The sequence below is a fragment of the Segatella baroniae B14 genome (genome assembly GCF_022024235.1).
In the GTDB taxonomy this organism is placed as follows: Bacteria; Bacteroidota; Bacteroidia; order Bacteroidales; family Bacteroidaceae; genus Prevotella; species Prevotella bryantii.
Window position 1 is genome coordinate 92,501 of the sequence record NZ_CP091800.1, and the last position, 115,343, is coordinate 207,843.

Consider the following 115,343-nt stretch of genomic DNA (forward strand, 5'->3'; position numbering starts at 1 on the left):
GTTCCGGGTTGGCTGACTGTCCAAGATTTCTGGGCTTGCATCTTCGAGCCCGGCTTCCTTTTTCTCTTATATATTAAACAGGTTCTGTAGTACAAGGAAACTTTGGATGACATCAACCAACCTTTACGTTTGTCATGTCTCTTGACTTTTACTTACTTCTAAATAAGCATCTCTTCCAGAAAGGAGGTGTTCCAGCCGCACCTTCCGGTACGGCTACCTTGTTACGACTTAGCCCCAATTACCAGTTTTGCCCTAGGCCGACCCTTGCGGTCACGGACTTCAGGCACCCCCGGCTTTCATGGCTTGACGGGCGGTGTGTACAAGGCCCGGGAACGTATTCACCGCGCCATGGCTGATGCGCGATTACTAGCGAATCCAGCTTCGTGAGGTCGGGTTGCAGACCTCAGTCCGAACTGGGACCGGCTTTCTTGATTAGAATGACCTTACGGGCATCCGACTTTCTGTACCGGCCATTGTAACACGTGTGTAGCCCCGGACGTAAGGGCCGTGCTGATTTGACGTCATCCCCACCTTCCTCACACCTTACGGTGGCAGTGTCTCCAGAGTGCCCAGCTCTACCTGATGGCAACTGAAGAGAAGGGTTGCGCTCGTTATGGCACTTAAGCCGACACCTCACGGCACGAGCTGACGACAACCATGCAGCACCTTCACAGATGTCCCGAAGGAAGTCTCTATCTCTAGATCCGTCATCTGCAATTCAAGCCCGGGTAAGGTTCCTCGCGTATCATCGAATTAAACCACATGTTCCTCCGCTTGTGCGGGCCCCCGTCAATTCCTTTGAGTTTCACCGTTGCCGGCGTACTCCCCAGGTGGGATGCTTAACGCTTTCGCTTAGCCACTCACCCCGAAGGGCAAACAGCGGGCATCCATCGTTTACCGTGCGGACTACCAGGGTATCTAATCCTGTTCGATACCCGCACTTTCGAGCTTTAGCGTCAGTAACACTACAGCGAGCTGCCTTCGCAATTGGAGTTCTTCGTGATATCTAAGCATTTCACCGCTACACCACGAATTCCGCCCGCTTCCTGTGCACTCAAGTCTGACAGTTCGCGCTGCAGTGCCCAGGTTGAGCCCGGACATTTCACAACACGCTTACCAAACGGCCTGCGCTCCCTTTAAACCCAATAAATCCGGATAACGCCCGGACCTTCCGTATTACCGCGGCTGCTGGCACGGAATTAGCCGGTCCTTATTCGTAGGGTACATGCAAATAACCACACGTGGCTAACTTTATTCCCCTAAAAAAGCAGTTTACAACCCATAGGGCCGTCATCCTGCACGCTACTTGGCTGGTTCAGACTTCCGTCCATTGACCAATATTCCTCACTGCTGCCTCCCGTAGGAGTTTGGACCGTGTCTCAGTTCCAATGTGGGGGACCTTCCTCTCAGAACCCCTACTGATCGTCGGCTAGGTGGGCCGTTACCCCGCCTACTACCTAATCAGACGCATCCCCATCCATAAGCGATAAATCTTTATTCCATCTCAGATGTCTTTAATGGAAACCATAGGGCATTAATCTTACTTTCGCAAGGCTATTCCCTACTTATGGGCAGGTTGGATACGCGATACTCACCCGTGCGCCGGTCGTCATCAAAGAAAGCAAGCTTTCTTCATGTTACCCCTCGACTTGCATGTGTTAAGCCTGTAGCTAGCGTTCATCCTGAGCCAGGATCAAACTCTCCATTGTAAAATATCTTTGAATATCTAATTGAATAGATTATTTGTCTCTGTTTCAAGGACGCTTATCCTTTTATTGAAGTCGGTTTAAAGCCTGGACAAAAACTAAACTTGACGGTTCGTTTTTGTTACCCATTCACACATATCTATAATATGTGAACGCTTCTTGTACTACTTCTCTGTCTATGTAATCTTTTCAAAGAACTCTTTCTTTTAAGCCTCGTAACCAACGTTATTTGGCTGCTTCCGTTTGTTCGAAAGCGAGTGCAAAGGTATACAAAATATCCATAACCTCCAAATGTTTTCAAGAAAAAATTGCAAAAAACTAAGATTTTGCACGTTCTTTGACAACAGAAGCTTGTCCCTGTGGACGTACACATTATAATATATGAAATATGAGAATGAGTTTTAGACTTAAAGAAGGAAGATTAATTATAGGACTCCCCTACTCCCACAAATTATACGAGTATTGGCAATTATGCATGCATTCACTGATTGCTCTGGCCTTACTTCCGTCACCATCGGCAATAACATGACGAGTATTGGCAGACTGTCTTTCTCTGATTGCTATGGCCCTACTTCCGCCACCATCGGCAATAACATGACGAAACTGGTTGACGCAGCTTACTACACTCCCCGACAATTTTTACGGCATCAGCACTACTTTTACCATTGTTAGATACATACCTTTCTACGACATGTACAACAAAAGAACCGATTTGAAATTTACGGACAAGAACCCTCATGAGACTTGCGTATTTGAAATTGCAATGTAAGAATGCCTCAAATACGTGAATTTTGAAGAATTTTTGTATCTATCTGAATATCAATATGTTACACATTTAACATTTCTTCGGTTAAAAAAAAGGGCGCCAAAACCCCAGCTCCTAGGGGTCAAAAGCTTAGGGTTGACGCGATAAGGTCATAGAGTTTAGCGAACAAAGTCTTAGGTTTTGACCCCCAGGACCTGGGGTTTTGGCGGGAGAGAAAATCGAGGGGAAGAAAAAAGTCCAAACAGGCTGACCAAAAGTTGAATATTTTAAGCTAGATGACGATTTTTGAAAACACTGTTTTTTGATAAATTATTTGACAGTCAAATCGATTATAGGCGAAATCTGCAAGATATCTATTTTACATCTTGTATCAAATACTTTTTTACATGTTACATTTTAACATATCTACGAATCATGTTAACCAAAATTAAACATCCATATCAACTATTACAATGAAGATTTTATACTTTTGCCCGAAATTTATGCAAAAATTATCAACTCATGAAAACAAGCAAACCTGTTCATTACTATACGTATAAATCATTGATCTAAAAAATAGAATAAAATAATAAGACCATTTTAACGATGAAAAACCTTATAATATTTGTTTGTTGTATTATTTTGTTTGCTGCATGTAATTTGCACAAAGATAATGAAAACGACTACGACAATGTACCTGCCTTGCCGCTAGAAAAAGGAAAATACCAAATAATAGACCTTGGCAATGCAGAAAAGACTGCCGACTTCTTTTTTGTAAAAAATCATATTAGTAAATAGTCGCATAAATAAATTTAATATCATAAATATCATCAAAATGAAAAACCTGTGTTTTATAACGATCGCTTCTATTATCTGTCTATCATGCTCTAACAAACCTGAAGGATATGTAGATTATAATAAGTTGAATGAGTTAAAAAGGCTTACGTGTAAGGTGGAAAATATAGATTTAAGTAACTCTAAGGTATTGACTGAGCAGGATTTTATGCATAATTACATCACTGAACCTAATTATATCCAACTCGATAATAGCGTCCCTTTAGGACAAATAGAAAAAATCAGAAAATACAAAAATAATTTCTATATTTTATCCAACGATAAAATTTACATTTTTAATGGCAAAGGAAAGTATTTAAAAACAATTGATTACAAAGGACATGGACGTAATGAATATATAGTTCTCAGAGACTTCCAGATCTTGCCAAAAGAGAATATAATTTTAGGTATTGACGATAGAGAAAAGAAAATATTTAAATTTTCTCTTCGCACAGGAAAATGTCTTGGAACTATGGATGAAATTGTTGCAAGTCCATTTGCAAGAAAAATAGGGAAATATTATATCCATTCCTTACTATATGGCAATGATGCGAATCTAGAAGATAGTCATCTTATTGTTGTAACCGATGGGAAGAAAACGATAGCAAAACAATTTTCTATGCCTCCAATAACAGAGAACGCTTTCGTTGAAAATAACTTATACGAACATGGTCATTATGCAACATTCATTCCTTTATATTCAGATACGGTATATTGCATAAATGATAATTTAACATATTATCCGAAATATGTTGTCAAACAAAAAAAGAGTATATGGTCCAAAAAAAATGAAAGTATAAAATATCAGCAAGTTTCCGACATGCTCAAAACACAATCATATACATATTTATCACCAGGAATGTTTATGGAAGCAAAGCATGGGATTATTTTAGGTTTATCCATAGGAAATAATTATGGGCTCTCAAATAAATATTATTTTTATGACAAAATCAAAAAAAATATATACGAACTTGAAACTGGTATGTTCAAGGAAAAAACAGATCGAGTATTCCCTACTTTTTTAAGCTTTACAGCAGATAATTCTTTTTATGGATACTATCAAGACATATCCGTTTATAAGTTTTTATTGGATTCAAATCTACTAAAAAAAGGCAAGTTATATAATATCATCAAGAATTCAAAGAAAGGAGATAATCCTGTTCTAGTTGAATTTAAACTAAAGAATTAGTAGTATAAATACCGATAAACTGATTACTATCAATACTGATGAGTACTCACGCTGTGGTTGCTCACGGTGCTGAAGAGTATGCCAATGGTGACGTGTTCACCAATAGCATTGAGGGCTTTTGGAGTCACTTCAGAAGAATGATTGTGGGCTGTTATCACGATGTGTCTGATAAGCATTTGCAGTCAATACATTGACGAGGCTGTGTATCGTTGGTTCTCTAAGTAATTTTATGCGCATATGTTCATATCTTTCGTATGAGGGGGACACATCACTTGCATCACCGTTTCTGTCAAATTCATTATACTCATCCCATTCTCTCAATACTCTATTCACCGATTCTTTCACGATTCTATGCAAGTCTGATTCTGTTAATCTTATAAGTTTCTTATTCATATTATAATACGTATTAATTCGTTATTTTTCTAATAAATATCACGAAGATTTGTTTTTATCAGTTTTTTTATGTATATTTTACGCAAATAAGGATATTTATTGTAGAATTATAAAGATAGAATCATATGGGTAAGAAAGTACACTTGATTAATAAAGAAGGTAAAACTAAGGTTGTTGAGCATAGTGAATTTATGGATTCTCAACTGCTAACTGAAAATAAGTTTTCTGATTATGAGGTAGACGTTAATTGGTATTTATCAAATGGCTACATGACATTGGAAGACATGAGGAAATCAATAGGAGGTAATGGTAATAGTTAGTGATGATGTTAGAAATGTAGTCAATAGAATATTCCTGATTGGTATTGCATACAAAGGACGTATACCAAATATGTATGGACAAATAATAAGTGCATTTGAAAAATTAGAAAGTTCAGTAGCAAACGGCAATGCCTCATCTGTAAATTCAGCACCATTTGCTTGGAGAAGAGACAAAATGTTGGTTTTAAGAGTTGGCTCGTTAATGTTCTCATATACCAAGACAATTCAACAGAATGGAGAAACACTTGTTATAGTCCATGAGGCAATGGAAAATGGCCGAATAGTCACAGAACAAGAAAAGAAGATAAACACTATCATCAAAGAAACAATAGAGCAATATTTGAAACGGAATTTGATATAATGAAAATGAGCAACCTTGTTAAGCTGCTCATTTTTTTGTGTGTTTTTTGTGCCAACTGCTATATCATTGCCTAAATTTATGTACAAACATGACGTGTAATATCATAATCTTTTCTATCTTTGCATGTAAATTAATCTTAGAAACAGATCAAATAATACATGAAAAAGATTTATTCACTTTTTATCGTGCTATTACTTTCTGGTAATATCTCGGCTATAGAAAGAGAAAAACTGAACTTCAATGGCGGGTGGCTAATGCAGGTGGGTGACTTTCCTGAAGCACAGTCTGTAACTTACAAAGACAAGAACTGGAAAAAAGTAACCTTACCTTACGCTTTCAACCGACAGGAAGCCTTTCGAGTAAGTATCGAAAATCTATCGGATACCATTATCTGGTATCGTAAGCATTTTACGATAAACGAAATTCAAAATCGAAAATATTTCATAGAGTTCGAAGGAGTACGCTTCGCGGCTGATTTTTATCTTAATGGCCATCATATCGGACTATCAGAAAATGGTGTCATGGCGTCAGGATATGATCTCACTCCGTTTATTAAAAAAGGAAAGAATGTTTTAGCCGTTCGTGTCGATAATGACTGGAACTATCACGAGCGCGCTACCAACCAGAGGTACCAATGGAACGATAAAAACTTTAATGCCAACTATGGTGGAATAACCAAGAATGTATGGCTGCATCAAACAGATTTACTCTATCAAACTCTACCTTTATATAGTAATTTGGGTACTACTGGGGTATATGTCTATGGTACCGACTACGACACGGCAGGCAAACAAGTAACGGTACATGCAGAAAGCCAAGTACGAAACGAGGATTCTCAAGCTCGAACCTTTGTCTATGCCTGTAAAGTACTTGATGCGAATGGTAAAGAAGTTGCTCATTTCAAGGGCAAGAAATATACCCTTCAACCCGGAGAGACTACGTCTGTTAATGCAAAGGGAGTACTTCATCATGCGCATTTCTGGTCATGGGGCTATGGCTATCTCTATACCGTAAAAACAATCCTTCAGAATGAAGATGGTAGCCCTATCGATGAAAATATCATTCGCACTGGTTTTCGCAAAACCCAGTTTGGTGAAGGTAAAATCTGGCTTAATGACCGATGCATGATGGTTCATGGGTATGCCCAACGTACAAGCAATGAGTGGCCGGGTGTAGGTATAGACATTCCAGCCTGGTTGAGTGACTATAGCAATCGTCTGATGGTAGAATCAGGCGGAAATGTGGTACGCTGGATGCACGTCACTCCATCGAAGCAAGATGTAGAGAGTTGTGATCGAGTAGGACTCATTCAGGCTATGCCTGCCGGTGATGCAGAGAAAGATGTAACCGGTCGCCGATGGGAACAACGCAAACTCCTGATGCGCGATGCCATTATTTATAATCGCAACAACCCATCCATCCTCTTCTATGAAGGGGGAAACGAAAGTATTTCACGCGAACACATGATAGAATTACGTCAAATTCGTGACACTTATGATCCCAATGGCGGAAGAGCCATCGGTTCTCGAGAAATGCTCGATATAGCCGAAGCCGAATATGGTGGTGAAATGCTATACATCAATAAGAGTGCTACCCACCCGATGTGGAGTATGGAATATCATCGCGATGAGGGACTACGAAAATACTGGGATGACGAGAGTTATCCATACCACAAAGAAGGTGACGGACCGCTCTATCGTGGCAAACCGGCTTTAGAATACAACCATAACATGGATTCACTAGCTGTGTCTATGGTGAAGCGTTGGTATGAATATTTTATCGAGCGACCAGGTACCGGAAAACGTGTCAGCAGCGGTGGTGTCAAGATTATATTCTCCGATACAAACACACATCATCGCGGTGAGGCCAATTATCGCACCAGTGGTGTTACTGATGCGATGCGTATACCCAAAGATTCTTACTTTGCTCATCAGGTGATGTGGAATGGTTGGGTTACCCCAGAGCAAAACGGCACATATATTATCGGTCACTGGAATTATCCTGCCGGTACTGTTAAGACGGAATATGTAGTCAGTACGGGCGATGAAGTAGAACTATTCCTCAATGGCAAATCTCTTGGTCGCGGCAAGCGCTCTGATGAATATCTCTTTACTTTCCAGGGTGTACACTATGAAGCTGGAAAACTTGAGGCTGTATCTTATATCAAAGGCAAGGAAGTAAGTCGATATACATTGGAGACTGCGGGTAAACCAGACCATATCAAACTCACACCTATCCTGAATCCTTTAGGCTTCAAAGCCGACGGAGCTGATGTTGCTCTCGTTGATGTGGAAATCGTTGATGCTCAAGGACACCGTTGCCCTCTCGACAATCGTATGATAACCTTTACGCAAAAGGGCGAAGGGGAATGGATTGGTGGTATCGCCATGTCAAACAACAAGCAAAATACTGTAGACAACTTCATTAACAGTATGACCTTACCCGTAGAATGTGGTATCAATCGTATTATGGTTCGTTCTACAACAAAACCGGGTATCCTTCAGCTTACTGCAAGCGCGGATGGTATGCAGCCAGTATCGCTAAAACTTCAAACGGAATCAATAGACCAGCAGCATTACAATCCTGGACTGACACTGGCCAGCAACCTGAAACGAGGTGAAACGCCTAACACACCATCCTATACCGATATTCGACAGACCGTCGCCATTGTCGGAGTAGAGGCAGGAAGCAATGCTGCTGAAGCTGCGCTAAGTTATGATGACAACGAATTAACAGAATGGAAAAGTGACGGGAAACTAGAAAACGCCTGGATTACCTACCAACTGGAACAACCAACTGCTATCGATGAAATTACCCTCAAATTAACTGGTTGGCGCGACAAATATTATCCATTAGCTATCTATGCTGACGGAAAAGAAATCTGGAGAGGTTGGACCTACCCTACCCTGGGCTATGTGCATATTAATATTGATAAACCTGTATCTGCTAAAGCCATCACGATCAAGATGTTAGGCAATACCAAGACACAGAAGGCAACGGGTGATATGGCAGAGTTAGCAGGCGGCAAAGCTGATACATTCCAGGAGACTCCATCTGCTAAAGGTAAGACAGAACTTCGTATTGTTGACATCGATTTTTTGTACGGTATGGTGGAGAATAGTACAAGGTAAGCATTGGATAAAGACCAACAGAAGTTGCCGAAAACATTTTGGCGACTTTAAAACAATGGTATAGAGCCATCCACTGTCTTAAGCAAATCTTAAGCGATCAGCCACGTGTTCGCTCTTATGGAGCAATGCTTTTGTTCGAGGGTAAAATATATATCATGGCATTTGGTAAGACAAATGATGGAACTTGATGAAACGATTTGTTTCTAAAGGCATTACTATATATAAATATCAATAGCAGGCAACATAATGGAATATATGTTATAAGATCGTCGTTTTATGTAAAAAATGAAAGAAGACTAGAAAATTAAGAAGCCCAGGAGATAAAAAATTTCCTGAGCTTTTTGATATATAATAGAATTGTGTTGGTGTTATTGTCTTCTATTCCTTTAAATGGATTTTAATTCTACTATCGTTTACGATGCAAAGATACAAATAATATTCTTCATCGCAAACGATTAAATATACTTATTAACAGCTATTAATAAATATCGTATACGACCAGAGGCAAATTAACAGTCATTTACATATATTGGTTTTATTCGATTGAAAAAATGATTACTGCTGTCCGCTAAAAAAGGAAATGAAGTAAGATGGGAGTATTTTTATTATAAAAAGATAAGGACTAATAACAAAAAAAATCGAATTCCAAAAGGAATCCGATTACTATATCGTTTAAAAGAATTATCTACGAAAGCTGCACCTTAAGGTGAACAGCATTGTCTTTACTTACCAGCAGCAATCTTGTTATTTACATTTACTGCATTTGCTGCAACTGCTACTACAACTGCTAAAACTACCATTAATGTCATCATAATTATTATCCTTTCTACATCTTTATGAGACCCGTATTAGTCTCGTTATACATTCTTTTATTTCTTTTTACACTGCAAAGATACGCATTGTGCACGAACACACCAAATATTTCTATGTTATTTAGCATATTTTCGTTGTATTCTTGACCTTTATCAATAGCAAAAACAATGCTCCCATTAAGGAGCATTGTTGTAAATGAGGTTAGTCGTAATAATGGTTCAGATGGTGTTTGTGACGAGCATGATGATGCTGATGATGTGCTGCATCACGCTTGATTAGTTCTTGGTCATGCTTGGGATGATAGAGATTCTTCATCTTTTTATATTCACGATATTGACTTCTTGTCAGCACCCTATCCAGTCTTTTATTTCTTTCTTTCCAAGCAATAACGTCACGTTGCTTGTTGTTCACATTACGCATATAATCCAAATTAATGGCAAATACATCCCGGTACTGATCTCGAGAAAGTCTTAATTCTCTTGCCATAGCATTGGTCATGCGTAGTGCTTCGTTTCTTACGTAACTATATGTCATTGCATTGACAGTAGTGGTCAACATGACCATGAAAGCTACTAATAATGTTTTTAATCCTTTCATAATTCTCTATTTTTATTTGTTCTTTCTATCGCAAAGATAGCGAATGCTAAAAAGATGACGAAAGAATAATCTCTATTTCAAATAGGAATTTTCCTATCTAAAATAGGTATATTAGAAAGTTGTTCTGAATAATGATGTCGGGACTAATCGTATTTTAATTTGCCCAAAAGATTCGGCTATTCTTCCTTTTTTTCGTATTTTTGCATAGTATATATAATAGGTATAGGCTTATCAAACAAAAACAGCGCATATATGTAGCCATCGATCTGAAGTCGTACTACAGTTCTGTGGAATGTGTAGCCAGAGGTCTCGATCCTTTGACTACCAATCTTGTTGTAGCAGACGAGAGCAGAACCGAAAAAACCATCTGTTTGGCGGTTTCGCCCATGCTTAAAGCCTGTCATATTGGTGGCAGAGCTCGTCTATTTGAGGTGGTGCAACGCATACGCGAGATAAACCAAGATCGCCTATCACGCATACCCGACCATCGCTTTAAAGGCAAATCTGCTCTTGCACACGAACTTCGTGAACACAAAGACTGGGAAGTAGACTATATCATAGCACCTCCACGAATGGCAGAATATATCCGCATCAGCTCTAAAATATACGGCATCTATCTGAAATACATTGCGGCAGAAGACATTCATGTGTATTCTATCGACGAAGTCTTTATGGATGTTACCGATTATCTGGCTTCGTATAAGAAGTCTGCTCATGAATTGACAATGGATATTATTCATGACATCTTGAATGAAACGGGTATCACGGCGACAGCTGGTATCGGAAGTAATCTCTATCTGGCTAAAGTGGCTATGGATGTTGTAGCCAAACATGTGCCTGCAGACAAGGATGGTGTACGTATCGCAGAACTTGATGAAATGACTTATCGCAAACAACTTTGGGATCATCAGCCACTTACCGATTTCTGGCGAATAGGACATGGTATCGCTGAAAAACTGGAAAATTACGGCATGCATACCATGGGCGATGTGGCCCGGTACTCACTGACCCATGAAGAACAACTTTATCGCCTATTTGGTGTTAATGCAGAACTGATCATTGATCACGCCTGGGGATGGGAGCCTTGTACGATGAAATATATCAAGGCCTATAAACCTCAGGCTAATTCGCTCGGATCAGGACAAGTATTACAGTCTGCATATACTTTTGAAAAGGCACTTGTCGTCATGAAGGAAATGGCTGAAGCCTTATCACTTGATCTTGTAGACAAGCATCTGGTTACCCGTCAAATCGTTATTAATATCGGTTATGACCGGGAATCACTTGATAATCCTGCTATTGCTTCAAAGTATACCGGTGCTGTAGGCTATGATTACTATGGGCGCAAGGTTCCCAAATCGGCTCACAGTACTGCTAACTTAGACCAACTTACTTCTTCTACCCGCCTCATTCGTGATGCTGTAGTAGCCCTTTATTATCGTATCACAGACCCCAAATTGCTCGTGAGACGACTGAATATTACTGCTTGCAACATCGTAGACGAAAGCGAAGCAGAAAAAGAGCAGCATGCTCCTATGCAACTCGATTTATTCGCCGATAACGAAGCCTTAATCGAAGATAAACAAAAAAAACAGAACGAGCTGACAAAAGAACGAAAAATGCAAAAGGCCATGCTGAGCATCAAAAAGAAATTTGGCAAGAATGCGATTCTCAAAGGACTTGACTTTGATGAGGGTGCAACTACCAAAGAAAGAAATAACCAAATAGGTGGGCATAAAGCCTAATGAATCTAGTATAATAAGAACGAAAGGAGAAGATTATGACTGGAAAATACGACGATATTATTCATATGGAGCATCCCATTTCTAAGAATCATCCACAAATGCCGATGATAAACAGGGCTGCACAGTTTGCTCCCTTTGCTGCACTAACCGGCTACGAAGAAGCATTGGCTGAAACAAGAAAAAAAAATGAAGAAGATAATAAAGAAGAGTGAGAAATACTTGCTTTTCTCATTTTAAATATTTATTTTTGGAGAAATTTATCGCATCAAGATTATTAATCCATCAAAGATCTATGAAAAAATGAACAATAACGGCTAATTCTGTTAAATATCACTTCTCTATCTATCATCGCCTACGATATTTACTAAACATTGTTAAAACGAAAGCACAATCGCTTGCGATATAAAAAAGAAGCTCTATATTTGCATCGTAAACGATAAGGAACACAAAAAAGACTTTAAAATAAAATGGAGAAGAAACTATATGGCCTTACCAAAGGCACAGAATTAGAAAAGATGATTACAGCAGCTGCTAATGCCGAAGCAAACGGTACAAAGCAATATTATGCGTTAGCACGTATGGCTCGTGAGCAGCAACTTCCTGAAGAAGTTAGCAACACTCTAGAGCAGATGGCTGACCAGGAAAGTAATCACGCAGGCTTCTACGCAATGCTTAATGGCACCTATCCTGAAGATATCTATGGCATCATGGAAAAAGCAGCCAAAGGTGAGTATGCAGCAGAAAAGGTATTAGCTCCTCTCGCAGAAGCTCTTCGTGCATTAGGTTCAGAAGAAGGTGCAAAGCAGGTTGAAGAATTCATCCGTCAAGAAATTCATCATGGCGAACTTCTCGAACAATTAATTAAAAAATATCGTAAGTAAAACCCTTTAAATAAATATTGAATTATGACAACAGTATATGATTTTAATTTAAAAGACAAAAAAGGCAACGAAGTAAGTCTTTCACAGTATCAAGGTAAAGTATTGCTGATTGTAAATACAGCTACAGGTTGTGGTTTCACTCCTCAGTACGAGGAACTCGAGGCTATGTATGGCCGCCTAAAGGAACAAGGTCTAGAAATTTTGGACATCCCTTGCGACCAGTTTGGTCACCAGACTCCAGGCAGCGATGAGGAAATTACACAGTTCTGCACGATGAAATTTGGTACTGATTTTCCTCAATTCAAGAAGAGCGAAGTTAATGGTGCAAACGAACTTCCTCTCTTTGCATGGTTGAAGAGCCAAAAAGGTTTTGAAGGACAGTATGAAGAAAAACTTGCTGCTATCATGGAGAAACTTTACAACGAACACAACCCTGAACCACGCAAGAAAGACGATATTCAGTGGAACTTCACTAAATTTGTTGTTGACAAGAACGGTGCTGTTGTTGCTCGTTTCGAACCAACTGACGACATGAGCAAAGTAGAAGAGTGCATCAAGTCTCTACTCTAAATCCTTAGGAAGGTTCAACTTTTTTTAACGGCATATATCTATAACAAAAAAAGAAGAGAAGCAGACTCAAGTCAGCTTCTCTTCTTTGCTTTTCAGCTAAAACACTTATTTGGCAGACAACATCGTCACCTCGATACGATGATTCTGACGAAGAATATCAGCCGCCAACTTCTGAATATCAGCAGGTGATATTTCATCTACCATTTTTACATAATCTTTGTCAAAGTCTTCACCATCTCTGAGCTGATGCCAGATAACATAACTCCAATAGTCATTGGTTATAGCCATCTGTGCATATTGCTTTTTAAGGTATTCTTTCACCTTAGCCAGACTTGAGGAAACAGGTCCATGCTGAGCAATATTGGCTATCTGCTGATAAATAATCGGATTCAACTCGTCATAGCGGTTAGGGTCTGCATTATAACTGATACGAATCACTGCATCAGGATTCTGTCGCTTATCAAGATCGAAACTAACACCTACATGGTAAGTTCCCCCCTTCTCTTCACGAACAGAGTCAGTATAAGCTATCTGCAAGGTACGCGTAAATACATCCAGCAACAGATCGTTCTTTGGTGTAAATGGCAACTGAGCTGTATAGAAGATGCTGACATTAGCCAAAGGAGTTGCCATCTTTTTATTAAACTTGACTACTTTATTTTCTGTTGAATATTGTGGTACACGAGCATAATTGATACTATCATGCTGATGTGTACACTTGCCACAATGTGTCTTAACTGGTAGGGTAGCCAAATACTGAGTCAGTAATGGACGCAAAGAATCGAGATTCACTTTACCGATAATCGTTGCTCTAAACTTAGAAGCATCGCTAAAAGCAAACTTGTAAAGTTTAAGAATACGATCATAGTTAGCCTTATCCAATGTATCAGCCACTACCGGACGGGTACGAGGATGATTATTATAAAGTGCTGCAGTAACAGAATCATTGAAGGCGACCTTTGGACTAGCACTACGATTGGTCAAGAAAGATTTTGTACGATTGATAAGCGACTGATATGCCACAGTATCGCGACGAGGTGAAGTGAAGTAAAGGTAAGCCAACTGCAACATGGTCTTCATATCCTTAACAGAACTGTTTCCACTAATATTCTGGCGAGTATCACCTACGGAAGGCTGTATTCGAACAGCTTTACCGGTAAGAGCTTTGCGAAGTGCTGTTGCATCAAAATTGCCTACACCACCAGCAGTTACAGCACTGGTAATCAGTGACAAGTTTGGAATATCGCGATCTGGAAATAAAGACGTTCCGCCCCATCCTTCCAAAGAGAACAATACTTGGTCTGACTGATAATCTGTAGGTTTCACATAAACTTTCAAACCATTACTCAAAGTGATTTCGCGAACACCATACTTGCCAAAATCTTTCTCTGCAATAATCTTGCCAGCCTGCGGCATATTTGGTGTCAATTCTGCATCTACTTTCTCTTCTTGATAAGCCTCATAAGACTGTGCCTGAGCATCTAGGATAGTTTTTTCAAATTCAGCTTCCGATGGAATGACAATAGATGGATTTTCGGGAGCATATACCACAAAAGCCTGATTCTGATGAGTTATCAATTTCTGTAGTTCTTGGTTTACTTCCTCCAGAGTTACTTCTTGGTTCAATTTATCAGACAACTCATCTTCATATTTTGCAGTAATCAATGGTTCACCATACAAGAAGTTTTGCACACACTTATTCACAAAATGGGAATTAGTACGATCTTTTTCACTCTTCACAGCGCGCTCAGTACGAGTCTTGTAGAGTGTCTTGGCACGCTCTAATTCTGATGCAGTAAAACCATGCTGGCGAGCTGCTTCTACAGTAGCTAAGGCCTTGCGGATTCCTCCTAAGATATTATCTTGTTTACAGCTGATACTCAGACTGAACGCATCTTTAGTTCGCGATACGAAAAAAGTACCAATATGTGATGTCGCACTGAGGAATGGAGGATTAGCCTGCTGACGAACTTCAGCCAATCTACCATTCAGCATTTGAGCTACCAACCAACTGATATAGTTGTCACGCAAATACTTCACATTATTCTTTTCGTTGAATGGTGTAGCAGGCAACTTCATATACAGATGAGCCAGGATTATCGGTTGCTCCTTGTCTTTCTGGATAGACACAATCATCTTGTCATTATCGTTCACCTGATAATATTCGCGCTTAGCAGGATTTTTAACCGCAGGAATCTTTGAGAAAAGACGCTTAATCTTAGTTTCCATTTGATCCACATCGAAATCGCCAACGACAACGATAGCCTGAAGATCAGGACGATACCATTTTTGATAATAATCGCGCAAATCTTGATAAGCAAAATGATCTACCACATCCATATTACCAATAGGCATACAATCTTCATACTTGGTTCCCTTATATAATTGTGGTGTAGCATCTTCCATCATACGAGAAACAGCTTTACCTGCACGACGTGTACGCCATTCTTCATGAATTACACCACGCTCTTTATCAATTTCCTTATCTTCGAGCAGGATATAATGACTCCAGTCGTTAAGTACAAGCAGACACGAATCGATAATTCCCTCGCGCTTAATAGGCGCACTACCAATATGATACACGGTTTCGTCAATAGAAGTATAGGCATTGAGATTGGCTCCAAACTTCACTCCGATGGTTTCACACCAAGGCACAATACCCAACTGCTTGCCCTTACCTGGGAAATGCTTGGTACCATTAAAAGCCATGTGTTCGAGGAAGTGAGCCAAGCCACGCTGACGTGGTTCTTCGAGGATAGAACCCACTTTCTGGGCGATATAGAAATCGGCTAATCCAGCCTCTTTGGCATTATGACGAATATAATACGTTAATCCATTCTTCAGTTTACCCACACGTACGGAAGGGTCTTGGTCGAGTGATTGCGCCATTGCCACCCAAGGTGATAACGAAATCAGCGCAATGACCATTAATCTAAATTTCTTTTTCATTGTTATATACTTTTTTTATAGTTTTTCTCATCTCTTAGAAGTCGACACCCACGATCAGCATTACTGTAGTATATGCATCTCCTTTGAGATAAGCATCAGTATTGTAAGCTTTAAGATAAGTGCATTTTCCTTCCACATAAGTTTTCATACGAGTTTGTGGAAAGACAAACGAATACTTAAGAGCTGCTCCCACCTTAACCTGTGGAGCAGTATAGTATTCATAATCGCGATACAGATAAGCATCCATAGAGGGCGGAGCGGTCTGTTGGGCTGAAGGTTCTGCAAAAGTCAGGTCTTCATACACATCATCACTCCCCTTCTGATAAGCGAACAGCAATCCTGCTTGCAGAATACCTTGGCGCAAGCGTATGCGATGACAAGCATCTATATAGCCCTGTACCTGATTGAGTCGCTGTCTGCGATAATAAGGATAACGATAGCCAGTCTGCTTGCGATGTCCGATATTCACCCCCGTGGCAACCGTCCACCGTGGCAGTTCGTAATCGATGCCCATATCGCCTGTATAACCGATATGGGTATCAACCCATAATTTATCGCCCGTTTTCACAGCACCAAAATACTCATACTGCGAAGCCCCTTGTTCATTAAGGGTTTCGAGATAAGCATTCTGATTATTCTCTAATCGTTCCGCACTGATTGATACATCCATGCGATGTAAGGAAGTTGGCAGGCGATACGACAAACGTGACTGATAGGTATAGATATGTGAATGATGGCGCATATAAGTGATGGTATAAGCCGACTCACGGCCATAGTATCCACTTCTATATTGAGCCATCATACTATGATACCATTGCCACTGTGGAGTAATACGCCAATCTAACTGTACACAGGCTCCATGTCGAGCAGAGAACAGTGGCTGTTCATTATTGCTTCCTGTATATCCGTTCGTGGTAAACTGTTCCACCTGTCCCATGAAGTTGGCATAGGCTATCAGCGACTTATACACCTTATCACTCTGTCCGTATACTTTAAAGCGAATATTCTCAGTACTGCGTCGATACAGATAATTTGCACCTAAAGATACATGACCAAGAGGCAGATAAAAACCAGCCGAGAAGGTCAGGTCCATGGCTTTATTCTGATGTCTCAAGTCTTTATACTTGGCCAAATTAGCGGCCGTGAAATCAAAACTAGCCCCCACAGACCATCCATGCCAAATATCGACACCGACACCACCTTTCAGATGATAAGTGTCACGATGCTCATCCCCCTCATTGGTCAACGAGTCTTCCACAATATCAAAGGGCAAATGATAAGTATTCAGAAAAGCAGAACCAGCCATATTACTACTGCTCTCATTCTGGTAACTCATACGACCATAAACTACAGTACGAGGCGACAACCGATAGACTGACTCAGCAGAAGCACCAAATGTAAGGGTATGGGGAGACTGATCGTAATTCACGAACCCTCCATTCCCCACTGTCATGGATACGGTTGCCTCTGACAGTGTAGAAGAGCCAAAGCGAATCAAGGCTGAAGGATTATTACCCATCAGCCAAGGATCACTTTGCATCACATACGAAAAATCTCGCATGAGTAAGCTATCGGTCTTCACCGTTTGAGCTTGTGCCTCAAGAGAACTCAACACCAGAAGTGCTCCAGAGAACAGAAATTTACTCACCACGGATAGAGAACTTCTGACGTTCGTGGAAATCATTGGTAGAATTATTGGTATCTTGATAAATGATATGAGCCCCTTGTTTGATAGAAGCCTCAGCATCAATACCACTTGGATCAGTAGAATTGCCTACACCAAGAGCATAGTTATATACCAATTTGCCTGCATTTTCTGGCAAAGCTTCTGTTGCTTCTTTATCTACATTACGATATAGAGTATGGCCCAACTTATTAGTCAGTGATACATATCCAGCATCTATATCAGCTGTAAGACGTTTTTTACTAACATTCTCACCACCAGCATTATAGACTTCGATACCATCAAGAATCCATGATGTAGGCACCTTGAGATTGGCATATACAGGACCGGTCTTACCTGGGTCGTATATGATATTATCCGTATTGTTAGCATAAACTGCAGGAGTAACATTCTGCGTCTGGAAGATAAAGAACGCAGGAGAAACAATGCTCAGCGCCCACGCTGTACCCTGCCCATACTTTACCGCTTTAAGATAATGAGAAGTAGGGATAACATCAGCTGGTGCAGCGTAGCTGCTAGTCTGATTAAATCCTGACTCAGGGTCATAAGTAGTATAATAATCCTTATTGGCATAATTTACAGAATTACTATAAGTCTGTGTATTGTCGATAGCATTCTTGAAACTGATGACCACTTGCGAATAAGGTTGAATAATTAATGGTGTCTGGAAATACCAGATACCCATCAGAGCTGGAATATAATCACTATAAGACAGTTGGCCATCTGTAGTATACCAGTAGTTACTAGCAGCACTATTATAAGGTCCTGCAAATCCTACAGCTAAATTATTAGCTACTGCTACCTGTGAACAGTTATTGTAAAGCACTACACCTTGATCTTTGGTAAAAGAATTAACGCCATCATTAGCCAAACATCCACCATTATAAAGTTCCTTTATCAAAATCTGGTCAGCATTCTGATCAGGCAACGAAAAACTTACATTTTTCACCTTAGCAGTAGGAATAGTATCTGTACTACCATCCTCATGGGTTACTATCATATTCCAGGTTTGAGCCTGTGCACTGAAGAGCGAAACGAATGCAGTTACAAATGTGAGTATAGTTTTTTTCATCATGATATACATATTGAGTTTTTGGTTTACTTATGGTTTATTTTAAAACTAGCACCTGATGTCTGGAGGATAAAAATACCTGAGCCCAGACCATTCAGGTCGACAGAAGCAGTTCCGTCTTCCTGTGCTTTTACGGTTGTTACCACTCTGCCATCAATGGTATAAACTACCACCTTACTACCGACCTTCAAACCTGAGAAGCCTGCTTTTCCGTCTGAAATCTCAGGAGTAGGTTGTTCACTTGCAGAAGACGAGTTTACCACTTGAGTAATGCCAGTAACTTCCCGCTGCACAGTTGTGAAATAATACTGTGCTATCTGCTGTATCGGATAACGAAGCTCGATACCTGGCGATGTTGCTACGAGGGTATCAGCAGAGAAAGACAGTACAGGTGAGTCCTGTAAATCTATAGCTACCGTTTCACCACTAGAAAACTCGACTACGAGTTGCTCTATATCGATGGTTTCTTCGGCTGTAATTGGCACCATGGCGGTCATGAATGCCATCAAAGAGATAATAAGTCTTTTCATAAGCCTTTTGGTTTTTATATTTATTCTATCATCTATTATTCACGTTATATTAATGCACGATACGTTTGGTCGAAACCGTTAATGGCAGCTGTATCTGATTACTACTGTCGGGCGATATGATGAGTTGACTCTTAACCCCATTCAGAATATACCGGTAATCATAGGTAAGATAAGTATCCGAACTACTCACCTGATATATCCCGGGCGGAACCTGAAAAACCGCCTTTCCCTCTGTGTTGGTACTGTCTACAAAGACCGAAGCCGTAGCATCAGTCAACAAAACGGGTGCACCAGCATAAGCAGATATACTATTGGCAGGATATTGTAATTGCACCTCGACCTTACAGAGTTGCATAGACTCTTCGTATGAGCAGGAAACCAAAGTAAGTGCCGACAGCATAAGTGATACTACCGACAGAGGTAATAAACGAGTTACTTTCATAATTTTAATCGTAAAGAGAGACCATAATAGAAACTTGGTATATAACTACTCGCAAAGAGCGAAGTATCTACATTCGTCTGTGTACTATGTACGGTCTGCATGTTATTGAAGAAGTTATTGGCATAAAACGATAATGATACATGGTTGCCTATCTCCTTCGTAATACTAAAATTAGCCGAGTAGTAAGCCGATAACCGGTTAGGATTAAGGATATACTGATAATTGCTTCTAACCACAAGTTTAGAGAGATCATTATAGAGTTCCTGATCATTCTCGCGTGCCCAAGCAAATTTCTCAGCAAAGGGTATCAGTGTATTCGGATCATCCCAAGTAGAATAATATTCGGGATATACAATAACATATTTATTAGTTTCGCCCTGATATGGGGTACCAAAATAAGCATTCGATTCATCTACCTGATACCCTCTGCTGCTACCGTCCACATACTCACAAAGCGAACGGCTGTAAGTATAGAGCGAAGACTCCAGACGTAAGGTCATGATCAGTCGTACCTTAGGTATATGAGTAGTAAAAGTCGCATTCAGATTCAGTTTTCTCGATAGAGAGCCATTAGTGACTGAGGCCTGTGCCGAATAACCGGTAGATGTAGCATTACTGCCTCTATAATAACCCACATACTGATAGAGACTGCCATTGCTCATTGTCGTAGAGATTCCCGTAGGAATATCAGCAATCAGATTATCGTCTACGCCTCTATAATGATAATAACTACCATCTAGACGGATACCAGTACTCAGCACCTTGATTTTCGGGAAGTCAATAACCCACTCCAGCCCGTACCGTTCTATCGGTGATCCGTTAGCATATTTGGTCTGTGCATAATAGGTATTACGGGCATAGTTAGCCAGTGTTACCGATTCTTGCTGACCTGTGATGTCGCTTACTGTTACCACACCCGTCTGTTCATCAATGGCAAAAGTACGGTTGGCTACCGGTATGCCACAGTTTTGTACTTCTGAAGGCGAAGTATAGTAATAGGTCATCGGAGTATAGACGGTTGTGGCTAAATAAGGATGATAAGTTTTATGATAGAAGCCCGATAAAGTTACCTTAGCTCCCCATAATGTGAAATCTACCCCCACATCAGTTTGGTTGGTATACTGCCACTTCAGGTCACTATTATATAAAGCAGGTGTTGGTTGCGTATAATACGCATAATACGCCTGATTATAGGCATTGCTCGTAGAAGAAAAAGCCAGTTTATCACTATACACTGGTTGTGGATAAAGCACCTGCATAGAAGGTAACTTTACCGACTTTCCCCATCCGGCATGTAAACTGAGTGCATTCACCCATCGATGAGGTTGATGACGCCAGAATATATATTTTCCATTTACACGAGGAGAAACACTCGAAACCGTTCCATAAGCCGACGCATCGATACTCGTCAGGTCATCACGCAAACCGGCAGTCAGTTCTGCTGTTGATTTTTTACTGACAGGTATCACCACTTTTTCTTCAGCATAAAGTGCTATATTATTGATAGCCGGCTGATCTGCATACCGATAAGCGCGCCAAGTAGGTGCATACTGTAAATCTATGTAATACAACCCTTCACCCTTATTTTCAGACCGACTATAATCAGCTCCAATCATGAGTTTGTTCAGCATCCCCCAAAATCTTCGTGTCCATTCACCTTTCAGTTTTAAGGCATAATCCAGAGGTTTGCTGTCTGTAAAAGCATCTACATACCAGTAGCCAGTAGGACCAAGCACAACATTAGCTGTTGGTGAATCTTCTGAAAGATAATAACCCTGGGTAGTGGTGTGAATATAAGGCTGAGTAGATGAGCTGCTCGTACTCGTATACGATTCTGATTTACGATCTGCATACGATACCGATCCCATCAAAGTCAAATTTGTTATCCAACTTTTATTAAGCAGCCAGTTCCATTCCATCTTAGCTCTGAAACTGTTATCTCTCGACTTCGAAAAATCATCTAGAACTCTATCCGGATCTGCTTTCGAATTATAGCCACCCACATTACCCGACAAACCGATATGGAGAGTAAGCGGAGTAGTACTTTTGTTCCATACATTCATATAGCTTAACGAGAGAATATTTCGCTGATAAGCCGTATAAGGAGATGTGGCATCCGAAAAAGAGCGGGCGTGTTCTAACGATGTATTCAAGATACCCAAACCATGTCCCAAATCAAATCCCTTATTGAGAGCTATCTGCCGAGTATGTTGATTCAATTGTACTTCCAACTGAAAAGGCGACTTACCCTGACGTGTATTTACCTTGATAATACCATTACTCAGATCACCATATTCCACAGAAGGAACACCGGTTATCACTTCGATACTCTCAATAGAAGATACCCCCAAATTACGTGTACTGGCACCCAGCGTTTCGCTCATAGCACCATTGTTCCCCAATCGCACACCATCCACTTCGACAGCAGTACCAAAAGAAGCATTTCCCTTCTCACTACTACCACTTCGCAAAGCCATACGGTCGTCGTCCATAAGCGTACTATTTACCGTTTTACCGCCAGGAAGGAGTGTACCGATATCACTGAGGTTTATAATCTGTTGATTATCGAGAGCAAGCCGGTCTATATGATAAGAAGTTGTAGCATCATCATTTTTCCGCTTGGCAACAGCCTCAACTTCAGCAAGTTTCAGATTTTCTTCCTTCAAAAGGATACGCAATTTCTTAGACTCATCGACTACCTTTAAGGTAAAGGTACGTGATACATAACCTAAACTTCTAATCACCACAGTACATGTACCCTTCTGTACATTCTTAATAAGAAATTCTCCCTTATCATCACTGACAGCCCACTGTCCACTCTCCTTAATCATAACTGTAGAATAGGCTATTGGTAGGCGATCTTTCTCCGATAAGATAAGTCCTCCGACTGATAACTTTTGTGCCAAAATGATTTCACTAAAGAACAAAAGAAGTACAACTAGTTTTACAATTCTTCCCGGCATTACAAACAATCTGATATTATCCTCTGCAAAGATACAGGTAATCAAAATATACGACAATACCTAAAAAAAGGTAAATTCTGAAGAAAAGTTTGTTAGAAACATACCTAATTCTTGTGAGAAATTATCTCGATACAAATATGTGGCTTCACCCAACAATCATCAATAAAAAAAGGAAATAAGAATCATTCTTACTTCCTTTTTAGTCTATCTTTTTTATCACCCAGTCACCAGGGTCAATAGAATTTTTCTTCTTAGAAGTTATAAGACAGCGTCATACGGAAAGTACGACCTGGCTCAGACTGCCATACATAATAGTTACCATATTTGCAACCACTCAACAGATAAGCATTCATGATATTATTAACATTGAGCAGTACTGATAGCTTGTCGTTTTTCCATCCCAACGAACCATCTACACGAATATAATTTGGCAGTGGTTCTTCATTGATACCATCGGCAAAGGTCCACGTGCTTCGGTCGATTAGCGAAGTTTCGCCCAAACCAATGTGGAAGCCCTTCAAGAAACCACTCAATACCTGATATTTAAGCCATACGTTAAACTGATGCTTAGCATAACCAGGCATATGTGTACCTACCGGACTCGTTGGATCTTCAGATTTCGTTACCTTATAATTAGTAAGAGCATAGTTAGCCAAGAGGTTCAGACCTGGAAGAATCTCACCATTGATATCGAGTTCGATACCATTAGATACAGACTGTCCCACCTGAATATAGTAATTCTCGCTACCAGTATTCTCAGGATCAGCACTAATCTGATTATCAATCAAGATACTATAAAGCGATAAAGAGGTCTGCAAACGACCGTCGAACCAGTTACGCTTAGCACCAATCTCCCAGTTATTACTTACGATTGGCTTCACCTTATTGCCATTGCGAAGCTGCCCCATCTGTGGTGAGAAGGTCTGATCATAAAGTGCATAGAAAGAAGTATTGTCATCGAGATTATAAGTAAGACCTACACGAGGAGAGAAATGATTCTCTTTGGTCTGTGTAGTACCATACGATGCATCCTCTACATGAGTGAATCGACCTGCAAGAGTTAATAGCAACTTGTCATTGAAGAAACCAAGTACATCCTGTAGATATAAGCCATACGAACTTTGCGTAATCTGTGTATTATTGGCACGCTCCTTAATATCCTTGGTTCTATCAAACTGTGGATAGCCATAATAAGGAGTACCACTTGGAGTATCTCTAAACACATTAAAAGTGCCAGTACTATCGAGAGCATAACTCTGACTCCAATCATACCAAGCATGCTTGTTGTTCATATCCAGACCCGTCATAATCTTATGAGAAACCTTACCCGTCTGCGCCTTACCATTAAGATATATCTGGCCGAACTTCATCTCGTTGAGTACATCTGCATTAGTAACATAGCGGTCCATATTACCATTTTCCTCAATGTTATATGCCCAAAGTGAAGTACCTGTACGAGCATAGTTAGAGTAAGAACCTTGAGCTGTAAGCTTCCAATTATCACTCAACTGGTGTTGGAAATTCAAGATGACCGTATGGTCATAAGCCTTAGTAGGTTCCATACCTGGTTCGATAAGCGAGTAATTACGGGCAACTGACTTATAACCAAAAGGTGAGAAGATATACGAACCACCAATATCAGAACTCTGCATATACTGCAGATCATATTCCAGTGTAAGAGTTGTCTTATCATTGATGAGATAGCGCAATACCGGTGCTATCGAATAACGCTTCGTAAATTCGTTAGCACGCATCGAATTGGTGCTCATACCCATTACATTAAATCGGTATTGCAATTTATTCTGTTTATCAAGATGACCATCTAGATCTAAAGCTGCACGATAATAATCGTAGCTACCTAAAGTAATGCTAGCATTACCACGAGTATAGCCAGTAGGTTTCTTGGTTACCACATTATAGAGACCTGCAGGTTCACCATTAGACATCATAAATCCGGCAGGACCCTTAACAAACTCGATACGGTCTACATAGCTCATATCCTCAGTCATAGGTCCCCATGTACTAGTAAAGTTCATACCTTCACGGAAAGCAGCCATTCGTGAACCACGCGCATTAATACGTAGATAATCGCCCCAGTGCTCTAGTTTACTCACACCACTTACCGTACGCTGAATGCCCTCATCGGCAGAAGCGATACCCAGATCATCGAGCACATCTTTGGTAAGTACATGTATATTCTGTGGAATCTGAATAATTGGCATATTCAGACGAAGAGTAGATGATAAATCTTTCTCTGTATAGGTCTGTTTGCGACCATTTACGACTACCTCACCTAACTTATGTTCAGAGTGTACCGCTGTAGAATCTACATGAATATCCGCTTCATTGTTCTTGACTGGAGTAAGATTTGCTTCAGCTGTAACAGGCAATGTCATTCCACATGCTACTAGAACCATACCTATTGCATTCTTTTTCATTTCGTTTACTAGTTTGTTTCGTTATTTATTAGCATTATATAAAATCGGCTGCAAAGATACGTAGACGATATAAATTACACAATACCTAAAAATAATGATATTTTGGTAGTTACTCGTATCGGATGTGTCTTCACTGGTTTCTATGCAAATGATATAGCTTCTCTCTTTAAAGAAGCCAAGACCGTAGAAAATATCTATCTGCCTGAAGATTTTCAGGATAAGCTTTAACAGGAATTAACACTAAGGGGTAACAATTGTGTCCAGATGCAGTCTTTTGATAAGCCTATCTTTGCACCCGAAAATAAATCATTTAAGATATAAAGATTATGACAGACAACAAGATGTTTTGTTTCCAATGTCAGGAAACTGCCAAAGGTACAGGTTGTACGATTAAAGGTGTGTGTGGTAAGGAGGCCAGTACTGCTAAATGGCAAGATCTCCTTCTTAGTGTAGTACGTGGTATTGGTACCATCGCTCACCAGTTCAATCAGGCTGAGCTCGAGTACAATCACACACAGGTAGCCGACTACCTCACCGATGCTCTCTTCTCAACCATCACCAATGCCAATTTTGACGATCAGGCAATATTAAATAAGGTCGACGTAGGTATCGCTCTCAAAAAACAGTTGCTTCACCTCGCCCAGCAACATAACATCCTCCTTCCTGACTATCAGGAAGTACGCTGGGGTGGGGAGAAGGCAGATTTCGATGCAGAAGGTCAACGAGAAAGCATCCTTCGCAATGAAAATGCCGACCTTAGATCATTAAAAGAGCTTACAGTACTCGGACTCAAAGGCATGGCTGCTTATTATGAGCATGCTGCTCGATTAGGCGAGACCAATGATAAAATTATCGCATTTATGTGCAAAGCCCTGAACACAATCACCAACCCTGACGCCGATATGCAAACTCTGCTCAATATCACACTCGAAACAGGTAAATATGGCGTAGACGTCATGGCGCTCCTCGATCAGGCCAACACTGAAGCCTATGGCAATCCAGAGCTCACCCATGTCAACATCGGCGTAGGGCAACGTCCAGGTATCCTCATTTCAGGTCATGACCTCAAGGATATCGAAGACCTTCTCATCCAGACCGAAGGTACAGGCATAGATGTCTATACCCATGGCGAGATGTTGCCAGCTCACTACTATCCACAGCTCAAGAAATACAAGCACCTCGTCGGTAACTATGGCAACGCCTGGTGGAAACAGAAAGAAGAGTTTACCAGCTTCCATGGCCCTATCGTATTCACTACCAACTGTATCGTGCCACCATCCCCATCAGCCGAATACAAAGATCGCGTCTTCACTACCAACTCGACAGGCTATCCTGGTTGGAAACACATCGAAATGGGTGCTGATGGACATAAGGACTTCTCTGAAGTTATCGCTTTGGCACAGAAGTGCGAGGCTCCTAAAGAGATCGAAATAGGCGAAATCGTCGGTGGATTTGCTCACGCTCAGGTATTCGCTCTAGCCGATCAGATAGTCGAAGCTGTAAAAACAGGCGCTATCCGCAAGTTTGTGGTCATGAGTGGTTGCGATGGTCGAATGAAGAATCGTAACTACTATCAGGAATTTGCCAAGGCACTGCCAAAGGATGTCGTAATTCTGACTTCTGGCTGTGCGAAATATAAGTATAACAAACTTCACTTAGGTGATATCAATGGTATACCACGCGTCCTTGATGCAGGACAGTGTAACGACTCTTACTCATGGGTCGTCGTAGCCTTGAAGTTAAAAGAGATCTTTGGTGTCAACGATATCAACGATCTGCCTATCTTCTTCAACATCGCATGGTATGAGCAGAAGGCTGTTATCGTACTTCTTGCCTTGTTACACCTTGGTATAAAGAATATTCACCTTGGTCCGACGTTGCCTGCTTTCATATCAGAAGGTGTATTAAAGGTATTGGTTGATACCTTCGGTATTGCAGGTAATGCGACTGTAGAAGAAGACCTCAAGAATTATATTTTGTAATGTGATTAACCAATTCATATAAAAAAGGCTGACAGAATCGATTTTTCTGTCAGCCTTTTTCGTTTCATTTGCTATTAAATAAGCAATAATACATATCTGTGCCTATAAGCATATAGGGGTATGGTTGATGATTAATTACGAAACTAAAAGATCTTGTCCTTAGCAGATACCTGAGTAGGCGTACCTGCCGGTTTACCGATATGGCATTCCCCTAATTGGACATCCTTAACATTCTCGAAACTGATGCCTGTAGAGGCTTCACCCACCTCGATTGCATTAAAAGATACATGCTGAACCGGTTTGGCACTTGTACCTTGTAACACCAAAGCTGCCGCTCTCACCTTGCGGGCGCTCAAGCCATCCACATACAAATGCTCAATCGTAGAGAAATGCATGCTCTCTTGACCTTCACCGGCATATCGACTGGTAACATAAAATAGATCTTCTACTTCATCAAACTTACAGTTGTTGACAAACAGATGACTGACGAAGCCGCCTCTATCCGGATTCGTCTTGATGAAAACGCCTCGTTTACAATAACCAGCATAATCGCAATTCTCGACGAACACATTGCGAACACCAGCCGACATTTCACTGCCAATAACTACAGCATGAAGACCCTTAAAATGACAGTTGCGAATAACGATATTCTCTGCCGGACACGCATCATGCCAACCATCATTATCACGACCACTCTTAATGGCTACGTTGTCATCACCATTATTGAAGTGAATATCTTCGATAAGGATATTTCGCGACATCTCTGGATCGATACCATCATTATTCACCAATTTGGCATCATAACGGAGTCTACGACAAATAATATTCTCGCTCTTGAGCAGATGGATGCACCAGAAAGGTGAATTGATAATTTTGACACCCTCGAGTGTAATATTCTTACTCTGATACAACTGAATAAGTTGTGGACGAAGCCATTGTCCCTGCCCAAACTTGCGTTGCACTATCGGAACCTCCTCATGATTTTGCTGTCTGCTTAAGAGTTGAGCAGGTTTCTGTTTAGGTCGCCAGGTGGCAAATGTTGTCATCGCATTACCATCAATCGTACCCTTACCCGTAATTGCTACATTTTCTACCTGATAGCCATAAATGAAAGGCGAATGATTGTAGAGGAATGTACCTTCCCAACTAGTATTCACCATAGGATAATACTTTGCATCGGGTGCAAATTTCAACACAGCACCCTCCTGTAAATCGATACACACATTACTCCTCAACACAATCGGACCACAGAGATAATACGTACCCTTCGGCACAATAATCTTGACACCTTTCTTTGCAGAGGCCCTACGGATGGCTTTGTTGAAAGCAGGCAAACAATTATATGTACCATTATTACGGGCACCCATCTTCAGAATATTAATTTCTTGAACGTTTTTCGGTGAATTACCCTTCAATGGATTCGCAATCGATGCACCTGATATGCACGACAGAATACTATCACGAAGCGCTATGCGACGCTTCTGAATAGACTGTTGACAGACCTCAGATTGACTACTTACTATCGGTAATTGGGCCATAGCGGAATGAGACAGGAAACATAAAAAGAGACTAAGTCCTAATCGTGTAAGTTTGTTACAAATACGTAAAATCATAATCGTTGTAGTTTTTGTGGCCGTAAAGATACAAAATAAAATGCAATTGCAGGCTATACCCACCCAAAAGCCTTGTTAAATGTTTAACTCATGACATTAGAAGATATACCAACTATACAGAAAGATAATATTCACATCTAAAAAATCAATCAACATGATAAGAATTTGCTACAATAGTATCGACGGTAATGAAGCCGATGCTCATACCGAATCTGGCCAAAAAAGTATTCATATCGCCCTTAGAATGAAATAGGCTGAAGATTTGCAAAATCAGCTTAATCATTTGCCCAGTCCATCAGAAAGATGTAATTTTGCACACATGCGAGAAGAAATTAGTCCCGACCAACTCGAAAGATTGAAAAAAATCAAGGCTGCGGCCTTTGCCCGACTTCGTGCCTCTGAAAAAAAATCAGAGCTGACGGTACAAACGAGTGAATCTAAGCGATTTGCTCCCACTATTCGTAAGCATGAGTCTAATGGTCTGGGCAATACCATTTTATCTAACCAACTCGGTATAGACACAACCCGTAACCGACGACAGAATCTTGAGCGAATACATGCTAAGGCTATTCGCATCGATATGGAAATTAAAAATATGGACGATTTCCTGGAATATCTCCAGACTCGTGAGCCTCGCAGACAGAAACGTCAACGCTATCAGCAGTCGATAAAAGATATCTCGGGGCTACAGACTGTAGCTGACCAACGGTCTACTTTTATTAGTAAGGAATCTTATCCGGTAGATGCAGAACATGTAGAACTCTATATCAATGGTAAACCGAGTTCTGATTTTGCCATCAAGACGCGAAAATATCAGAACTCGATAGAACTGTATCTTGACTATACCAAGAAAAAGAAATATGTACCCGAAAAGCATTTGGTACGTGATGAATCAAGAAGACCTGTAGTTAAACAAGTTAGCAAACCTGTAGAAGAAACGGTTTCGCCTCAACAGGGCAAGCGTCATATATTTGGCACCATGGTGAATCTCGATGGATTCTATCAGTGGCTTCGCAACGGTCGGAAATTTCCTGAATCAAAAGAAAATACTAAAGAGGCTGTAAAATATTTGAATAAGTCTGACAAGACTCGCAGAAATGTCTTCGAGCGATATTCTACTGTAGAAGAAACGCAAGATACCGTACATATTCATGTGGCTATACCTAATATCGAGGAAATGGAAAACCAGAAATTGCTCGATGCCCACAATATTCTACAAGATATTCTGACCATTATTCACGATGAACTATATATCGGCCTATTCAGTGAAGACAACATTGTGGTACAAGAATTGCATCATCTCTGCAAAGATCTGTCACAAATGAAAGCTCTTCAACGTTTTCTCAAACTGGAGGAGGAAGCCTCGCCGACCGATACCATTATTGTAGATGGTGTTCCTGTATCTTTCTATCTGAAATATTCGATAGAAGAACTTTCACAATGCGGTAATGGCCAGCAACAAGATTGTCGCTTCAAGCCGATGCCTGCCGAAATTCTGATTTCAGAAGACCAAAAGAAAGTAATGGTGAAGTCTACGTTAAGCAAATCGATAATGGTCTTCACTACCAGTGATGAAAGTTGGTTTTTAGTTGCCTATTTTCTCCATCGTTTTTTGAGTTCCAAGTGCCGTTATAAGCGAAGTCTTCCGCCACTTCACATCCTTCATTCTCTAGGCGTTACCGGTCTTTACAAGCTCTACAGCAATGGTTTCAAAAACCAATATTATCCTTTCAACTGGATTTATATCCGGAACACCAAAGACGAACGACAGAACTATTTCGTAAAAACTTTAGAACAAATCTTTCCATCAAAGGATAACGCTAATGGCAGAAACGTGTTTACTGATAATTAAGTTCGTTTAGTTTTCTAAAAGACACAAACAGACTATCAAACCTGATCTATTTCGTCAGGAACACATTAAACAGGCCAATTTTTTATCCCGAACAGGGGGTAAGTTTGTTTTTCTTCATAGCCAATATCAATATACTTCCACATGAATTCTATCATATCTGATTTTATTAATGTGTCATTTGGCTTCCACTTCACTTCATTTTTAAAGAATCTTATTAGTAAACGATCAACGAACTACTAAATAGGCTAATTTTTGATAAATACTATAATTTTTGATATTCTCACGAAAAAATTTGATACAGAGAATACAACTTTGAATAAAATTATTTTAATTTGTTCCTTAAGAATGTTTCAAAAGAATAGAATAATTAGCTACTATTCTTATATTTAAACAGATTGATATAACCTAATTCATATTTAATAATTTTTACTAATAATCTACATGTCTAAAAAAAACATGATGAGACGATTCTTGCCATGGCACGCTCGTCTAAAACACAGACTTACGATGTCTGCCTTGCTGTTGATGGCCTCAACAGGTGTTATCCATGCACAGCGTATGACCGATGCTCTAGATAGAGGACTGGTTGCTGTGTATCGTACTAATGGCACTAACGAAGGTACCTTTCTGAGTTGGCGCGTTCTGCCCAATGAGTACTTCGATGTAACTTACAATGTGTATCGCAATGGAACCAAACTTAACAGTAGCCCACTTCAAGTGTCTAACTTTGTTGATACCAATGGATCTCAAACGGCTTCGTATACCGTAACTGCTGTGGTAAAAGGTGTCGAACAGACAGCTTGTACTGCTGTTACGCCTTGGCTGAGCGCTCTACAGAAGTATACCACTCGTACTTATGCCGGATATCTAGACATCACCTTGCAGAATGTGTACTCTAAGGCTGATCATTCTGATATTACCAGTGATTATTCACCTAACGATGCATCTGTGGCTGATCTGGATGGCGATGGTGAATTGGAAATTATATTAAAGCGACTGAATACGGCCGATGCAGCTAATCTTTATCGAGCTACCAATACGGACTATGCTATTATCGAAGCATACAAGCTCAATGGACAACGACTCTGGTGGATAGACTGTGGCCCCAATATGGTAAGTCTGAACAGTACAGAGATTAATGCAGTAGCTTATGACTGGGATCAGGATGGGAAAGCCGAAGTTCTACTGAGAGGCGCAGACGGTATGATAATACACAAAGCAGACGGCAGCACTCAGGTCATCGGAAATGCCAGTGTGAATACCCGAAGCGTATTTGCAGGTGCCACGACTGCTCAATACGCATGGACACACACAGGTAATGAATATCTCATCTATATGAACGGACAAACAGGTGCTACCTATCAGGTAACCGATTATCCACTGAAGCGACTGGAGAGTGGTGAAACGGATGAAAAGACGGCATGGGGCGACAATTATGGCCATCGAAGCAGTAAATACTTCTTTGGCGCTCCTTTCCTCGATGGACGAAAGCCTAGCATCTTTTTGGCTCGAGGAATCTACACTCGCGAAAAAATGATAGCACTCGATGTAGACCCTATCAGCCACAAACTTACTACCCGATGGACCTGGAACTGCAATGATGCAAGCAGCAGTTGGTATGGACAGGGATATCATAACTTCACTGTAGCAGATGTAGACTGGGACGGACGAGATGAAATCGTATACGGTTCAATGGTCATAGACGATAATGGTAACGGTCTTTCGACAACGGGATTAGGCCATGGCGATGCACAGCATGTGAGCGACTTCAATCCTTATATTCATGGACAGGAAATGTTTGCTGCCAACGAAGACCAACCGGCTTGTAACTATCGTGATGCTACAACATCAAATATTTATTACCGCCTCACTGCATCGAACGATGATGGTAGAGCACTGATGGGTAATTTCTCTAACAATTATCATGGCGCTCAGGGACGAAGTACCATTTCGCCGATGATTAGCAGTATTACCAATGCAAGCATCAATAACGATTTCATCGCCTGGAGCGATCTGAACGCACGTATTTATTGGGATGGCGATTTACTTGAAGAAATACTCAATAGTCCTGGAACTGCTAAAGAGGCTAAAATAGATAAACCTGGTACAGGACGTATGTTTACTTCTTCAGGATGTAACATGAACAATGATTCCAAGAACAATCCTTGTTTTCAAGGTGACATCTTAGGCGACTGGCGAGAAGAGATTATCTTGCGCCACGGATCCAATGGCTTGCGCATTTACACGACAGCCATTCCAACAGACTATCGCATACCTACTTTATGGGCCGACCATCAGTATCGACAAAGCGAAGTGTGGCAAATGTGTGCTTACAATCAGCCTCCTCACGTAAGTTATTTTATCGGGGAGGCTGAAGGTATTACTATAGCACCACCACCATTGACCAATAGTGGGCGAAAAGAAATAGCTAACGGTGGAACCATCAATAGCAGTCATAACAACCAGCAGATCATGCTGGCTGAAACAGGTAATATGACGGTTAATGTATCTGGAAATGCCAGTCCTTGGGTCGTATACGACAATGCACCAACATGGGTACAAGGCCATAATAATAATGCTGTTATCACCAAGACGACCTATACCCACACCATTACTGGTGGAGCCTTCACAGGTAGCACACGTCTGGTAAAACAAGGCGACGGTTTTCTTGCCTTGCCTAATGTAACCCAGACCTATACGGGCAACACGGATATCTGGGCTGGTGGTCTTATCTTTGACGGAACAATGCAAAACAGTCGGGTATGGCTTAACCGATTTACGGCATTGAAGTCTACCGGCGGAAGGTTCAATCGAGGCATCACTATGGAATATGATGCTAAACTTATTCCTGGGGGTAGTAATGTCAAAGCTGAAATGTATGCACGCTCCCTAACGATGAATTTCGGCAGTCGTGTAATGTATGATATTTATTCTGATGATATCACGGCCGATCAGGTAAACCTAGACACTCTCAGTATAAATACTGTAAACTGGACGGATGGTCCAACCTATCTGAAACCAGTATTCCAGTTTATTAAGCATAATCAAAGCGGACAGAGTACCCCTACCGCAGGAGCCTACTGTTTAGGTAAGGTTGGCACTATCAATGGTTCACTATCCGATATCATCGTAGAAGGTCTCAACGGAGTATCATATCAACTTGCCCACAACGGACAGTCACTTTATCTCTTAATAGGAAATGCTGAATTACCTCAAGCTTCAACTGTAGCCAACGAGAGCGAAGGAGTCATCACTTGGACTTTCGATCAAGGTACAGCCAACCAGCAGGCTACACTTAGCAATAATTGGACCAATTATGTTACTACAAGTGTAACTAATGGTACAGGATTGACTTATAGCGGTACCAAGAGTGTAAGTGGACTGACAGAAACCCTTATAGGTGTAACCACAAATAATGTGACTGCAGCTGATGAAACCAACAAGCTCTCATTTATCGTAACACCTGTTAATGGATGCCAACTCAACATTACCAAGATTGAGTTTACAGCATCACGAATCGGAACAGACGGAGGCAAAATAGACGTCAGTTGGGCAGGAAACAAGATTGCATCTGCGCTCTACCCTACCCGAAATAGTTCTTCGCCAGCATACACCACCTATAGTTACGACGTAACTACAAGCGATGCAACAGCAGGCCATAAGCTGACACTAAATATCTACAACTTGGGGATTACCAAGCAGATAGGACTAGCCAACATAAAACTTTATGGCACATTGACCCAATCTGTCGGTGCGAAGATGAATAGCATCGACCAGCAAATTACCGGTATTGAATCCATCCATAAAGATGATACTTCTGAAAAATGGTACACGCTGAGTGGTGTTCGCATCACAAAGCCAACCCGGAATGGTGTCTACATCCGGAATGGCAAAAAGGTAGTTATCAAGTAACATGACAATAGAGTGGCTATTACTAATATGGTAATAACCACTCTTCGTTTATAGCGAATTCTGAACGCTAAAAATTATGTGTACTTATTCCACCAGGTATGATTGTAATTAGCTACCAGTGTTACACTATTCCTGACAGTACGTTCCAATGGAATCCATTCGCCATCCGGTGTGAATATTCAGATTTGCATTCTGTGTCAAGGCTCCATGCGCTCCTATGTGCGTATCCGAAAGTGCATTTTTCCACACACCCTGTATATCCTGTAACGCATGATTTCCTGCTATGAGGAGTAAAGGATAGAGTACTACCTTATGCTTTTTCTTTTTGTGAAGTATTTTTAAGATCATATAAAAATATAAAAAAATATACTCACTTTTCGGTATTGTACGAAGAATATTATCGCTTTATCTTTGCAACAGTATTAAAACTTATTCTACTACATATATTACGTTACACAAAACAGACAACACTACCTCTACAATGATTTCTCGTAATCACTATATGGTCTTGCTTGCCTCGAGAATATCGGCCCGATGTCAAACTCATCAGCCCCATTTTCTAGCGAGCGAGGCCTTTCATACGACTATGGTGAGTACTATAGATGAAACTACTGTTACAGAGAATAAGACTCTCTGATCCATACCAGCATCATGCAGAATACTGGGCTTTACCTCAAGAATATCAGTTTTCTCTGAATTTGCAGAAATACAAAATTATTATTATATTTGCGGTCTATGCTGAAATTAAATCAAGTACATCATATTGCAATTATCTGTTCTGACTATGCACGCAGTCTACAGTTTTATACTAAAGTCTTAGGCTTTAAGATTATTGCCGAGCATTATCGACAGGAACGACAGTCGTATAAAACAGACCTTGCATTAGGAAAACAGTATGTAGTCGAACTCTTTTCTTTTCCTGATCCGCCATCACGTCTTACACGACCAGAAGCCACAGGTTTACGTCATCTAGCTTTTGAGGTAGATGATATCGACGTAGCTGTAGCAAGTCTCGATCAGGATGGTATATCACACGAACCTATTCGGATAGATGAATACACCCAGAAACGCTTTGTCTTCTTTGAAGATCCAGACAGACTGCCTATCGAACTTTACGAGAAATAAAAATGTGTAAAATACCCAAAAATGTTTCGCACTCAATAGACGTTAAATAGTTTTTTATTATGTTCCAAGTTCTAACTGATTTTTTACTAGATTATAGTAGCGTCCTCGTCTAGCAGAAAGTTCCTCGTGAGTGCCTTGCTCAACAATTATACCTTGCTCAAGTACGACTATGTTGTCTGCATTGCGCACTGTGCTCAAACGATGAGCAACGATAACTACAGTTTTGCCATGGTAGAACTCATCAAGGTTCTTTACAATATGACGCTCGTTGTTGGCATCAAGAGCATTCGTCGCTTCATCAAGAAAAATAAATGAAGGATTCTTGTATACGGCACGTGCAATAAGTATACGTTGTTTCTGTCCCTGACTTAGTCCCAGCCCGTCTTGTCCTATTTTCGTATTATAGCCAAGTGGTAGATTGTCTATATACTCATCAATGCAAGCTATCTGTGCTGCATCACGCATACGTTTCTTGTCTATATCGTAGTCATCAACAGCAATATTTCTCGCAATAGATTCTGAGAATATCACTCCATCTTGCATTACAACACCACACTGTCCACGCCACCAAGTGTCATGTCACCATTAATGACGGCAGTAGCTGCCATTACTGTGACAAAAAGATTTTTCATTTCATTGATAAAAACACTTCCAACTTCTTCATTCTGTCTCAATGCTAATACGCGACGCTGTACATAATACAAGTTACGCTGTACTTCCTCCCACTCGTTACAACGACGTTGCTCGCATTGTTGAAGTTTTATTTCCTGCATTGCGGTTATGAATTGATATATCTTGTTGTTGTTCTCTGCCTGTTGCTCATACAATTCATAGTCCAATGTTTTTCGACGTTGCATGAAGATCATCACCCATACGGAATACGCAGCACTTCCCGCTAAGAATATGCAGTATATGGTTGAATCATAATATGCTAAAATCACACTATATGTAATGAAGAACATGTTGAACTCAAAAAATTATAGCTATTTTTAATATTTCTTGTCCGGATTTTCATACGTCTGTCGATGAGTTCTTCGCTTACCCTTTACAAGGTTCAAGGTAAGAGACAATAAGACTTTTTGTGCGTAGATATCGCTTTTCTGCTCTATGCTACCATTGTCATTATATATTGTAGAAGTTGTATGCATTTTCCCAAAAGGATGTAAATACATCAAACAGAGATCTAACCAACTTGTCGGACTATACGAGAGAACTGCCATACTTGAATCTGTTGGTTTAGAATATCCATTCAGAGAGAGTTCTTTTGATGAATGCATATATTGCAACACAAGACCAAGGTTGTCTGTAAAATCTACACCGATCTGTCCCTGACAAGCCCAGGATAAAAGATTCTTCTTATAGAACTCATTGGCAGATATATGTCGGCTGTGCACATCAACATATATATTATACGACAACCACTTCAGCGGTTTCTGCGATATACTGACATCGAAACCATAATCGTGTCGGCGCTTCTCATTGATGTAAGAAATTACAGTCTTGCCTTCATGATTTTCACCCATTGTATTCTGAATCGAATTTTGGATTCTATGATAGTAAGTCGATAGAGATAAATAAGAATCACCCTTGGAATAACTGTACTCGCATGAGAACTTGTTCGTCCGCTTAGGTTTCAAAGTTGGATTTCCGAGCGTAAAAAGCCCCATACTTACTTCCTTCATAAAGGGAAGTAGATGCCATATCGTAGGATTTTCGGTAAAAGACGAGAAACTGATATTAAGATTATTATTGTTGTTCCAGGCGTAGGATGATACAAGAACCGGACTAATATAAAATGCATTTACATCACTCGCATCTGTAAACATTCTGTTATAAAAGCTCATGTTTGTTCCTGCTTCCAAACTCCATTTCTCGTTTATCGCAATGTCAGCTTCTGCAAAGAAAGTGAGGTTATTCTGTCTGTAACGTGACTCGCCATCATCGGATACGTTACCCAGCAAACCTTTATTCCGGGAGTAGTTGTATTTTGCACCTAACTGGAATTTCACTGCATCAGACATAGTTCTTGTATATTCTAACTCTGCCTGATAAGATGATCTTTTCTCTTGCTGCTGCATCTGATAAACGGGTAAATAATACTCATCATTATCCGATAAATTGATATGATTGTATGCGGCCTCCACCTTCAACGCATCTTTTTCTTTTTCATAAGCCATATAGACTTTATAATCTTGACTGTTCATTCGTTCATGACCATGAGAAAAATCCAAATGATTGGCACCAAGATCTGTCAGAAGATTATTCTCGCGATACACCGAATTGTAACCATCTAATCCAAATCTAACATTTTCATTGAGATAAAAAGCATAGCCCCAAAAGAATTCATTGTCACATTCCTTTCGTGGTGTCTCACGGAATGCTTCATGAGTATACTTCGCTGGTGTCGTAAACGCTGTATTTATATATTTCTTCTCCAGTAAATTACGATAATACAACTTATGAAAAAGATAGAAAGAATGCTTCTTCGTGTCTAGCGAAACATTGGTTTTGGCATCATACATCTCTTTATCTGCTGATGCTAATCCGTCAAACATCACAGATACACCAGCCTTGCGAACCGTGACAATATTCATGATTGCCGTATAATTTTTATCTGCATATTTGGCGGGAACATTATACATTATTTCAACCTTTTTCACGGTCTCCGGCGAAATCTGGTCAATGAGGGCATTGTTCATCAGAGCCACATTATCCTTTAATATAAGAATTCTGTTGCTTCCTCTAACATATACATCGTGATTGTAGTCCACATAAACGGTAGGAATGTTCTCAAGAAGTTTTGAGGTTAGTTTTGCTTTCTCTACCATTGCATCAGTCATGACATACTCAAAATTAAGTCTGTTTTTCACCTTTGTACGTACTCCTTTTATCACGACTTCATCTAAATGATAGTCAGAAGGCATGAGCCGGAACGTCATTCCGTCACCTTGAAACCTATACGATGCCTTATCATAACAGATATGTACAATCTCTATGAAACAAGGCTTCTTCCCTTCAGCCATTTCAACTTGGAAATGGCCAAGCGAATCGGTTAGCGTATTACAGAGAAAAGCGGAGTCTTTATCTAAAAAGACAACATTTGCCAGTTCTACCGGTTGCTCTGTAGAAGAGTCTACAACTGTTCCATGGATATCTTCTTTTACTATCTGGCCGTACACTGTGACAGAAAAGAGAAAAGTCATTAAAACGGCAGCATAAAAGCGCATATGCTGAATAGGATGTGTTAACATAGTTAGAAGTATTTAAAGTTTTTGTAATCAGGTTGATATTGAGAACTCTTGATCTGCACTTTTTTTAGAATTTGTAGCATTTCTATCTGACAGCAAGACTGTTTTATACCACACTCCTCACACTTGAAACATGTGGGGAATTTGAAATAACGCATTATTTGATTTTCAGATTCCATATCATCTATAATCTCATCAACAATGTCGCTATAGAGTGGCAACAGAGCGTCTTTGATATAATTCAGACCCTTTTCTTGCATCTTCAGTTTCAAATAGTCATGTAATCCATAATAATATTTGAGCTGCATTTTTCTTTTTACCTGTGCAAACAACAGTTTTCAGTTTAGCTGAATTACCGCCCATAAGCTTAGACTGTTCTTCGATAGTCAGTTCACTCTGAATAACTTTTATTGATTTTGGTTTCATGTGTATAAATATTAAGATGCCGACTTTTTATAAAGGCTTTTCGGCTAACGCCCTCTCACTAGGCAGCATAGAAAGAAACTATTGTCGCATTTTGATTGGCCGATCATAAACGGGACGCTACCACGACTTTATTGAAAGCATCTGTCACTTTACTATGTACAAAATAAGCATAAATCGTCACCCATGCTTATCTTGCTCACCAAACTTTCACAAAACTTAAAATTCGAAGATGAGCAATAAAAACGGCTCTAATAGCAAGTCTATTTCCAAAAGATATAGACACAAAAAGAGTGTTCTATATTGCTACATCATACGGATTAAATAGAATCGATTAGATTCAGTAAACCACAGATAAAGCGTTAAAAAAGCATATCAATATGTCCTCTAATAACGATGTGACAAACCATAATGGAATGTTTACATTCATAAAAGATATGCTAAACTAAACCTTTATTTTTAATAATGCAACAAAATGACAGTACTGAAGTAGAATATTGTATTTTTTTAACAATCCATACAATAAAAATGGATAATTATAAGAAAAACATTAATGCAACGTATAAGAAGCCTGAGGCTCCACAATATTAAAATTGGTCTGAGGCTGCTCGATGTGAGACAAAAACTCATTTAACCGCTCGATATCCCCTTCTACTTTCAGTTTATTTTGACTTCGAAGATGCTCCACATTCGTTTCATTTGTAAAGAGTGTAAACAAGTCACCCTTAGTTATCTCCAATGTAACATCAGACTTTTCTATCCATGAACCCTTTCTGTTAGAGAGTACTCCATTCTTATAAATAACAGATAACTTCTCTTTTGAATCTGTGACAAATATATTGATATTAAGGTCGTTTTGGTCATAGGCATAGCCATTGATACGTGTAGCAATCACATCGAAAAACTGATTAGATGACAAAGCTGAAGAAAGATATCGCTTGCCAAACGTTTTTACGTTGTCTTTACTCAACAACTCTTTAGCCCCCGTAAGATAGAAATTACGCCAAGGTGCACTCTCTGCCTGATATCCCAACTGCGTATAGGCTGAAGCCAAAAGATTACGAGCTTTTTGACAAGACGGATTAGCAAAGACTACTTTATTCAATAAGGTAGAAGCCCATCTATAATCTCCCAGGTCATAAGCTTTCTGAGCAATAGCTACCGCTTTATCCTCACCACCAATAGCCTCCACTATTTTCTTGCTTTCTATGGCTGGGCTCAATGGGTTCAGGTTGGCCGGATTACCATCAAAAAAACCAAAATACAGTTCATATTGCGAACGGGCATTGAAACTTACGCTACCATAATATTCACGATCTGCAGAGTAACTAGCCAAAGCTCGAGGCAACTTGATATAATGAGAAATGTCATCTGGAGTATAGCCTTTGTTAGCTAGATAAAGCGTATGGTCATGAATGTATCGATACAAATCACGCTGCTTCTCCCAATATGTTACGACATTCTTATTATCCCACACAGGCCAGTTGTGAGAACCTAATGAAACTTCCACATCATTGCCATATTTACTGATAACATTGTCGATATACTTGCTCCAAAGCAGACCATTACGTATTTTAGCACCACGTGGGGTAAGCAAATTATGCAAAGTGTGATTGATATCTTCTGCAGATTGCAAAGCATGATACTGAGGAATATACACCAACATTTCAGACGGAGCCTCAGAATCAGGAGCCGACCAGAAATCTAACTGCAATCCATCGATGACTATCGATTCCTCAGATTCTGCTATTTCACGAGTAGCGGGAAGAAGTGTATTGGTGAAAGACGTTTGGCTTAAGCTGCTACCTAAACCCGCTGTAACAAAACCTTTAGCATTTCGAGGAAGAGTACCCCCAAACATAAATTTACTATGTGCTGACATCGGTATACCAGCAAGAACATTCTCGGTCTGAGAATTATTAAAATAGTCTTGCGGTGCTATTATTGGAATCGAGTCTGATAAATTTGTTCGCGACTGAAGTATACCCTGTAAGCCACCAAAATGGTCGATATGAGAATGGGTGATGACCACTGCACGCAAAGGCAAATCGCCTATATGCTGTTTCAACAGACTATAGGCCGTCTGAGCAGATTCACTAGATGTGCCTGTATCAATAACTATAACACCCGTTTTGCTTCGGATAAAAGTAATATTAGCAATATCAATACCACGCACCTGCCATATTTTATTTGGCACTACTTCATATAACCCTGTCAGGCTATTCAGTTGTGCTTGGCGCCACAATACCGGATTAACAGTAGCAGGAGCCTCTCCTTTCAGAAAATCCCAAGAATGTAAATCGTAGAGCTGCTTACCATTCACTTTTGGATTAGTCTTTACATCCAAAGTAGCTATAAATCCACGTTTGGCATCTTTAAAATCCTGATCGCCAAAAGCAGCTGCTACATGGGCTACAGAATCATTAAAGGCCCGGGTATATTTTGATGGTTCTGCACTATACTGAGCCAAAACAACAGACGGAAGAATCCATGCGAAAAACGATACTAATAGTGATTTTTTTTTCATCGATAAAACTAATTTTTTAGGAAATGAATTAACTAATTACAGAAAATAATCCAATGATTACCAACGAAAATGTGGCCACCCACTTGGATATGGATATTTCACGTGATTTTGCTTAGCCCAATACAGCCATTCCTGTTTCAACCTACGTAACACTTCAGGATGTTCTGTTGCTACATTGTGATTTTCTGCTCTATCATTTTCTATATCATAGAGTTCATCACCAATCTGATCCTCTACATGGATATACTTCCATTTGCCATCACGTACAGCTCTGTTTCCAGCCCATTCCCAGAACAAGGGCTCTCCACGTTGTACGGTATCCGTTTTTCCATAAAGTACAGGCAACAAACTCTTACCAGGCAACTGCTGTATCTGATGGCCTTGATATTCTGCAGGGTATTTTGCCTTGGCCAAATCATAGAATGTAGGTGCGATATCTATCAGATGAGCGACACCGTCTACAATGGTATTAGCCTGAATGTGTCCTGGAAACCAAGCTATGAAAGGTGCACTGATACCACCCTCATAAGGAGCTGCTTTATAATCGCGAAATGGTGAGTTTCCTGTTTGAGACCAGTCGCTGTTCTGCATATACCACGAACCAGGTGCACCTACTTCACCACTCTGTTTCTCCTGCCAGGCACGAGCATCACTACCACCCTGAGCTCCATTATCTGAAATAAAGATAATTAAAGTGTTCCTATCTTGCTTTATTTCTTGAAGTTTGTCGAGCACACGCCCGATCTCCTGATCTACACGATCAACCATAGCTGCATAAACTTCCTGACGCTTTTCGTAATCAGCCTTCTCACTATCTTGCAATGTATTCCAAGCTCTCACCTTACCATCATGCGATGTAAGTTGGGTATTTGGAGCTATGACGCCTTGTGCTTTGGCATTCTCATAACGTTTAACCCGCAACGAGTCCCAACCGTCATGGTATACCCCCTTATATTTCTGAATATCTTCTGGCAAAGCCTGTAACGGCCAATGAGGAGCATTGAAAGCCAAATAGAGAAAAAATGGATTTTTCTTCTTGCTTGCTTCTGATATAAATTCTAGAGCATTATCAGTTATCTTATCAGTAAGATACTCCCCTGGCTTCAACTTATAGGGCTTATTATCTTTATAGAGTTCCACGGCAAATCGTGCGTTGGCGTTCTCACCTGCATCATAATATCGACTGGCACCCCCCAAGAAACCAAATGATCGATCAAATCCTCGCTGACTTGGCCATTGTGACTGATCTTTATCACCTACATGCCATTTGCCTGAAATTAGAGTCGTATATCCGGCTTCATGGAGCACTTCACCAAATGTAAGCGACTCACGATTAAGATATCCCTGATAATTCGGATCACCTAAATCAACATTGAAAAAACCCATACCCGCATTATGTTGATACTGTCCTGTTATCAACGAAGCTCGAGTAGGAGCACTGATAGAGTTATTATAAAACTGACGGAAGCGGATTCCTTCCTGAGCCAATCGAGTAAGATGAGGGGTATGGATATCTGAGCCTCCATAAGGAGCAATATCCGAAAAGCCGAGATCATCTACCATTATCAATATGATATTAGGACGAGCCTCAGATTTTTTAGCTTGAGTATGCGCCGATACACTGAATGGAGTCAGTGTTGATACAGCACTTAAGGTAAGCATGCTTACCTTACTATTCCAATAAAAAGAATTGCCTTTTATATTCATACTTATTCACAAATAAAGATTAATTTTAGCTACAAAGGTAAAGCAAAATACGCAGCCACACTATCGCATTTTTGGGGTATTTTATATCACCATTTTTCATTATAATTAGTTATCCTGAATAACAAATGTTTGTTATTATCTGCGCGATGATCTGTTCATGCTGGAAGAACACAAATATGGCTGCTATCCACCAAGGACAACAGCCATAAATGGTTATTATTAAATTTAAATTCTAATGTAATAATTTATTAGGGTTCAATAATATTAAAATAATAGTCTGGTGTTTCTATTAAATCTAAGATTGATTGCAAATCTGACTGATTGCCAGAAATAGTAAACCGGTCATTTAATTTGGTGTTTCGTGAAAAGAGGTCAACAATATCTTTCTTAGATGCAGACAACACGATATCAGGCTGGTCTGACAACACATTTGGACGGTTACTCAAGGCATTATTCTTTAATATAACCGTTGCCACTTCGCCCGTATCTATAGCCTTCACATTTATCGTAAGAGATTTATCTATTTTGGCCCCATTAAAACGGCTGCCAACTACATCAAACAATAAACCGATTCCTAACTTAGGATTCAACTGACTTTTAGTCTCTTTTTTCTTGACACCTTTCAGAAGTTCTTTGGCTCCAGCCAAATAATAGTATCTAAAAATCTGACTTTCCTCTTGATAACCCAACTGAGCATAAGAATCTGCCAGTAATTTGCGAGCTCCAGAATGATTAGGATAAGCAAAGACTACCTTATTTAATAAAGTAGCAGCCCATCTATATTTTCCATTATCGTAAGCCTTCTGCGCTACTGTTAAAGCCTGCTCTACACCACCAATAGCCTCAACCCATTCTTTACCTTCTTCCGTCGGTGTCAACGGATCGATATTGACAGGTACGCCATCAAAGAATCCAAAATACAACTGATATTGCGAACGGGCATTAAAACTCAGTTTTCCATAATATTCACGATTAGCCATATAGTCTTGCAAAGACTTTGGCAATTTTATCGCATTAGCTATTTCAGAAGGAGTATAACCTTGATTAGCAAAATATAAAGTCTGGTCATGAATATAACGATAAAGATCGCGTTGCTTCTCCCATAACTCATTTACCTTGTCATTTCCCCAAACAGGCCACTGATGCTGACCGAAAGAAACTTGCACCTCTTTACCCCATTTAGCTAATGCTCTATCAAGATATTTACTCCAAGCCAAACCATCACGAATTTTTGCTCCACGAGGAGTGAGCAGATTATGCATGGTATGAATCACCTCATCAGCCTGACAAAGAGCTTTATATTTAGGTATATATACAATTGTAGCTGATACGGCCTCTGTATTTGGTGTCTGCAGAAAATCAAAGTCTACACCATCTATTTTTACAGTCTGCTCATCTTCGGTAAGTTCCTGAGTTGCCGGAATTAAATCTCCATGTCGAGAAGTGAGAGAATAGCCATCAGCATCATCATTCAAAAAAGTTCCAAACTGATAAGTGGCTCTTCGCCCCATAGGCGCTCCTGCGATAACATTTTCACCTATCGCACTCTCAAAGAATTTAGAAGGTGCTATAATTGGAATACCTGCCCCGTTATCTGGTTGTGACTTCAATATTCCCTGAATACCTGCATAATGATCGCCATGTGAATGCGTGTATATCACTGCTTTTACAGGATGTTTTCCGACAAAATGGGTAAACAACTGATAGGCAGCCGCAGCCGCTTCTTCATTAGTAGTTACATCAATAACCACATAACCCGTATTGGTTTTAACAAACGTTACACTACCTATATCCAGTCCTCTTACTTGATATATCTGATCAGGAAGTACTTCGAACAGACCTGCAGGGCCATTGACATGAATATAATGCCAAAGCGATGGATTAATATTTTCTGGAATCTTAGTCTTCCAATAATTCCAATCCTTTTCTTTCGGCAATTTATTCGCTTTCACGATTTTACCCTCTTTGTCATATCCACCGATAAATCCTCTATTTGCATTGACAAAATCTTCTGACCCAAAAGATTCCACAATTTGAGCGATGGAGTCATTATGCGCTTTGGTGTAGAGTGAAGGTGCTGGCAGATATGACTGGGCTGATACGCTCATTACTAATGCAGATGATAATAGTAGAAAGGATATTTTTTTATTCATAAATGATCTCTTTTCTTGTTTTTAATCCTTAATATCAATAGAAGCATTCAAATATTTAGGTTGAAGAATACCTGGTGTTTTAATATCCGAATTATAAGATGGCCCCCATACACGACCAATCTGCAAAACAGGACCGGCCATTGAAGAAAAACTGAATGGGACATTTCCACCTACATTCTCTGAAGCTACCTTTTCATCATTAATATAAAGACTTACTATCGAACCATCACCCTTGGCAAAATCAATATCAGCACGAAGTTTCACATTGCCAGAAGGTACAGGCTTAGAAGATTTTATTTTTGATTCTTTAAGTCCACCCTTATTGAAATAATAGTAATAACCATCCTTAATATAGAGGCTGAAATGAGAACCAAATCCATTATAAGAATACAGTACGCCATCAGTCTTACCATCCTCTATTAGTATTTCTGACAAAAGTGAGTAAGACTTACCTTCTGTACCTGAGAAATAAGGATATTCGGTATAGTTCTTAGAACCAAAATAAATTTGATAGTGCTTGCGAGGATTTTTCAAAGCAGCAGGATCCTGATAGCTCCATGGCTTAAGTGGATATACATTGTACTTAGCTGCCTCTTCTTCGAAGACTGTCTTGAGCTCCCTTACCTTCTCTGGATACTTCTTGGCTAAATCCTTCGACTCATTGATATCAACCGCCAAATGATAAAGATGTGGAATAGAGTCTAGCTCACCTCTCTGGCGATAGTTAAAAGATTTGTCGTTAGGGAACTGTGCCTTCCATCCATCCTTATAAATAGCATACGAGCTACCCAACTCGTAATATTGTACATGTTTCTGGTCTGTGATGTTATTATCAACAGATTCTACAGCATAGGCAAAACTTGTACCCTCAATAGGATTTTGCTTATAGCCATTGATAACAGCAGGAACTGTTGAACCTGTTAATTCTACAGTAGTAGGAAGTACATCTGACACATGAGTGTATTGGGTACGGATACCACCCTTCTCGCTGATGCCCTTTGGATAGTAAACGATTAAGCCATTACGCGTTCCACCTTCGTAATCAGCATATCCCTTGTAATAACGGAAAGGAGTATTTGTTGCAGCTGCCCAACCTTCGGAATAAAAAGGATAACTTTCCTCATCACCTAGACGATCTATATTCTGGAGTTCATTGGCAATAATGGCATCCTTGCTGTCTGCTTTAGATTTAGGGTCATATGAACGAGCCCCCAAGACTCCAGTCTTACGGCCTGAAGCCTCAGCACCATTATCACCAAGCGCAACAACAATAATAGTATTATCCAACTGATTAATCTGCTTGAGATAATCTACAAGACGACCAATTTCATAATCTGCCTGAGATACAAATCCGGCATATACTTCCATCTGATGAGCGAAGACCTTCTTTTCATTAGCCGACAAACTAGCCCACTTATCCAAATCCTTGTTGCGGACAGGCAGTTTAGTTCCTGCTGGAACTAAACCCAATTTAATCTGATTAGCCAAAGTCTGCTTTGCATATTCATCCCATCCTGCATCAAACTTACCTTTGTACTTACCAATCCATTCTGGAGTAGTCTGATGAGGAAAGTGAGCTGTTCCCGGTGCAAAATACAGGAAGAATGGTTTGTCAGGATCAGCTGTTTTCTGATCAGCAATAAAGTCAATCGCCTGATTTGTAAAACGTGTTATCGCCAACTGTCCTAAAGAGTCATCTGGCTCGCGCTGAGTATCACGATACAAAAATGGATGCCACTGATCATCACATGCTGTGGCCCCATTATAGCCATAGAAGTGATCAAAGCCACGATTAGTAGGCCAGCGGTTAAACGGACCCGCATTCGTTCCATCTGCAGCTGGTGTAAAGTTATATTTACCTATTGCAAAGGTATTATAGCCATTCTCTCGTAGCACCTCTGCTATCGTACCATTTTCAAGTGGTCCGTAAGTATCGTAACCTGGTGCACCATAACTATCATAATTAAACATTCCTACATGAGAAGAGTGATGATTTCTACCTGTCAATAATGAAGCACGGGTAGGTGCACTGATAGATGTAGTATGGAAATTATTGAAACGTAAGCCATTCGCAGCCAAATAATCAAAGGTAGGTGTCTGAATCTGACCACCGAATGCTGATGTTCCACCAAATCCCAAATCATCAATTAAGATCCAGATTACGTTTGGAGCACCTTGACGAGCTTTTGGATTATGCTGAGGGTAAGCCGGTTGAGATTCTTTTACCGTTTTCCCTATTTGGCCGGTAAATACAGGTGTCGGACTGTATTGTGCTGCAACAGGAGTTCCTGCGACAAGAAGGCCTATCGAAGCTAAATTCCTAATGTTCAGAAGTTTCTTGTTCATGAGCTTAATCTATTAAATGTTAATATTTTAGTATTAGTAATTTTCCCAATCAGGATTCTGCTTCAACTTCGGATTCAGATCTAATTCTCTTTGTGGTATCGGGAAGTGGATATGTCGAGAGGCTACATTCGTCTTTCCTGCAGCCTTCAATTTCTTAATCATATAGTCTGCACCCCGACGGGAAAGATCGAACCATCGCTGGTACTCATAAGTAAATTCCTTTCTGCGTTCTTCAAAAAGTGAATCTCTAAATGCTTCTTTAGATAAATTTGGAGCAGACTCTGCCAGTTTACTGATACCCGCACGACTTCTTATTTTATCCAGATATTCATAAGCCACCTCAGTAGGTCCATTCAATTCGTTTAGAGCCTCGGCATAAATCAGCAAAACCTCTGCATATCGAATAACCGGAAAATTAACCGACGATTGAATTTGTGCACCTACAACACTGTTGTCGTAATATTTATTAAAAACAGGTGCAGAAAGTTTATACGTCTTATTGTCTAGTGGGCTTACCTGCTCAGTAATCAGGGTTACAGGTAATCTTCTGTCATTTTTGGCATATGAAGCATAGAGATCACTATTGGTATTATAGGCATCTGCATAACTACCATTGATGCCAGGAACTTCGTAAGTTGCCTCACAACCAGCTAGTAGATGTCTAGATCCAGAAGTATACCCTTTATGCTGAAGTGAGAAAATATGTTCCTTGCCATTTTCGGTCTGCGGATTAAAAACATCAGAGAAATTCTCAAACAGATCATACCACCCACTATTAATTACCTCTTGAGCTTTTGATGCAGCCAGTTGCCACTGCTCTCTTGTAAGATACACTTTAGCCAAAAGCGACTTAGCAGCTCCAGAAGTGGCTCTACCTACATCTTCATTAGCATAAGCTGTTGGCTCAGGTAAATTTTCGGCATCCTTCAAATCTTGGATTATCTGAGCATATACATCATCCTCATCAGCTTGCTCCACATAGAGTTTGTCTTCCGATAACGAAGTAGTTTCATGTAAGACTAATGGTATATACTTAAACCACCTAACAAGGTTAAAATAAGCCAAAGCCCGAAGAAATTTCGCCTCATTGATACTTCTCTGTCGGATGCTTTCCGATATCTTGTCGGATGCAATAAGCGGAACCTTATCGATAACAATATTAGCTGCATTAATCAATTTGTAGCTATCTTCCCAAATAGCCTCCATACGATCATTAGCTGCATCGTGTGATAAGGCTGCCAAGGCTCTAACATTGGTATTAATAGCACGAGGTCCTGCTATATAATCATCTGTTGAAATCTCTGTGGCCACCTGGATTCCACGATTATACAGCGTCTGATCATCACCACCAAAGAGTAAAGCAGAATAGACACCATTTACAGCAGAAATAGCTTCGCTTTGGTCTGTATAAAACTGAGTAGTTACCTGATTAGAAACAGGTTCTTCATCTAATGATGTGCACGATACTACCAGCAAAGGCACAATACCGAGTATATATTTAATATTAAGATTAATCTTCATACAGCTTTTCTTATTTGAAAATATTTTTTTGACTTGATCCTCAACATTCATTTAGAATTTGATCTCTACACCAAAATTAAATGTTTTAGCTGATGGATATGCACCATAATCTGTTCCTGCAGTCAAAGCATTGTCTGCCGATGTTACTTCTGGGTCATAACCACTATAATTAGTTATTGTCCAAAGATTAGTAGCAGAAGCATAGAGTCTCAAGTAAGACAGTCCGATACTCTTTACCCAGTTGGTTGGAAAAGTATATCCTAGAGTGATATTTTTGAGCCTTACAAAACTACCATCCTCGATATATTCGGTAGAGAAGACTGTTGCGCCCTCGCTCTTGGCACGAGATATAGTACTGCTAGGATTATCTGATGTCCAGTGATTGCGAGCCTCTCCTACTGCATTCTGCAAGCCGCTATAGAGTGAAAGTCGTACCTTATTGATATTGGCGATGTCATTACCAACAGATCCATTGATAAGGAAATTGAGATCAAAACCTTTATATTCAAAAGAGTTAGATATACCAAATGTAAAATCTGGCTGTGCATTGCCTATAATTGTTCGATCATCTGCATTCGAAAATTTTCCGTCATCATTAAGATCCTTAAACAATCGGTCACCGGCTTTAGCCGTCTGATTATAGGTATAATTGCCCTTGGTTTCTTCTTCGCCTTCCTGTAACACACCATCGTATACAGCTCCATAGAAAGTTCCTAGAGGCTGACCTACTTTTAGAATATAAGCCCAATAATAACTGGTCGTAATATAAGAATCAGAAGTTCCGCCAATACTCAATATTTTATTTCGGTTAAAAGAGATATTGGCCGATGTATTCCACTTAAATTGACCTATGAAATTTTTGGAATTAACAGCAAACTCAAAACCACGATTGCCTACACTACCATAATTTTGTAAAGAAACATCATGACCTGTGGTATATGGTATTGCTACTTCTAACAATAAATCTGTTGTCTTCTTGTAATAGTAATCGGCCGTAAAATTTAAACGATCCTTCAAGAAACTGACATCCACACCTAAGTCGAACTGTTTTGTTGTTTCCCAACCTAAGTCATCATTCTGAATTCGGTCTGGCACATAACCCACTACCAGCTGATTGCCGAAAATATAATGAGTAGAAGAGAGAGTTGATAAAGACTGATAATTACCAATTTCCTGATTACCTGTGACACCATAGCTAGCACGCACTTTAAAATTACTAAACAAGCGTTTGTATGGTTTAAAGAAAGACTCATTGGTAGCACTCCATGACAAACCTATAGAAGGGAATGTTCCCCATTTCTTGTCTTTTCCGAATCGAGATGAACCATCTCGACGAATGCTCGCACTTACATAATATCTCTGATCAAAATTATAATTAGCACGTGCCAACAGTGATAGCAAAGAATGTGTGGCAGAATACGAGTAAGGCTGCCCAGCTACTGCTCCACTCTGTAAACTATTATACTCATAAAAGTCTGAGACATAATTATATGAATTAGCTCTTACTATTTCTGTTTTGCTCTCCTGCTGGGTAAAACCTGCCAATACATCGAAATGATGCTTTTTATTGATATCGAAGCCATAGGTCAGGGTGTTTTCATTCAACCACGAACTCTGGTCTACCACTCCAATAGTGGCACTACCACCATTAGACACTCCCTCATAAAGACTAGATGGTACATAATGATAGTCCTTAGTATTATCAACATCTGTACCAAACAATACTTTCAACTTGAGATTCTTGATAACTTCATATTCACCGAAGGCGGTACCTAAAAGTTTATAACTTCTACTTTTGTTAGTTTCCAGATCCAAAGAAGCTATCGGGTTTCGTACAGCAGTTTCAAAACCTGGATCATAGGTATAACTTCCATCTTCTTCATAAGCTGTAGCTGTAGCTGGTTCCTGAAGAATTGCAAAAGTAGTACTTGTAGGAGAAACTTTTGATTTGGTCTTGCTGGCAGTTAGATTAAATCCAACAGTAAAGCGGTCGCTTATCTTGCTGTCCAAATTAACACGAGTACTTAATCGGTTGAAACCAGTGTTACGAAGGATACCATCCTGATTAAAATAGTTGCCCGATACAGAATATCTGGTTTTCTCAGAACCACCAGAGATACTCAACTGATGATTGGTAACAACGGCTGTACGATAAGCCAAATCCTGCCAGTCTGTACCAGTTCCTAAAGCTGCCACTTCTTCTGCAGATTTGTACTGATATTTTCCCCCAGAAGGGTCTATATCATACATCGCATCATTCTTAAGTTGGGCAAACTCTGTAGCATTAAGCACATCATATTTTTTTCTAAGTTTCTGAAAACCTACACTTGCCGAATAAGCTACCTGGGCCTTATCACCATAAGAACCTTTTTTGGTAGTAATAATAACTACACCATTGGCACCTCGCGAACCATAAATAGCCGTAGCTGATGCATCTTTCAGAACGGTAATCGACTCTATGTCACCTGGGTTAATGGTAGACAAGGGATCAATATTTGCATTCACATCTGAAAATGTACCCGAAGTTATACTCTCATTGTAAATAGGGAAACCATCAATAACATACAATGGCTCATTACCTCCTTGAACAGAACTTCCTCCACGTATGCGAATACTTATTCCGGCACCAGGCTGACCACCAGTTGGTGTAGCCTGCAAACCTGGAGTTGTACCATTGAGCAGACCATTAAGCGAAGCACTGGTAGACTTGTTCAGTTCACCTACATTGACACTGGTTACAGATCCGGCCAAATCTGCTTTCTTCTGGGTACCATAACCGATAACGACCACACCTTCTAGAGCATTAAAATCCTCGGTAAGCGACACCGGGAGCACATCATCGGTAAGTTCATAAATATCAATCTCTTCTCTCTTATAACCCGTAAAACTCACTACTATCACCGCAGGAGCTTTTTTAATATCGAGTGTAAAGTTACCATCTATATCACTCACTGCCCCAACCTTACTACCAATGTCGCCCTTTACTGATACTATTGCTCCAACGATGGGCTCATCGGTACGAGAATCAACTATCCTTCCTCGAAGACTTTGGGCTAACGACGGCAAAACAGACGTCAGGAGCAGAACCAGCAATACGATAAAGCGTGGCAACTGCTTTTCAGTTACAATCTCTCTTATTTTCATATTCGCAATTAATAGGGTTAATATATTTACTTACTATTTCCCAGCAACGGCTGAAAAACTTAAGTTTTATGTGTTTATATATTTGTATTAGTATACATATATTTATATCTGAATCAAGTAGATATACGACTATTGGAGTAAGCATACTCTCTTCGCTCCCGAAGAAAGATGCCCACTAAATAAAAACTTGACCTAAAAACAAACGAATTTGTGGTAATAATTATTTTTGTGCGATTAATTTTGTGTTTGCCCTCAAATAGCCATACTCATGAAGGAGCTGCTGACCATTTTGAGAAACCCAGTTCGCAAAGACCGCTGCCTTTGGATTTTGGGTGTCAAAGTATATATTACCAATAGGAACAGATATGTCTGATAAATGATCAATATATTCTGTCAACTGAGTAATTGTTCCAAAAGCAGAACGTTCCTCTTCTGTTATCTTACCGTTATCGTCGATATCTATCGGTAGCACAGTAAGGCCTGACACGGGCTTTTTACTCTGCGTATCATAAACCAAACTGGCTACATTGAAAGATACAGCATCATTGTGATTCTGAACTGCAGTTAGGGCATTTTCTTCTCTCCCGACTATTTTTTTCCCCTTAATTTTATTAGGAGACACATGGAGCGCATTGGCAAAAGCCTTGGTTGTAATAGCTTTGCTACCAGTGAGCGAATAGACTGTACCTGGGAGCTCTTTCTCTCCATTTTCTTCGGCATCAAGAGCCTCCAGGTAGTCTTTCAATACGAAAATCTGTTTAGTAAGCTTACCATTCAGTCCTTTTCTAACTTTCTTATTTTCTAGTAAAACGTTCTGAGAGTTGGCTATCGGCAGCACTATATAGCGACCAAGAATAGTAGCAGAAGCTTCGTTATCTAGTGATACTCGTGCATCACTCTCAACACCATCATGGGTTAACACCTGAGCTTGAAAGTCAGGATCGACCTTTTTATATTCTTTTATCAATTTCTCTAGTAAAGGAGCTGTAAATCGAGCATCTGAAACATTAATCTTAAGATCCTGAGCAGTACTTCTACCAACTAGAGACAGCAATGTTATGGCTAATAATATACCTTTCTTCATAACTAATATCCTTTCTTTTTTATGACGATTATTCACATGATTTTAACAACCATTATTCGCCTTAGTTCACAAAATTTTTATTATTATTTCTTGGTTGCAAAGGTAAAGCAAAATACGTAGCCGCACAATCGCCTTTCGATGGTATTTTATATCACTATTTTTTCGGACATTTTATCCTTATTTTTGGTTATCCAGAATAGCAAATGTTTGGTATTAGCAAGCTATAGGTTAGCTGTAACTATGGGGGGTATATGATGTATTTGACATATTTATTTACTAAAGAATGCATAATTGCTATTCTATAGAAATGATATCTGCAAAATACACGAATAATATATTCATACCATTATGAAGATATATACTATATATATGGTATTGCCGAAGAAAAAGAAAACAAATACTTTTGCACATAAAAAAATAAAATAAACCCCAAACAAAAGGTAAGAAATTACACAACTTTTCTTACTTTTGCATTCATAATATAAACAATATGAAAACAATTGCACCCTTTTCACACCCGATGTATATCATGGCTAAAGCTGCAGGTCCTTCCTGTAATCTTGCTTGTAAGTACTGCTACTATACCGAGAAAGCTAAACTCTACCCTAATGATCCACGCCATATCATGAGCGATGAACTGCTCGAACGGTTTACCAAACAGTATATTGAAGCTCAGACGATGAACGAGATACTTTTCACCTGGCATGGAGGCGAACCGCTAATGCGACCTATAGCCTTCTACGAAAGGGCTATCCGACTGCAACACCAATATGGGCGTGGTAGAGCTATCGACAACTGCTTTCAGACCAATGGTACACTTATTGACGACAAATGGGCCGATTTTTTCAAACGAAATAATATATTAGTAGGTGTATCCATCGATGGCCCGCAGGAATTTCATGATGAATACCGAAGAAGCCGTGGCGGTAAACCGACATTTCATCAAGTAATGAAGGGCATCGAAATACTCAATAAACATGGGGTGCAATGGAACGCTATGGCGGTGGTAAATGATTTTAACGCTGACTATCCGCTAGATTTTTATCACTTTTTCAAGGAGATAAATTGCCACTATATTCAGTTCACTCCTATCGTGGAGCGTATCGTAAAGCATGACGATGGTCGACATCTCGCTTCGCTTACAGACGACATATTAGATGTTTCTGATTTTTCCATTTCACCTGAACAGTGGGGCTATTTTCTTAACACAATATTTGACGAATGGGTACATCACGATGTTGGCCAAACCTATGTACAATTGTTTGATGCTACTTTGGCTAATTACGCAGGGGTACAGCCTGGCATCTGCTCGATGTCGGCCAATTGTGGACATGCTGGTGTGATGGAATATAACGGAGACATATATTGCTGTGATCACTTCGTTTTTCCTGAATATAAATTAGGCAACATACACGAGAAGACCCTTACCGAGATGCTCTACAGCAAACAACAAGAAGCTTTCGGACAAAGCAAGCGGGGGTCACTTCCCCACCAGTGTCAGGAATGCAAATACACTCATCTCTGTCATGGAGAATGCCCTAAGAACCGATTCTGCTACACGACAGATGGTGAGTCTGGATTGAATTATCTTTGCGAAGGCTATCGATCATTCTTTGCTCATACCGCTCCGTATTTCGAATTCATGAAGCAAGAACTCGATGCTGGAAGAGCTCCTGCTAATGTAATGAATCAGATCTTCTAAAAATCTCTGTACACACAGAGAACAAGACAATAAAAAAGCAAATTATTACAGTTATTATATTAAATATATTTATATAAACGTATAAAGATATACAACAAAATAATAAAAGTATTAACAGTACATAAACTTATAAAAAAAAACGAGATGAGAAAAATTTTCTTCGCTGTAACCATGGCTCTCGCATGCCTTGGCTCAACAGCACAAAAAGCTCACGTGAACAAGGCCGATATGGACCTTACAGCTAAACCTGGCGACAACTTCTGGCAGTATGCCGTTGGCGGATGGCTTAAAACCCATCCTCTTGATGCTCAACATCCGCAAAATGGTGCTTTTGTCGACTTAGACGAGCAAAACAATGATCGCATCAACAAACTGATAATGAATTATGCCAAAAAGCATCTGGAACAAGGTACTGACGGACAAAAAATTGGTTCGCTCTATCGCCTCTATATGGATACTATCAGTCGCAATAAAATGGGCTATCAGCCTATCCTGCCTTACTTGAAACAGGTTCGCGAGCTTAAAGACCGACAGTCTCTGCTCAAGCTGATGTATGATTTTGATGCCAAAGGCTTCAACACCACTCCATGGGGTATCAGTATCAGCATGAACCCTTATAACTCTTCGGAAATCATGATGAGTGCTGGCCATGGTGGTCCATCACTAGCTCAGGAATTTTATGCCAACCCTAACGAACAGCAGAAGGCTGTAGTAGCCGCTCGCAAAGCTCTCTATAAAGATTTCTTTAAAATGGTAGGTTATAGCGATGCAGAAGCTCAGAAGAAAATGGAGGCAGAATGGGCTATCGAGCATGCTATCGGTGTGAAGACATTCGACCAGGTAAAAAGTCGCGACCCACGTGCACGCATCCACATCACTACATGGCAAGAGCTCAAGAAGGATTACAAAGGTCTCGACTGGGAGGCTTATCGGACAGCCTTGAAGTATCCTACTGACTTCGAAAAAATTAATGTGGGACAGCCTGACGCTCTCCATGAAGTAGAACGCGTCTTGGCCGAAACTTCTATCGAAGACCTCAAATCATACATGGAGCTACAGATTATCCGCTCTTGCGCCGGCTATCTGAGTGACGATTTCACCAACCGTAGCTTCGAATATCGCAAAGCCGTATATGGTGTAAAAGAACAGCAGCCGCGCTGGAAACGTGCCGTAAGCTTTATCGACAATAATCTGGGTGAAACCATCGGTAAACTTTATGTTAAAGAATATTTCCCAGAGTCTTCACGCCAACGCGTTATCAAGCTCATCGACGACCTCAAGAAGGCTTTCGAAGACCGTCTGAATGATAATACCTGGATGAGCGCCACTACGAAGCAGAAGGCTATCGAAAAACTTCATGCCATCTACGTTAACGTAGGCTATCCTGAGAAATGGGATGACCAAGAGAAATATATCGATATTCGCGAAGATGAGAATATGGTAGAAAACTTTATCCGTATCTCTGCTGCTACACGTAAAGGGATGATAGAAAAATACTGGAACAAGCCTATAGATAAGCACACCATGGGATGTACCCCACAAACCATCAATGCGTTCTATAATCCTCGTTTCAACAGCATTAACTTCCCTGCTGCTATTCTACAGCCACCATTCTTCGACCCTGAGGCAGACTATGCCACTAACTATGGTGCTATCGGTGTAGTTATTGGGCATGAAATGAGTCATGGATTCGATGATAAGGGCTGTCAGTTTGACAAAGACGGTAACTTGATAAACTGGTGGACCGATGCTGATAAGGCTAACTACGACAAACGTACTGAAGTACTGGCAAACTGGTTTAGCCAACAAGAAGCCGTACCGGGTCTGAACGTAAACGGTAAAAAAACACTTGGTGAGAACATTGGTGATAATGGTGGTATTAACATTGCCTTCCGCGCCTTTGAAAACCGTATGAAACAAGAACCTCTGAAGGATGCAGAAGGTTTCACACCAGCCCAACGTTTCTACTTAGCTTATGCTCGTGTTTGGGCAAGCAACTCTACCCCTGAGTATGTAGCTTATGCTGTCAATACTGATACTCACTCACCACACATGCTTCGTGTGAATGCAGCCCTGCCTATGATTGACAGTTGGTACAAGACGTTCAACATTAAGAAGAACTGTAAGATGTTCATCCCATCAGACCAGCGCGCTCGTATCTGGTAACCTATTTAACGACCTTCGAAAACGAAATATTCTTTTTCGAAGGTCGTTTCTAAAATAATAACTTTATCAATCTAATTCATTATTAAACATGAAAAAAATTGCACTTGAAATGATGCTGTTGCTCGCAGGAGTAACGGCTAAGGCTCAGATGCCTGCCGGTGGATTTGGAGGTTTTCAGATGCCACAGGTGAAACTCGAAACTTCTCAGGAGTGGAAGGATGTAAACTATGCAGGTGACAACAAGACTTATCATACTTGCGATATCTATCTGCCTCGAAAAAAACAAAAGAACTATCCGGTAGTGATACATATCTACGGTAGCGCCTGGTTTAGCAATAATAGTAAGGGTATGGCAGACTTGGGCACTATCGTAAAAAGTCTGCTCGATGCTGGTTATGCTGTAGTTTGTCCGAACCATCGATCAAGTAGCGATGCCAGCTGGCCTGCTCAGATACACGATATCAAGGCTGTGGTAAGATTCGTCAGGGGTGAAGCAAAAAAATATCACTTTGATCCTTCATTTGTCGCAACATCTGGCTTCTCTTCTGGTGCTCACCTGGCTTCAATTACGGCTACTACCAGTGGTACTAAGGCGACAAAAGTGGGCTCTGTGGATATTGACTTGGAGGGCAATTTAGGACAATATACTCAGGAAAGCAGTCAAGTGAATGCTGCCTGCGACTGGTCGGGACCTATCAACCTGATGAACATGGACTGTGGTCATCATATCACTATGGGTAAAGACAGCCCGGAGGATATCATGCTGAGAAGTAAACTTGACAAGGAGCCGGATAAATACAAGAGTCTGTCGGCGACTACTTATGTGGATAAAAATGATCCACCAATCATCATTTTCCATGGCGAAAAGGATAACGTGGTACCGTGCTGTCAGGGTAAAGAATTCTATGAAGTGCTCAAGGCTGCCGGAGTTAAGACTGAAGCTACCTTCGTACCTAAAGGCGAACACGGAATGAATATGTATGATGAAGAAAATTTGAAAAAGATGACCGATTTTCTGAATCGCGTGAGAAAAGGAAAATAACAAAGAATATAAAGTCCCTTTGAAGTGAACCCCGAAAGTTTTTTGTCTAACTTTCGGGGTTCATTTCAAAAAGGGACATCCTCTTTTGGTATATAGCGAGAACTTAATATTTTAATCCCATATTATAGAGTATGAAACCATAAATGTCGGCTTGCTCCTCAAGCTGCTTACTCAATGGTTTACCTCCACCATGTCCGGCCTTAGTATCAATGCGGATAAGCATCGGGTTATCGCTAGCATTATCGGCCTGCAGGGTAGCAGCAAACTTGAAGCTGTGTGCTGGAACTACTCGATCATCATGATCGGCTGTAGTCACCATCGTTGCCGGATAGTGTACTCCTTTCTTTAGATTATGCAAAGGAGAATATCCCTTGAGATATTGGAACATCTCTTTGCTGTCGGCTGATGTACCATAGTCTGATGCCCAGTTCCAACCGATGGTAAACTTATGATAGCGAAGCATATCCATAACACCTACCTGAGGGATGCAAACCTTGAAAAGATCAGGTCTCTGAGTCATGCAAGCTCCTACTAAAAGACCACCATTACTTCCACCTACGATAGCGAGATAATCTTTGCTGGTATACTTCTGAGCTATCAAATATTCTCCAGCAGCAATAAAGTCGTCAAAAACATTCTGCTTCTGCATCTTGGTTCCTGCTTGATGCCATTTCTCACCATATTCGCTTCCACCTCGTAAATTTACCTGAGCATAGATACCACCCTTCTCAAGGAATGGAATGCGTGAAGCAGAAAAATAAGGTGGCAAAGATATGTTGAAACCACCATATCCATATAAATAAACCGCATTCTTACCATTGCGCTTGAGTCCCTTCTTATAAGTGATAAACATCGGTACACGAGTGCCGTCTTTACTCTCAAAGAAAATTTGCTCTGATACATAATCTTTCTGATTGAAATTTACTTTTGGAGCTGAATAGAGAGTGCTCTTGTTTTGAGCGATATCATACTTATATACGGTATTCGGGGTTGTAAAAGAGCTAAACGTGAAGAATACATCCTTGATATCTTTACGACCACCAAAGCTGGCACTGCCCACACCAGGCAACTTGATATCTTGCAGCTTCTTGCCATCAAGAGAATATACATAGGCATGACTATAAGCATCTTGGGTATAACTCAATATCAGTTTGCCATCGGCCATCGTTACATCCTCGAGCACATAGTCTTGCTCAGGTACCACTTCTTGCCAGTCGTCTATACCCGGATTGTGAATATTTGCAACCATCAGACGATATTTAGGCGCCTTGTAATTGGTAAGATAATACATTTTGTCGCCCATAGTTCCGACTAGGGCGTACTGACAATCCATATCTGATGTCATCTGCATAAACTGACTATCAGGCTTACGAAGATCGCGTACATACACAGTACTTCCGGCTCCGTCTCCACTCTCTTCAAGCCACATCATGGTTTCTTCTTCATTGACACTTACACCATAGAAGCGCATCGGATGAGCAGGATTCATATAGAAGAGTACATCCTGGCTCTGAGGGGTACCTATCTTGTGATAGTATATCTTGTGACAGGAGTTTTTGCTAGTATAAGCATGTTGCTCCTCTGGCGCGTCATAGGCACTATAATAGAATCCATCACCCTTCCAAGCTGCGATAGAAAACTTAGCCCAAAGGATATGATCATCAAGCAATTTACCGGTCTTGACATCCATCACATAAAATTCTTGCCAATCGCTTCCGCTTCGCGAAATGCTATAAGCTGCATAGCGACCATCGTGTGATATCGAAATGCGTTGAAGAGCTACTGTACCATCGTTTGATAGGGTATTAGGATCGAGAAACAACTTGGCATTCTTCTCGTCACCCAGCTTGTTCATCGTATAGATAACACTCTGATTCTGCAGACCATTGTTTTTAGAGAAAAACCACTTTTTGAGCTGTGGATTCCAACTAGGCTGAGACACTTTACCATAATTAGACACCTGTTGGAGTCTTTTCAACAGTTTGTCGCGGAAAGGGATACGCTTGAGGTAGTTCTGAGTTAACTGGCTTTCTGCTTCCACCCACTGAGCAGTAGCTGCAGCGGTATCGTTTTCGAGTGGACGATAAGGATCGGGCACCTGTACTCCAAAATAAGTATCTACGGTACCGTCTTGTGGTGCCTGGGGATAATGGAGTTTTTGTGCTGAAGCTGATAATGCAGATGATAATGCCATCACAAAAAGTAGATTTCTATTCATAAAATACGATAAAATGTTTAGAGATTTAGTGCAAAAATACAAAAAATAATTAGTTTATATGCAGAAATACCACATTTATGGATATCAAATCACATAAATGTGGTATTTCGTTTATGTATAAATCATCGTACCTTTGCCATTGTTGATACAAGTTGTCAACTTAGCCATATATTAATGATTGATTGTAATGTTTCAGGCTGTCATTGGACAGCTGGATAGGAGGAATCTCGAGGAGGTTACCTCCTATTTTTTTTGCTTCAATGAATACTCCTAATATGTCCCCTATGCGACATATAGGGAGTAATACATTCATCCCTATTCTTCATCCTCTATCACTTCAAACTCGGTATTAGGGGTCTCGTATTTCTTAAGAACTTCATCAAGACTCTTGAAGGTGTAAGCAGCTCTATCTTTAATCGTAGGATCGGTCTTGAATCGGTCTATCAGATTCTGCATTTTATTAGCGACAGCCGGATAACTATCTGCCGTAATACGCTGAGCCAATTTCTTAGAATTAACCGGGGTGAATCCGAAGTAATCGATGAGCATACGAGCTACACGTTCACGTTGTGCCTTGTTCATCTCTTCAAGTTGCTGGTTTATCGCATTCTTGGCTCTAAAGATATTAAATATCAATTCATCCGGCTCACCACCTCGCTGGCCATGGTCGTATTTCTTTTCGTACTCAAAATAACAGTCACAATAACCTTTGTCTGCCAAATCTTTGAGCTCATTCTTAGCAGGATCGAGTACTCGACGACAGAAATCGGAAAACTTCTTATAATTGTCTTCCAGGCGGAGCATCTTTCGGAATTCTACCGTCTTGATAACGGTTCGTCCTTTGTCGAGCCAGCTCTCAATAAACATGTAAATACGCTGGGTATAGCGATTTTTTACAGCAAAAACAATCTGCTTGCCCAAACGATGATATCCCATATCAAGTGAAACCAAGCGCTCTGCCACGCCTTTATCAAGCTTCAGTACGGCATATTTATCATAATGTACATCCTCCGGAATATAGACATCACACAAGTTGGTTACTTTTGTATATTTTCTACCTTCTGGCGACTTATAAGGTATTTCTACCGGAATAGAAGCCAACATCTTGAGTGAATTTTTGAGCTGCGCATAGTGATTAGGATCTACTCCCAAACTCTTAAACGGAATCTTCACCGGCATCTTGCCATCCTCATCGAGCTCATCAGTATGAAACAGCTCTAATTGCGGATTTCTGGCATTATTAAGAATACCATGCAAAATGCTCTGGAGCGACTCAACCACACTCACCAGAATACGTATCTGAAGAAGCGAATAGTCATGGCGCATCATCGTTACAGCAATCGGTTGTACGAGCCAAGTTTCTTCTTCGATAGGGATAAGGGCACTCGATATATTTCGAGCACGAAGGTCTTTCTTCTTGCCTTTTCCACCTTTCTTTGTCGACTTTTTCTTCGTCGTATCTTTTGTTGAACTCTTCTTTGATGCAGGTTCCTTTTTTGCTGGCTTATCGGTCTTTGCGCCTACATCAGGAGTCAATTTGAATTCGTCTGTATTTTTATCAGCCATGATTATATTAACGATTTAATGCCAAAGTCGACATGAACCTTGGATAAATATTTAATGAGATTTTTCTTGGTGTACCCCCTGCCCTTCTCGATATTGATAATTGTACGGGCAGACAATTTAGTAGCCATACCTAATGAGGCCAAAGACCATCCTTGCTCTACACGAAGTGCTCTGAAAGCAGCTCCAGCTTCTAATAAGTCGGTTACTTCAGTTTCGTTAATGAGCAAATGGGCATTGAGAATCGTTAGATACTTTAACAAGGTATCAAAGGTATAATTCTCCCCTCTCTCGATATGATATACCGAGACAGGATAGAGCCCTCGTTCCTGCAAAAGTATAAAAGAAACCTCTTGCGCTTCCCTCAGTTTTTGTATTTTACGTTCTATTGTCTGTAACTTCATACTCCTATTTAAATTTCGAAGAAATGAATTGCTGCACAAAGGTAGTTTTATTTTTGATTACTACCAAAAAATATAACGGATTTTTCCCTTTTTTGTCGCAAATACGACAAATAGGGAGTATTCACGAGGGGGTACATTACTTGCAAAGTGCTACGTGTTTTCTTTTTGGTCGTCCATTTACAGGAAAAACTTGGCTACTTTATCCTCTATTTACCCCATTAAAAAGAAACTCCCTATTTGTCGCCTAGTGTAAATTACCCCGAAAACTCCCTATTTGTCAGCAAATAGAATTTGACCCAAAAACTCCTTATTTGTCGCATTATTAAGGATTCTTGTCTGTCATGAAATACTCCTATTCTGTCGCTCAATTTTGTAACTGGTTGATATTAGCATTTTTGAAAAGGCGACAAAAAATGGAAAACTCCATTATATTTTTCGACACTACCTACAACTGTATACATGAGATATACAAAATTTGATGATATAAAGCTACTAATTTGTCGCTATAACAGTACAAATACCTTATTTTAAGGCAATTTAGAAATAACAAAGACAAGAAAACTCCCTATTTGTCGAACTACTATTTCAATATACTCCATAAATGTCGAAACAAAACTACTAATGTGTCTACTAAATCTTCCTAACTTGTCTAACCAATACTACTAAAGTGTCGATTTATATTTGTGCATTCTTTTGATCTTCAGACAATTACAGCTTTCTAACTAATAATCAAATAAAAGACTCAAAAGATTGTCTAAATCCAAGAAAGTATCAATTTTAAATTTTCTTTTTTGATTTTCATTTCAAAATTTAGTTTTTTATCAGGCTTTTGGTGGTTTATTCAAAGTCTATGGTGAGGTTTTTCTTCTGTTTTTGGGGGGATTTTTTCTTTTTTTTCGAAATTACGCGCGAATTTTTCAAGAATTTGTCATGTGATTCCTGATCATCAATAAAATTATATAGAGGAAGTGATGGAGAAAAAATCTATATGGATTATTTAGCCCCAAAATATATCCGGGAAGTGAATAAGTCATTTCTTCTCTAGAAACGTCTCTACACTCTTGAAAACACGTTTAAAACTGAAATCATGAGACCGTTTATAACGAGTATTTTGCGAATTTCTTGTTTACCCGCTAAATACATAAGATATGTTATTGCTCTATACCCAGGTTGGAATTCATTGAGAATTTCATTTTTTTTCTTCTTGCTTTCAATTATATTTCATTAAATTTTCGCTTCTCAACTGCATTCAGTATATTATTTTCATAAAGTTCCTAACTTGTCGATTATTTTATCGTATTCATTTGTTACATTGCTCCTATTTTGTCGCTGACATTACTAGAATCTTTACATATCAGTGCGTTATAACTTTTCATCGAAAAGGAATTGTTAGTGTAAAATATGGTTTATTTCTTCAAATACGCTCTTATGCATACCCTTTATTAGCTATATTTTGTTTAATTATTTATTAATTTTATAATTAATATGACGATCAGAGATCTTAATCTTCCTATTTTGTCGCTTATCTATTCCTAATCGCTCCATATATGTCGGCTACATCTTCCTATCTTGTCACTTCAAAACTCCTAATTTGTCTAATTAAACCTCCTAACTTGTCGTTGGCATGTTCTGTAAATATTTGATTTTCAGTCATATACGCAAGCTTAACTATATCTTAGATATTGATCTAATAAAGATTGTCTAATCTTTTGAAGTTTATAATTTTATCCTTTTTTTCTGATTTTCATTTTATTTTTTCCATTTATTTCGACATTTTAGTTACGCGCGCGACAAATTAGGTGTATTCTTTTTATTTCTTTTGTTTTGGTCCTATTTTCTTTTTTCTTTTATTCTTTTTCGGCGACTTATTAGTAGTATTTCTTATTTTGGTTGACTTTTTGGCGGCGACATATTAGGAACTTTTGTTAAAACTTCCATATATGTCGTCCTTTATATCTTTTTTCTATGTCTTTTATAGTTTTGTTTTTTAGAGGTTTCGTCTTCTTTTCCCCTGTCGTTTATGCGCCTAATTTGTCGCACTTTAATGGTGTATATTATATTCTTGAATGTGATAAATTTTGTTTTGTTCATCCCTATATTCCTTGCAGCCTTTCCTCTTTTATGTGTATTACCAATTGTAAAGTGTTTATAATCAATAAGTTATTTATCTTGTATTATACTATCATTTAATGTAATGTACTTTTCTTTTTTTTGTCGCTCTTTTATTTTTTAACCTTTATATTGCTCCCAATATGTCGCATTTGTTTTGTCTTGTCTTTTTTTCCAACTTGATTATGATTAATTGTTCCCTATATGTCGTAGGAAACTTCCCTATATGTCAGCGCGATACTCCTAATATGTCTTCTTTTCGATTTTAGCACTATCATTATTTATCATGAAGTCTTCATTTTTTTGTCGCACTTTGGCCTTACTTACTTATTTACTGTCTTGATATTCAGTCTGTTATGTTATATTTGTGAATATATAATTTAAATCGTTTTTTATTTTTTCTTTTTATTAAAACTTCCTTATTTGTCTAATCAATACTACTATTTTGTCGTATATGTTTTTATGTCTGGCATTACTTATTTGTTGTAATTGCTTTTTCATTTTTTATTTTTTGTTTTGGAGTATAATACGCCCTATTTGTCGTTCTTCCTATTTTTTTATTTTAAAGTTGTTCTAATCTTTTGGTTTGTTTGTCTTATATCCTTTTCTTTTTTATCTTTTTCTATTATGCCATCTGCGACACGTTGGGAGCTTTTGTTTTTTTATCTTTTTTATTATCCTCTCCCTATTATTTGGTATTTTTGTTTTATCCATTTAGCCTTTGTATCTTCTATTTCAGCTCTTGATGTCTTTTACTATTCTGGTGAGTTCGTGAGTAGACAGTCTTTTTTTAAGTAGTTATAATGATTTAATTGTTTTTCTTTTTTATTTCTTTACTCTTCATTATATATATATATAACTATTTATGTTGTGATATTATTTATTAATATAAGAATATAAATATATTAAATCAATAACACATAAATCATAAAGCACTATACATTAATGATAAATATTCTATTATTAGTACTTTCTCTTATATTATTTAATTTTGTAATAAGCTCTTCTTTTTTCATTTTGATATTTTTACGTTCGCCTAAATTGTTTCTTATGCGTCCTTATTTTTTTTTGTTATCGAGATTCTCTCATTCTAATTTACCTATTTCAATGCTCTGTTTTGATCTTCTATTTTATTTATTTCTTCTTCATTATTCTTTATTATTTACAAAATAGGGGATTTTTTTTCTATTTCGACATTTTTAGTCGAACTTTTTTCATTTGTTTTCTAGTTTTGTTTGTTTATCTATATTATTTTGTAAAGCGTTGATTATCAATTGTTTATAGATTTTTATATATTTCTTTTTCTATGTAAATTCTTTCTTTTTGGTTGATTTTCCCCCTCCAAAATTTTAATATTTTCCATTGTCATTGGTATTTGGCCGAAATTCTAGAATTTTAGCGATTTTTTTCGCTGATTTTTTATCAATTAGCTCTCAATTTCCATTAAATCCTTTTTTGTCTTTTGTCCCTTTTTGATTTCCTTTGTATGTTTCTTTTTCAGGTTTACTTGGACAGTAATTATAATTGAAGCCTTTTGCCTATATTTTATTTTTCTCTTTTACAATCTTTTTTGGGGTAGTCTTTGTATGGTTAAGTTTTCCTATTGAATTATTGGTTTTATGTTTTTCGTTTTTTGGTGGGGTAGGGTAGATCCTGGTCCACTTTATAGTCTTAAGTTTTTTATTTTACTCAAATCATTTGTTGTTTTGGTTTTCTTATCTCGATGGTTTTGTTTATTTTTTTTAGTCCTCCTTTTTTTCAAATTTTTCTTTTATTATATGAAATTCTTATTTTGTTGTTATATATATGACTTTCGGTATTTTTGTTTTCGCACTATAGTAGGGGAGATTATCTATTTTCTCTGTAACTTTGTTTCTTTGTTTGCCTCTATTTATTCTTTCTACTTTTTTATTATATTATACATCAATAAATTTATTATATATAGATATTTGAATATATGTATATATAATCAATATGTTTAATTATTTAAATATATACATATGTAGTTTATTGTTTCGTGTAAACTTCAAATGTTTTTGATTTTTCTAAGTGCTTATTTTGACATCATTAAATGTTGATGGTTCTATTTTTTGTTCTCATCATTTTCTTTTTTCATTTTCTTTTTTTATATCCATGGTATAATTTTTTATTTATTTTATCTTAGGGTAGGGGAGTATATTTGTTCATGTATTTATGCAAATATATATCATTTTTATATTTAATTATTTTTTTATTTTAATCAATCATTAAATGTTTCTCTATTTTTGTTTTTCAATATTTCTTTGTTTATTCATTTCTATTTTGAAGTAAATATACATGTAGATAAATATGTATATATATAACTGTGTTAATGTTACTTTGTCTATCTATATATAAATATAAATATACCACTATATTAATATGTATTGATACAAGTATATTCTTATCTAGCTAAATAAACATATCTATATACTATAGTATAAACATATAACTATATCTCTATTTACCTATATAAATAAATTTAAGTCTAAATATCTAAATAAGGAAAAGATTAAATAACTAAGAATATAATACAATAATAATATAAATGTACAGATAACTATGTATATATACAACTAAATATACTAATGTATCATTATACTATAGTTTAAATATAGTTATATATAAATACCCTTATATCTTATAATATATTTGTTTTAATATTTGTTTATATCATTATTTTTTTGTCTTTTTATCCCTTTATTCTTTTATTGAATTACTTATCTACTTATTTGTAGAAATATTCAATTAATTATTTGGATATTACGATATTTATCTTTATATTTGCATCTGTATTTATATATCGCTTGTTTCATTTGAAGCAGGCTTTTATTCAGAAAAACGAGCAATAAAATGGCTAAAAATAAGAAGATAGTATTCGCGAACCAGAAAGGTGGTGTTGGTAAGTCTACACTCTGTATTTTGTTTGCTAATTATTTAGCATATAAGAAGCAGGATGTTTGTATTATTGATACCGACCTTCAGAAAACAATAGCAGGTCAGCGTACTAAAGATTTGCAGATATTTGAGGAAAATGATATGCCTTATGAAGTTCAAGAATTCGATGTTCAGGATCCTAAAATGATGAAGCAGCTTATGGATTCTGCCTCAGAAGTAGATGGATATGTTCTCTTTGATAGTCCAGGTAATGTGGGTGAGGATGGTCTTGTTCCTATGTTTGTTAATGCTGATGCTATTATTATTCCATATGAATATGAAGATAAATGTCTTGATTCAACAGGAACTTTTGTTCAAGTTCTTACCGCAATTCAGCAAAAATTTCCTCAGATGAAAGCTGATTTATTCTTTGTACCAAATAAAATAGATACGCGTATAGGTACTTCTGATGAAATAAAAATGTGGAAAGCTACTGATGATATCTTCTCTAAATTTGGTCGTGTTACACCAAGAGTTGGCAGTAGAGCTACTCTAAAACGTATTAATACTGCAGAGCTTTTAGCTACTCAGCGTGATGCTGTAGCTGCCGCATTTGATTATATAATAAAGAAAGCATAAGTTATTTATTCTATTTTAGTATATGTTGATGGATACTTTTAAAGTATATGTATTTATTGTTTTGTACTTAGTCATATAAGTATCCTTTTAATTAAATATATAAGAATGTAGATAAATAAGATTATATGTTTTTCATTATTTAATGATATATCCTTTTATATAAAAATATAGTTTAACGTTTCGACAAATATATATATAGATATGGCTAAGAAAAAAACGACTGTTGCTTTACCTGGTGGTATCAAAAATTTAGTTCATACAGTTCAGAATTCTGACACTGATGCTCAGATTAAACGTGATGTTATAGCTGCAGAAATTGCGGCTTCTGATGATAATGATGAAGATGATGATCATGCTCAGGTGGTTGCTTCTTCTGTAAATACTTCAGCAGTAAACTCTCAAGCAAGTGCTTCATCAAAGTCGGGATCAAAATCAGAAAAATCAGAGAAAGCTGCTGAAGAATTAGATTCATGGACTCTCTTTCTTAATTTGGCTGGTGATTATAAGAAGAAGCAAAGTAAGTTGTCTACTGTTTATATTGATAGTAATCTTAAAGATATCTTGGATCGTTTGAGATCTGCTGAAGGAATTAAACTTCCATCAACAGCTATCCTAAGTAGTATTGTTGCCCGTTTCGTTTATGATCATGAAAAGGAAATTAAAAAAGCTCTTTTCGGCGACAAAAAGTTACTATAATATAAAATAGGATTATATTTAACTTTTATATTTGGAAAATCTGATTGGTCGAATATTTTTTAATGAGTAGATGTTCGACCTATCATATTTTCGTCTATCTTGATATTGTTTGATATTTTATTTTCTTTTCTTCTTATTATTATTTTTCCTTTTTCGTTTGTTCTTTATTTTTGCAATCCTTTTTAGCTTCTGTTTTTCCCTTTTATGTTTTATACGAATGCAGTTGTCTTTTTCATAAAGTTTTCATTCTATAAAAAACTCGCTCAAAATTCGCAAATTTGAGAGCAAGTTGTTAGTTGGTCGAGAATTTTAAAATTTTGAAAAAATCACTTTTTTGATCTATTTTTGAAGGAATTTATGTCTCATATTCCGTGGTTTTACGCATTTGTAGCGATTTTCGCTTTTTTGATAAATCTGTTATGCTATAGAAATTAGATATCCTTTCTTAATCGCTCCTTAAGTAATGTGCTTAAATAAGTTCATACTTCAGCACGCTTCTGGCCTACTTCAATACATATTTTTTGCACGAGTTATACCTGTAATAATTCCGTTTCGTTGCTATGTCATGTAAGACTGCATTGTTATTGGTATAGTTATGATAGGATATTCTGCTCCTGACTTTTACTTTTGAAATGTAAGATATATTCTTAAAGAATATAATATTGTCATAATTATTCTAACGTTTTATTGCTTGATTTCCCTTGTGATCTTTATATCCGCTTGGTTGTAAATATGAGCCTGTAGAATTAAGAAATTGCTCTTGAATGAAATTGAAATTACCTGTGCCTACTACAGAATATGGTATGGGGGCCAGTACAAGAAAGTCATCAATAGTAACTTGCTTGTTTTAGGTCATCGGTTGCATATAATCGATAACATTGCCGTGTAATATTACAATTTCCAGATAAAATGGTTGATTTCTAACATAATACTGCAATTAATGCCCGTGATGATATTTGATATCTGAGTCTAGCGAAAAATCTTAGTATGTTTGATGACTGGTATGACTCTAATCCAGTACCATTACTCTGAAACCTTTGTTTTATCTTAGTTGATTAGTGGATAGAATTATGTTATGATCTATTTACAGTTGATGTATATTTTTTATTATGTAATAATTTATTTTGTTATTTTTTTTGTAGTATTTGATTTCTATTTAAGCAAGTAGAGAAGCCGTAGGCGATGTCGTTGCACTTTCTATTGTACACAGAAATCTTTTTCTGAAGTGTCGTTTTGCAATGCTTGTGTACAAACGAGTTAAACTCGTAGCAAAGGCACACAATTTCTATCTTACTCCAAAATGGAATGAAAAAACGTATTGCTGATGCGATAAAAGTGCGTCCAAGTACCAAGATGATTTCAATATCCAGATTTTATAGCTGTTTCCATGCTTTATTTTGTTCAAGTTGATTAGAAACAACGAGTTCTGCTATCAGCCCCATTTTTCTCCCAGCTTCTACATTTTCAACCCTATCGTCTAGATAAAGCGTCTCTTCCGGTTGAATGCCGGTTGATAAAATCATTTGTCGGTAAATATCCGCATCAGGTTTCGCCACATGCATAGCATACGACAAAAAAACATCATCAAAGCAATCTTCTACATGCATACCCAGTTCTTCAATTTGCCTAACACACGTGCGCCATAGCGTTTCGTTGATATTACTTAATACAAATACCTTATATTTCTTGCGTAACTTTCTTATTTTTAGCAGTCTTTCCTTCGGTAATTCACCAGCTAGGATATTTACTACCCCCTGAAGTTGTGCCATTGATACCCGTTTACCACATAGTGCCAGCATCTCTTGCATTACCTCGTCAGTTGGGCGAATACCGTTGATATATTCATCCATTAATCGCTTTATTCTGCGATGATACCACAGTTGCTTCCATATCGGCACATGCAGGTCCCTAAATGCCTGCTTAATCATCTCGTTGTAGACGTTTACCACCACGCCACCATAATCTAGTATGATGTTTTTAATCATATAGTATTGTAATTATAATATATCGTTTCGTTAATAATTTGTTGACAAAGATAGTATATTTTGACGGTAAAGTCACAAAAATTATTTGTTAAAGCCACGATATTTAGTTAACAACTGAAGGAATGTGAATCTTAACCTTATTTTATGGTGACAAAAAAGCTTTCCGTGACGTCTTATCAACAAGAAATATCGATTATCATAACGTTCAGATACCGATAATTTCTGATATTTTGACTTTCATCAAGAATTATAATGTTTCAGCAAATACAATTATTTTTAAAGCCGCGTTGTAGAGGATTTCATCTTGTTACGAGTGAAATTCTCTCACAATTGCCAACGCTCCCTAAAGTGGGATTGCTTCATCTTTTTATTCAGCATACCAGTTGTGGATTAAGTCTCAATGAGAATTATGATCCGGATGTACGTGTTGATATGGAGACCATTTTCGATCGGCTTGTCCCAGATGGGCATCCCTCATATGTGCATACCCTAGAAGGGCCTGATGACATGGCCGCACATGCTAAGTCTTCATTAGTTGGTGCATCTCTGACAATTCCGATAACAGATGGTCGACTCAACTTAGGTACCTGGCAAGGCATTTATCTCTGTGAATTTCGTAATGAAGGAGGGCAGCGCAAAATTATTGCCACGATTATGGGAGAATAGATAATGCCCAAATAGAGGTCGCTAAAGATAGATTCCTTACCATGGCGACCTATTATTTAGTATTTCTTCGATTTTGCGATTTTTTCGGTCAATATGTATTTTTGCAACCCAGTTGCAAGCTATAGTCAGTATCTTTGCCCCAGAAATCAAAAAATCGAAAATATGAATAAAAAACTCATTCGGATTATTGTTTCGAGCGTGCTTTTGGCAATATGCGCGTTTATCGAACATACCCAGCATTTGCCGGTATGGCAATTACTAATCCTTTATCTCGTACCCTTCCTTGTAGCAGGTTATGATGTTATAGCAGAAGCACTTGAAGGAATCATGGAGGGAGAACCCTTCAATGAAGATTTTCTGATGTGTGTAGCTACCATTGGAGCCCTCTTTATCGGTTTTCTTCCTGGCGCAGAAACAGAATTTGCAGAAGCAGTCTTCGTTATGCTTTTCTTCCAGATTGGTGAACTTTTCGAAGATTACGCTGAAGATAAGAGTCGTGACAGTATTCTGGAACTGATGAATATCAATCCCGATGTAGCGCACGTCATGCAAGATGGCCAACTGACTACTTGTTCTCCGGAACAGGTGAATGTGGGTGATATTATAGTGATACAGCCAGGCGAAATGGTTCCTCTCGATGGTAAGGTAATTGAGGGCAGATCCAGTCTGAATACAGCAGCACTTACTGGTGAGAGTCTTCCTCGCGAAGTCGATTTGGGTGATGAGGTTATCTCGGGCTGTATCAATCTTTCTGGCGTTCTCCAGGTGAAGGTACTCAAGCAGTACGGACAGTCTACGGCTCAGAAGATTATCAATTTGGTGGAGAATGCTTCAGAACGAAAATCGAAGAGCGAAACTTTTATCGCCCGATTTGCCCATGTCTATACGCCGATAGTGGTGTTCGCTGCTATAGCTTTAGCTTTTATTCCACCGATATTCTCCGGTCATTTTGCTGAGAGTTTTCCAGCATGGCTTGGTCGGGCACTTACCTTCTTGGTCGTATCTTGTCCTTGTGCATTGGTCATCTCAGTTCCGTTAACCTTCTTTGCTGGTATCGGCGGTGCATCGCGTCAGGGTGTGCTCATCAAGGGAGGCAACTATATGGATACCTTAGCCAAACTTCGCATGGTGGTATTTGATAAGACGGGTACGCTTACAGAGGGAAAATTCTCGGTTACGGATATCCATCCAGAAAAGATCAGTAAAGACGAACTGCTTCATCTGGCCGCTCATGTAGAGCGTTATTCTACGCATCCGATAGCACAGTCACTCCGATTAGCTTATGGACATGAGGATGATAATTGTGAGGTGTCTGAAGTCGAGGAAATGGCTGGGCATGGTGTTCGTGCTTGCATTAATGGTAAACAGGTATGTGTGGGTAATCGTAAGATGCTCGACGATATGGGTATTAAGACCGATACTTGTAAACGGTGTATAGACCAAGTTGCTACCGAAGTACATGTGGTTATTGATGGTGAATATGCCGGACATATTTTGGTGGCTGATTTGGTGAAAAAGGATACTGTAGAAGCTATTCAGATGTTGAAAAAGGCGGGGATAGATCGTCTTGTCATGCTCACGGGTGATAAAGAAAATGTCGCCAAACAAGTAGCTGACAGTATTGGTATGGACGAATACCATGCCGAACTGTTGCCGGTCGATAAGGTTAAGATTGTAGAAAAACTGTTGAATCATTCTTCTGTGGAGCATCGCGGAACGTTAGCTTTTGTTGGCGATGGAATAAATGATGCACCAGTATTGGCTCGCGCAGATGTCGGTATCGCCATGGGAGCCCTTGGATCAGATGCAGCTATCGAGGCTGCAGATGTCGTACTGATGGACGATAAACCATCTAAAATCGAGACGGCTATCCGTATAGCCAGAAGAACAATCGGCATCGCACGCCAGAATGTAGGTTTTGCGATAGGGGTGAAGATAGCCGTACTTATTCTTGCAGCAGTGGGGGTGGCCACGATGTGGATGGCTGTTTTTGCAGATGTTGGTGTTATGGTTTTAGCCGTTCTTAATGCGATGCGTGCTATGAAAAAATAGTAAAAAACCAGCTATGGATGACTCGCCTTAGCTGGTTTTTTGTATCTTTGCATTCTGTATAAAAACAAACTGAAATTATAAACCATAAACCGAATAATTATAATTCATCATGTTACAATCTAATGTTAAACCAGCTGAAGGAAAGTTGGGTATCCTCGTTGTAGGATGTGGTGCCGTATCTACCACTTTCATGACTGGTGTTTTGATGGCAAGAAAGGGCCTGGCTAAGCCTGTAGGCTCAATGACGCAATACGACAAAATAAGAGTAGGCAAAGGCTCTGACAAAAAATATCTTTCTTATAGTGAAATTGTGCCATTGGCCGATCTTAAAGATATCGTTTTTGGTACATGGGATGTTTATCCTCAGAATGCGTATCAGGCAGCTATGTATGCCGAGGTACTCAAGGAGAAAGATATTAACCCTGTACGCGAAGAACTTGAGAAAATAGTGCCAATGAAGGCCGCATTTGATAAGAATTATGCGAAGCGTCTGGATGGTGACAATGTGAAGGATTGTGCGACAAGATGGGATATGATGGAGGCTTTGCGCCAAGATATCCGAGAATTTAAAGCTGCTAACCATTGTGCACGTATTGTTGTTATCTGGTCGGCTTCTACCGAGATCTATGTACCTTATAATGAGCAGTATCATGGTTCGCTTGCTCAGCTCGAAGCTGCTATGAAGGCTAACGATCGTGAACATGTGGCTCCTTCGATGTGTTATGCTTATGCTGCATTGATGGAAGGTGCTCCTTTTATTATGGGTGCTCCAAATACTACGGTCGATATCCCTGCTATGTGGGAATTAGCAGAAAAGACTAAACTTCCTATTTGTGGTAAAGATTTCAAGACTGGTCAGACATTGGTTAAGAGTGGTTTCGCACCAATCTTCAGTACCCGTTGTTTAGGTGTCAATGGCTGGTTCTCTACTAATATTCTTGGTAATCGAGATGGTTTGGTTCTTGACGAGCCTGCCAATTTCCATACGAAGGAAGTTTCAAAACTGTCTACTCTTGAGACCATCTTAAAAGCAGAAGAGCAGCCAGATCTTTATGGTGATATTTATCATAAAGTACGTATTAACTATTATCCACCTCGCAATGATAATAAGGAGAGTTGGGATAATATAGATATTTTCGGCTGGATGGAATATCCAATGCAGATTAAGATTAATTTCCTCTGTCGTGATAGTATACTTGCAGCCCCATTGCTGCTCGACCTCTGTTTGCTTTCCGATCTAGCAGCCCGTGCTGGCAAGTTTGGCATCCAGCGTTTCCTGAGTTTCTTCCTCAAGAGTCCTATGCACGATTTTACGAAGGGCGAACAAGCGGTCAACAATCTGTATCAACAGTATACGATGTTGAAGAATGCTATCCGAGAAATGGGTGGCTATGAGGCTGATGAGGAAATCGACTAATTCGACAACCGATATCGGTTATCTTTCATGATACTTTGCGTCTTTGTATTTGCTTTGCTGAAAATATGTTGGTGTATTATTTCAAGCAAAGAGCACAAAGACGCAAAATTTTTATTCTTTTGATCATGTTTATTCTGTCATAGCATGTGCTGCGACATATGCCATAGACCAAGCAGCCTGCAGGTTGAACCCTCCAGTTATTGCATCCACATCGGTAACTTCACCGGCAAAGTGGAGCCCAGGATGGTTTTTCGCCTCAAGGGTCTTGTGCTTGAGCGAACTAAGCGAAACACCTCCGCTGGTTACAAATTCATCTTTAAAGCGATTTTTGCCAGTAACATGATAGATATCGTTAGTTAGGGTGTTGATAAGTCTGTTGATATCTTTATTGCTTAACTCCTTCCATCGCATATCGACAGACAAGTTAGCACGCATCAGCAGATGCTCCCAAAGTCGGGCATTGAAGGCTTCAGGATATACGCTTGTAAGCTTCTTGTCGCGATGTTTGAGTGAAAGTTCGTGAAGCGAGAGCATGATAGTTTCTTGGTCGTCAGTAAGCCATCGTATGCTGATATCGGTTACATAGTTTTGCTCGGCTAAGATACGGGCTCCATAAGCTGATAGTTTCAGAGCTGCAGGTCCGCTTATTCCCCAATGAGTAATCAATAAAGCGCCTTCAGCCTTGAGTTTAGTGCCGGGTAGAAAGACAATAGCATCTTTCACCACAGTACCCATTAAACTCTTAAGATGTTCATCACTCAGATTAAACGAGAACAGGCTTGGATGTGAAGGGATAATCTCGAGATCAAGATCCTGAAGCATGCGATAACCAGATCCGGTTGGGTGGCCTCCTGTTGTAACCAATACTTTATCAGCTTTCATTTCGCCTCTATTGGTCTTTACGCAAAATCCTGTAGGTGAATTGCTTACAGCACTTGCAGAAGAATCACTATTGCCATCAGTTTTTTGATTCGATAAATCGATAATATGGTCTACCTGAGTATCAGTCAGAAGTTTAACGCCAAGGTTTTTCATTTCCCGCGTAAGGTAGTTAACGATTTCCATGGCATCTTGTGATGCTGGGAAAACGCATTCATCCTCCTGGGTAATCAGTCGGATACCGTTATCCTCAAACCATTGATAAGCATCTTCGTGTGAAAAATGATGAAAGAGTTTTTTCATCAATCTGAATCCACGTGGATACACTTGTTCTAGACTCTTTACCTGCGCAAAGGAATTAGTAAGATTACATCGCCCCCCTCCCGTAATGGCCACTTTTGCCAAAGGACGTTTCAACTTTTCGAGAACGGTAACTTGAGCCTCCGGACGAAGGCGTTTGATTTGGATAGCAGCAAAGCATCCTGCTGCACCTGCTCCTATGATAATTATTTGTAGCGGCATAAATATGATGTCGTTATTTCTTTTCTGTTCAAAGGTACAAAAAAAATAAGAAGAGATAAGGTTCCTGCTTATTTTTTATGGGTATTCTCAGTATATCCTTCTCCTTTTTTCGTATATTTGCAGAATAAGGTCTGTATTTAATAGATCTACTCAAACAGACATAAACAATGATAAAAGACTTCATACTCGTAGGAATCGGTAGTTTTGTGGGAGGCGGTATGCGCTTTCTTGTATCTAAGTGGGTACAGTCGCTCACGTTGCTCAGTTTTCCTTTTGGCACATTTGCCGTCAACGTACTTGGTTGCCTTATTATCGGCTTTCTCTCAGGACAGTCGTGGGGTGGCAGCATGATGACGCCAAACACCAAATTGATTCTCACGACAGGATTTTGTGGTGGATTCACTACCTTTTCTACCTTTATGAATGAGAGCGGCCTGTTGATAAAAGATGAAAACTATTTCTACTTTGTATTCTATCTATTTGGCAGTCTAGCCTTAGGTTTGTTAGCCTTACTTTTCGGTCACTGGCTTGCCATTCGATTCCTTTAGTGACTCAATACTTAATACTATGAAACGACTACGATTTTATATGAGTAATACCGATACGATTCATCATGAATCACTTTATATGGTCATTGCTAAATGGGCGCAGGATGCGGGAATGAAGGGGTGTACCATTCTGTCTGGTGTAACAGGTTTTGGGTCTTCAAGTCAGTTACACAATAATAAATTTTGGGAACTCAATATCAAGCATCCGATGGTAGTAGAAATCATAGACGAAGAGAGTAAGCTAAAAGCCTTTGTCCATGAGATCAAGTCGGATTTGAATTCCATGGGCAAGGGCTTTCTGATTACCCTGGAGCCTGTAGATATCTTAATGGATATCCAGGGTGCTCCTTAATGTAGGTACTAGGCGGTGATGCTTTTGATCTTGCGGATCATCTTGGGTGAAATTTTACGGTTTAGAATATGCTCTGCTGGTCGGAAAGAGTGAGTGTCGGTACCCGTCAAATTGTACATTTCGCGATTGAGCAGATGTTTTGCCTTCGTCTTGGCCTCTTGACCGTAAAAGCCAAAGAGAGAGGGAATATTCAGTTGCAACAGTACCCCCATTGCCTTGATTTCCCGATAATCTTTCATTTCCATATACATATACCGCTCTGGGTGTGCCAATACAGGCGTGTATCCATGGTCGATGATGTCATTCAGAATACGCTTCATACCCATCGGTGGATTGTAGTAAGAAGTTTCTACTAATACTTGATTTTGAGAGCCAAGGGTAAGAAGGTCTTCTTTAGCCAGACGATGCTGAAATTCATTATCAAGCATATTTTCTGCAGCCAGATGCAATCGTATACGTGAATCTTTCACTTGCTCCTGTAATTGTTTATATTGATTTTTCAGATACGCTGTTTTGTTGGGAATCTCTTCCATGATATGTGGGGTTAGCCACACTTCCTTCATCCCCATCGTTTCCCAAAGCTTCAGTATTTTGTTCGTTTCGCATACTGCAGACACTCCATCATCTACCCCCGGTAATAGATGACAGTGCCAGTTCGTCATGCCCTCTAGCAAATCGCTGTCGCACACTTTTATGTCATGAGATAGTAACCACATACATTACTCTAATTTTCATTTTTATCCTTTTATATACCTATCTTCTATTAGAGTCATCTTATGAAGCGTATCCAGTATAGCTTTCGCTTCCATAGGCATGATAGCCATACTGGTAACTATAGCGATGGTATCCACGATATTTCTTGGCCATTTGGGTATCGTTGAGCAGAACACCAAGATGTGGGAATTTCTTCTCTGTATAATAATATTCCACCTGTTGTAGCATATCACGCTCAAAGAGACCGGCTCTGATCACAAAAATGGTTGTGCTGGCATATTTGGCGATAATTGACGCATCGGCAACGACTTCAGCCGGTGGACAGTCGATGAAGACATAGTCGTATTCTAGGCGGAGGATGTCAATAAACTGTTTTAAGCGCTTACTAAACAGGAGTTCGGTTGGGTTTGGCGGAATGTTTCCTACAGGAACGACATCGATATTCTCGTATCCGTTCACAGGTTTAATCATCTCGCGCCAGTTCTCTATCTCGTAGTTTAGATAGTTGGCCATACCCGTGTCTGGACTTCCTACGTATTGTGATAAAGAAGCTCTTCGTAAATCTAAGTCGATGCAAATCACCTTTTTGTTTTTTATGGCAAATGAAGATGCCATATTCATCGCCAGGAATGTTTTGCCCGAACCAGGATTAGCTGATGTAAACATGATGACGCGATTACCTTGATTGGCATTGGTCATAAACTCCAGATTTGTTCTTGCCACACGGAAAGCCTCGTTGATGACATTTCTATTACCTGCTTTGACCAGTATCTTATAGTCTTCTTTAGATTTATCCTTTTTGCTGTTGTAGTGTGGAATTTCGCCCACGATAGGTGCTGTAAGACTTTCAAGATCTTTGCGTCCGCGCACTTTGGTATTGAGGTTTTCTATCACGTAAATACCTGCTATTGGCAGTAGAAACGACACGAGTAGGGCACCTATCAGTATGTTTTTACGATTTGGCGAAGTCGGTGTCATATCACCGGTAGGTGAGACTACCACACGAGTATTGTAAGCGGTAAAGGCTTGTGATATTTCGTTTTCTTCGCGTTTCTGCAGAAGAAAGAGATACAGGCTTTCTTTTACCTTCTGTTGACGTTCCACCGAGAGCAGATACTTCGCCTGTTTCGGATTTCTGGCTATGCGCGAAGTGCTAGTGCCCTCGATGTGTTGCATGCCTTTTATCTGGGCATTCAGGGTGCTGATTTGGTTGTCGATACTCTTGATGATCGACAAGCGCATTTGCCCCAGTCGCTTGTCCAGGTCTGCTACCAGAGGATTTTCAACCGACGAGTTGGCTACCAGACTATTGCGCTCTAACATTTTCTCGTTGTAGTCGCTGATCTGCTTTTCGATAGCGGCATTGTTGATACCGGAGTTGGCTGGCAGCAACTGGTGTTTATTCGCTTTGCTGCTCATGTGTTGTCGTACATATTGGGCCATGTAGAGTTGATTGTTCAGATCGGTTATCTGCATATTGGCCTGGTTGGCTGTGTTCATATACATGCGTGAGGATTCCTCCATGTCGGGTATCAGATTGTTGCTCTTGTACGATGAGATATTACTGTCCACATTTCCAAGTTCCCGTTCGATAACCTGTAGTCGGTCGTTAATAAACTTGGATGTACTGACAGCTATTTTGTTTTTGTCCTTCACCCAACTTTCGTTATATACGTCGATCAAGGTGTTGAGGAAGTCTTCGGCACGAGCGGGTGAAACATCTTTGTATTCGATGTCGATAATCGTAGACTGTTTGTCGTTTCTACTTACCTCCATTCTGCTGCCACAACTTTTCATTGCAGCCATCAGTGGAGTTTTACTCACGTATATCGGTTTGTAGGTATCCTCCTGATTCTTCGTCCATTTCAGTTTACCCACAGGGGTAGAAATAATGGTGTTTACAGGGGCAATTATCGGTTTGCAGTGTTGTTCCTTGCCATTGAGTACGAAGTCTGAGAGAGTGGCTGTACCGTTTGCATGCTGCTGTAAGGTGAATGTCGCTTGGGTATCATAGTGCATATTTTCAAATTCTACCTGTATAGGCAGATTGTTACCATAAATCGTGTTGCGGTGCATCGTACCGTCCACCTGATAGTTTATATCCAGATGTAGTCTTTTCACCACCTGCAAGATCAAGTCGGGCGACTTGATATAGACCATCTCATTATTGACATTGGTATTCTGTGCAAAGAGGCCTAGATTACCTACATTGTTAAGTTCTTCATTAATCGAAGAGGGGGCGTTTTTGCTGTCCTCCTTGATCAGGAGTGAAGCCGAACGGCTGAAAATAGGAGGGGTAATCATGAGATAACCGAAGGCTATACCTGTGCAGAGTATCAGAGAGATAACAAACCAGTACCATCGGTTGATGCAAAGCCCTATGATATCTTGTATATTGATATCTTCTTGAAAATCTAAAAATGATTCGTCGTGATTATTCGCATTAGAGATCGACATAATAACCTGCGTTAATAGTTTAGGAATATAAAAACGTATGCTCCAGTATTTGGTGATACAGGAGTTGTTTTGTAGTGTTGGATGAATCAAAAATTTTTCTTTATTATGTTTACTTACTTTTGACTTTCGTTTAGTTTACGATGTTGTAGATGAGCACAGCTAAGGATGAAGCTAGTGAAGCGATGGATATCCAGAATGAAGTAGATCTTACATTGTTACCGTTTACTGTTGTTTGTCGAGCACGAAAGTTGTTGGGTTCTACATATATCACATCATTTTGCTGTAGATAGAATGCAGGAGAATGGAGTACATCTTTGCCATTCTGCAAGTTTATGCGATATGTTTTTTTCTTACCGTTTTCATTGCGTATCACCAGCACATTTTTACGTTCGCCCTGAATGGTGAGGTCGCCTGCCATGCTGATAGCATCAAGAAGGGTAGGGTGTTCGCGGTCGATAGAGTAGTGACCGGGACGATTTACTTCGCCCAATACGTTAAAGCAGAGATTTACATATTCCACGGTTACCACAGGATCTTGTAACAGATGGCGTGAAATTAACTGAGCCTTAATGGTTTGTGCTACTTCTTCTCGGCTCAAGCCTTGTACGGGAATGATTCCGATAATAGGAAAATCAATGTTTCCCTTACTGTCGATCGTGTAGACAGACATCTGCTGTGGGGCCGAATTTATACCGTTAGCTCCTATAGTCTGACTGGTTACCGATAAGTTAAATAAGTTGCCCAGTTGAGCATCACGGCTCTTAACGACGATTGAAATCTTGTCGTCTGGTTGCATCCGGATAGCTGGCCTCTCGTTTACCGTTTCCATCTGCTTGTCACCTAAGTCGTTGAAATACGACACATTAGGTGTTTTACAACTGCCTAATACCAAAGCAGTCATTGCTACAATAAGCAATTTTTTCTTCATGCAAATTAATTTATAAATTAGTATTTATTCTAAGAAAGAAGATCTTTATTTTCAGATGTGTTGGTTATTGCAATATTCATTTCATGTTGTCATTTCGTATAGCCATTTCGGAATAACACATATTCCTTACCATGGGTATTAACGAATTTCACATATTTTCCGCAAACCTTATGTGATATTATCAGTTATCTTATATACTTCTCTAGTAAAATTATTCGATTGCAAAGTTAAGCAATTATTTTGGAATATAGCTTTGTAATATCGAAAAAGATGTTTCCCAAATGATGAGTAACAAATATGGGGTAAAATTTCTCAGCAATGCACAAAATTGGTTGTTGCTGAGAAATTTTACCCCGTTCTTGTATCTAAAGGCTTATTTTAGCCAACAGATTTACCGGTTCGCTTAACTTCTTCTATTACAGATAGCAGATATTTGCCATATTCATTCTTTAGCATAGGCTCAGCGTTTTCACGCATTTTAGCCTCGTCTATCCAACCTTGTCGATAGGCGATGCCTTCCAAGCATGCTATCTTTAGACCCTGACGTTTCTCGATAACTTCGATAAAGGTTGAAGCCTCGCTCAGGCTGTCGTGTGTACCTGTGTCTAACCATGCATAACCACGACCAAGTGTCTGTACTTTCAACTCACCGTCTTCGAGAAACTTTTGGTTAACCGATGTTATCTCCAGTTCGCCACGCGCAGATGGTTTCACATGGGCAGCGACATCTACCACTTTATTTGGGTAGAAATATAACCCCACTACAGCATAGTTGCTTTTAGGTACCTTTGGTTTCTCCTCGATGCTCAGACAGTTGCCGTTTTTGTCGAATTCTGCTACACCGTAACGTTCTGGGTCACTTACCCAATACCCGAAGACAGTAGCTTTCTTTTCTTCTTCTGCTGTACGAACAGCCTCCTTCAGTCTGGCTGTCAACCCTGCACCGTGGAAGATATTATCACCCAGTACTAAGCATACGTCATCGTCACCGATAAATTCACGACCGATAATGAATGCTTGTGCCAAACCGTCTGGTGATGGCTGTTCGGCATATTCAAATTTTACACCAAAGGCGCTGCCATCGCCTAAAAGGCGTTTGAATCCGGGTAAGTCGAATGGTGTGGATATAATCAGGATTTCTCGAATACCAGCTAACATTAATACCGAAATCGGGTAATAGATCATCGGTTTGTCAAAAATAGGGATAAGCTGTTTGCTAATACCCTTGGTAATCGGGTAGAGGCGGGTTCCACTGCCGCCTGCTAATACAATTCCTTTCATGGTTTTCTTTTTTTTGATGTATTATGAGTTTTTATTCTTTTTCTGTCGGTTTACAGCACCAGCGGCTTACCTTTATCATGATACTGATACCTGGCATATCTTTTAGCAGATAATATTTCTTCGACTTGCGAACCAGTCTACCAGTCATTCCCTTCATCGGCCCATTGGTTACTAACACCTTATCGCCCGATTTTAGACGAGCTTCTTCAGGAGTCAGAAAGATTTTCATTCTGAGTTCCGGATTACACATCTCCTCAAATTCGCGCATCTCATGACTTGATATCTCCGCATAGTGATCAGCGGTAGGGTGTGGCTTGATAATTGCCATCTTAAATGGCCATTGTGCCATTTCCGAAGGGAAGTGCTTCATATCCTCAGGTTTCTCGATAAACAACAGATTTCGTGTTACCGGTTTCAGAATATGTTTAATGCGATGATTTTCCGGATTTTCGATGTCTACATATTGTTCCGGTAAGAAGCAGTTTATTCCCTTTTCTTTCAAGAAATCTCGTATTTCATATGTTTTGAGCGAAAAGAGTTTTACCGCCAACCAGGGCTTATCATTTCTTATTACTGATTCCACTTTATCTGTTTTTTTGTTATATCGTTGTCTGTAATATATTTATGGAATGCAAATATACAATTATTTTTTGAATAAAATGCAGTATTGTCAGTTGAATTACCAATTCAATTGACAAGCAGCCAAATCGCAACTTCCATCAATATCGAGTGTGGTGTTCCAAGCATTTTCAGCTGATTTGCCATTGGCAATCAGACGTTTATGGTCTTCTTTGTCGAAGTGTGCATCCACCCAGTTGCTTTCCCATTGTGTAAGATACTGTTCTAAGTCTTCGAAGTTTTCGCCTCGAGCGAGAGCTTCATAGGTTTCAGCTTTTGGTAATAACATTCCGCCATAGTCTTGCCATTCACCAGTACCGCCTTCTGTAGTCTGCAGCAGATGTCGCTGTGCCTGTTGACCGCGATATATCGTGATGGCCTGCTGATAGAGCATGATTCCGCCCTCGATGTGGCGATGGCTGATGATACAGCCTTTATATTCCGTTTTACCTTCGGTTTTTAGTTCCTTCAGCACTTCTAGTCCTTTCAGAATATAACCGATGGTATAAGGGTTGAGCATAGAGAAATTGATGCGGTCTAATCGGCAGGCAGGAGTATCTGTGCGTTGGTCACGTTTGGGCCATTTGTTAATATCACGACGGGTTCCTACGCTTCGCAAGGCTTGTCCTGGTACTATATGCGTTTTTCCGTCTTGACCTTCGGTGATCAAAGAGAAAGGTAATTCGCGTAGGTCTTGATGCCCAGTATGGTGCATGATGACAGTCGAGAATGGACCTATCTGCATCGGCCAGTATACATACGAATTGCTTCCGAGTTTGGATCCGCGAGCCAGTTGACCGTATTTGTTAGGTCCCATCTTGTAACTATGATTACTTTGGTTTGAGCCCGAGCCGGCATTGAAAAAGCTGGTCATGCAGGCTATCATCAGGGTCGATTTATGGTGTGAAACGCTATATGGACCGGCGAAATAGGCGCAGGCTTCACCGTTTTCGAAATGGCAGTTGGCGAAAAATAGACTTGATGTAGCGGAATACATTCTGCCGATGTGGCATCCTTGTCCTACCAAACAGTGGTCCATCTGTGCGCCGTCTACGATCATACTTTCAGTACCCACGATAACGTGTTCCAGCACCACTTGCGCACCGATATGTATCGGTTTACCTTCGTTTGTATCACACAGCGTGACGTCTTTGAGACGGGAAGCGCCGATCACTTCTACCTCTTTACCGATGTGGACATCCTCCAGTTCTAAACAGTTTTTTACGATAGCCCGATCCTCGATGATGCAGGCATCGCATCGTATAGCCTCTGCATATGCACGTGCCTTTGCTTGGAGTTTAGCCACCAGGTCAGGATTTGTATTGGTTTCCATGACCTCGAAAGCTGCTTCCATCGAAGTGAGTTTATCATATATCGCAACCGGCAGATCGCCTACTTCCGAGAGAACATCGATTTTCAAGCCATTTGCAAAGGTTGTATCGCCAGAGGCACGAAGCACGGCGATATTCTGCAAGGTAACCTGATTGCCAATGCAGATATGTCCTTCAAAGTTCACGTTTGTAATTAAGTTCACATTGAAGTCTTTTGCCACTTGGATAGCAGTCCAGTCTGAGGCATGACATCTTTGCAGCTGAAGTTGTTCTATTTCTTCAGAGAGTAGATTGCGATAGTTTTTCTTCATAATTTTGTTTTTTGTAGTTTCGCAAAGTTGGATAATCCTTTAGCTATTTAGCAGTTCTTTGGCGCGAGCCATAGCTCCGTCAATGTGGCTACAGATGTTTTCCTCAGGTACAATCTCCTGGAAGTGTGCCTTGGTAAGGGTTTCATGCACCTTCTGGGTTACACCAGATAGTACAATCTGAATGCCTGCCTTCTTACTCATCATACAGAGGTTGGTAAGGTTATGAATACCGGTACTGTCGATAAATGGAACCTTACGCATACGGATGACACGTACCTTAGAACGGTCACCGAAGGTTGACATCATTTCTTCAAACTTGTTACCAGCGCCGAAGAAGTAAGGACCGTTAATTTCGTATACTTCTATACCTTCAGGTATCTCGAGGTGCTCCTCCGGTGCATCGTGATACATCACGTCTTCATATGGGTTGATATCGTGTTCAAACACTTTCACCTCGGTAATCTCGCTCATTCGTTTCATAAAGAGAAGACATGCAGCGAGAAGTCCTACCTCGATTGCGATGGTAAGGTTGAAGATAATAGTTAATAAGAAGGTGGTAATCAGTACGATGATATCGCTTTTTGGATTGCGCATGATAGACAGGCAAGAGCGCCATCCACTCATACCATAACTTACGACGACGAGTACACCTGCCAGACAAGCCATAGGAATGTATTTGGCGAGTGGCATGAGGAAGAGGAAGATGAGCAGCAGTACGATAGCATGGATAACACCTGCAACAGGAGTCTTACCGCCATTGTTGATATTGGTCATCGTGCGGGCAATAGCGCCAGTAGCAGGAATTCCACCGAAGAGTGGACTAGCCATATTGGCAATACCTTGTGCGATAAGTTCGGTATTCGAATTGTGACGTGCACCGATTACACCATCGGCAACAGTTGCTGATAACAGAGACTCTATGGCGCCGAGAATAGCGATGGTTGTGGCAGGACCGATTAGGTTTTGAATGGTATCCCATGAGAGGGCAGGAGCCACTGCTGAAGGGAGTTCATTACTGATAGAGAATCGGTCGCCAATGGTTTCGATGGTGGTTACACCTGCATATTGTTTGAGTACTAGTGCAAGAACGGTCATCAGGATAATTGCAATGAGTGATCCTGGTATTTTCTTACTGAATTTCGGGGTAATGGTGATAATCACGATACTGAGAATACCAATGAGGGCTGTCCATAGATCGAGTGTGCCGAAATGTTGGATATAACTGCCCCATTTTTCGATAAAATCTGCAGGTACTTGGTCTATTTGTAGACCGAAGAGGTCTTTTATCTGTGTGGTGAAGATGGTTACAGCGATACCGCTGGTGAAGCCGACTATAATAGGATAAGGTATGTATTGGATAACGGTTCCCAGTTTGAGAATTCCAAGTAAAATGAGAAATATTCCTGCCATCAGTGTGGCGATAGCAAGACCTTCCAAGCCATAATTCTGAATAATGTCGTAGATGATGACGATGAAGGCACCGGTAGGACCTCCGATTTGTACTTTACTTCCGCCGAAGAGTGAGACTATCAAACCGCCTACGATAGCGGTGATAATTCCCTTTTCTGGTGATACGCCTGAGGCGATACCAAAGGCAATGGCGAGTGGTAATGCTACAATTCCTACGATAATACCGGCCATGAGGTCGGCCATAAACTTTTTCTGATTGTAGTGTCTCAGTGAGGACACGAGTTGTGGTTTGAATAATTTTAAACTTTCCATAAATACATCTAATTCAGGTGCAAAGTTACAACTTATTTTTAAAAAAAATTAAATTTTTCAGTAAATATGGTTTTTAAATCATTCTCGCAAAGACTATAGTGTCGCGTGGTATCAAAAAAAATCTCGCCAAGAGCGTCAACCCTTGGCGAGATTTTTACACTTTGTTTATATGGCTTTCGCCATTTCTACTTCTTATTTGTATAAATCTTCTTGGTAATCGAAGAGATAAGGCGAATCCTTCAATAATGGATGGTTTGCATCCTTTTCACTTAGGATAACTTGGTCAGCAGGTATTTTCCAGTCGATGCCGAGAGCTTCGTCATCCCAGGCAATGGCACCTTCGCTTTCCTTACAATACAAATTATCACACTTGTATTGGAATATGGCTGTTTCGCTCAATACACTAAAGCCATGTGCAAAACCTCTTGGGATAAAAAACTGGCGCTGGTTATCCTCAGTCAGTTCCACTGCTACATGCTGGCCAAAGGTAGGACTGCCTTTGCGGATATCAACAGCAACATCAAGTACACGTCCTTTCACTACGCGTACCAACTTACTCTGTGAATGTTCTCCCTTCTGAAAATGTAAACCGCGAAGTACACCATAGCTCGATTTGCTCTGGTTGTCCTGTACAAAGCGGATAGGGCGAACTTTCTCGTTGAATTCCTTTTCGTTCCATGACTCGTAAAAATAGCCACGTTCATCTGCAAATATGCGGGGTTCGATGATGACTACACCATCAATATTGGTTTTGATAACTTCCATTTTTTCGATTTCATTAACGGTCTTTGTACATTTTCTCGTAATACTGCTGGTAGTCACCGCTGGTTACGTTGTCCATCCATTCCTGGTTATCGAGATACCATTTTACGGTCTTCTCTATACCTTCTTCAAACTGTAAACTTGGTTCCCACCCGAGTTCGGCCTGTAGCTTGCGTGAGTCGATAGCATATCGCTTGTCGTGGCCCAATCGGTCGGTTACATAGGTAATCAAGTCCATATCTTCACCCTCTTGGCGACCCAATAAACGGTCTACGGTATTGATAACAACCTTGATAATGTCGATATTCTTCCACTCATTAAAACCACCAATGTTATAGGTGTCGGCAATGTTACCCTTGTGGAAAATCACATCTATCGCACGGGCATGATCCTCTACGTATAACCAGTCGCGTACATTCTCTCCCTTGCCATATACAGGCAGAGGCTTGCGATGACGGATGTTGTTGATAAACAGCGGAATCAACTTCTCTGGGAACTGATAAGGACCGTAATTGTTGCTGCAGTTGGTTACGATAGTCGGCATGCCATAGGTATCGTGGAAAGCACGAACGAAATGGTCGCTGCTGGCTTTAGAAGCCGAATATGGAGAATGAGGCATATATTTCAAGTCTTCAGTAAAGAAGTCCTCACCGTATGCTTCATGATTCTTACCAGAAGATGCTTTGGTTGTGAAAGGTGCAGGGATACCCTCAGGATGTGTCATTTCGAGTGCACCATATACTTCGTCGGTAGAGATGTGGTAGAAAAGAACCCTCTCTAACTCTCCCTGTGAGGAAGAGAACATATATGGTGTAGGCAAACTTTCCCAATAAAGTTTAGCCGCCTGAAGCAGTGATAGTGTACCCATCACGTTAGTACGAGCGAAGGTAAACGGATCTTTAATAGAGCGGTCTACATGACTCTCAGCTGCGAGGTGGATAATGCCATCCACGTGCTCCTTCTGCATCAGCGCATACATCTTGTCGAAATCACAGATGTCAGCCTTGACAAAAGAATAGTTAGGCTTGTTTTCAATATCCTTCAGATTAGCAAGGTTACCGGCATAAGTCAATTTATCCAGGTTAATAATATGATATTCCGGATACTTATTGACGAACAGGCGGACTACATGGCTGCCGATAAAGCCTGCGCCACCAGTAATGATGATGTTTCTTTTAAATTCCATAGGAATTAGTATTTAATTTTTGTAAGATTTTTCTTTTTACAAATTTTCTGACTTTGCAAAGTTAAAAAAAAAGGTTGTAATTAGTGTCAGAATTTCAAAGATTAGTGTAATTTCGCCCCAAAAATCGGATAATCTCCTTTTTTATGAATTGAAAGGACCTTTTTTAGCAAAAATATGACTATTTTTGCAGTGCTATTATTTAATAAGTAGTATGATAAGATAAAAGGAAAATCTAACCAAAGGTAAAAATGCAAAATCATGTAGTTATAATGGCAGGTGGTATTGGAAGCCGTTTTTGGCCGCTGAGTACCCCTGAATTTCCAAAGCAATTTATTGATATATTAGGCTGCGGCCGTACACTTATACAACTTACTGTTGACCGCTTTAAAGGCGTTTGTCCGGATGAAAATTTTTGGGTGGTAACCAATGCAAAATATGTGGATATCGTAAAGCAGCAGTTGCCGATGATTCCTGAGAATCATATCTTGGCTGAACCAGCTGCCCGTAACACGGCTCCTTGCATCGCTTGGGCTTGTTGGAGTATCAAACAGGAAGAACCTGATGCTAATGTGGTCGTAACTCCAGCTGATGCTGTGGTTATGAATCCGAGTGAATTCAGAAGAGTTATCAAGAATGCTTTAGCTTATACTGCAACAAATAATGATATCGTGACGATTGGTATCAAACCATCTCGCCCAGAGACGGGTTATGGTTATGTTGAGGCTGCTAACGTCAAAGAGGGCGAAATTCTCCATGTGCAGGAATTTAAGGAGAAACCAGATCTCGAAACCGCCAAGAAGTATCTTGCTGCAGGCAACTTCCTGTGGAATGCAGGTATCTTCGTATGGAATGTTAACACGATAACAGAGAGTATCCGCAAATATACTCCGAATATCGCTGCTGACATGGATAAAATTGTGGCAACGGGCGATGTCGAAACGATTTTCCCTTCTTGTGAGAAGGTTTCTATCGATTATGCGGTCATGGAGCCTGCTTCTCAAGAGGGTAAGGTGTATACCCATCCGGCAGACTTTGGATGGAGCGACCTGGGCAACTGGGCTTCGTTGCACGATAAGTTGGAGAAAGATGAACAGGAAAATGGTGCTGTCGGCAATATCCATATGTACGAATGCAATAACTGCGTGGTACATGCTGAAGATGCTAAAAAGGTAATTCTTCAGGGGCTTGATGGTTACATTTTCTCTGAAAAGAATGGTCAGATACTTGTATGCAAACGTTCTGAAGAGCAGCGTATCAAAGAGTGGAGTACTGAATCTTAATAATTTATGTAACTATACTATCATTTATGAGTAAACAGAATATTGCCCTGATTACTGGTATTACCGGTCAGGATGGTTCATATCTTGCAGAATTACTATTATCTAAGGGGTACGATGTACACGGTATTATTCGCCGTTCATCGGTAGATTATCGTGAGCGTATCTCTCATCTTGAGGGGCAACCTCATTTCCATCTTCATTATGGCGATCTTGGTGATTCCATGTCATTGGTTAAAGTCGTTGATATGGTTCGTCCAACCGAAATATATAATTTGGCTGCACAGAGCCATGTTCAGGTTTCTTTCGATTCTCCTGAGTTTACTGCAGATGTAGATGCGACAGGTGTACTCCGTGTCCTCGAGGCTGTTCGTGCCAATCATCTGGAGCAGACCTGCCGTATTTATCAGGCTTCTACCTCAGAACTTTACGGTAAGGTGGAAGAGGTTCCACAGAATGAGAATACACCATTCCACCCATACAGTCCTTATGCAGTAGCGAAGTTGTATGGCTTTTGGATTGTGAAGGAGTATCGTGAGGCTTATAATATGTTCTGCTGCTCAGGTATTCTCTTCAATCACGAGTCAGAGCGTCGTGGCGAGACATTCGTAACCCGTAAGATTACGTTGGCTGCTGCTCGTATCTCACAGGGCTTGCAGGATAAGCTTTATCTCGGCAACTTGAGTTCTCTTCGCGACTGGGGTTATGCTAAGGATTATGTAGAGTGTATGTGGCTTATCCTCCAGAATGATCAACCTGAAGATTTCGTGATTGCAACAGGTGTACAGCACAGTGTTCGCGAGTTTGCTCAGTTGGCTTTCCATCATGCCGGCATTGAACTGAAGTGGGAAGGTGAGGGAATGGACGAAAAGGGTATCTGTGTATCCGGTCCGGACAATCTTGTAGGCAAGGTATTGGTAGAGGTATCCCCAGATTTTTATCGTCCTACAGATGTTGTCAACTTGTGGGGTGATCCTACGAAGGCGAAGGCTAAATTGGGTTGGAATCCGAATACTACTTCTTTCGAGAAATTGGTTAAAATCATGGTTGATAGTGATATGGCCAAGGTTGCATCAGAAGGTGCTGCTGCTAAGGTACGTATGAACCTTGCTGAGTATCTAGAGAAGGGGATTGTAAAATAGAAGAATATTTCTCGCAAAGGACGCAAAGACGCAAAGTTTTTAAAGTCTTTAAGTTTTAAAAGAATTGGAAAGTAAATTAATTTCTCGCAAAGAACGCAAAGACGCAAAGTTTTTTAAGTTTTTGAAGAGATGACTGAAAACGAGATTTCTAAGATTATTATCAATAGTGCTTACAAGGTCTATTTTAGAATAGGACCGGGGTTGTTAGAGAGTATTTATGAAAAATTGCTCTCTTATGAACTTCAAAAAGCAGGCTTAAAAGTTGAACGACAAGTTGAAATACCGATTATTTATGATGGTAAACAGTTTGGTTCAGAGCTTCGAGCCGATCTCGTAGTCGAGGGTAAGGTAATTATCGAGTTAAAGTCTGTTGAAGAATTGAAACCTGTCTTTTATAAGCAATTGCAGACTTATCTTCGTCTAAAGAACCTGCATCTTGGATTGTTGATTAATTTTAATACTAGTGTATTAAAGGATAACATCCATCGGGTAGTTAATCATCTTGCAGAGAATCGCGTTAATGAATTGCATGGAAAAGTTAATTAATTTCTCGCAAAGAACGCAAAGACGCAAAGTTTTTTAAGTCTTTAAGTTTTAAAAGAATTGGGAAAGTTAATTAATTTCTCGCAAAGGACGCAAAGACGCAAAGTTTTTAAAGTCTTTAAGTTTTAAAAGAATTGGAAAGTTAATAAATTTCTTGTAAAGAGCGCTAAGAAATAATTTTTAAAAGCTCTTATGAATTATAAAATGACTTTGCGTCTTTGCGCTCTTTGCGAGAATTTTTATATTTGTGTATGACTTTAGATAAATCTAGTAAAATCTTTGTAGCGGGACACCACGGACTTGTGGGGTCTGCTATTTGGAATAACCTCAAGTCTAGAGGTTATCATAACCTGATTGGTAAATCTCATAAAGAATTGGATTTGACCAATCAGGAAGCAGTAAAGAAGTTCTTTGATGAAGAACAGCCTGATGCAGTCGTGCTGGCTGCAGCCTTCGTTGGCGGTATCATGGCAAATTCGCTCTATCGCGCTGACTTCATCATGCAGAATATGAAGATGCAGTGTAATGTTATCGAACAGGCGTATCTTCATGGCGTAAAGAAGTTGCTTTTCCTCGGTAGTACCTGTATCTATCCGAAGAATGCTCCACAGCCAATGAAAGAAGATTGTCTGCTTACTTCTCCATTGGAATATACGAATGAGGAGTATGCGATAGCTAAGATAGCCGGACTGAAGATGTGCGAAAGCTATAATCTGCAATACGGTACCAATTATATCGCTGTGATGCCAACCAACCTTTATGGTCCGAATGATAACTTCCATCTCGAGAACAGTCATGTATTGCCTGCGATGATGCGTAAGATTTATCTCGCTAAGTTGATTCACGATGATAATTGGGATGCTATCCAGAAAGATATGAATAAGCGCCCTATTAATCCTCCTTCTAAACTTGCTGAGGCTATCGGCGAGAAAAACGTGGATGGCAACGAACCTAGGGAGCGTATCCTTCAGGCTTTGGCTTTCTATGGTATCGAGAATAATAAGGTAACCCTTTGGGGCGACGGAAGTCCATTGCGTGAGTTCCTTTGGTCAGAAGATATGGCAGATGCTTCCGTTCATGTACTCTTGAATGTCGATTTCAAGGATATCATCGGCATCGAGAAATACTCATCCGTGCACTATGGTGTGAAAACCGATGGAGCCGTAGACCGCAACAATTCAGAAGGTCGTGGTGGTGCTATCCCATCGCTTGGTGAGATTCGTAACTGTCATATCAATGTAGGTACAGGCAAAGAATTGCATATTAAGGAGCTTGCAGAATTAGTCGTTAAGACCGTAGGCTTTGAAGGCGAACTCTGCTGGGATGCTACCAAACCAAATGGAACCCCACGTAAACTCATTGATGTGAGCAAACTTCATTCACTCGGATGGACTCATAAAGTCGAAATCGAAGACGGAGTAGAGAAATTATATCAATGGTATAGAAGTACTATCGACTAAAATAAAGGTATAAGCAGGTACACAGGTGGAACGGAAGTTCATGGTTTGATACCATTACCTGCTACAAAGTATCTTCCGCTTAACGATGAAGAGTAACAGTGATAATTTCCGTCAGAGTGCTATTCAGGGCATCATGAAGCGTGTGAAGGCCAAAGGTGCTAATTAATATAATTCGCTGGAAAAAGGTGGGGGTTGTGATTGTTTGCAAACCATTACAAGCTAAACTATGTATCTCTAAATCAGCAAATAGGTTAGTAAACTACTAAAAACCGTTAATTATTTACCTTTTTATATTGTTTCATATCATAAAATGGAATATTTTCAATTTTAAATCTTAATTTTGTAGCAATTCTACAAATACAGCTACAAAATGATACTAAAAATCGAATTTGAAAATTTTTTTTCGATCAGAGATCGAGTAAGAATCGACTTTAGGGCCGCCAATATCAACACTGCTCTTGCAAGGGAATTGGGCAATAATGTGATGATGTGGAATGACGTACCTGTGCTCAAATCGGTTGGCTTATTCGGGCCTAATGCTTCAGGTAAGTCGAATATCCTGAAGTCTATCATTTTTTGTTGTAGGCTAATCTTGGATTCTCATCTTTATAACGAAGGGACAAATTTTAATTTTGAGCCTTTTAAGTTTGATGGGTGGCAGGATAAGCCAAGTAAGTTTCTTATAGACTTTGTATGCGATAATATCGAATACGAATATGCTTTTGAATTGACTCGTCAAAGTATCATTAGTGAAAGCCTTTATCATTATCCAAAGGGAAAACGTGCTAAGGTGTTTGTACGCGAGAATCGTTCTGATTACAGCTTTGGTACTGGTGTGATGGCTAAGCCCGCTGATGTAGTACGGAATACCAGTGATAAAAACTTGTTCTTGAGTCGTGCCAGTTCTATGAATCGTAACATAGCTCAGAAACTGTACCGCTATTTTATGAACCGATTCCTTTTGGGACTGGTGAATATCAATGATGTATTGGTGCTCGACAGTTTCAATACGTATAAGCCTGTAATTCTTAAGGCGCTGGAAGTGTGTGATACTGATATAACAGACATCGAAGTGCGAAAAGAACAGGTACCTGCTCCTGTTGTGGTCCCTGGGCAGTCTGAACTGACTTACAAATTAGTGGATGTACTCAGATTTAAAACCATTCATCGCGGCCAAAAGGATGTAATGTTTGATTTGGATATGGAGGAATCGAACGGTACAAAGAAGCTATTCCAGATTTTAATTCGTCTACTTGACGTGGTTAAGAATAAGAAAAGTATCATGATGGATGAGTTTGATATGGGCTTGCACACTAGATTAGCAGACTTCATTTTGGATTTAATTCATGCATCGGATAGTAGTCAACTCTTGTTTACATCGCATAATACAAACCTTATCGATATTCATAGACTGAGACGTGATCAGATAGTGTTTGTCAATAAGACAGAAGAAGGAATAACTGAGGTATACTCGCTATATGATTTTAAAGATTTCCGTGAGAATATGGATGCTGAAAAGGGGTATATCCAGGGTAGATTTGATGCTGTGCCTTATGTCGATTCATCGGTAGAAAGTATCAAGCAATTATTGGAGGATTGATTGTATATAATTGCCTAAGCAAAAGTATAATTATTTAGAATGAAACAAAGACTTCTATATCTTGACAACTTGAAGGGGTTTCTTATAATCCTTGTAATATTAGGACATTGTATTGAATATGGAACGGAGAGTTTTGACGAAAATACATTATTTAAAATCATTTACTCCTTTCATATGCCGCTATTTTTTATGATAAGCGGATATTTAAGTTATAAAGAACCACTGAATTGGATTTCATCTGTCAAGCGCAGAGGCTATCAACTGCTGGTACCGTACGTGCTCTGGGGGGTAGGGATTTGTCTATGGCACAAATATCCTCTTTTAGATATGATTGTTGATCCTGGTAAAATTTTGTGGTTTATTTGGTGCCTCTTCTATATATGTCTGATTACCTATACAATAGAAGTGTTTTTTCGGAATAGCAGGTATTTTTTGCTGGTACTGATTCTCACAATGATGTTGTTGATGGGAGCAAGTTTCATGATAAAAGACAATTTGTTTGGGTATAAGAACATCGCTTATGAGTTTCAATATTTTATAGCAGGCTATCTTTTGAAGAGGTACCATTTAGATGATACCGTGCTGAACAAAAAATATATAAAGTTGGCAGCCCCCGTCTTTGTCATTTTACTTTTATTTTGGCATAGAAACGATATTGAAATAATAGGGTATCAGTTTAATAGGGTATTAAGCTTTGCTTACATCATGCTCACTGCCTATATGGGATGTTATGTGATAACAATGTTGTTCAAAGAATTTGGAGAGAGAAAGTCTTTTCTTACGTCTTTTGGAACATCTTCACTAGGAATTTATTTGGTGCAGTTAGATATAGTGCGTTTTGGAGTAAGGCAATGCGATAATCTGTTTGTGGTATTTATTTTGTCTACTATAGTAAGTCTTTTGTTTGTGAAACTAGTGAGAGCATCAAATTACTTAAGACCTATTATTGGAGAGCGGATAAAAATAAATAAATCCAAAGCGATTGAAAAAAATGAATGATAATTATAAAAAAGAAAATTCCCGCCATACGCATTGTGAAGAAGCGTTGGCGGGAATAATCGTTTATTTAATCGTTACTTTTTTACCATGATGAATATATACTCCTGGCTGAATTGGCTTGTGACCTATCTTGAAGCCTTGTACTGACCACCAGTCTTCATCGTCATCTTCTTCATTGCTACTAATCTCGGTAATGCCCGTCAGCACTTCGCTTAGATCGATAACATATGGTGACCACGGTGTACCGATGTTCTGGTCGGTAGTAAAGGTCAACTTACGGTCTATCGTTACCGTCTTGCCATTGATGCAGGTGTGTAGCTCTAATGGCTGTCCACTTCCTTCGCCGGCAATGATAAGATAGTAAAGTCCGTTGTTGGCACGTGTCGTACCACGGCACTCTCCGTCGATGAAGGCGGCTACTTCACAGGTATCGATGACGGTTTCGTCTGTTCCAAGCAGACGGATAACCATCGACATATTATCTGGATAGGTTCCCGCGCCGATAGGCGTGAAGATATGTGGCTCTTCTGGAGCACGCTTCATGGTAACTGCACGACTCATAGCCGATACTGTCGGATAGATAAACGATTTCTCGGTGTTTGCAGTGCTGTTATACATATAAGCATGTCCGCTCTCCAAGGCCTTCAGACTACCTTCCCAACCGTTTACGCTGTAGAAGGCAATAGCATGCTGTGACTTCACATAGTCGCCCACCTCCGGTTGGGCTGCAGCTAGCGCCTGACCTATGGTCATTGTTGATAACGGTGTGTAAGCTATCCAGTTCCATCCAGGTGTCAGCGTCACAGGTGTCTTTGATAAGTCTAACTGTGCACCGCTTATCGACAGTTGTTCTGGCAGCTGCTGGTCTTCTGTAGCTGGGGTAATGCGTATCTTGTATGCAGTGCCCGACTGTATCTGAGCTCCGCTTGGAGCCCACTCCGTTCCGTTGCTGTATACCAGTTCTATACTCTTACCCTTGATAATGGTATTCCATTTGGTCAGTTCTGGGAATACGGCGTTAGGTCGCTTGTCAGCAGGGTCTACACCGAGTGATACCCAGTTCCAGTTCAGGTTCAGCTTCATCACCTGTTCTACATCTGTACCTTTCGCCCAAATAACAGGTTGATCGAACGAACCCACAATATCATTGACCGCAAAGGTTGTCTTAGCAGCCGAACCATCATAGGCATTGATGTTTACATCCGTATAAGCGATACCAGCCGATGCATTCCAAATGCGGAAAGTAATCGGTTTACCCACATCATTAGTTCCCTGAGAGTCACTGTTGCCATAAACATTCATCGTAACATAAGCTGCGCCACGTACCTGTTCTGGTGATGCTACACCACGACACTCTCCGTCGATGAAGGCAGCCACCATGCTTTCAGCGTTCTCCATCAAGATACCATTGATATATACCTGTCCGATGTAATTCATCTGGTGCTCATACTTGGTCGGGTCGACAGTCCACTGCGGTTTCTCCCCGCGTACCTTCATCACGATACGTAAAGGTTCCAGTATCTCCAAGTTACCTTGTAATCCTATCGTTACATCGTAATTGCCCACAGCCACCTGTGGGTTTACCTCGAAGCGAAGCGTCTTCGTTTTGATAGGTGCCAGTTCGTCTTGCGTGTTACTGTCCACCAATGTGAGCCACTCAGGCATATTATATAAGGTGTAATACTCGGTATTGCCGCTCCAGTTTTCGATATTGACATCAAAGGTATAGCCTTTGCCATACTGCTTGATAATATTCACTGAGTCACGACTCCACTTCAGCGTGTTCTGTTGAACGTAAGCCGACCAGCGAATAGGCAGCGACGTGTTGCCGTGTAAATCGCGTATCTGGTCTACGGTAACGTTAAGTGTGGTACCCTCGATATCTCGCGGACTAATACCGGCTCCGGTGAGGTTGACTACCACCTTGCGTTCTGATGCAACAGGTGAAGCGATGAGGCGAACCTCCTCAGGAGCATTCTTAATAGGTGGTGCATTTTGAATCACAGTGTACTGTGCAACTTGCAGCTCGTCGTCGCCCATCATATTCTTAAGCGTAGGAACCTTCGTCGTGACACCATTTACTATGCCAGTCTGTTCGAAAGGATAGTAAGCCACGAGACCACGTGAATAGACTTCAGAAGTGTCGATGGTGTTGTAGATGTTTTGTAGCAAGCGCTGTTCGCTGAGCGAAGCATGCCAGATGCGCAGTTCGTCGACGTATTGCATATTAGTACCTTTACCCACCAAGAGGCGTGAACCGGTAAGAGGTGGAATATCAGCTTCGGCAATAACAGCTGTGCGTTGACCATTCAGATAGAAGCTAGCCGCCTGACCACGCACGACGTTGAAGATAAGATGATTCCATACTTCATTATTAGCAGCATTGGCGAGGTTAACTAACACCTGCGATTTCGTACCATAGTCGAGGATGAGGTTGTCTTGCCCGTCTCGACGTAGACGCAGTTTGTCACTCTGCTTCTGCAAATCTTGCTCAGCCCCAGGAGTAGCGGTCTCGAAAATCACTTGTCCATCAGGCGTAGGAATAGAACAGTCAAACCAGAGTTCGACAGCGTAACTGTCGCCTGGTCGGGTGTTGATGCGTGAAATATCAGCAGCGACACCATCAGTGTTGTCGATACGCAAGGCATAGTTTACGTTCTCTAAGGTCCATGACTGCGGTACGATGAAATCGTGTGTACGGCGAGAGTCAGCAGCAGTTCTGCCGTGTCCCTCATCCATAGGCCAGTAATTAGCCAGTCCATAGACATAGTTGTCCTTGCTCTGATTCTTGGTAGCTCCAGCATCGTGGACGTCTCGATAAATATCGTAGAGGCTGAGAGCATGGATATCAGCGTTGAGACCTCCGAGGTAGAGATAATTATCGTTAGTATAGCCGACAGCTTGCACCGCCTGTTGTGCTACAGGTTTGTTTTGGAAAAGGTTGATGCTTTTGTCCTCAGAGAGAGCAAGCATATCGAAGGTCATACTACTAGCCTTGTAGGCGAGCGCCACAAAGGTCCAGTTGTCCTTAGGCATAGGCTGGCTACTAACAAATTCATTGCCAGCGATTTTAGCGACAACGTAACCGTCCTCGCGTATGTTCAGTGCGAAATTACTAGTATTAGCGCCCAAGTGCATGAGCGTTCCTGCATCGTGCCAGTTCAACCAGAAGTCGAAAGAGAAGTCACCTTTGAGGAACACAGGGTTCTGAGTTCGAGGCTGTTCACCGAACGGATTCAGATGCAATGCCACCTCGTGGTTCACCTGCTGACTGTTGAGTTTGGCGGTAACAATAACATTCTTGTCGCCAACGTAGCCAGGCACGATATCCTCGTTAAACTCGATAGCAAGTTGGTCACCGTAACCCAGGATACCGTGGGCTGGCGATGGGGTATAGAGGTTACGAGGACGAGTCAGATCTTTGATTACAGTAACGATGTCGCTGTATACGCGGATGAACTCGTTATCGTATGGGGTAGTGGTAAAAGCCCGGAATTCATAGTTACCCTCAGGATAGCTCAGGTTGCTCGACATATCCTCAGCCCAGCGCAAGTCGCCCTCTGAAGGCAATGTGCTGAAACTGGTCGAGGTAGAGTCTGCTTGGTCAGTTACCCATGTGTGCAAGTCGATCCACTCCGTATTGCCGGCAAAACGATATTGCACACCGATATTCTTCAGTTTTTTGAACTGTCGGTTGAACCCAGTGAGACGCATCTGTAGCTTAGCGTCCTTAGTTACAGTATTGAGTATCGGCTCTTGGATAACCAGATTGACAGGTGATGACGAAGGCTTAAAGTGAGCGTTGATCGTTACCACGTCAGCAATTTTGGCAGGCTGATATTGAGAGCAGAAACGCAGTTGGATACCCTCGTAGTCGAGTATACCTTGATCAGTTTGGCGTATGGTAAGCACTTTTGTCGTCGTTTCGCCTTGATCGAGGAAAACAGAACGTCCGTTCACAGGCACACCATCCATGAGTATCTCCAGCCCCTTGTCATTAGTACGCTCCGTGATGAACAAATTATAGCTAAAGTTTGTACCCTGATGCGTGTTAGACATGTTGGTGCAGTAGATGGTAAGATTAGCCTCGCTGCCAGCCGGAATATCAGTGATGGTGACACTCTTAGCAGGCGGTTCGTTACCGATGCCAATCATGAGGTTAGGTTGTTCCATCTGTACCGTACCATTGCCCAGCGGTGTGCCCGGTTCATAGTACTTTGTAAATTCCTGTGGCTCATAAGGATTGTACGTCTGTCCACCGAATACCGAGAAGATTTTACTATTCTTCTTGTTGTCACTATTATACTGATTGATGGAAATATCAGTATCACGATTGCCATCAGCGAAGGTATATTCCCACTCTGTGTAGTCCTGCGTTTTCGTGCCGTCTCCACTCGTGTTACCGTTTCCCTCGTTAGACTGTACTTTTGTAATGATACCCCATGAAACAATATTTTTTAAGTGGAATCCGAACTGATTGCCGAGGACAGCCCCCATTCGCCAAGTAGTTTTCTTTTCGTTCCATCTTACAATCTCGCTGCGTTCACTGAAGGTACGAGTGCTACCTCCATCGATAGAGAAGTTGGTAGCCGTCTGATTGCGCATAGCCATCACTTTCTCTTTCTCATTATCGTATAGCACAGACACCCAGTTATCAATCTGGTTATTGCACCATTGCACACTGTCTATTCTAGGCGTGTCATTGTCTGATGGTAAATAGCGATAAGTCTTCTTGGTCTCAGTATTGACACCAAAGTCCGGGTCATCTTCGCCCACCCAACTTAAATAGAGGTCTTTAGAGCCCGTGTTAACGTAAGCTTCCGCCTCGGCTTGTGAGGCTACGCGCGTGATAAATCGGGCACGCTGGTCCTTCCATTTTGGAATCATCACAGTCTCGAGCTCATAAGCCGAATAGTTGAAAGTGGTGGCGATCGAATCGCCCAATGCCAGAGCATCTTCCAGCGTGATGGCATATTCACCTGTATGGTCGTCCCGTTTCAAGTAAAGACGACGGCAAGAGCCGATAAGGAAGTTATATGAAGTACCGACAAAGACATCGCCGTTACTACCTACGTAAGGGTTTGATGTACCGGTAGAGACAGAAGTAATGGTAGTTGTTACCACAGCTGTATCTCCCACATTATTGTACTGCCAGTGGGCTTCGGTGCCGACATCGAGCTGGTCCTTGACCTTATGGCTTGAAAGCTGTATGAATCCAAGTCCTTGTCCAGTAGTAATTACAGATCCAAAGATATTATTTGTCACCAGACTATGGTCACCATAGCTGGTATAGGTGTCATAGTGTGTCTTAGTAGTAATTTGGCCCACCTTTAGGGTAGTATTCGACTTGGCTCCCGGAGGATCGCGAAGCACGAACTGCACTTGGTCAGGACCTTTGGTAATGAAGTTATTGCCCGTGGTGATGTTGCCCAGCACGATAGCGTCAAGATTGCCCAGAATGTAGGTACGTCCCTTGCGCTCCATAGTGACACTGAAGTTGCGCGTGTAAGGACTTACGATGTTAGGCAATCCGACCTTCCACTGCAATTCGCCTCGCCCATCATCGTCTAGCGTGAGCTCATTGTTTTTCAACTCATAAATGTCACCCGGTTGGTATCCCGTATTTGGGTTCTCTACGGTAGCGACAACAGATTGCTCAGAACTCATCTCGTTGCTGATAGTAAGCGACATGTTGTTCATTGGTATGATGTCACTTACAGGTTTGGCGCCGTCGCGATTAATATATTCCTCAAAGACGTGGAGCATGAAGTGCTGGCTCAACCCCATCTCATAGATCGGATACCCGAAACGGTAGCTTACGTTGCCTTTTTCATCTACGGAGTAGAGGTTGTCAACAGAAACAGTAGTACCCTCTTCATCGGTAGTATACTTTACCGATCTTTGTCCGAAGGCTCCTTGTGGATTGTCTTTCTGTCGCAAATCGAGTTGAGGAGGAGCAAAGTAAGTGAAAACCCTTTTTACATTATAGTTGTATCCCAACTTATTGGTAATTCCGCCTTCACTTTCCACGGTAATGGTGTCGGCAAGCTGGGCACGTGCATTAGATAAATCTACTTCTTGCCCCACAGAGAACTCTATATCTTGGTTGCTATCGATACTGACACTCTTGACGATGTACTTCAGTGGTGGCAGTAAGGCAGAGAACTCGCCGGTGAGAGAGTCTGTACGAATGTTGATGCTGCGCGAGTTATCGCCCGTACCAGTCCAGGCCTTACTTTGTATAGCCGTGGTGTCGCTCTCCCAACTGCGTTCAGTTGCGGCCGCAGAGATATGATCGTTGGCACAGTTGAACGAGTAAGAATCATTATTCAGGCGAAGCACAACGGTAGCCATACCGATATTATTCTTAGAAGCTCCGAACCCCACAGCCAAAGTATCGTTGCGCTCACCGCCGCCCACACGACCCACGAAGTTGACAAGCGTAGAGTCGGTGAAGTCGTAAGTAACAGAGCGGTCAAAGTTGAAGGTTCCCTCGGTAGGGAAGCGTCCGCCATCAACCAGCGTGTGACCATCGAGGCGAGCCTCTACATAGTGGTTGCCGATAGGCACACTAATCAGGTAGTGACCATTATCATCGGTCTGCTTCACCTCACCATTAGCGGTAACGAGCTCATTGTCGATGTATAACTGAATACCCTTGGCAGGCACGTTAGTACCAGCGTAGTAGATGTAACCCTCCATAGGGAAGGAACTGACATCCTGGAAATCGACGTTATTCGCCGTGATGCTGCTAGGCGAAATAAACATCGAGCGTGAGGAAGGCGAGAAATCATGGATACCCAACTCTGGTACCACACGATAGCTGGTACCACTACCAGAGAATGGTATGCCACGAATAATGTATTCACCTTTATCATTAGTCACGCCATAGCGTGAAAGCTGATTCTTCGTAGGCAACAACGCTGACGTGCTGATATTGGTTCCCAGGGTAGCATGGCGGCTGTTAGGCACGTCGTTAGCATAAGAAGCATCGAAGACGTAACGGTCTAGCCCCTCGTCCATCGGCCAGTAGAGGCAAAGTCCATTCTCACGACCGTTAAGTGTGCGGTCGAAGTAGCTGGTTCGCTCACTTTCGCTGAGTGCATGGTCGAAAACACGAACCTCGGTTATGTACCCCCGGAAAGCCTTTTCTTCGGTTATGCCCTCGGCACCACCGATAGAGAACAGCGCTGTAGCAGAAGCCTTATCGGTAGCGAACGTCTTCGTTTCGTCCTGGTTTACCTGTACGCTTAACTGATCACCGCAACGGCTAAGCGTCAGTAGAGAGAAGCTATTGACAGGCAACGTACAGTCCGTTTTTACGTTGCCCTTGAGCGTCGATACCGACAGATTATAGCCACCATTGCTCATACCGTCGATATACATATTTCCAACGCCAGGAATCTGTGCAACAACGGCACCATTGGTTAGCCCTTCGTCTGGTCGTACGAACATCTGTACAGTGAAATCGTGTTCAGGGCCAAACAGACGGTTCAAGGCCTCGGCACCAGCATCCCATGTTAAACCAGTCGATGCTCCTTCGATGCGCTTGGAATAGCCATGTATAGCCTCGTCGTCGCCAGAAGTCGTGAGATTCATGCGCACATTTTTCACGGCCACCCCCGTGCCGAAGTTTACGAGACCCGAAATGACACCACGAGCCTGACAGAAGCCCACATCGGTGAGTACGTTTTGCAGAGTGCCTTCGTCGCCACCATAGACGTCTACCTTATATTCATAATAGTAACCCGGCATAACCGTATTGTCCTCATAGACATACTGTTCGGCAGTGCCATGCGCTGTATAAATCTGCATAAATGCACCTGTGCTGCCCGCGTAGCGACGCGAGAGGACATAAGTACTATTAGCTGTACCAATCTGCTTAGCATTCCATGTTACACGGACGACCGCATCATGTGTACCCTTAGTAGCCTGCAGATTTTTAACCATCGTGCCGCCGAGTAAACCTGCCGTTACGGGATCGCTCTCAAATCGGTAAGCCCCATTGTTCATTTCCAGCACAATCTTATAGTCGTAACGCGTCTTGTTGTCAGGCAGATTCTTATCTTCGAAAGATACCATGGCACCAGCAGCAGGTTTGCTATTGGCCGTGACGGTGCCGTAAGGAGTCCATTCTCCATCAGCCGACGTGCGGCGCAACACCTGGAAGTTTACCGTCTGAGTATTCACAGGAATACGAGAGTATTGCCACTTCAGTCGCACCTGGTCTTCTACCTCAGTATCCTGGTGCAGTCCGAAGATGGTAACGCTGGGAGCAGTGCTGACAACAGCACTCTGGGTATAAGGTAGACGCTCCAAAACTTGCTCATTAGGACTATTGAGGTCGCTAGTACTTATACCTTTGTTGATCCAGTCTTGCGGAACATTGAGCACCATATAGCGATAATATTTACCCGAGCTAACATTCTGGTCAGTATAGCTCTGTGTCTGCTGAGTGCCAATCGGTTTCAATACGTCACGTTTCAGCCACGACTGTCCAGAGAGAGGCGTACCGCTGGCATTCGTCTCTATACGATATACATAAGGCACACTCTTCTCGATATACCTATCGCCGATAGAGAAAGCCTCCCAGGCCAATACGGTCTCATTGTCGTACTGGCGATACTCAGTCACAAGGTTTTTAGGGACAGGAGTACTTGTGAGAGCGTCAGCATAGGTACAATCGTAAGTACTGGTCCAAAAATAGTTACCTTTAATACTTTTAATCCTACTTGTGGATTTTACCCTCAAGTCCATCTTCGTGAATTTCTGTACCGAGTTAGGAATATCCACTTCGAAAGTCTTCTTTTTACCCACTTCGCCATGTAAGATTTCGTTTTTTATCACCTGAGTTGTATGAGAAGGCATAGTATAAGTCATCGTAAGCTCATAGTCAGACTCAAACCAGCGGTTAGATGAGAGATACGAAGGAATATCATCGGGCAGTTCAGGTACGGTAAACTTTAATTTATCCATCCGTTCGCGAGTATAGGTATAGTCCTTAATGTTCGGAGTGGAATAGTTAAAGTTCACGGGAGAGTTACCTAGATAGACGGTACCCAAGTTCATCGTCTTCCAACCACCGTCAGTTCCATTATTACGTACATGATTGAAAGCATATACGAACGACCAGTTTTTCCCGCTCATCGAAGCAGGCCAGTAGAAGTCGATTTCCACTTTAGGGTAGAGATTATTCTTCATGATATCGATAGAAGGGGTATAGTCACCCGATTGGTATGCCACCTGCGTACGGTTACCATTAGGGTAAGTATTGGTGATAAACGAAATACCTCCCCATTTATCGCCGTTTCTGTCTTTAGCATGGATGGCCCATTTTGGCCCATCATCGTTATCGTCGCCAGAAAAGAGAATCATAACCTCTACCTCTTGACTGCCGCACGTAGCGATGATACCGCCCCAGTCGCAATAAGTATTATTGCCATAAGCATCGGCCATCTGCAAGCTAAAATGCAGATGATCATTCACTTTATTCATTGTAAAGTAGCTATTGTCGTTCATTCTATCAGCATAGGTTGCTATGGTCATTGTGAGCAAAACCATTACTGCTGCCAGTCTATTGATGAACAGCGCTTGCGGATAGAAAGTCTTTCGTATCAGCCACCTAAAAAAATGTTTTTGGTTAGTTTTCATATTAATAATAGTTGTAAGGTGCGTTAACATTATCCAAATAGATATTAGAGTAAATTTCTCGGTTCAAAGATACGAAAAAAGAGTTAATAATGAGCTAATTTTATATATAAAGTCGCAATTAATTTTATCCTTTAAAGGTGAAGCCGTATGTTTTGTTGTATCTATCAGTAACTATTAAACCTATTAAATTTATGTGGTAACGATTCCTAAAAACGGCTCTTTTCGTTAATGAAATATTGTAAATCTATTATAGAGTTAAAGTGTTATATATCAGTATAATAAGCATAAAAATAAGAAAAAGGTAATATTTTAAAGCTCAAAAAAGCGATAAAATGTTTTTTTATTAGCTATAAAAATAGTAACTTTGCAAAAGTTTAAACCTAAAGTTTGAATAAATAAACATACAGAACCTACCACGAAAAACTTCAATCGTTTATCTCTGGCAGCTTTGCTGAGCATATATTGAAAGCGTGGTAAGGCATCTGAAGAAGATATCCAGTAAGACTGCAGGCAAAGTATAAAAGAAAATTCGCCCCAAGGTGGTTATAACCGGTTTATCTATAACTATATCCTTTCGAAGCCGAAAAAATAGAATAGGCTGCGAAAGAAGGATAGATATATCTAGGTTTACTGTATATCCCCAACAGTGGGAAAGTTATTATTAAATATACGAAGGAAATTTTACTGGGGTTGTACGTACTGGAAGAGTATAATGAAAATTTGTTGCCAGGCACAATCGGAATAAATGCTTGATTGGCCTAGTTAAAAATAAAAATCAAATATTAATTTTTTAGCAAAATATCCGTTATGCAGTGCAATCACTGCCTTTTGGGCATGAATGTATCTGGGCACGGATATTTTTTGTTTCTTATAATTATACGAAAAACCTGTCAAATCCCGAAATACTCAGTTTTATAAAATTTTCGAATATGGATAATGCCTCTTTTGGGATATGAAAAATGGGAAAATTTTGTTGTTGCTATAGGAAGTGCTATTGAATTTTGTAAATCTCAGAATATCAATGTAGATGATCATTTTCGTGAAGTCACGAAAATGATAAATATAGCAAAAGGAGCAAAGAGGGAAGTAAAGGATTTTACGCTTACTTGATTTGTTAAGCAAAGGAGGGATTCAACCTAAAAAACTACCTCCAGTTGAAGATATAAAAAAGGTAGAGCGAAGAGTCTCTAGCAATGAAAAGAAACTACAATAAAGGCTCCGATATGGAAGTGGCAGAAAGAGAGAGAGGCCCTTATTCGGAAGATGTTGGAATATTTTGCAAAATTCCAATGCATCATCACAGATCGGTATCATAGCACTATTTTCTCTCAAATTGTAAATACCCCAGTAGCTAACTCCCGATCAGATTAAAGTGCGACGGGAGCGACGGTCCAAAACAACAGACAACAAAGAAACCTATGACAAGCGGCACTTGCTGCCCTGTTATATCAAAATATAGGTTAAACTTGGAAAATCATTTTTTTTGCGTAATCCACATAACCGGCAGAAAAACAGCCGGGAGATGTGGTGTGGCGGAAAATAAGACGTTTACGATTTGGAGAACTATAAGAATGGCTGTTTGATGGAATACTTTCTACACGAATTATTTAATTCATAGATAGGGGAGTAATAGAAAATCTTAATGAAGTCTTATCCAACCAGATTTATGTTATATATGATTGAAATTATATTAAAAAAGATTTTTACTAGAATAGAGAATAGGATTGATAGATCACATCTTAATGTGGCCAAGACTATTTATGTTAATTTTCGAACTTTGCCCTTTCGAACAGCAATTAAATTTCCAATTTTCATATATGGTAGACTCCAATTTATAGGGGGGAATATAATCATTAATGGAAGACTAGAGAGGGGTATGATAAAAATAGGAAGACAAAAAGATTTTTATACAACACCGGGGCGTTATTCTACGCTAATACTGAGGACTGGTTGCTCTATTGAGTTTAATGGCTTATGTAGTATTGCAAGAAATTGTGTATTAAGAATAACAGAACAAGGAAAACTAAAATTCGGATCTTTAGTCTGGATTGGAGAATCGGTAAATATCGATTGTACAAATCAAATATCTATAGAAGAAGGTAGTTCAATTACTTACAACACTATTATCAGTGATTCTAATCATCATTACGTAATAGATATGACTAATCAAACTGTCAAGCCTATGTCCAAGAAAATCTCTATTGGAAAATATAATTGGATTGGCAATAACTCTTATATTAATAAGGGAACAGTAACACCTGACAATTCTTTAGTTGCTCATGGCTCTTATCTTGATAAGGATTATTTGAATTTAAATGGAAAAAATGAATCTGTGGTTCTTGCAGGTACACCTGCTAAAATCATAGGACATAATCGGAAAAGAATATTTTCAGGGAAAATACAGGCTGGAATAGATAAATATTTTAAAACTAATCCTCATTCTACATGCTATTTGTTACCAGAAGGTATAAAGGACGAATCAGAAATAATTTATTTCAAGTAAAAGTCTCATATTCCTGAAAATCAAATATTAAAGACATAGAGACTTTAACAAAGGACTTAAGAAATTAGAGTATTATAAATTGGTGAAAAGGATAACCTTGTAAAAATGGAAACAAAAAAGGAGTCTCCAAAAAAACGGTTGGCAAAGAATACAATCTTGTTATATGCCCGAACGATTATTACGATGATTTTGGGGTTATATACCTCACGCGTCGTTCTCCAAGTTTTAGGAGTAGATGATTTCGGTACATACAATGTAGTTGGAGGATTTGTAGCCATGTTTACGATGATAAGCGGTTCACTTACTTTCTCCACACAGAGATTTTTAAATTTTGAACTTGGGAAGAATGATGGTAATCCGAGAGTTGTCTTCTCTGCTGCGATGAATATCCACGTTATGCTTATTATAATTTTACTAATAGTGAGTGAAACGGTTGGTTTGTGGTTTATCAACAAGCATATGAATTTTATAGATAGTAAAATGTTGGCTGTGAATATTGTTTTTCAGTTATCTGTATTTACTTTCGCACTAAATATATGGAGTATTCCTTACTCTGCAACTATAATAGCGCATGAGAGAATGGATATTTTCGCTTATACATCAATTTTTGAGGCTGCCGCCAAACTAATTTTAATCTATATATTAAAATTTATGGATGTAGATAGGTTAATAGGTTGGGCAGTTGCGCTCGTTCTCGTAGCTCTAATACTTAGAATTTTCTATTCTATATTTTGTTCATTCAAATATCAAGAATGTCATTATAAGTATGTTAAAGATAAAACACTCTACAAGCAGATGCTATCATTTGCAGGCTGGAATTTCTTTGCTACTATTGCTGATACATTAAATGGTCAAGGCGTTAATGTTATCAGTAATATGTTCTTTGGTGTAAGGGTCAATGCTGCAAGAGGTGTCACTAACCAAGTTGAAAATGCTACAAGGACATTTGTCAACAATTTTACAACAGCATTAAATCCGCAAATAATTAAGGCGTATGCGTCAAACGATAGAAATTATCTCAACTCTCTTATTATTTATGGATCAAAAATAGCCTTCTTCCTCTTATTAATTGTTGCAGTGCCTCTTTATGTAGAAATAGATAAAATTTTAAAATTATGGTTAGTGAACCCACCGGAGAATACTGCTACTTTTATAAGAATTGATATATTTTATTTGTTATTACTAAGTTTAATGAATGCACCTATAACGGCCATGTTTGCTACTGGAAAACTAAGAAAATCGCAAGCAGTTACTGGGTGTTTGTTGTGGATGAACTTTATCATTACATATATTGCATTCTATTGGGGCTTCCCAGCTTATTCTGCATATGTCATTATTACTCTATCAACTTTAATTATACTGATTTATAGAGTTTATATACTAAAAGAATTACTAAATTTCAAGATTAAAAGCTATTTCGTAGGTGTTCTTATACCATCATTAATAGTCTTTGGTTTATCTTTATCTCTTCCGTTGTCAATTACATATTTTTATAGGGATGAAACCTTAACACGGCTTATATTAAATGTAATAATTTCATTTATATGGTGTACATTTTTAATATTATTCATAGGTCTTCGCAAAGATGAAAGAAGAAAAGTCTATGATTTAATTCATGCAATGATTTCTAAAATTTGAGAATAATATTGTACTATCAGTTGGTTAGTTTCTTATGGATATGAAGAAAAGATTATATTGGATTGATAATTTAAAATTTTTAGCAATTTTCTTAGTCGTTGTTGGTCATCTGCCAATGCATCAAGAAGAAAGAAACTTTATTTACCAGTTTCATATGCCATTATTCTTTATTATTAGTGGATACCTATATAAATTAAGGCCCTTGAAGGAAGAAGCTGAACTAGTTTACAAGAGACTGTTAATTCCATATATAGGCTTTTCACTTATAGGTGTATTTTGGTGCGCAATTACCAAACATTATAATGTCATTAAATTAATTTTAGGACTATTAGTTGGTGAAAATTACGACACATCATATTGGTATATCCCTTGTCAGCCTCTGTGGTTCTTGATAGCTTTGATTTGGATAAGATTGGCATCAAGTTTGAATTCTATGATTGTTTGGCTATTTGATTTTATCTTGATAATATGCTATTCTATGTTATTATCTCATGGTGGGAATAACATGTTGTTTTCCATTGACTCTGCAATTTTGGCAATGCCCTTCTTTGGATTTGGTTATTTCATACAGAAGCAAAACTATTTATTAAAGCTCGCAATTCTGCCAACAAGTATAGTCTTTCTATCGGCCTGTGCTATAACAATTTTGTTAACGAAGACTGGTAATCATATCGACATATCTAACGGCAATTATGGTAATAATATATTTGTCTTTTATATATATAATTTTATGTTTGGTTACAGTATTATGGCAATATTTAGCTTGTTCTTTAACAAGAGCATTCCTGTTCTTAGAAAATACAATTCGGGGATGATAGCAATAGTAGGATTACATCAAATATTGGAGTTTTTTATTCTTTATCACCAGCCTTTTATTAAATACAACGGGGGGGCTATATCAAACCTTGAAGCTTTTACCATTTCATTAGTTACATTGGCTATTCTCTATCCGATAATAATAATAATAAAGCGCTATTCGCCTATACTATTAGGTAACCGTTAAATAGCGTATTTATATAAAATCTAAACGTATTCTATGAATTTAGAATCTGATAATAATTCTTCTAAGCGTAACACCACCATTGAGGCACTTCGTGTTATTATGATGTTTTTCATCATAATGCTTCATATGACAGGCCAATACTATAATATAGATACTTGTAGGCTAACAGGACATAACATAGAGTATTCTGGAGTACTTTCTTTAAGAATGTTGCTTATGCTTGGAGTAAATACGTTTGCTTTTATCTCTGGCTTTTTCGGCATTAGCCCCGTCTCTGTTCGGGGGGGCATTATAAAGCTGTGAAATATGAGCTTCTTGCATGGTCATGGGGAATCATATTTATCGTTATAGACATTGCTTTTAGTGGCATACATCTACGGCACATCTTTGATTTATTATTACCCACTGCCTCAGGAACCTGCTGGTATTTTAGTGCGTATATGTACATGTTAATGCTTTCACCCATATTGAATATAGGAATTGAGAATATCGATAAAAGACAATATCAAGTCTTATTGATATTTGTATTATTAATAGAATTTGCTGGTGGAACGTTGTATCATTATAATGGGACCTCGCTGACGCAATTACTTTTCATTTATATGATAGGTCAATATCTTCATAAGTATCCTATACAAAAGATAGAGAAAGCTCCATTACAAATTTTACTGATTGCATCAGGAATTAATGTTTCGATGGTATTTGTATGTAGTTATTTTCAAATAGGTGGAGATCACATAACAAGAATGCTGGAAAGCAATAAGAATCCGCTTGTGCTATTATCATCGATTTCACTCTTTATGGCAGCAAAGAATAAAATACAATCGAAACTATTAGGAACGTTAGGAAGACTTGCTCCGTATATGTTTTCGGTATATATAAGTCATGTTATTTTATTGTATCTTAATATAATAAACTTCAGGAGCCTGGTATTGATTTCGCCTATAGTGAGCGTATTTGCAATTTCAATATCGATCTTGTTGTTAGCTATTTTAGCTGATAAGCTAAGAGTTTTGCTTTTTGGAAAAGTGTTAGACAAATTAGAATCACAAATAGAAAAAATCATCAAGAGAATATGAACATTCTATACATCATGCGGTATTGGCCAGTGTATGGTGGCGGCGAAACTATCACGGTTACGCTGTCGAATGAGTTTGTAAAACGCGGTCATAACGTATTTATAGCATATACTTACTATAATACAATAGACCCTATGCCTTACTCTTTAGCTGATAAGATAAAGAGCAAGAAGCTGTATACCATTGAAGGGTACAAAAAAAATGACATTGACCAATTGCGAAAGTATATTATTGATAATGATATAGACATCATGATCAATCAATGGGGTAATACTACTCTTTGTGACCTTGCACGTAAGGGAACGAAGTGTAAACTCATTACTTGTTGGCATCTTAGTGTTCTACTTCCTTTAGGTGATGAGATGAACTGGAAAAGAAGACTAACACAGCCAATTCTTGGAAAGAAATTCTTTGAGCGCAGATGGCATAACAACCAAATGGCAAATCATTTGAACAACTATAGACGTAGCGACAAATATGTTTTCCTTGCAAAATCCTTTATGGATGAGTATCAAGCTATCTCTGGAATTGAAGACAAGGCCAACAAGTTTTATGCCATCAATAATCCTCTCACATATCATTATGAATATGACATGGAGAACTTTGAACAGAAGAAAAAAGAAGTATTATATGTAGGTAGAATTTTCGAATATCAAAAAAGAGTTTCATATGTTCTCAAGATTTGGAAAATTATAGAGAGCAATTGTGAATTCAGTGATTGGAATCTGAAAATTGTTGGTGATGGGCCTGATATGGAAGTTTCTAAAAGATTGGCATGTCAATTAGGTCTTAGACAGGTAACTTTTGAGGGATTTAAAGATCCGAAGCCATATTATCTTGACGCTTCAATCTTCTTTATGACTTCTGCCATGGAGGGATTTGGCATGACGTTGGTAGAGGCTCAACAATATGGGGTTGTTCCTGTAGTTATGGACACATATAGTAGTTTGCATGAAATCATTGAATCTGGGAAGAACGGTATTATCATACCTGACAATGACCTCGATGGATATGCAAAAGCGGTTGAGAAACTTATGTTGGAACCAGAATATCGTAAGCAGCTTGCAGAGAATGCTCTTAAGACATGCAAGAAATTTACCGTGGAACATATTGCGGAAGAGTGGGAAAATCTTTTCAATCAGATGAAGAAGTAATTATGAGTAAATCGAAAAACGCCTACGTTATAGACCCATATTCAAAAGGAAGCTATCATGAGGTGATCAATCAGTCTTATCTTATGATGATAGCCTCATTGTATGAAAAGGTCATATATATTGCAGATAAGTCGTCATGCGATAACCTTAAGAAACTCTTGACTGAATGTCATTTCGATTATAGCAATGTTGTATTTGTAGAAAAGCATTTCACAAGGATTCACACAGGTTGGGATGGCCTTGACTACTTGTTATTTATGATAGTGACGGGTTGGCTAGATTATCTGTATTATATGCGAGTCAAGGATAATAGTGATGTTTTCTACAATAATAATATCTATGAAGGGATTAGCCTTATAAAATTATTTTCCTTCGGCAAAAGCAACAGGATATTCGATATGTGTCATAGTGATATGGAACATATCATGAAGGAAAAGGATGATACATTAGCAATGAAATGTTTTGGATGGTATCTGCGTCATGTTTTTAAGCATACAAAAATCAGCCGTAAAATTCATTTTATATTGCTTTCTTCAGATATGGTCAAAATCTTTTCGAAACACATTCTCTCTGTAAATCAAGAATTGATTTTCTCAATAGACCATGCATACATACGACCGAGTAACGTTATAGTAAAAGAGAAATCTAACGATGGCAAGATTAGAATAGGTATTCCCGGTGCCATTACCCCAACAAGAGGGTTGGGTACATTAAAGTATATCTTAGAGCATCTTACTAATGAAAATGTGATTATATATTCCTTAAGCTTCGTAAACGGAAACATCAAGTCAAAACATTTCGTCGAATTAAATAAGACAGGAGGTCTGTTACCTTTTGAGGAATATAATGCCAATGTTCAAAAAATGGACTTGCTCTTACTTCTTTACGATAAAGACTCCTACGAGCTGACAGCAAGTGGTGCGGTACTTGAAGCAATTTGGGACAGTAAGCCTATTATAGCTTTAGAGAATTATTACTTTAGATACCTATTTAATAAATTCGGTGATTTAGGAATACTCTGTGATTCTCTTGAGGATCTTACGAAGTATATCAATAGCATCCAAGCATCAAATGTAATCGACACATATAATCAGACATTACAAAAAGCTAAAGATCAGCTTATGCCAAGAAACGTTGTAAAACAATTTGAGCAAATAGTAAGATAAGTTTAATGGCTGACAAGGATAAAATAGACAGCGTACTAAAAAGGATCCAGAAGATAGTCAATGCCGCAGGTAGTCCGCCTGTTATTGTTTTGGGAAGCGGAGCGTCCATCTCCTATGGCATAGCGTCAATGTGGGATATTCAAGAGTGACTTAAAACTTCTGGTGCAGCCGCAGCAGACCATCCTTTGTCACTTGGAAAATATACAATGGACGAGAGTTCTGAGGCTTTTCTTGATGGGGACAAGCTTTTTCAACGACATGCAGCCATTGTTGGATCTATGGGAAGCGGAAAGTCTTATTGTGTGGCAAGAATAGTTGAACAAATGGCAGACCTTCCAAATGCTAATGCAATACTCTTCGATTTACATGGTGAATATTACACAGACACTTTTAATAAGGAAGGCATAGAACATTACCGAATTGCGACACCATCTGACCTCACAACGGGAGCTAAATTACCGAAAGGCATTCTTATGTTACCTTATTGGCTTTTGACATATGAGGAGATGCAGGCCTTATTGCTTGACAGGAGTGATCAGAATGCACCAAATCAAGCAATGTTATTATCACGTGAAGTCCTTGTAGAGAAGAACAATGCAGTAAAAGAAACTGAATACGAAAATATAATAACTTTAGATAGTCCTTTGCCATATGATCTTAATAAGGTTTTGATAGAACTTCAGCGTATTGATTCACAGAGAGTCGCTGCCGCAAGATGTGGTGATAAGGCCGGACCATATAATGGGAAACTGACACGATTCAATCAGCGCTTACAAAATAAACTTGACGACAAGCGTATGGGATTTATGTTCAGTCTGACACGCGAGGAACTTAGCAATCAATGGTTGAACGAATTTGCCAAATGTCTAATGGGAGCAGATTCTACAACCAAGAACAGAATTAAAGTTATTGACTTTTCCGAAGTCCCATCAGATGTCCTTCCATTGGTAATAGGGCTAATAG

General features: G+C 39.7%; 77 protein-coding genes, 1 rRNA gene and 2 pseudogenes (1 of these 80 cut by a window edge). 42 read left to right on the forward strand and 38 right to left on the reverse strand.

Annotated elements, in window-relative coordinates; all coding sequences use genetic code 11:
* Positions 1-179 precede the first annotated feature (179 nt).
* A 16S ribosomal RNA gene (locus L6469_RS10690) occupies positions 180-1,709 on the reverse strand.
* 522 nt (positions 1,710-2,231) lie between these two features.
* On the opposite strand from L6469_RS10690, the gene L6469_RS14810 reads away from it, so the two are divergent.
* The 4 genes from L6469_RS14810 to L6469_RS14815 all read left to right on the forward strand — a co-directional run bounded on the left by L6469_RS14810 (position 2,232) and on the right by L6469_RS14815 (position 4,668).
* Positions 2,232-2,378 (forward strand): hypothetical protein, encoded by a 147-nt coding sequence (locus L6469_RS14810; RefSeq protein WP_371262737.1) that lies wholly within the window; start codon positions 2,232-2,234, stop codon positions 2,376-2,378.
* A gap of 679 nt (positions 2,379-3,057) precedes the next feature.
* A complete protein-coding gene (locus L6469_RS10700) occupies positions 3,058-3,249 on the forward strand; it encodes a hypothetical protein (RefSeq protein ID WP_006281641.1) in 192 nt (63 codons plus the stop codon).
* A gap of 154 nt (positions 3,250-3,403) precedes the next feature.
* Positions 3,404-4,474 (forward strand): 6-bladed beta-propeller, encoded by a 1,071-nt coding sequence (locus tag L6469_RS10705; RefSeq protein ID WP_162091543.1) that lies wholly within the window; start codon positions 3,404-3,406, stop codon positions 4,472-4,474.
* A 38-nt stretch (positions 4,475-4,512) separates the two neighbouring features.
* A complete protein-coding gene (locus L6469_RS14815; RefSeq protein ID WP_006281643.1) occupies positions 4,513-4,668 on the forward strand; it encodes an IS1595 family transposase in 156 nt (51 codons plus the stop codon).
* On the opposite strand, the gene L6469_RS14820 is transcribed toward L6469_RS14815, so the two are convergent.
* Positions 4,604-4,867 (reverse strand): hypothetical protein, encoded by a 264-nt coding sequence (locus L6469_RS14820; RefSeq protein WP_039869731.1) that lies wholly within the window; start codon positions 4,865-4,867, stop codon positions 4,604-4,606. The genes L6469_RS14815 and L6469_RS14820 overlap by 65 nt on opposite strands.
* A gap of 125 nt (positions 4,868-4,992) precedes the next feature.
* Between L6469_RS14820 and L6469_RS10715 the strand changes: the two genes are divergently transcribed.
* The 3 genes from L6469_RS10715 to L6469_RS10725 all read left to right on the forward strand — a co-directional run bounded on the left by L6469_RS10715 (position 4,993) and on the right by L6469_RS10725 (position 8,679).
* On the forward strand, positions 4,993-5,187 hold the full coding sequence (locus tag L6469_RS10715; protein WP_039869734.1) for a hypothetical protein: 195 nt from the start codon (positions 4,993-4,995) through the stop codon (positions 5,185-5,187).
* Positions 5,174-5,548, forward strand: coding sequence for a hypothetical protein (locus L6469_RS10720; protein WP_006281644.1), 375 nt, complete (start codon positions 5,174-5,176; stop codon positions 5,546-5,548). The genes L6469_RS10715 and L6469_RS10720 overlap by 14 nt, the downstream gene beginning before the upstream one ends.
* Before the next feature lie 158 nt (positions 5,549-5,706).
* On the forward strand, positions 5,707-8,679 hold the full coding sequence (locus L6469_RS10725) for a glycoside hydrolase family 2 protein (protein ID WP_006281645.1): 2,973 nt from the start codon (positions 5,707-5,709) through the stop codon (positions 8,677-8,679).
* Positions 8,680-9,693: 1,014 nt separating this feature from the next.
* Here L6469_RS10725 and L6469_RS10730 read toward each other — a convergent pair.
* A complete protein-coding gene (locus L6469_RS10730; RefSeq protein WP_006281647.1) occupies positions 9,694-10,089 on the reverse strand; it encodes a hypothetical protein in 396 nt (131 codons plus the stop codon).
* Positions 10,090-10,289: 200 nt separating this feature from the next.
* Between L6469_RS10730 and L6469_RS10735 the strand changes: the two genes are divergently transcribed.
* From L6469_RS10735 to L6469_RS10750, 4 genes are all read left to right on the forward strand, one after another.
* The gene (locus L6469_RS10735; protein ID WP_006281648.1) at positions 10,290-11,834 is read left to right on the forward strand and encodes a DNA methylase; all 1,545 of its coding nucleotides are present in this window, start codon (positions 10,290-10,292) and stop codon (positions 11,832-11,834) included.
* A 35-nt stretch (positions 11,835-11,869) separates the two neighbouring features.
* On the forward strand, positions 11,870-12,046 hold the full coding sequence (locus L6469_RS10740; RefSeq protein WP_173652116.1) for a hypothetical protein: 177 nt from the start codon (positions 11,870-11,872) through the stop codon (positions 12,044-12,046).
* 255 nt (positions 12,047-12,301) lie between these two features.
* Positions 12,302-12,715: a ferritin family protein gene (locus L6469_RS10745; protein ID WP_006281650.1), complete on the forward strand. Its 414-nt coding sequence runs from the start codon at positions 12,302-12,304 to the stop codon at positions 12,713-12,715.
* Between the two features lie 24 nt (positions 12,716-12,739).
* Positions 12,740-13,285, forward strand: coding sequence for a glutathione peroxidase (locus tag L6469_RS10750; RefSeq protein WP_006281651.1), 546 nt, complete (start codon positions 12,740-12,742; stop codon positions 13,283-13,285).
* A 105-nt stretch (positions 13,286-13,390) separates the two neighbouring features.
* On the opposite strand, the gene L6469_RS10755 is transcribed toward L6469_RS10750, so the two are convergent.
* The 7 genes from L6469_RS10755 to L6469_RS10785 all read right to left on the reverse strand — a co-directional run bounded on the left by L6469_RS10755 (position 13,391) and on the right by L6469_RS10785 (position 25,363).
* Positions 13,391-16,234: a M16 family metallopeptidase gene (locus tag L6469_RS10755; RefSeq protein ID WP_039869736.1), complete on the reverse strand. Its 2,844-nt coding sequence runs from the start codon at positions 16,232-16,234 to the stop codon at positions 13,391-13,393.
* 34 nt (positions 16,235-16,268) lie between these two features.
* Positions 16,269-17,918: a DUF6850 family outer membrane beta-barrel protein gene (locus L6469_RS10760; protein ID WP_143067181.1), complete on the reverse strand. Its 1,650-nt coding sequence runs from the start codon at positions 17,916-17,918 to the stop codon at positions 16,269-16,271.
* Positions 17,875-18,990, reverse strand: a complete 1,116-nt coding sequence (locus L6469_RS10765; RefSeq protein ID WP_039869761.1) for a DUF4876 domain-containing protein — start codon at positions 18,988-18,990, stop codon at positions 17,875-17,877. Before L6469_RS10765 ends, L6469_RS10760 begins: the two co-directional genes overlap by 44 nt.
* Before the next feature lie 26 nt (positions 18,991-19,016).
* Entirely contained in the window at positions 19,017-19,520 is a 504-nt protein-coding gene (locus L6469_RS10770) for a T9SS type A sorting domain-containing protein (protein WP_006281655.1), read from the reverse strand.
* Between the two features lie 49 nt (positions 19,521-19,569).
* On the reverse strand, positions 19,570-19,962 hold the full coding sequence (locus tag L6469_RS10775; protein ID WP_006281656.1) for a hypothetical protein: 393 nt from the start codon (positions 19,960-19,962) through the stop codon (positions 19,570-19,572).
* Complete coding sequence (locus tag L6469_RS10780) at positions 19,959-22,925, reverse strand: TonB-dependent receptor domain-containing protein (RefSeq protein WP_039869740.1); 2,967 nt, start codon at positions 22,923-22,925, stop codon at positions 19,959-19,961. Before L6469_RS10780 ends, L6469_RS10775 begins: the two co-directional genes overlap by 4 nt.
* Positions 22,926-23,176: 251 nt before the next feature.
* Positions 23,177-25,363, reverse strand: a complete 2,187-nt coding sequence (locus tag L6469_RS10785; protein ID WP_006281658.1) for a TonB-dependent siderophore receptor — start codon at positions 25,361-25,363, stop codon at positions 23,177-23,179.
* A gap of 102 nt (positions 25,364-25,465) precedes the next feature.
* Here L6469_RS10785 and L6469_RS14710 point away from each other — a divergent pair, with 102 nt between their 5' ends.
* Positions 25,466-25,591 carry a hypothetical protein gene (locus L6469_RS14710; RefSeq protein WP_006281659.1) on the forward strand — a complete coding sequence of 42 codons (126 nt, stop codon included), beginning with the start codon at positions 25,466-25,468 and terminating at the stop codon, positions 25,589-25,591.
* 98 nt (positions 25,592-25,689) lie between these two features.
* Entirely contained in the window at positions 25,690-27,345 is a 1,656-nt protein-coding gene (gene hcp, locus L6469_RS10790; RefSeq protein WP_006281660.1) for a hydroxylamine reductase, read from the forward strand.
* A 143-nt stretch (positions 27,346-27,488) separates the two neighbouring features.
* Here hcp and L6469_RS10795 read toward each other — a convergent pair whose 3' ends face one another.
* Positions 27,489-28,883: a glycoside hydrolase family 28 protein gene (locus L6469_RS10795; protein WP_006281661.1), complete on the reverse strand. Its 1,395-nt coding sequence runs from the start codon at positions 28,881-28,883 to the stop codon at positions 27,489-27,491.
* A gap of 394 nt (positions 28,884-29,277) precedes the next feature.
* Between L6469_RS10795 and L6469_RS10800 the strand changes: the two genes are divergently transcribed.
* Both L6469_RS10800 and L6469_RS10805 read left to right on the forward strand, forming a co-directional pair.
* The gene (locus L6469_RS10800; RefSeq protein ID WP_006281662.1) at positions 29,278-30,810 is read left to right on the forward strand and encodes a hypothetical protein; all 1,533 of its coding nucleotides are present in this window, start codon (positions 29,278-29,280) and stop codon (positions 30,808-30,810) included.
* Positions 30,811-31,266: 456 nt separating this feature from the next.
* Complete coding sequence (locus tag L6469_RS10805) at positions 31,267-34,722, forward strand: rhamnogalacturonan lyase (RefSeq protein WP_143067182.1); 3,456 nt, start codon at positions 31,267-31,269, stop codon at positions 34,720-34,722.
* A gap of 126 nt (positions 34,723-34,848) precedes the next feature.
* Here L6469_RS10805 and L6469_RS10810 read toward each other — a convergent pair whose 3' ends face one another.
* Positions 34,849-35,070, reverse strand: coding sequence for a sirohydrochlorin cobaltochelatase (locus tag L6469_RS10810; RefSeq protein WP_006281664.1), 222 nt, complete (start codon positions 35,068-35,070; stop codon positions 34,849-34,851).
* Between the two features lie 387 nt (positions 35,071-35,457).
* Here L6469_RS10810 and L6469_RS10815 point away from each other — a divergent pair, with 387 nt between their 5' ends.
* The gene (locus L6469_RS10815) at positions 35,458-35,847 is read left to right on the forward strand and encodes a VOC family protein (RefSeq protein ID WP_006281665.1); all 390 of its coding nucleotides are present in this window, start codon (positions 35,458-35,460) and stop codon (positions 35,845-35,847) included.
* 57 nt (positions 35,848-35,904) lie between these two features.
* On the opposite strand, the pseudogene L6469_RS10820 reads toward L6469_RS10815, so the two are convergent.
* The 11 genes and pseudogenes from L6469_RS10820 to L6469_RS10870 all read right to left on the reverse strand — a co-directional run.
* Positions 35,905-36,815, reverse strand: a pseudogene (locus L6469_RS10820) (ATP-binding cassette domain-containing protein); the annotation flags it as partial.
* Between the two features lie 21 nt (positions 36,816-36,836).
* Positions 36,837-39,098: a TonB-dependent receptor plug domain-containing protein gene (locus L6469_RS10825; RefSeq protein WP_039869743.1), complete on the reverse strand. Its 2,262-nt coding sequence runs from the start codon at positions 39,096-39,098 to the stop codon at positions 36,837-36,839.
* A 2-nt stretch (positions 39,099-39,100) separates the two neighbouring features.
* Positions 39,101-39,403, reverse strand: coding sequence for a hypothetical protein (locus L6469_RS10830; protein ID WP_006281669.1), 303 nt, complete (start codon positions 39,401-39,403; stop codon positions 39,101-39,103).
* Positions 39,372-39,521 (reverse strand): hypothetical protein, encoded by a 150-nt coding sequence (locus tag L6469_RS10835; RefSeq protein ID WP_155815413.1) that lies wholly within the window; start codon positions 39,519-39,521, stop codon positions 39,372-39,374. The genes L6469_RS10830 and L6469_RS10835 overlap by 32 nt, the downstream gene beginning before the upstream one ends.
* Positions 39,522-40,068: 547 nt before the next feature.
* Positions 40,069-42,045 (reverse strand): alkyl/aryl-sulfatase, encoded by a 1,977-nt coding sequence (locus tag L6469_RS10840; protein ID WP_006281670.1) that lies wholly within the window; start codon positions 42,043-42,045, stop codon positions 40,069-40,071.
* Between the two features lie 57 nt (positions 42,046-42,102).
* Positions 42,103-43,752 (reverse strand): arylsulfatase, encoded by a 1,650-nt coding sequence (locus tag L6469_RS10845; protein WP_143067183.1) that lies wholly within the window; start codon positions 43,750-43,752, stop codon positions 42,103-42,105.
* Between the two features lie 248 nt (positions 43,753-44,000).
* Positions 44,001-45,905 carry an alkyl/aryl-sulfatase gene (locus L6469_RS10850; RefSeq protein ID WP_006281672.1) on the reverse strand — a complete coding sequence of 635 codons (1,905 nt, stop codon included), beginning with the start codon at positions 45,903-45,905 and terminating at the stop codon, positions 44,001-44,003.
* Positions 45,906-45,926: 21 nt separating this feature from the next.
* On the reverse strand, positions 45,927-48,251 hold the full coding sequence (locus L6469_RS10855) for an arylsulfatase (protein ID WP_006281673.1): 2,325 nt from the start codon (positions 48,249-48,251) through the stop codon (positions 45,927-45,929).
* 33 nt (positions 48,252-48,284) lie between these two features.
* On the reverse strand, positions 48,285-49,772 hold the full coding sequence (locus L6469_RS10860) for a RagB/SusD family nutrient uptake outer membrane protein (RefSeq protein WP_006281674.1): 1,488 nt from the start codon (positions 49,770-49,772) through the stop codon (positions 48,285-48,287).
* Positions 49,773-49,823: 51 nt separating this feature from the next.
* On the reverse strand, positions 49,824-52,916 hold the full coding sequence (locus L6469_RS10865) for a SusC/RagA family TonB-linked outer membrane protein (RefSeq protein ID WP_006281675.1): 3,093 nt from the start codon (positions 52,914-52,916) through the stop codon (positions 49,824-49,826).
* A gap of 220 nt (positions 52,917-53,136) precedes the next feature.
* Positions 53,137-54,000: a hypothetical protein gene (locus tag L6469_RS10870; RefSeq protein ID WP_006281676.1), complete on the reverse strand. Its 864-nt coding sequence runs from the start codon at positions 53,998-54,000 to the stop codon at positions 53,137-53,139.
* 490 nt (positions 54,001-54,490) lie between these two features.
* On the opposite strand from L6469_RS10870, the gene L6469_RS10875 reads away from it, so the two are divergent.
* The 3 genes from L6469_RS10875 (at position 54,491) to L6469_RS10885 (ending at position 58,910) form a co-directional block, all read left to right on the forward strand.
* Positions 54,491-55,702: an anaerobic sulfatase-maturation protein gene (locus L6469_RS10875; protein WP_006281677.1), complete on the forward strand. Its 1,212-nt coding sequence runs from the start codon at positions 54,491-54,493 to the stop codon at positions 55,700-55,702.
* Positions 55,703-55,846: 144 nt separating this feature from the next.
* On the forward strand, positions 55,847-57,868 hold the full coding sequence (locus L6469_RS10880) for a M13 family metallopeptidase (protein ID WP_006281678.1): 2,022 nt from the start codon (positions 55,847-55,849) through the stop codon (positions 57,866-57,868).
* An 88-nt stretch (positions 57,869-57,956) separates the two neighbouring features.
* Positions 57,957-58,910, forward strand: coding sequence for an alpha/beta hydrolase (locus L6469_RS10885; protein WP_006281679.1), 954 nt, complete (start codon positions 57,957-57,959; stop codon positions 58,908-58,910).
* A gap of 103 nt (positions 58,911-59,013) precedes the next feature.
* Here L6469_RS10885 and L6469_RS10890 read toward each other — a convergent pair whose 3' ends face one another.
* The 3 genes from L6469_RS10890 to L6469_RS10900 form a co-directional block, all read right to left on the reverse strand.
* Positions 59,014-61,128 carry a prolyl oligopeptidase family serine peptidase gene (locus tag L6469_RS10890; RefSeq protein WP_006281680.1) on the reverse strand — a complete coding sequence of 705 codons (2,115 nt, stop codon included), beginning with the start codon at positions 61,126-61,128 and terminating at the stop codon, positions 59,014-59,016.
* Positions 61,129-61,443: 315 nt separating this feature from the next.
* A complete protein-coding gene (locus L6469_RS10895) occupies positions 61,444-62,694 on the reverse strand; it encodes a replication initiation protein (RefSeq protein ID WP_006281681.1) in 1,251 nt (416 codons plus the stop codon).
* A 2-nt stretch (positions 62,695-62,696) separates the two neighbouring features.
* Complete coding sequence (locus L6469_RS10900) at positions 62,697-63,095, reverse strand: helix-turn-helix domain-containing protein (RefSeq protein WP_006281682.1); 399 nt, start codon at positions 63,093-63,095, stop codon at positions 62,697-62,699.
* A gap of 4,980 nt (positions 63,096-68,075) precedes the next feature.
* Here L6469_RS10900 and L6469_RS10905 point away from each other — a divergent pair.
* Both L6469_RS10905 and L6469_RS10910 read left to right on the forward strand, forming a co-directional pair.
* Entirely contained in the window at positions 68,076-68,738 is a 663-nt protein-coding gene (locus L6469_RS10905) for a ParA family protein (protein ID WP_006281683.1), read from the forward strand.
* A 201-nt stretch (positions 68,739-68,939) separates the two neighbouring features.
* The gene (locus tag L6469_RS10910; RefSeq protein WP_006281684.1) at positions 68,940-69,434 is read left to right on the forward strand and encodes a hypothetical protein; all 495 of its coding nucleotides are present in this window, start codon (positions 68,940-68,942) and stop codon (positions 69,432-69,434) included.
* Positions 69,435-70,807: 1,373 nt separating this feature from the next.
* Here L6469_RS10910 and L6469_RS10915 read toward each other — a convergent pair.
* Complete coding sequence (locus L6469_RS10915; RefSeq protein WP_006281685.1) at positions 70,808-71,419, reverse strand: HAD-IA family hydrolase; 612 nt, start codon at positions 71,417-71,419, stop codon at positions 70,808-70,810.
* 252 nt (positions 71,420-71,671) lie between these two features.
* On the opposite strand from L6469_RS10915, the gene L6469_RS10920 reads away from it, so the two are divergent.
* The 3 genes from L6469_RS10920 to L6469_RS10930 all read left to right on the forward strand — a co-directional run bounded on the left by L6469_RS10920 (position 71,672) and on the right by L6469_RS10930 (position 75,554).
* Positions 71,672-72,085 (forward strand): secondary thiamine-phosphate synthase enzyme YjbQ, encoded by a 414-nt coding sequence (locus L6469_RS10920; protein WP_006281686.1) that lies wholly within the window; start codon positions 71,672-71,674, stop codon positions 72,083-72,085.
* 162 nt (positions 72,086-72,247) lie between these two features.
* Complete coding sequence (locus L6469_RS10925) at positions 72,248-74,137, forward strand: heavy metal translocating P-type ATPase (RefSeq protein ID WP_006281687.1); 1,890 nt, start codon at positions 72,248-72,250, stop codon at positions 74,135-74,137.
* Between the two features lie 109 nt (positions 74,138-74,246).
* Positions 74,247-75,554 carry an inositol-3-phosphate synthase gene (locus tag L6469_RS10930; RefSeq protein WP_006281688.1) on the forward strand — a complete coding sequence of 436 codons (1,308 nt, stop codon included), beginning with the start codon at positions 74,247-74,249 and terminating at the stop codon, positions 75,552-75,554.
* A gap of 129 nt (positions 75,555-75,683) precedes the next feature.
* Here the strand turns inward: L6469_RS10930 and L6469_RS10935 are convergent, their stop codons facing one another.
* Complete coding sequence (locus L6469_RS10935) at positions 75,684-76,955, reverse strand: aminoacetone oxidase family FAD-binding enzyme (protein ID WP_006281689.1); 1,272 nt, start codon at positions 76,953-76,955, stop codon at positions 75,684-75,686.
* A 167-nt stretch (positions 76,956-77,122) separates the two neighbouring features.
* Here L6469_RS10935 and crcB point away from each other — a divergent pair, with 167 nt between their 5' ends.
* Both crcB and L6469_RS10945 read left to right on the forward strand, forming a co-directional pair.
* The gene (gene crcB, locus L6469_RS10940) at positions 77,123-77,503 is read left to right on the forward strand and encodes a fluoride efflux transporter CrcB (RefSeq protein ID WP_006281690.1); all 381 of its coding nucleotides are present in this window, start codon (positions 77,123-77,125) and stop codon (positions 77,501-77,503) included.
* 19 nt (positions 77,504-77,522) lie between these two features.
* Positions 77,523-77,855 (forward strand): DUF190 domain-containing protein, encoded by a 333-nt coding sequence (locus L6469_RS10945; protein WP_006281691.1) that lies wholly within the window; start codon positions 77,523-77,525, stop codon positions 77,853-77,855.
* 8 nt (positions 77,856-77,863) lie between these two features.
* Here L6469_RS10945 and L6469_RS10950 read toward each other — a convergent pair whose 3' ends face one another.
* The 9 genes from L6469_RS10950 to L6469_RS10990 form a co-directional block, all read right to left on the reverse strand.
* Positions 77,864-78,571, reverse strand: coding sequence for a tyrosine-protein phosphatase (locus L6469_RS10950; protein WP_027453661.1), 708 nt, complete (start codon positions 78,569-78,571; stop codon positions 77,864-77,866).
* A 58-nt stretch (positions 78,572-78,629) separates the two neighbouring features.
* Positions 78,630-81,026: a GumC family protein gene (locus tag L6469_RS10955; RefSeq protein ID WP_006281693.1), complete on the reverse strand. Its 2,397-nt coding sequence runs from the start codon at positions 81,024-81,026 to the stop codon at positions 78,630-78,632.
* Between the two features lie 130 nt (positions 81,027-81,156).
* The gene (locus L6469_RS10960) at positions 81,157-81,954 is read right to left on the reverse strand and encodes a polysaccharide biosynthesis/export family protein (protein ID WP_006281694.1); all 798 of its coding nucleotides are present in this window, start codon (positions 81,952-81,954) and stop codon (positions 81,157-81,159) included.
* Positions 81,955-82,332: 378 nt separating this feature from the next.
* A complete protein-coding gene (gene rfbA, locus L6469_RS10965; protein ID WP_027453664.1) occupies positions 82,333-83,235 on the reverse strand; it encodes a glucose-1-phosphate thymidylyltransferase RfbA in 903 nt (300 codons plus the stop codon).
* Between the two features lie 31 nt (positions 83,236-83,266).
* Positions 83,267-83,818: a UpxY family transcription antiterminator gene (locus L6469_RS10970; protein ID WP_027453665.1), complete on the reverse strand. Its 552-nt coding sequence runs from the start codon at positions 83,816-83,818 to the stop codon at positions 83,267-83,269.
* Between the two features lie 96 nt (positions 83,819-83,914).
* Positions 83,915-85,495 (reverse strand): DUF4954 family protein, encoded by a 1,581-nt coding sequence (locus L6469_RS10975; protein ID WP_006283707.1) that lies wholly within the window; start codon positions 85,493-85,495, stop codon positions 83,915-83,917.
* Between the two features lie 39 nt (positions 85,496-85,534).
* The gene (locus L6469_RS10980; RefSeq protein WP_006283708.1) at positions 85,535-87,217 is read right to left on the reverse strand and encodes a SulP family inorganic anion transporter; all 1,683 of its coding nucleotides are present in this window, start codon (positions 87,215-87,217) and stop codon (positions 85,535-85,537) included.
* Positions 87,218-87,409: 192 nt separating this feature from the next.
* The gene (gene rfbC, locus L6469_RS10985) at positions 87,410-87,982 is read right to left on the reverse strand and encodes a dTDP-4-dehydrorhamnose 3,5-epimerase (RefSeq protein ID WP_006283710.1); all 573 of its coding nucleotides are present in this window, start codon (positions 87,980-87,982) and stop codon (positions 87,410-87,412) included.
* 13 nt (positions 87,983-87,995) lie between these two features.
* The gene (locus L6469_RS10990; protein WP_006283711.1) at positions 87,996-89,165 is read right to left on the reverse strand and encodes a dTDP-glucose 4,6-dehydratase; all 1,170 of its coding nucleotides are present in this window, start codon (positions 89,163-89,165) and stop codon (positions 87,996-87,998) included.
* Positions 89,166-89,413: 248 nt separating this feature from the next.
* On the opposite strand from L6469_RS10990, the gene L6469_RS10995 reads away from it, so the two are divergent.
* The 6 genes from L6469_RS10995 to L6469_RS11020 all read left to right on the forward strand — a co-directional run bounded on the left by L6469_RS10995 (position 89,414) and on the right by L6469_RS11020 (position 96,186).
* Positions 89,414-90,445 (forward strand): mannose-1-phosphate guanylyltransferase, encoded by a 1,032-nt coding sequence (locus L6469_RS10995; RefSeq protein ID WP_006283713.1) that lies wholly within the window; start codon positions 89,414-89,416, stop codon positions 90,443-90,445.
* A 26-nt stretch (positions 90,446-90,471) separates the two neighbouring features.
* The gene (gene gmd / locus L6469_RS11000) at positions 90,472-91,584 is read left to right on the forward strand and encodes a GDP-mannose 4,6-dehydratase (RefSeq protein WP_006283715.1); all 1,113 of its coding nucleotides are present in this window, start codon (positions 90,472-90,474) and stop codon (positions 91,582-91,584) included.
* 129 nt (positions 91,585-91,713) lie between these two features.
* Positions 91,714-92,130, forward strand: coding sequence for a GxxExxY protein (locus L6469_RS11005; RefSeq protein WP_006283716.1), 417 nt, complete (start codon positions 91,714-91,716; stop codon positions 92,128-92,130).
* 248 nt (positions 92,131-92,378) lie between these two features.
* Complete coding sequence (locus tag L6469_RS11010) at positions 92,379-93,587, forward strand: GDP-L-fucose synthase family protein (RefSeq protein ID WP_006283717.1); 1,209 nt, start codon at positions 92,379-92,381, stop codon at positions 93,585-93,587.
* 370 nt (positions 93,588-93,957) lie between these two features.
* Positions 93,958-95,187: an AAA family ATPase gene (locus tag L6469_RS11015; RefSeq protein ID WP_006283718.1), complete on the forward strand. Its 1,230-nt coding sequence runs from the start codon at positions 93,958-93,960 to the stop codon at positions 95,185-95,187.
* Positions 95,188-95,226: 39 nt separating this feature from the next.
* Entirely contained in the window at positions 95,227-96,186 is a 960-nt protein-coding gene (locus tag L6469_RS11020) for an acyltransferase family protein (protein WP_006283719.1), read from the forward strand.
* Between the two features lie 63 nt (positions 96,187-96,249).
* On the opposite strand, the gene L6469_RS11025 is transcribed toward L6469_RS11020, so the two are convergent.
* A complete protein-coding gene (locus L6469_RS11025) occupies positions 96,250-105,837 on the reverse strand; it encodes a LamG domain-containing protein (protein ID WP_162091566.1) in 9,588 nt (3,195 codons plus the stop codon).
* Between the two features lie 933 nt (positions 105,838-106,770).
* Between L6469_RS11025 and L6469_RS11030 the strand changes: the two are divergent.
* The 10 genes and pseudogenes from L6469_RS11030 to L6469_RS11075 all read left to right on the forward strand — a co-directional run.
* A pseudogene (locus tag L6469_RS11030) lies at positions 106,771-106,944 on the forward strand (DNA damage-inducible protein D); the annotation flags it as partial.
* A gap of 114 nt (positions 106,945-107,058) precedes the next feature.
* Positions 107,059-107,208: a polysaccharide pyruvyl transferase family protein gene (locus L6469_RS11035; protein WP_223918763.1), complete on the forward strand. Its 150-nt coding sequence runs from the start codon at positions 107,059-107,061 to the stop codon at positions 107,206-107,208.
* 304 nt (positions 107,209-107,512) lie between these two features.
* Positions 107,513-108,340, forward strand: a complete 828-nt coding sequence (locus L6469_RS11040) for a hypothetical protein (RefSeq protein WP_050787906.1) — start codon at positions 107,513-107,515, stop codon at positions 108,338-108,340.
* Positions 108,341-108,445: 105 nt separating this feature from the next.
* Positions 108,446-109,978, forward strand: coding sequence for an oligosaccharide flippase family protein (locus L6469_RS11045; protein ID WP_006281731.1), 1,533 nt, complete (start codon positions 108,446-108,448; stop codon positions 109,976-109,978).
* 40 nt (positions 109,979-110,018) lie between these two features.
* Positions 110,019-110,981: an acyltransferase family protein gene (locus tag L6469_RS11050; protein WP_162091546.1), complete on the forward strand. Its 963-nt coding sequence runs from the start codon at positions 110,019-110,021 to the stop codon at positions 110,979-110,981.
* Positions 110,982-111,014: 33 nt separating this feature from the next.
* Positions 111,015-111,284, forward strand: a complete 270-nt coding sequence (locus L6469_RS11055) for a hypothetical protein (RefSeq protein WP_074803207.1) — start codon at positions 111,015-111,017, stop codon at positions 111,282-111,284.
* The gene (locus tag L6469_RS11060; protein ID WP_074803210.1) at positions 111,281-112,060 is read left to right on the forward strand and encodes an acyltransferase family protein; all 780 of its coding nucleotides are present in this window, start codon (positions 111,281-111,283) and stop codon (positions 112,058-112,060) included. Before L6469_RS11055 ends, L6469_RS11060 begins: the two co-directional genes overlap by 4 nt.
* Positions 112,057-113,214, forward strand: a complete 1,158-nt coding sequence (locus L6469_RS11065; protein WP_039870830.1) for a glycosyltransferase — start codon at positions 112,057-112,059, stop codon at positions 113,212-113,214. Before L6469_RS11060 ends, L6469_RS11065 begins: the two co-directional genes overlap by 4 nt.
* A 2-nt stretch (positions 113,215-113,216) precedes the next feature.
* On the forward strand, positions 113,217-114,380 hold the full coding sequence (locus L6469_RS11070; RefSeq protein WP_074803213.1) for a hypothetical protein: 1,164 nt from the start codon (positions 113,217-113,219) through the stop codon (positions 114,378-114,380).
* 185 nt (positions 114,381-114,565) lie between these two features.
* Positions 114,566-115,343: the 5' portion of an ATP-binding protein gene (locus L6469_RS11075; RefSeq protein ID WP_006282023.1), read on the forward strand. 278 nt of this gene lie beyond the right edge of the window; the window shows 778 of its 1,056 coding nt (coding positions 1-778); its start codon is at positions 114,566-114,568; its stop codon lies beyond the right edge, outside the window.

Excerpts from the sequence above, each read along its gene's own strand:
- L6469_RS10910 (WP_006281684.1), top strand. The coding sequence starts at position 68,940 with ATGGCTAAGAAAAAAACGACTGTTGCTTTACCTGGTGGTATCAAAAAT.
- L6469_RS10995 (WP_006283713.1), top strand. The coding sequence starts at position 89,414 with ATGCAAAATCATGTAGTTATAATGGCAGGTGGTATTGGAAGCCGTTTT.
- L6469_RS10905 (WP_006281683.1), top strand. The coding sequence starts at position 68,076 with ATGGCTAAAAATAAGAAGATAGTATTCGCGAACCAGAAAGGTGGTGTT.
- L6469_RS10980 (WP_006283708.1), bottom strand. The coding sequence starts at position 87,217 with ATGGAAAGTTTAAAATTATTCAAACCACAACTCGTGTCCTCACTGAGA.
- L6469_RS10880 (WP_006281678.1), top strand. The coding sequence starts at position 55,847 with ATGAGAAAAATTTTCTTCGCTGTAACCATGGCTCTCGCATGCCTTGGC.
- L6469_RS14820 (WP_039869731.1), bottom strand. The coding sequence starts at position 4,867 with ATGAATAAGAAACTTATAAGATTAACAGAATCAGACTTGCATAGAATC.
- L6469_RS10855 (WP_006281673.1), bottom strand. The coding sequence starts at position 48,251 with ATGAACAAGAAACTTCTGAACATTAGGAATTTAGCTTCGATAGGCCTT.
- L6469_RS10960 (WP_006281694.1), bottom strand. The coding sequence starts at position 81,954 with ATGAAGAAAAAATTGCTTATTGTAGCAATGACTGCTTTGGTATTAGGC.
- L6469_RS10730 (WP_006281647.1), bottom strand. The coding sequence starts at position 10,089 with ATGAAAGGATTAAAAACATTATTAGTAGCTTTCATGGTCATGTTGACC.
- L6469_RS10785 (WP_006281658.1), bottom strand. The coding sequence starts at position 25,363 with ATGAAAAAGAATGCAATAGGTATGGTTCTAGTAGCATGTGGAATGACA.
- L6469_RS10795 (WP_006281661.1), bottom strand. The coding sequence starts at position 28,883 with ATGGCCCAATTACCGATAGTAAGTAGTCAATCTGAGGTCTGTCAACAG.
- L6469_RS10810 (WP_006281664.1), bottom strand. The coding sequence starts at position 35,070 with ATGATCTTAAAAATACTTCACAAAAAGAAAAAGCATAAGGTAGTACTC.
- gmd (WP_006283715.1), top strand. The coding sequence starts at position 90,472 with ATGAGTAAACAGAATATTGCCCTGATTACTGGTATTACCGGTCAGGAT.
- L6469_RS10990 (WP_006283711.1), bottom strand. The coding sequence starts at position 89,165 with ATGGAATTTAAAAGAAACATCATCATTACTGGTGGCGCAGGCTTTATC.
- L6469_RS10925 (WP_006281687.1), top strand. The coding sequence starts at position 72,248 with ATGAATAAAAAACTCATTCGGATTATTGTTTCGAGCGTGCTTTTGGCA.
- L6469_RS10875 (WP_006281677.1), top strand. The coding sequence starts at position 54,491 with ATGAAAACAATTGCACCCTTTTCACACCCGATGTATATCATGGCTAAA.
- L6469_RS10825 (WP_039869743.1), bottom strand. The coding sequence starts at position 39,098 with ATGTTAACACATCCTATTCAGCATATGCGCTTTTATGCTGCCGTTTTA.
- L6469_RS10830 (WP_006281669.1), bottom strand. The coding sequence starts at position 39,403 with ATGCAGCTCAAATATTATTATGGATTACATGACTATTTGAAACTGAAG.
- L6469_RS11025 (WP_162091566.1), bottom strand. The coding sequence starts at position 105,837 with ATGAAAACTAACCAAAAACATTTTTTTAGGTGGCTGATACGAAAGACT.
- L6469_RS14815 (WP_006281643.1), top strand. The coding sequence starts at position 4,513 with ATGAGTACTCACGCTGTGGTTGCTCACGGTGCTGAAGAGTATGCCAAT.
- L6469_RS10920 (WP_006281686.1), top strand. The coding sequence starts at position 71,672 with ATGTTTCAGCAAATACAATTATTTTTAAAGCCGCGTTGTAGAGGATTT.
- rfbA (WP_027453664.1), bottom strand. The coding sequence starts at position 83,235 with ATGAAAGGAATTGTATTAGCAGGCGGCAGTGGAACCCGCCTCTACCCG.
- L6469_RS11050 (WP_162091546.1), top strand. The coding sequence starts at position 110,019 with ATGAAGAAAAGATTATATTGGATTGATAATTTAAAATTTTTAGCAATT.
- L6469_RS10865 (WP_006281675.1), bottom strand. The coding sequence starts at position 52,916 with ATGAAAATAAGAGAGATTGTAACTGAAAAGCAGTTGCCACGCTTTATC.
- hcp (WP_006281660.1), top strand. The coding sequence starts at position 25,690 with ATGACAGACAACAAGATGTTTTGTTTCCAATGTCAGGAAACTGCCAAA.
- L6469_RS10945 (WP_006281691.1), top strand. The coding sequence starts at position 77,523 with ATGAAACGACTACGATTTTATATGAGTAATACCGATACGATTCATCAT.
- L6469_RS11045 (WP_006281731.1), top strand. The coding sequence starts at position 108,446 with ATGGAAACAAAAAAGGAGTCTCCAAAAAAACGGTTGGCAAAGAATACA.
- L6469_RS11055 (WP_074803207.1), top strand. The coding sequence starts at position 111,015 with ATGAATTTAGAATCTGATAATAATTCTTCTAAGCGTAACACCACCATT.
- L6469_RS11065 (WP_039870830.1), top strand. The coding sequence starts at position 112,057 with ATGAACATTCTATACATCATGCGGTATTGGCCAGTGTATGGTGGCGGC.
- L6469_RS14810 (WP_371262737.1), top strand. The coding sequence starts at position 2,232 with ATGACGAGTATTGGCAGACTGTCTTTCTCTGATTGCTATGGCCCTACT.
- L6469_RS10700 (WP_006281641.1), top strand. The coding sequence starts at position 3,058 with ATGAAAAACCTTATAATATTTGTTTGTTGTATTATTTTGTTTGCTGCA.
- L6469_RS10895 (WP_006281681.1), bottom strand. The coding sequence starts at position 62,694 with ATGGCTGATAAAAATACAGACGAATTCAAATTGACTCCTGATGTAGGC.
- L6469_RS10780 (WP_039869740.1), bottom strand. The coding sequence starts at position 22,925 with ATGCCGGGAAGAATTGTAAAACTAGTTGTACTTCTTTTGTTCTTTAGT.
- L6469_RS11020 (WP_006283719.1), top strand. The coding sequence starts at position 95,227 with ATGAAACAAAGACTTCTATATCTTGACAACTTGAAGGGGTTTCTTATA.
- L6469_RS10800 (WP_006281662.1), top strand. The coding sequence starts at position 29,278 with ATGCGAGAAGAAATTAGTCCCGACCAACTCGAAAGATTGAAAAAAATC.
- L6469_RS10860 (WP_006281674.1), bottom strand. The coding sequence starts at position 49,772 with ATGAAGATTAATCTTAATATTAAATATATACTCGGTATTGTGCCTTTG.
- L6469_RS10815 (WP_006281665.1), top strand. The coding sequence starts at position 35,458 with ATGCTGAAATTAAATCAAGTACATCATATTGCAATTATCTGTTCTGAC.
- L6469_RS10765 (WP_039869761.1), bottom strand. The coding sequence starts at position 18,990 with ATGAAAAAAACTATACTCACATTTGTAACTGCATTCGTTTCGCTCTTC.
- L6469_RS10955 (WP_006281693.1), bottom strand. The coding sequence starts at position 81,026 with ATGTCGATCTCTAATGCGAATAATCACGACGAATCATTTTTAGATTTT.
- L6469_RS10775 (WP_006281656.1), bottom strand. The coding sequence starts at position 19,962 with ATGAAAGTAACTCGTTTATTACCTCTGTCGGTAGTATCACTTATGCTG.
- L6469_RS10720 (WP_006281644.1), top strand. The coding sequence starts at position 5,174 with ATGGTAATAGTTAGTGATGATGTTAGAAATGTAGTCAATAGAATATTC.
- L6469_RS10750 (WP_006281651.1), top strand. The coding sequence starts at position 12,740 with ATGACAACAGTATATGATTTTAATTTAAAAGACAAAAAAGGCAACGAA.
- L6469_RS10755 (WP_039869736.1), bottom strand. The coding sequence starts at position 16,234 with ATGAAAAAGAAATTTAGATTAATGGTCATTGCGCTGATTTCGTTATCA.
- L6469_RS10840 (WP_006281670.1), bottom strand. The coding sequence starts at position 42,045 with ATGAAAAAAAAATCACTATTAGTATCGTTTTTCGCATGGATTCTTCCG.
- L6469_RS11015 (WP_006283718.1), top strand. The coding sequence starts at position 93,958 with ATGATACTAAAAATCGAATTTGAAAATTTTTTTTCGATCAGAGATCGA.
- L6469_RS10975 (WP_006283707.1), bottom strand. The coding sequence starts at position 85,495 with ATGAAGAAAAACTATCGCAATCTACTCTCTGAAGAAATAGAACAACTT.
- L6469_RS10915 (WP_006281685.1), bottom strand. The coding sequence starts at position 71,419 with ATGATTAAAAACATCATACTAGATTATGGTGGCGTGGTGGTAAACGTC.
- L6469_RS11040 (WP_050787906.1), top strand. The coding sequence starts at position 107,513 with ATGATTGAAATTATATTAAAAAAGATTTTTACTAGAATAGAGAATAGG.
- L6469_RS10890 (WP_006281680.1), bottom strand. The coding sequence starts at position 61,128 with ATGAATAGAAATCTACTTTTTGTGATGGCATTATCATCTGCATTATCA.
- L6469_RS10950 (WP_027453661.1), bottom strand. The coding sequence starts at position 78,571 with ATGTGGTTACTATCTCATGACATAAAAGTGTGCGACAGCGATTTGCTA.
- L6469_RS10870 (WP_006281676.1), bottom strand. The coding sequence starts at position 54,000 with ATGAAGAAAGGTATATTATTAGCCATAACATTGCTGTCTCTAGTTGGT.
- L6469_RS11005 (WP_006283716.1), top strand. The coding sequence starts at position 91,714 with ATGACTGAAAACGAGATTTCTAAGATTATTATCAATAGTGCTTACAAG.
- rfbC (WP_006283710.1), bottom strand. The coding sequence starts at position 87,982 with ATGGAAGTTATCAAAACCAATATTGATGGTGTAGTCATCATCGAACCC.
- L6469_RS11010 (WP_006283717.1), top strand. The coding sequence starts at position 92,379 with ATGACTTTAGATAAATCTAGTAAAATCTTTGTAGCGGGACACCACGGA.
- L6469_RS10740 (WP_173652116.1), top strand. The coding sequence starts at position 11,870 with ATGACTGGAAAATACGACGATATTATTCATATGGAGCATCCCATTTCT.
- L6469_RS10770 (WP_006281655.1), bottom strand. The coding sequence starts at position 19,520 with ATGAAAAGACTTATTATCTCTTTGATGGCATTCATGACCGCCATGGTG.
- L6469_RS11070 (WP_074803213.1), top strand. The coding sequence starts at position 113,217 with ATGAGTAAATCGAAAAACGCCTACGTTATAGACCCATATTCAAAAGGA.
- crcB (WP_006281690.1), top strand. The coding sequence starts at position 77,123 with ATGATAAAAGACTTCATACTCGTAGGAATCGGTAGTTTTGTGGGAGGC.
- L6469_RS10930 (WP_006281688.1), top strand. The coding sequence starts at position 74,247 with ATGTTACAATCTAATGTTAAACCAGCTGAAGGAAAGTTGGGTATCCTC.
- L6469_RS10850 (WP_006281672.1), bottom strand. The coding sequence starts at position 45,905 with ATGAATAAAAAAATATCCTTTCTACTATTATCATCTGCATTAGTAATG.
- L6469_RS10900 (WP_006281682.1), bottom strand. The coding sequence starts at position 63,095 with ATGAAGTTACAGACAATAGAACGTAAAATACAAAAACTGAGGGAAGCG.
- L6469_RS10835 (WP_155815413.1), bottom strand. The coding sequence starts at position 39,521 with ATGAAACCAAAATCAATAAAAGTTATTCAGAGTGAACTGACTATCGAA.
- L6469_RS10805 (WP_143067182.1), top strand. The coding sequence starts at position 31,267 with ATGATGAGACGATTCTTGCCATGGCACGCTCGTCTAAAACACAGACTT.
- L6469_RS10760 (WP_143067181.1), bottom strand. The coding sequence starts at position 17,918 with ATGATTTCCACGAACGTCAGAAGTTCTCTATCCGTGGTGAGTAAATTT.
- L6469_RS10745 (WP_006281650.1), top strand. The coding sequence starts at position 12,302 with ATGGAGAAGAAACTATATGGCCTTACCAAAGGCACAGAATTAGAAAAG.
- L6469_RS10885 (WP_006281679.1), top strand. The coding sequence starts at position 57,957 with ATGAAAAAAATTGCACTTGAAATGATGCTGTTGCTCGCAGGAGTAACG.
- L6469_RS10715 (WP_039869734.1), top strand. The coding sequence starts at position 4,993 with ATGGGTAAGAAAGTACACTTGATTAATAAAGAAGGTAAAACTAAGGTT.
- L6469_RS10845 (WP_143067183.1), bottom strand. The coding sequence starts at position 43,752 with ATGAATATAAAAGGCAATTCTTTTTATTGGAATAGTAAGGTAAGCATG.
- L6469_RS10935 (WP_006281689.1), bottom strand. The coding sequence starts at position 76,955 with ATGCCGCTACAAATAATTATCATAGGAGCAGGTGCAGCAGGATGCTTT.
- L6469_RS10725 (WP_006281645.1), top strand. The coding sequence starts at position 5,707 with ATGAAAAAGATTTATTCACTTTTTATCGTGCTATTACTTTCTGGTAAT.